Source organism: Gemmobacter serpentinus (genome assembly GCF_008973825.1).
GTDB lineage: Bacteria > Pseudomonadota > Alphaproteobacteria > Rhodobacterales > Rhodobacteraceae > Gemmobacter > Gemmobacter serpentinus.
In genome coordinates, this window is record NZ_WCHR01000034.1 from 1 (window position 1) to 106839 (window position 106839).

Sequence of the window (106839 nt, forward strand, 5' to 3'; positions counted from 1 at the left end):
GACGCTGAGACGCTGAGACGCTGAGACGCTGAGACGCTGAGACGCTGAGACGCTGAGACGCTGAGACGCTGAGACGCTGAGACGCTGAGACGCTGAAGCTCCAGATCACCCCAACCCGCAACAGGAAAAGGGGCCTTGCGGCCCCTTCCCCGGATCATCGCTTACAGGCCGCGTTCATTCCTGAACGGTGACCTTGACCATGCGGTCGGGCACGGTGACCTCACCATTGCCGCCAGACCCTTTCTTGATCGCATCGACCACATCCATGCCTTTGATGACATGGCCCACGACGGTGTATTGGCCATCCAGATGCGGCGCGGGGGCGAACATGATGAAGAACTGGCTATTGGCCGAGTTCGGATCCTGCGACCGGGCCATGCCGACGACACCTCGATCAAAGGTCAGGTTCGAGAACTCCGCCGGCAGATCGGGCTTGGACGAGCCCCCCATGCCAGCCTGGGCGCTGCCGCCCTTCTTGCCGAATTCGACATCGCCGGTCTGCGCCATGAAGCCGTCGATCACGCGGTGAAACACCACGTCATCATAGGCACCTTCCTTGGCCAGCGCCACGATCTGCGCCACATGCTTGGGCGCGACCTGATCGTTCAGATCGATGACGATCTCGCCCTTGGTCTCGCCGCCGACCTCGATCACGAGATTGGGGCCGGGACCATCGGTTTCCGCCATGGCCATGAAGGGCGTGGCGATCAGCGCAAGGGCTGCCAGCGAAAGCTTATTGAACATCGGCTGCCACCCGCACCGAGATCATGCGATCGGGGTTCACCGGCGGCTCGCCGCGCATGATCTTGTCAACCGCATCCATGCCCGAGATCACGCGGCCATAGACCGTGTATTGCTGGTTCAGGAAGTGGTTGTCCTTGAAGTTGATGAAGAACTGGCTGTTGGCCGAGTTCGGGTTCTGCGAACGGGCCGCGCCAAGCGTGCCACGGTCATGCGGCAGTTTGGAGAATTCGGCCGGAAGGTCGGGCAGATCCGAACCGCCGGTGCCGGAACGCCGCGCGTTATAGGCGGGGCTTTCCATATTGCCATGTTCCACATCGCCGGTCTGGGCCATGAAGCCCTCGATCACGCGGTGGAAGGCCACGTTGTCATATTTGCCGGCGCGGGCCAGCTCTTTCATGCGGGCGGTGTGCTTGGGGGCCACATCGGCCAGCAGTTCGATCACCACTTCGCCGTCTTTCAGGGTCAGGATGATGGTGTTTTCGGGGTCTTTGATCTCGGCCATAAGGTCGGTCTCCTCTTTTCTGGGGCGCAAGGTAATGGCGCGGCACGCCAAGGGAAAGGGCAAACCCGCGTGAACGGTTGACGCCGGGCCTCGATCGGCGGAAAGAAGATCAACCGCATTTCGAGGAGGCCGCCATGGCTTGGAAGACGCTCGACGATATCGATCTGGCCGGCAAGACCGTGCTGATGCGGGTCGACATCAATGTTCCGATGGAAAATGGCGTGGTGACCGACGCCACCCGCATCGAAAAGATCGTGCCCACGGTGAAGGATATTCAGGCCAAGGGTGGCAAGGTCGTGCTGCTGGCGCATTTCGACCGCCCCAAGGGCAAGGTCGTGCCGGAAATGAGCCTGGCGCATGTGCAGGGCGCGCTGGAAGCGGCGCTTGGCAGCAAGGTGGTCTTTGCGGCCGATTGCATCGGTGCCCCCGCCCGCGAGGCCATCGCGCGCGCCTCGGGCGACGCGGTCGTGCTGCTGGAAAACACCCGCTTCCACGCCGGTGAGGAAAAGAATGACGAAGGTCTGGCCCGCGAGATGGCCGCGCTTGGCGATGTCTTTGTGAATGACGCCTTTTCCGCCGCGCATCGGGCACATGCCTCGACCGCCGGCATCGCGCATCTTATGCCCGCCGCCGCAGGCCGGCTGATGGAGGCCGAACTGCGCGCCCTCGACGCGGCCCTCGGTGCCCCCAAGCGCCCGGTCGTAGCCGTGGTGGGCGGTGCCAAGGTGTCCACCAAGCTGGATCTTCTGGGCAATCTGGTGGCCAAGGTCGACCATCTGGTGATCGGCGGAGGCATGGCCAATACTTTCCTTGTGGCCCAAGGGGTTGAGGTCGGAAAGTCACTGGCCGAACGCGACATGGCGCAAACCGCGCGCGAGATCCTTGCCAAAGCCGATGACGCGGGCTGTGCGATCCACCTGCCGATCGACGTGGTTGTGGCGCGCGAATTCAAGGCGGGGGCCGCCAATGAGACCGTGCCGGTCCATGCCTGCCCGGCGGATGCCATGATCCTGGACGCAGGCCCGGCCACGGTCGCCGCCCTGCGCGATGTCTTTGCGACCGCGCAGACCTTGATCTGGAACGGCCCGCTCGGGGCTTTCGAGATCGAGCCGTTTGACGCGGCCACCAATGCGGCGGCGCGCGCGGTCGCCGATCTGACGCAGGCTGGCAAGCTGGTCTCGGTCGCGGGGGGCGGCGATACGGTTGCCGCGCTGAACAAGGCGGGGGCCGCCAATAGTTTCAGCTTCATCTCCACCGCGGGCGGTGCCTTCCTGGAATGGATGGAGGGCAAGGAACTGCCCGGCGTTGCGGCATTGGGCTGATTTACCGATCATGCGGGAGGCAATTGACGCCTCCCGCAGCACATTGCTAACGTGCCAAAGCCGCCCGGATCTGGCGGTTTATTTCATTACAGCCCTGGGGGGCACGATATGGCACTTATTAGTAAGGTAACCATTCCCAGTTTTCCCGGCATTCCTGGTTCTGGTTCGGGCTTGGTCTGGACGGGCACGGCCAAGAGTGAGAAAAAAGTCGGCACCAGCAAGGCTGACATGCTCTTCGGGATGCAGGGCAATGACACGCTTGACGGCAAGGCAGGCAATGACACGCTGGACGGCAGCGCCGGCAATGACAAGCTGCTGGGTGGCGGTGGCAAGGACGCCCTGACCATGATGGGGGCCGATACGCTGACCGGCGGCGCGGATGGCGATTTCTTTATCCTGCTCGGCATCAAATACAACATGCGCCTCGGCTCGGCCAATACCTCGGTCATCACCGATTTCAAGGCCAAGGGCGCCGATCATGACGTGCTGGAGCTTGGCGGCATGTTCAAGTTCAAATGGGCCGATCGCGACAAGGACACCAATGACGGCTTTGCCATGACTCAAAAGGGCAAGGACGTGCATGTCTATACCAAGGACCCGGGCGGCAATATCCAGAAGATCATTCTCAAGAATGTGAAGCTGGCCGACCTCACACCGGAAAACGTCAAGATCATCAAACCACCGCCGGGCGTGAAGGCAGCCGATCCCATTGGCGATGATGCGGGTGGCGCGGGCAATGACCGGCTGCGCGGCGATGCCGATGACAACCGCATTCTTGGCCATGGCGGGGATGACACGCTGCGCGGTGCGGGCGGCGATGACACGCTGGATGGCGGTGCGGGCTCCGACCTTTTGCTGGGCGGGCGTGGCGACGACCGGCTGCTGGTCTCGGGCGGCGATACCGCCCTTGGCGGACATGGGGCCGATACGTTCGTGCTGGTGGACCAGGATGCGGGTGTGGCGCGGATCCGCGACTTCGAGACCGGCACCGACCGGATCGACCTTTCGGGTTTCGATCTTGACTGGTCGGGCCGCGACAAGGGTCTGGAAGACGGGTTCGAGCTGCGCCAGGTTGCGGGCGGCACCGAAATCCGCGTGGTCGATGGCGATGGTGATCTGGTGACCCTCATGCTGCAGGGGGTGAAGCCGGGCCAGCTTTCGGCAGACGACTTCCTGTTCTGAGACGGATATTCGACAAAGGAAGAAGCCCCGCACCGGATGATGCGGGGCTTCTTCATGACGCGGCCCATAGATATCGCCAATCTCTGGCCAGCGTCGGAATCTTGCGGTTACTCGCCGAAGACCTGGTCGATGGTGCGCAGGCGGTCGGCAAAATCTTCGAGATTGGTCATGCCGTGCACGAAAACCGCATTGTCGCCCATCTCAAGCAGAATGCCATCGCCCTTGCGGGTGGCGAATTGCTCGACAATATCAGCGGCGTCGCGGCCATCCGCCCAGAAGCGGTCATCCAGCGCGATACGATCATCGCGGGAAAAATCGCCGATCACATCCTTGCCGAAATCCCCGCGGAAGACGAAGGCGTCGTTTCCTGCCCCGCCACGCAGCCGATCGTTTCCGGCCCCCCCCTCCAGCGTGTCGTCACCGCCGCCGCCCAGAAGGTAATCCGCACCGGCATTGCCGCGCAGCAGATCGTCGCCGAATTTGCCTTCCAGCTTGTCGGCCCCGTTGCCGCCTTGCAGCAGGTCGCGCCCGGTGCCGCCCTGCAAGCGATCATTGCCATTGCCGCCGTTCAGCGTGTCATTGCCCGCCCCGCCGAGGATCGTGTCATTGCCGTCACCACCATCGATGCGGTCGCGCCATTTCGACCCGTTCAGCCGATCATTGCCCGATAGCAGCGCATCCAGCAGATCATTGCCGTTTCCGGTTTCGATCATGCCAAGCAATTCGGCACCGTCAAAGCCCAGATCGGTGAAATGCATCGTCGTGATGCGCCCGCTCTGGTTCAGGGATTGCACGCCGATGGTCACGATCTCGCCGCTGAGACGACCGTTCTCATAGGAATAATCGCCATCAAGCAGCAGACGCTTGCCGCCCAGCGTCACCCGCAGCTGATCGGTATCTGTGGTGATGAGCCGGCCGAATTCGGCATCCTCCATGAAGCGCAGATCCAATCCGCGCATCAGGCTCGACGTGGTCGTCAGTTTGGTCATTCTATCCTCGCACCTACGGATCGCCGCAGCATCCGAAATCGATAATTCAAGGCAAACTTGATCCTGCGCAGTCCGCCGGTCAATGCAGATCACAAAAAACCCGGTCATCATCAGGGCTTGGGGAACAAACCCCCAAGGATGCAACCACCATGCCAAGACCGGAAACAATACCGTTTTACTTGTAGTTGCATTCGGGAAACAGCGCGAATCACAGCGCCAAAATCGGGACTGTTGCGCTTTACGATGCCGCTAGCGCTAACACGATTGCGCGGGGTATCGGCAGCGATTAACTGCAACCTGCACGCCCCAAGGCCCTATGGGCCGTCCGAACCAGATAGGAGCATCCGACATGCGCGCCACCAAGCAGGTGCAGAAGATCCTGAGCAATTATGAAGGCGAGAATGCCGGGGTGAAGGGCAATCTCTGCCGCATCCTGATGGAAGGCAAGCTCGGCGGCACCGGCAAGATGATTATCCTGCCCGTCGATCAGGGGTTCGAGCATGGCCCGGCGCGCAGCTTTGCGCCCAATCCGGCAGGCTATGACCCGCATTACCATTACCAACTGGCGATTGACGCGGGCCTTTCGGCCTATGCCGCACCGCTGGGGCCGCTGGAAGCCGGTGCCGATACCTTTGCCGGCCAGATTCCGACGATTTTGAAAGTGAACTCTGCCAACAGCCTGATGTCGGAGACCGCCGGCAAGAACCAGGCGATCACAGCATCTGTCGATGACGCGCTGCGCCTTGGCTGCTCGGCCATCGGCTTCACCATCTATCCGGGATCGGACATGGCGCTCGACATGTTCGAAGAGATCGTCGAGATGCGGAAGGAAGCCGCGGCCAAGGGCGTGGCGACCGTGATCTGGTCCTATCCGCGCGGCGAGGCGATCACCAAGGATGGCGAGACCGCGATCGATGTCGCAGCCTATGCAGCCCATATCGCGGCGCTGCTTGGGGCCCATATCATCAAGATCAAGCTGTCGACCGACCACCTGATGCTGCCCGAGGCGAAGAAGGTCTATGAGAAAGAGCAGATCGACGTGTCCGACATGGCCGCGCGCGTGAAGCATTGCGTGCAATCGAGCTTCAATGGCCGCCGCATCATCGTCTTCTCGGGCGGTGCGTCCAAAGGTGCCGATGCGGTCTATGATGACGCCCGCGCAATCCGCGATGGCGGCGGCAACGGCTCCATCATCGGGCGCAACAGCTTCCAACGCTCGCGCGAGGATGCATTGGCGATGCTGGCCAAGCTGGTCGACATCTACAAGGGCAAGGCCTGATCCCGCCCGCCCCCGCGGGTGGATCAGATCCTGCCTGCATCCTTGGGTGCAACAAAAACGAAAGGGCGGCCTGTGGCCGCCCTGCCCCATTCTGTCACATTCCTGCAAATAGCTGACTCTGCCGCATTTTCCCGATTCACAAGCTGATTCGGCTATGGCATAACTCTGTCATGCCCCCAGCGAACGAGGGGCAAGGCAAGAGACGCGTATGACCCAGACCCGCCTTTCCATCGGCAGCATGTTGATCTTTGCCCTGGCAATCGGCCTGGGCGGTTACTTCACCTTTGCAGCCGTTCAAGGCGATTACGGGCTGTTCCGCCGCGCCCAGATCCATGCCGAGGAAACAGCCTTGGTGGCCGAGCGTGACCGCCTGAAAGCCGAGCTTTCGGCGCTGCAAAACCGCACCCACCGCCTGTCGGATGCCTTCCTTGACCTTGATCTGCTGGACGAACAGGTCCGCGACGTGCTGGGCTATATCCGCGCAGACGAGATCGTCATCCGCTGAGATTTCGCCCGTAGCCCCGACCCTCGGGGCCAGGCTGCGTCTCATCGGCATGGCCCCGCCCATACCCCGCAATACTGCGCCCCATCGCTGCGTCGCGGCGAGAGATTTGCTTGCGCAACGCCTTATTTCCCCGATAATGGGTAGATAGTTCAATATTGAACATTCTCATTGTTGGGAGGGGCGCCGCATGGCCACCAAGAAGGCACCGGAGAGACCGAATGTCTCGAAAGAGGAACTTCTGAAATACTACCGTGAAATGCTGTTGATCCGCCGTTTCGAGGAAAAGGCAGGCCAGCTTTACGGGATGGGCCTGATCGGCGGCTTCTGCCACCTTTACATCGGACAGGAAGCAGTGGTCGTGGGGCTTGAGGCCGCCACGAAGGAAGGCGACAAGCGCCTGACCTCCTACCGCGACCATGGCCATATGCTGGCCTGCGGCATGGACCCCAAGGGGGTGATGGCGGAACTGACCGGGCGCGAGGGGGGCTACTCCAAGGGCAAGGGCGGCTCCATGCACATGTTCAGCCGCGAAAAGCATTTCTACGGCGGCCATGGCATCGTCGGCGCGCAGGTGCCGCTTGGGGCGGGCCTTGCCTTCTCCGACTGGTATAAGGGCAATGACAATGTGACCTTCACCTATTTCGGGGATGGCGCGGCGAACCAGGGCCAGGTCTATGAAACCTATAACATGGCCGAGCTGTGGAACCTTCCGGTGATCTTCGTCATCGAGAACAACCAATACGCCATGGGCACCAGCGTCAAACGCTCCACCAAATCGACCACGCTGTTCGGCCGTGGCACCGCCTACGGCATTCCGGGCGAACAGGTCGACGGCATGGATGTGCTGGCGGTGAAGGAAGCGGGCGAAAAGGCCATTGCGCATTGCCGCGCGGGCAAGGGCCCCTACATCCTTGAAATGATGACCTATCGCTATCGCGGGCATTCGATGTCCGATCCGGCGAAATACCGGACTCGCGAAGAGGTCGAGAAGATCAAGACCGAGAAGGACTGCATCGAGCATGTCCGCGACCTGCTGACCCAAGGCGGTCTGGCCTCGGACGAGGATCTGAAAGCCATCGACAAGGAGATCAAGGCCATCGTGAATGAGGCGGCCGAATTCTCCAAGGAAAGCCCGGAACCCGCCTTGTCCGAGCTTTACACCGACATTTACGCCTGAGGGAGAGAAAGACATGGCAATTCAAGTTCTTATGCCCGCGCTTTCTCCCACCATGGAGGAAGGCACGCTGGCCAAATGGCTGGTGAAAGAGGGCGATGTGGTCAAATCCGGCCAGATCATCGCCGAGATCGAGACCGACAAGGCCACGATGGAATTCGAGGCTGTGGATGAGGGCATCATCGGCAAACTGCTGGTGGCCGAAGGCAGCGCGGGCGTGAAGGTGAACACCCCGATCGCCGTGCTGGTCGAAGAAGGCGAAAGCGCCGATGCGGCCCCCGCCGCGGCTGAGGCCCCCGTTGCTGCGGCCCCTGTTGCGGCTGCCCCCGTCGCAGCGGCCCCCATTGCTGCAGCTCCTGTCGCGGTCGTCTCCAAGGCCTCGCCCGACTGGGCGGAAGGCACACCGATGAAAACCATGACCGTGCGGGAAGCCCTGCGCGAAGCCATGGCCGAGGAAATGCGCGGCAATGACGCGGTCTTCCTGATGGGCGAGGAAGTCGGTGAATATCAGGGGGCCTACAAGATCAGCCAAGGCCTGCTGGACGAGTTCGGCCCCAAGCGCGTGATCGACACCCCGATCACCGAGCATGGCTTTGCCGGCATCGCGGTCGGCGCGGCATGGGGTGGGTTGAACCCGATTGTGGAGTTCATGACCTTCAACTTTGCCATGCAGGCCATCGACCATATCGTGAACTCTGCCGCCAAGACGAATTACATGTCGGGCGGGCAGCTGGGTTGCCCGATTGTGTTCCGCGGTCCGAACGGTGCCGCCGCCCGTGTGGGCGCGCAGCACAGCCAGGATTACGCGGCATGGTATGCGGCGCTGCCCGGCCTCAAGGTGGTGATGCCCTATTCGGCATCTGACGCCAAAGGCCTGCTGAAACAGGCGATCCGCGATCCGAACCCGGTGATCTTCCTTGAAAACGAGATCATGTATGGCAAGTCCTTCGAAGTGCCGGACCTGCCCGATTTCACCATTCCCTTCGGCAAGGCCCGGGTCTGGCGTGAAGGCACCGATGTCACCATTGTCTCCTTCGGCATCGGCATGACCTATGCACTTGAGGCCGCGGACAAGCTGGCTGAAGAGGGCATCTCGGCCGAGGTGATCGACCTGCGCACCCTGCGCCCGATCGATTACGACACGGTGCTGGCCTCGGTCATGAAGACCAACCGCTGCGTCACCGTCGAGGAAGGCTTCCCCGTTGGCTCCATCGGCAACCACCTGTCGGCGGTGATCATGGAACGCGCCTTCGATTATCTGGATGCGCCTGTGCGCAACCTGTGTGGCAAGGACGTGCCGATGCCCTATGCGGCCAACCTTGAGAAACTCGCGCTGGTGACGACTGCCGAAGTGGTCGAAGCCGTGAAATCCGTCTGCTATCGCTGAGGTGTGACATGGCAATTGAAGTTCTGATGCCTGCGCTGTCTCCGACGATGGAGGAAGGCACGCTGGCCAAATGGCTGGTGAAAGAGGGCGATACGGTGAAATCCGGTCAGGTGCTGGCCGAGATTGAAACCGACAAGGCCACGATGGAATTCGAGGCCGTGGATGAGGGCGTGATCGGCAAGCTGCTGGTGGCCGAAGGCAGCGCGGGCGTGAAGGTGAACACCCCGATCGCCGTGCTGCTGGAAGAAGGCGAGGATGCCTCTGCCGCAGTCGCGGCACCGGCAGCACCCGCCCCAGCGGCGGCGCCCGCCCCGGTTGCCGCAGCCCCGGCTGCCGCAGCCGCTGCTCCGGTCGCGGCCCCTGCCGCCCCGGTTGCCGCATCTGGCGCGCGGGTCTTCGCCTCGCCTCTGGCGCGGCGGATCGCGGCCGACAAAGGTCTGGATCTGACGCAGGTCAAGGGCTCCGGTCCGCATGGCCGCATCGTGAAAGCCGATGTGGAGGGGGCCGTTGCTGCACCCAAGGCGGCCGCCCCCGCAGCCGTTGCCGCCCCCACAGCGGCGGCAGCCCCTGCCCCGGCGGTAGCCAGCGCCCCGGCAGCCCCCTCGGCGGATGCGGTCAAGAAGCTTTACGCAGACCGCGCCTATGAAGAGGTCGCGCTGGATGGGATGCGCCGCACCATCGCGGCCCGTCTGACCGAAGCCAAGCAGACCATCCCGCATTTCTATCTGCGCCGCGAAGTGCAGCTGGATGCCCTGGTGGCCTTCCGCGCACAGTTGAACCATGCGCTGACGGGTCAGGGCGTGAAGCTGTCGGTCAATGACTTCATCATCAAGGCCTGCGCGCAGGCCCTGCAGAAAGTGCCGGATTGCAATGCTGTCTGGGCGGGTGACCGCATCCTGAAGCTGAAGCCTTCGGATGTCGCCGTGGCCGTGGCCATCGAGGGCGGGTTGTTCACCCCGGTCCTGCGCGATGCCGACAAGAAGTCGGTCTCAGCGCTGTCGGCCGAGATGAAGGATCTCGCGGCGCGCGCCAAGACCAAGAAACTTGCGCCGCATGAATACCAGGGCGGCAGCTTCGCGATCTCCAACCTTGGCATGATGGGGGTCGAGAATTTCGACGCCGTCATCAATCCTCCGCATGGTTCGATCCTTGCGGTTGGTGCCGGGATCAAGAAGCCCATCGTGGATGCGGCGGGCGAGATCAAGGTGGCAACGATGATGTCGATGACGCTGTCGGTCGATCACCGTGTGATCGATGGCGCGCTTGGCGCGGAGTTCCTGAAAGCCGTGGTCGAGGCGCTGGAAAACCCGCTGACCATGCTGGCCTGAGCCATCGCCACATGAAATGAAAAGCCCCCCGGCAGGATCGCTGCCGGGGGGCTTTTCTTTGTAATTCAGGGGTCTTAGCCTGCCTGAAGGCCCGCAAGCAGGCGCCATGTCCGGCGCGCGATGGTGGCCACCAGGCCGATCACGATCACCCAAAGGGTCAGGTTCAGGATCGCCGCCGCGGTCATGGTGACCGGCAGCAGGGCCGCCGCCAGCGCGCCGATGGTCAGCGCGGCCATCCGGTGCGGCTTGGCCATCGGGCCGCTGAAATCGGGGGCCAGCCCCTCGGCCCGGCCCAGCTCGCGCAGATAGGCAGTGCCCACGGCCAAAGCCGCCGCACCAAGGCCAAGCGCCGGGTGGCCCGCGGCAAGTCCCGCGCCCCAAAGCAGCAGGATATCGGCGATGCGGTCCGGTGCCTCGTTCCAGAACGGCCCGGTATCAGAGGATTTGCCGCCCTCGACCGCCACCATCCCATCCAGCAGATTGCAGATCAGCCGGGCCTGAATGGCGGCAGCCGCCACCACCAGCAGCATGGATTGCAACACGCCAATGGTAGCCGATGCCCCCCAGAAGACCAGCAGGCCAAGGGCTGCAAAACCGATGGAAGCCTGCGAGATCTGGTTGGGCGTGATATCGCTTTCCGCCAGGCGGCTGGCCGCAGACCGGGCAAAGCGGCTGTTGCGGGCGCTGATTGGGCGGCGATTGGCAGGGTCAGGGCCGTCATCCTCCATTGCCGGTTCTGCCTCTTGCGGGGCAGTAGCGGCCCGGGTTGGACGCGGCGCGGCCCTCAGCGGCGGGTCATCGGGAAGGCGCGCGCGGGCCTCGGCCTCGGCGGCTTCAAGTTTAGTGAAAATATCGCGCAGATCGTCGCTCATGTCTCGTCGTTCATGTCAGGGACCAGCCAAATCGAACCAGATGGAAGAAGATGGGGGCGGCGAAGACCACGCTGTCGAGCCGGTCGAGGAAACCACCATGACCGGCTATCAAATGGCCCCAATCCTTCACACCCTTGTCACGCTTGATCGCCGACATGACAAGCCCGCCAAAGCTGCCCATCAGCGTGACGATCAGCGCGATCCCCGCCGCCTGCGGCAGCGAGAACGGCGTCATCCACCACAGTGCAGATCCCGCGGCTGAGGCTGTCAGCACGCCGCCAGTCAACCCCTCCCATGTCTTGGACGGCGACAGTTCCGGCGCAAGTTTGCGCCGCCCGATCAGCTTGCCCCAGACATATTGCATCACATCCGACAGCTGCACGGTGAAGATCAGCCAGGCGATCAGGATGACATTGCGCCCCTCATAGCCGGGGATCTGCAAGGATAGCAGCGCGGGCACATGGCTCACGCAATAGACACAGATCATCAGGGCCCATTGGGTTTCGGCGACCCGGCTCAGATAGCCCTTGGGATTGCCGCGCAGCGCCGAGACAACCGGCATCAGCAAGAAGGCATAGACCGGCACCAGCACCGAATAGAGGCCATACCAATCGATCCCGATCAGCCAATATTGCAGCGGCAGCACGATGAAGAATGCCCCCAGCAGCGCCCAATGATCGGCGCGGGCCTTGGAGGTCAGCGTCAGGAATTCCCGCAGCGCCGAGAAGGACAGGATCGCGAACAGAACCACGACCCCGATGCGCCCGGCGAGAAAGGCCAGCGCCAGCAGCAGCACCATGCCCCACCATGCGGCGATGCGGGCATTCAGGTTCTCGATGACCGGGTTGGAGCCATCGGGCGCTATGCGCAGACGCAGGGCCTCGCCGATCAGCGTTGCGATAATCAGGATCAGCGCCACCCCGGCCAGCAGCCAGATCAGATGCGGCGCGGTGCCCGCGATGGTGCCGTTCAGGGTTTCAGTCATGCCTGCCCCTCCGACCGGAGCGCGAGCAGCGCAGTTGACGCCCGATCCAGAAAGGCCTGTTTCTCTTCGCCCGGCTGCAGATGCAACGGTGCGCCGAAGGTCAGCGTGCAGACCAGCGGCAGCGGCACGATCTCGCCCTTGGGCATGATCTGGTTCAGGTTGGAAATCCAGACCGGGACCAGATCGACCTCAGGGCGCTGTGTCGCCAGATGGAACAGGCCGGATTTGAACGGCATCAAGGGGGCATCGGTCATGTTGCGCAAGCCCTCGGGGAACAGGATCAGCGACGATCCCTCATCCAGCGCCTGCGCCATCAAGGTGACCGGATCTTCGACCCGCTGATCCGGGCGGCGATCAATCAGCACCGCATTGAAGACATCCCGCCCGATAAAGGCCCGCAGGGGCTTGGCCAGCCAGTAATCCAGCGCCGCAACCGGGCGGGTGCGCCTGCGCAACATCGCAGGCAACACCGTCCAGATCAGCACGAAATCGCCGTTGGAAGTGTGATTGGCGTAATAGACACGCTGCATGGGGACCGGCTCGATCCCGGCCCAGATCGCGCGCGGGGCGGTCACGATCCGGGCAAACAGGGTGATGGCCTTGCCGGTAAGCCCGGCCGCGATACGGGTAAGAACAGGCGCAACCATCCGGGACTATTGCGATGTGATCAGCTGATCCATGGTGAGCGAGGGCTGCGCACAGCCCGCCTCACCCACCACCCGCGCAGGCACGCCTGCAACGGTCTTGCAGGGCGGTATGTCCTGCAAGACGACAGAGCCCGCCGCGATGCGCGAGCAATGGCCGATATGGATATTGCCCAGAACCTTGGCCCCGGCCCCGATCAACACGCCATTGCCGATCTTCGGATGACGGTCGCCATCCTCCTTGCCGGTCCCGCCCAGCGTCACAGAATGCAGCATGGAGACATTGTCGCCGACCTGCGCCGTCTCGCCGATGACGATGGAATGGGCGTGATCAATCATGATGCCGCGCCCGATGCGGGCTGCGGGATGGATATCGACCCCGAACACTTCCGACACGCGCATCTGCACGAAATAGGCCAGATCCTGGCGTCCCTGCGTCCAGAGCCAGAGACCGATCCGGTAAGCCTGCACCGCCTGATAGCCTTTGAAATAAAGGATCGGCTGCAGGTAACGATGGCAGGCGGGATCACGTTCATAGACCGCAACAAGATCCACTCGCGCGGCCTGCCCGATCTCGGGGTCAAGGGTATAGGCCTCGTCGGCGATCTCGCGCAGGATCTGTTCGCTCATCTCGCCCGAGGCCAGCTTCAGCGAAAAGCGGTAGGATAGCGCGCGTTCGAGCGTCGCATGATGCAGCAGGCTGGAATGGATCAGCCCGCCCAGCAGGGGCTCATTGGCGACGGCTGCGCGGCCTTCCTCACAGACGCGCGACCAGACGGGATCAAGAGTTTGAACCTTCTGACTGATCTTTGGCATACGCGTGCTCCGTTCGTATTCATCCCCCCAATATAGCCGAATTGCTGCAAACGACCAGAGGCTCGCAGCGGCTTGAATGCAAAGCCCCCGGCGCGAAGTCCGGGGGCTTTGATCGGTCAAAGGTCAAGGACCAGCCGCCGCATCGGGCCCGGCCCATACCGATCCGAAATCTGCGCGACAGAAAACGTCACTTCGCCAAAGCCGCCATCGCCGGATTGCTGCGCTGCAGTCCAGGTCCAGGCCGGTGCGCTGATCTCTGCCTCGCGCAACAAGGTGGCGTCCTTGTGGATCTGCACATGGTATTCCTCGCGCTCCTCGCCCAATGGCACCTCGCGTGATTGCCAGCTGTCGCCATCAATCCGGCTGCGGCGGATCCAGGTGAAGCGCAGATCGCCATCAGGCTGACGGCTGGCTTTCAGATGCACCGGCGCGTAGGGACGCAGCCCCACGCCGTCAAAGCTGCGCTCGGAATGCAGCACCGCCGCATCATCATAGCCCTTGGACGCCAACCCGACCCGGTAATGCCGCGACAGGCCGCGGGCTGAAGCCGCCAGATCAACCTGCGTCAGACTGCGATCCAGAAGCACGATCTGGCTGCCTTCCGGCCAAAGTGCGGGCATGATCGCATCGGTGCCAGCCTGCCCGCGCAGCCGATGCGACACCTCCCACAGCTGCGGTGCGACCAGATTGGCGGTGCAGAACTGGAAGACCTCCCAGTGGCCGGTTTCCGGGTTACCGATCGCCATGGCATTGGCACCATTCAGCACCGCCCGCGGTGAGGCGGATGACAGCGTGCCGGAACTCAGCCGGATCCGCAGCGGCTCTCCCCGGTCCCAAAGCCCGGGATCGGCCGACCGCAGCACCGTCTGGCTGCGGCCAACCGTCGACCCCACCACGATGTTGCGGTTCAGCTTGTAATCCTCATCCGAATCCGAGGACCAAAGCCCGACCTGCCCGCGCCATGGCCTGGCCGCGATTGCAATATGGGGCGCATGTGGCACCTCGTCCCCGGTCATCAGCGGCAGATCCAGAAAGACCGGATAGACCGGCAGCTCCGGCACATAGCCGCGTGGCGGCACCGGCACCTCGACGAAATCCGACGGCCGATAGACCCCGGGTTCGGTGCGGGTGGCCTCGGCCAGCATCACGTCGCCCAGATCAACCCGGTCCAGCCGATATCGATCCTGCCCGATCCGAACCACATCCCCGGCCCCAAGATGCGACAGGCTGCGCGGCAGGGCAAAGCGGGCCGTATCCCGCGACACCCGCGCCTCGGTCAGCCAGCGTTCGGCGATGCTGACGCCTTCGGCGGCGGTCAGCAACAAGGGCAGATCGGTCTGCGACACCGATGGCGCGGTGTCCTCAGGCATCCGGGTTTCCGACACGCGAATCTCGAAATCGGCCTCGGCCAGATAATGCCCGATCAACACCCGCCCAGACAGATCGCCATCGGGGCTGCGCAGCATCTCGATCCGCCCCGGTAACTCATCACTGATTGCCAGTTGGTCTAGGCTGAGGTCAGCATCGGCCTGCCCGTCCCGCATCAGGAAGATCAGCTTGCCCTCACGCTCCACCGCTTCGAACCCATATGCCAGCATCAAGACCTGCAGCGCAGATCGTGCCGATCCCAGCTGATCCAGCATGAATCCCCGCACCACGCCGCGCAGGTCGCTGACATCGATGCGGGTCATCCCTGCCGCCTCGCAGATCTCGGCCACCACCGCCGCAAGCGACTGATGACTGGCCCGGCCTGTCAGCCAATGCCCGCGCTGGTAGTTGTCACCATCCGACCAGATGCCGCCCTCATTGGGAAAGGCCGGAAACGGCCGCGCGTCCCACGCCCAGACATGCGCGCGCGACCAGTCGATCATCGGACCGCCATAGATCGGTGATACCGGATTGTTCTCCGGTAAAGTCCAATGGTCGTGCATCGCGATCAGATATTGGAACTGCATCAGATCGTCACGCCGGCCGCTGGAATATTTCGGCAGCAAAGATTCCGATGATTTCGGATCGAGGAACTTGTTTGGCTGGTTCGCACCTTTATCAAGGGCTGCACAACCATATTCGGTGAACCAGACCGGCTTTGACTGCGGGACCCACGCTGTGGGGAATGCCGCACGCGCGCCGCCCGGGCGGTCGAAATGGCGGTGTGACCACCAGGCGCGAATATCCTTGTAGCGAAACACCCATGGCTCATCATAGGCCCCATCGGTGATCGACTTGCGACGCTGTGACGCCTCGCCCTCGGGGCTATCATAATACCAGGCATAGCCTTCGCCGCCTTCGACATTGGCCTTGAGGTAGTCAAGGTTGTGGATCGAGCCCCAGCCAGCATCAGCATGGTCATCCCCATCACGCCAATCCGACAGCGGCATGTAATTGTCGATGCCGATGAAATCGACATTCTCATCTGCCCAGAACGGGTCGAGATGGAAATAGACATGCGGGCCGGTGTGATATCCGAAATATTCGGTCCAATCCGCCGCGTAAGATATCTTGGTTGCGGGCCCCAGAATCGCGCGCACCTCTGCGGCCAGTTGCCGCAAGGCCGTGACTGCCGGAAAGCTGTCGCCCGCGCCACGGATCGTGGTCAACCCGACCATTTCGGACCCCACACAAAAGGCATCCACACCGCCCGCCGCAGCGCAAAGATGTGCGTAATGCAGCACGAAGCGACGGAACTTCCATTCGTCAGGGCCGCTGTAGCTGACCGTTTCGCCACTCAGGCCGAAATCGGCAGGCGCCGCGGTGCCAAAGAACGCAGCCACCTCCGCCGTCGCAGCCGCCGTCCGGTCAGTCGTGCCTGTTTGCCCGGGTGCCTTCTCCAGCGTGATGCGCCCGCGCCAGGGCAGCGCAGGTTGGCTGGCAGCGCCCGTCCACGGGTTCGCAAGGCCATTCCCCGCCAGCTGATCCATCAGGATGAACGGATAGAACATGACGGCCCGCCCCTGCGCGCGCAGACTGCGGATCGCCTCAATGACCGATGCATCCGACGGGGTGCCGCCATACACGGAATGGCCACTGACGCGTGGCACCTCCTGCGCCTCGGCCCGGCCGATCCCGCCCGCGCGCCAGATCTGTGGCGCAGCCTCATCATCTTTCTGTTCGACTTTGGGCCGCACCTCACACTGACCGCAACGCAGATCCGTGCCAAACCATGACACCACCAGCGAAACCGAGCCGCAATCAGGCAGTTCGACCCCCAGCTGATGCATCGACACCGCCATATCCGTGCGCTCCTGGGGGGTGTGCACATTGGCCGAACGCAGCACCTCATCGCCTTGGGCGTAATGCACCTTGGTGCTGGACAGCGAAAACTCACCCGTGCCCGGGATCAACGCGACCGCGCGCACCGCGTCGCGCAAATCTGTCATACCATTTGCAAGATGGCCCTGCGCTGGACGGATCACCTCAAAGGAAAACTGCGGCACGCGGTTGCCGAACCGCCCAAGATCCAGCCCCTCGATCACCACATAGGCAATACCGCGATAGGCCGGGGCCTGGTCCACGCCCTGCACCGCCGCGATCTTCGGGTCGGGCAATTGCGTCTCGCTGCCGGTATAGATCCGCAGGTTCAGCGTGTTCGGCGCGATCTCGGTCCCATCGGCCCAGATCCGCTCAATGCCCGAGATGCGCCCCTCGCACAATGCAACGGCAAGGGACACGCTATAGGAATAGGTCGTCGTTGCGGGGCCTTTTGGCGCGCCTTTGCCACCACCGCTGGTGCTCACCGTTTCCTCGAAGCGGCTGGCCCAGATCACCTGACCCGCCACCCGCATCCGCCCCCAGACCCGACCGACCGCCGCGCCCTCGGATGCCCCCATAAGTCGGAACCGCTCCACCCGGCCGATCTCTACCGCGTCAGAGCCGCCCCCCAGCACACGCTGGTCAATCGCCCGACCAATGGTCGCGCCGACCGCACGCCCGATCACGGCGCCCGATAGGCCCAGAACCGTGCCGCCAAAGCCCGCGCCGATCGCCGAACCGGCTGCCGAAAGAAGGATCGTCGCCATTCAAAAAGCTCCTGCGGGAAACGCAAAACGTGCCACGATCCGACGCCGCCAAGGCGCAGAAAGCGGACTTTCTATGACACCATGCCCGGTATAGGCATGAATGAACGTGGCCACGGCTCCAATGCCGCCCTGCAATCCAAGATGCTTGGCAATGGCCCCGTCGCGCATTCTGAACAGCAGCACATCCCCAGCAGCTTCGTCCTGCACGGCTTTTTCTGTCAGATGGCGCAGCGCAGCGGCCAGCAGCACCTCCGCGCCCGATGGCTCTGCCCAGTCCTGCGTGTAGGGCGGGACCACCTCGGGTTCCGCCCCGATCACCGCGCGCCAAACCCCGCGCAGCAGGCCAAGGCAGTCGGTGCCTGCACCCTTCACCGAACACTGGTGCAGATAGGGCGTGCCAATCCAGCCGCGCGCTTCGGCCACGATCCGCGCCCCCGGCATCAGCGCAACCTCCCGCCATCATTGACCGTGGTCGAGGTCGGATAGGACGAGATCCAATCCTCGCCCGGAATGTGAGGAAATCCGCGAAAATTTATGAAATTATTGAATTTTCCTAGACATGTCTCCGCGCGTTTGTCACAGCCTGCAATCAGCCGGATCCGGTCGCCCGGCGCGATATCGATGGCAAAGGCTTGCCACATCTCGACGCTGCGGCTGCCATCTGCCGCAAGACGATCCGCCTTCACAACGCCCTCCAACCCGGCACCGTCGCCGTCCAGAACGATCAACCGCCCGCGCTCAAACCAGCGATCTTCAAAGCCGGTGAAAGCGGCGAAGCAGAAGATCTGTCGGTCTTCGGCATTTTGCACCGCACGCTCGGTCGTAAAGCCTGGCTGATCGGTCACAAACCTGCACGCCCTGTCCCCAAGGGCTGCGCCGCACAGCCGGTGATACACCCGGCCCTGCACCTGATTGACCTGTTCGGCCAATCCGCGAAGTTCGGCGCTGAAGCTGCCACCAACCCGTGTCAGTTCGCCAAGGCTGCCTCGAAACTGCATCATCCGTTGCGAGGTGTCTGCCCAGTTCACCGCCCAGGCACGCAGCTCGGCGCGGTCATAGCGTCCGGCCAGAACATCCGCCTCTGTGATCGCCGCATCACTCAACGCACCGATTGCCTCGCTGTTGTCGACGGCAAGGCCGGTGCTCTGCTGCAAGGCGCGCGCCGTCATCCCGGAACTGGCCTTGAAGGTGATGCCTTCAAAGCTCAGATCCCGGTCATGATCCGTGAAGCCCAGAACCACGCCGTCGCGCCGGGTCACCGCCCAGGCTTGACAAGCGGTCGTGGTGCCGCTGGCCATATGGCTCAGATACGCGTTCTTGCCCGTCATATCCGCACCTCGACCACGGGCACCGACGGCACGTCACCTGCCTGAAACGATGCCATCGAACATTGGATGCGATCGGTGTCGAAACGCACCGGCACATCGAATTCGAACCCCGCATAGACCTCTGCCCCTTTCGGTGGCGCGGTTTCAAAGGTGATCTCGCCCGTCGTCAGGTCCACCGTAAACTCCTGCCCCTCGACCTTGATGTCGCGATCCACCGCGACCAGAAGACTGCCTGCAACCGGCTTGCTGATCGGACGCACATAGGTTTGCGCGCCAGAGCGGTAGGTTTTGCGCAAGCCAAACTGCGTCTGGCCGCCGGTCCCGGTGCCAAGGTTCTGGTCAAAGGCCGTGACGGCGCGCGCGGCAGGGCCAGAGCGGTAGTCCGACCAATCCTTCCAGCGAAAGCCATGAAGCTGTCCGCGTCGCGCCTCGAAGAACGCGATCAGTGCCTCGACATCCTCCAAGGACCGCAATCCGACGCCTGCATCGTAGCGGCGGCGCGAATGCGCCCATGGCGTGTTCCGCTCTTCAAAGCCATTGGCCAAGGTCACGATCTCGGTCCGCCGCTCTGGCCCACCGATGGAGCCGAAGCTGAGATTGGCCGGAAAGCGGATCTCGTGGAATCCCATGATATTCCCCTTTCAGCGATTGCGCTGACCGCGCGCCAAGGCGCGGCTTGCCTGCGCCGCGATCTGGCTCTGGCTGCGTTGAAAGCCCTGCACATCGGGCGTTGCGATGTTCATCACCACGGTCACCGGCCGGCCGCCGGCGGCCTGCACGCCAAGCCTGCCATCCGCACCGCGGGCCAGAGGCATGATCGCCTCCGGCCCAGCCTCGCCCATCAACCCGGTGCCACCCCGCATCGGAAAGCTGACGGGTGAGGCGACAACCCCGCCTTTGGCAAAGGGCATCACCCGCCCTTGGGTGAAGGCACCGCCCTTGGCGAAGGGCATTATGCCGCCGATCAGCCCGTTCAAGCCTTCGGCGACAAAGCCGCCGACCGCCGATTGCACTGGTTTCATCGCCAGATTGTAGACCGTGTCGACCATGCTCTGCGCGACGGATTTCAGCGCGTCTGACAGTTTCATCCCGTCAAAGACGAGCCCGTCAAACGCGCCGCGCAGACCCCGCCCGATGCCGGTCGCCAGGTGGTCAACCTCACGCCCGGTGAAAACCAGACTGTCGCGCAGCCGTGCCAGGTCACCATCAAACCCGGATACCACCGCGCCCGTCCCGGCCAGCGTTGCCTCCAGCGCGGCGATCTGGTCTTCCAATGTCTCCGTCTGCGCCATCGCGGGCGTCCTCCGTCTTGTCAGGCTTCACATCGGGAAAGGCCGCGCGCAGTTCATCCAGCCGTGCGCGCGTCAGCGCCGGGGCGGCAACCTCCGCCCCCAGCATGATCCGCAATTCCTGCGGTGTCAGGCTCCAGAACACGGCGGGGTGCAGATGCAAGCCCCGCAGCCCTGCCCGCAATAACGCGGGCCAGTCAAAGCCCCGCCTCATTTTGCTGGCGGCCCAGGTTCGGCAAAGGCGCGGGCCAGAAGATCCGCCGCGATGCGCGCAGCCGCCAGCAAGCCACCGCCGATCTCGACCTTCGCCAGATCGGCAGCGTTGCCCTGCCATCCACCGCCCCGAAGCCCTGGCACGATCAGCGCCAGCACGTCCCGCGCCGTGAATCCGCCCGCCTCGAACCGCTCTACCAGGTCGATCAGCCCGCCGCTTTCCATTGTGGCCTCCAGCTCCGCCAGTGCCCCCAGCGTCAGCTTCGCGACATGGGGTTGCCCATCGATGACAATCGCCACCTCGCCCGCCCAAGGGTTCACCATCACAGTGCCGTAAAGGTCAGCGCCCCGGCAGAGGCCAGCGTCAGCTCATAGGTTGCCTCGCCATTATGGCTGCCCGCATATTCGATGGCCGAGATCTGAAACGGCCCCTGCACCACGCCGAAATCCGGGATCACCACCTGAAACTGCGGCACTTCGCCCGCGAAAAAGATCTGCCTTGCGCGCTCATCGGTATCGGCATCCCGAAACACGCCGGATCCCGAGATCGAGGCCGAGCGCACCCCAGCCCCCGCCAGCAGCTCGCGCCATCCCCCCGCACTATCAAGGCTGGTGACATCCACCGTTTCGGCATTGAAACTGATCCGTGAGGCCCGCAGGCCCGCAATCGTCTCGAATTGAAGACTGCCATTGATATCGATTTTCACCAGCAGATCCTTGCCGCTTTGCACAGCCATGGCTTTCTCCGATTTTGCGCTGTAATTGCCAATTTATCCGCAGAAGGGTCGGCAATATTGTTCGATTTGTATAAATCAGGCTTCAACACGCGCGACAAAGCGCAGGTCAATCCGTCTTGCGGATCCCGCCTCCAGCCGCCGGGCCTGCGCCCTAAGGAAGCGCAGATAGACCAGCCGCCCCCGGCTCAGCGTCAGACCGGCATTCACCAATGCATCCGAGACCTGCACGGCAATCGCCTTTGCCTGAAGAAATCCCTCGGCATCCGAGATCACGCTGATGACCAGCCGATGCTCTGCGCCGCCCCCAGACCCGTCACTGGCATCCAGCGCCTCTTCTGGCCCCAGCAGCACGAAACTGCCAGTGCCGCCACCCGCCGGCAGCGCATCATGGATCGCGACCCCTGGCAATTGCGCGACCAGGCGCTGATAGATCGCCCCCTGCAGGGCTGCCGCCACGCCATAGCTCATATCGGGCCCTCCTCGCGGGCAAAACAGGTCAGATAGCGCCCTGCCGGATCGGCCTCGGTCACCGCCAGAATGTCAAAGGCCCGCACGCCGTCACGAAAGCGTTGCCCCGGTTTGGGGCGCGATGCGGCCCCCTGTGGCGCCCCGCGCACCGTGATCTTGCTGGTGACCGCGGCCAGAACCACCTCCTCGCCCGTTGCGTCGCGACCGCTCGCCGCCCGCAGATCAGCCCAAAGGGTGCCGCGCGTGACCCAGCTTGCCACAAAGCCCCCGGCACCGTCCGCGATGCGCTCCATCTCCTCCAGAACCAGGCGGCGTGTCAGATGCGGCGCGTTCATGCCTCCCTCCCGCCCAGAACCCGAATATTGCGCCAGGTCTCGATCAGCGCCTGAACCGTCATCGGCAAAGCCCGCGCGCCACCCACCTCGTGACGTGTCTCGTAGAACTGCGCGGCCAGCATCAACACTGCCTGCGCCAGATCGCCAGGCAGGCTTGCCCAGGACGCGCCAAACCCTGCGGTAAAGACGATCTCGACCTGGCCATCACCCGGCACCGTCGGCAACAGCAGCCCGACCCCCTCCAGCCTTGGCCGGTGACGATCCAAACGCAGCCGGTAGCGCGCCGGGGCCACCACCTGTGTGGCCCCCCCGGCCTCCACCAGCGTCACACTGGCGATCGAACTGACCGGGGCCAGCGGCAAGGCCTGGGCCGCCGGGTCGCGCCAAGCTGTCAGCACCAGCCGAAAGCTGCGGCTCAACAGCGCCTTGCCGATCCGCCCCTCGATCGCGGCGATTGCCGCCCGCAGCGAGCTTTCGATCAGCCCATCCTGCATCCCGTCATCGGAAAACCCGGTGCCCAGCCGCAGGTGATCCCGCAAGCCCTGCATCGGCAGCGCCGCAAGCGGCACCGTGCTCAGTTCGGTCAACATCATGGTTCAGCTCCGATGATCCCCGCTCCCCCAGCCAATGCCCGATGACTCGGGCCGGACGCGCGCATCCCGCACCACTCGGACGGAGGGGGGAGCAGCTAGAAGGCGCAGAGGTGGCGCGCGTCCGTCGGTTCAGGCCGGATGCGGCCGGAACCATCTCACCCGTCAGGAGACGGCGATCTTCAGCAGCTTGATCGCAGCGAAATCAGTCACCTCGCCGCCAACCCGCTTGCTGGCATAAAACAGCACATGCGGCTTGGCCGAGAACGGGTCGCGCAGCATCCGCAGATCCGGGCGTTCCGCGATGGTATAGCCGGATTTGAAGTCGCCAAAGGCCACAGGATAGGCATTGGCCCCGATGTCAGGCATATCCTCGCAGATCAGCACCGGATAGCCCATCAGCCGCGCAGGCTCGCCTGCGGCCAGCCCGTCCGACCACATGAACCGCCCATCGGCATCCTTCATCTTGCGCACAGCGCCCGCGGTTTTGGAGTTCATCACGAAGCTCGCATTGGCGCGGTAATCTGCGCCAAGCGCATAGACCAGCGAAATGATGCAATCCGCCGCATTGGTCGTGGCAAAATCCGCTGCAGCCCCGCTTGGAATGTAACCAAGGCTCCCCCAGGTCCAGCTGGCATTCGCAACCTTCCCGGGCAGCAGAATACCCTTGGGCTTGTCCACCCCGTCCCCCGAAACGAAAGCCGCCGATTCCGCCCGGATGAAGCGCGTGGCGATCTTGCCGGCAAGCCAGCCCTCCACGTCAAAGGCGCTGTCATCCAGCAGCCGCTGGCTGGCCTTCGGCATGGCCGACAACTCGTGCAGCTTGATGGAGATGCGCTCGATGGTGGGGGTGGATGTCTCGGTCTGCGCCGCAACCTCGGTCGCCCAGCCCGACCCGACCTCACTCCGGTCGATCAGCACGTCAAAGGACGCCCCCTCCACCTGCACCACATTGGCAATCGCCCGCAGGCTCGAGGTCGAGACCAGCATGGACCGGATCGTATCGGCCGTGCGCGGATCCACCAGATAGCCGCCATCGGCCGCCACTGCACTGGACATGGCCTTGCCTTCCAGCACCAGGCCGCGCAGCGCATCATCATCGCCGGTGCGGATATAGGCGTCAAAGGCCTTCACATGCGGCACCTCCACCTCGGCCGAGGCCGACAGGGCCGGGCGGCCATAGGCCATCGTCTTCGCGTTCAGCATGGTCAGTCGCTCTTCCTGTTGTTGCAACGCAGATTTCACTTCACCCTGAAAGCCATTGAACTCTTTCAGAAATCCGGCCATCGCGATGGCCATGTCGGTGGGCGTGGCCTCGGTCATGGCTCCGCCTCCCCGCAACTCCTTGCCGGTCATCATCACACTCTCTCCAGTCATGGATCACTTGGCGCGCCGCCTGGCCCGGGCGCGTCGGGTCTCACCTTGCGGCCAGCCGCTCCCGCGCAGCCTCAAACAGCGCCGCCAATGCCTGCCAGTTTTCACCCGCAGGCACCGCCTTGGCCGCAACCCGCGCCTCGGGCTGCATGGGAAAGGTCACCAGCGACACTTCCCAAAGATCCAGTTCGGTCAGCTGTCGCCCCTTGGCCTCGCGCAGCGCCTTCACCGTGCGATAGCCGATCGACAGCCCGTCAATCGCGCCCGCCGCCAGCAGCGCCGCCGCCTCGCGGCCCTTCGCCACCTCGGGCAAAAGCCGCCCCTTGACCCAAAGCCCGGTCGCATCTTCGCGCATCTCGTCCCAGACGCCGATGGGCTGGGCCGGGTCGTGCTGCCACAGCATCTTCACCCGTCGCCCCGCCGCCGCAAGCGCCGCCAGCGATGCCGCATAGGCCCCGGCCTGCACCACATCGCCACCATGATCGCGCTTGCCAAACAGGCTTGCGTAACCCGCAATCACATGGCCCTCGCTGACCGTCAGCCCCGGCCCCGCCTCGGGGGCCAGCGCCACGAACTTGCGCTCGGGCGCGCCATTTCCGTTGAAATCCTGCATCATCCCCTCATCGCCGCCCTCAGAACCGCCTCCGCCCCCTGCGCCAGCAGAAAGGCCGCGACCCCGTAAACCCCCAGCCAGATCCGCTTCTCCAACCGCTCCAGCGTCGTCTCGATCTGGCCCAGCCGGTATTCCAGCGCGGCCCAGCGTTGTTCCGCCACCCGCTCATTGGCCTCGATCCGGGCATGGGCTGCGTCGAAACTGTCGTAAAGGAAGCGCGACCCGCCCCCGCCCGGCCCGGCACCTGACGCGGCTCCAGCTCTGGTCATGGCACCTCCGCCAGCGGCGGCAGCCCCAGCAGCGCGCGCTTCTCGGCCTGGGTCAGAAAATCGGCCGCCCCCACCCGCGCCCATTGCTGGTCCCGCTCCACAGCAAGGGCGGGCACCTGATCCAGATCGGGGCGCAACTCCGCCATCTCGCCGCTGAAGCCTTCCAGCCATTGCGACACCGCCGCCGTCACCTTCGCCACCAGCGGCAGCACCGTCAGCCGATAGAAGGCGCGATTGGCCTCCTGATAATTGGCATAGGTCGCATCGCCCGGAATGCCGATCAGCATCGGCGGCACGCCAAAGGCGATGCAGATCTCGCGCGCGGCCGACAGCTTGGTCTCGTGAAACTCCATATCCGAGGGGCTGAAGCCCATCGGCTTCCAATCCAGCCCGCCTTCCAGCAGCATCGGCCGCCCCGCATTGCGCGCGCCCTGATGATTGGCCTCCAGCTCACCGACCAACCGCTCATATTGATCTGCCGACAGCGTGCCTGCCCCTTCAGGCCCCTTGTAGACAATCGCCCCCGAAGGCCGCGCCGCATTGTCCAGCAGCGCCTTCGACCAGGACGAGGCACTGGAATGCACATCCACCGCAACTGCCGCCGCCTGCATCGGCGACAAGCCGTAATGATCGTCCTGCGGGTGGAAGCTGCGAATATGACAGATCGCCCCCATCCCGCCCGTCATCTCAAAGCGGTGTTTCCGCCCGCCTACGGTGTAATCATAGGCGACCGGCCAGCCATCCGCCCCTGGCACAAGGCTCATCCGGTCGGATCGCAGGACATGCAGCTCCGCCGGCACGCCACGCGCCCCCGGCACCGCCTCCAGATAGCCATTGCCGCTCAGCAGCAGCTGCGCATAAAGCGCCTCGAACAGATCGGCCCGCCCCTGTGCCGGATTGGGCCTGCGCAGCAGATCCAGCACCGGATGGCTGTCATAGCGCTGCGCCGCATCCTGCAACACCAGCGGCAAAGCCGCCGCCGCCTCTGAGATCAGCTTCACCACGCGAAAACCGATGGGATTGCCCTGAAAGCCGTTCTTCATCAGGCTGACCCCGTCGCGCGGGCTCCAGACCACCCGGCCCGAGGTTCCGAACGCCACCACCCGCCCCGTGGCCGAGGCCTTCTGCTCCGGCACCGCCTTTTCGGCGCGCCGCAGAAAATCGAACACCATCCCGCTCTCCCAGATTTCTGACCTGCTCCATGGCCCGGCACCGCCGACCAAACCCCGGTCCCGGGCCCGTGCCCCAAACCCGCTGACCCGCTGACCCGCTGACCCGCGACCACCCCAGATCCCCGGCCCCGCGCAACCACCCACATGCCCCATTTGCTGCTTGCCCAAATACTCCCGCCGGAGGCGTCCGCCGCTACAGCAGCCGCACCGCCGGCCGCAGCGCCGCCGCCGCCGGATCCACCATCAGCGCCGTCAAGGCCCAGACCAGGGCATCGACCCGGTCGGGCGATCCCTTGCCCTCATAGCCCCGCGACGTCATCCGGCACATCTGATCCTCCAGCCGTGCCAGATGGCGCAGATGGCTGACCCGGCCCTGCTCATAAAGGGCGGCCACCGGCTCGGCGCGCGCGACCTTGCCGCGTGAGGCCCGCACCGCCTTGTAGCTGACCAGCGGGTCAACCTGACGGATCACCGATTGCACCAGATCACCGCCCTGATTGACCTCTGCCACCAGCCGCTCGGCCCCATGGCGCTGCATCGCATCCACCGCCGCCCGCGCCCATTGATCGGGCGACGCGCCCTGCACCGAGGCATCCTCCAGCACATAGGCCCGCCAGTCCTGCACCGGCCCTTCTGTCACCGCGCCCACCACAACGATGCCGCATTCATCCGACCCGCCATGGCCCGTCACCGGCGGATCGACCGCCACCACCACCCGGCTCAGCCGCGGCACGATTGCAACCCGTGCGGCCTCGATCATCCCCGTCGTCCAAAGCGCCCCTTCCGCATCCTCCAGCAGCGCCCCTTCCAGCTCTTGGCGGCCAAGCCGCGTGCCGCCATAGCGCGCCTGCACTTCCGTGAGGAACGAGGCCGCCAAATGGGCCCGGTTCGCATCCGTCGGCGCATGGGTCACCACGCTGGACGGATTGTTCAAAATCGCCTTCAGCACCGCGACATTCTTTGGCGTCGTGGTCACCACCTGCTGCGGATTACCCCCCAGGCGCAGCGCGAATTGCAGCTGGTCCCAGGTTTCCTCGGCCTTCTTCCACTTCGCCAGTTCATCGACCCAGGCCGCATCGAATTGCGGTCCGCGCAAGCTCTCCGGCTCATGCGCCGAAAACACCTGCGCCGTGGCTCCATTGGGCCAGACCAGCCGCCTGCGGCCCGCCTCCCAGAGCGGGCGACGATCCGGCGGCGAACAGGCGATGATGCCGCTTTCGCCGAACACCATTACTTCGCGCACCTGATCGATGGTCTCGCCCACCAAGGCCAGCCGGCGCGCCCGCCCCGGATCGCCGGGCCGTGCGCCTTCCACCATCGTCCGCACCCATTCCGCCCCGGCGCGGGTCTTGCCCGCACCACGTCCCCCCATGACGACCCATGTCTTCCAGCCCCCTTCGGGTGGCAGTTGATGCGGCAGCGCCCAGAACTCGAACAGCCAGGGCAGCGCCAGCAGCGCCTCGTTGCTCAGGCCTGCCAGAAACTCATCCACCTGCTCCGGCGTCACGGAGGCGAGCCAGCCTGCGCCCGATCTCAGCCCGGGCTGCGGCGAAATCCAGTTCCCCGGCACCTCCGGCGACCCCGGCAATCTGCTTGCGGAGTTTGTCAACACGCGTCCTTTCATCCATCACCATCTGGAAGGCGAGCCGCAGGTCCTTCACCGCCTGCACGGCGGATTTGACCTCGGAGAAATCGCCCTCACGGACCTTCTGTGTCGCGGTCACCAGCTCCTGCGCCAGTTCCCGGTAATAGTTCTCGGTTGCCTGAAGAAGTGCTTCAGGCCCCGTCTCTCCCCCGGAGATACCCATGTCCATTCTGTCGTCGCCCGCCTCTCATGCCTCCGCACGAGTGAGCCGCCAGGGCCTTTCCCGGATACGTTCCGGGGCACAGGGCCTGCGTCTCTTCTAGCAAGGCCAGTAATAGCCAAAAGCACTAGAAATGTCAAATAATATTGTATTTTCAATATCTTAACAGAAGGTTCGCCCTTCTGTTGATCCACGCAACACCCGTCCTCCATGCATGGCCAAGGACATGAAAAAGGGGGCCAGCGGCCCCCTTTCCATCCCGGATCCTGTCACGGTTTTATTGTTGCGGGTCAGGGGCTTGCTGTCCCTGCTGCGCCTCGATCTGGCGCCAGACCGCGACATTGGCGTTATGCTCTTCCAGGGTGCGGGCAAAGGCATGACCGCCGGTGCCATCCGCCACGAAGAACAGGAAATCCGAGATTTCCGGGTTCATCGCCGCCGCGATGCTCTCGCGACCGGGGTTGGCAATCGGTGTCGGCGGCAGCCCTTGAATGACATAGGTATTATAGGGCGTCGCGCGCCGCAGCTCGCTCTGGCGCAGGCCACGGCCCAGCACGCCCTCGCCCTTGGTGATGCCATAGATCACCGTCGGGTCGGTCTGCAGCCGCATCCCGGCGCGCAGCCGGTTGACAAAGACGCTGGCGACCAGCGGGCGCTCGGCGGCAACCCCGGTCTCCTTCTCGACAATGGAGGCCATGATCAGCGCCGCTTCCGGCGTGTCATAGGGCAGATTATCGGCGCGTCCGGCCCAAAGATCGGCCAGAATGCGGGTCTGCTTTTGCTGCATCTGCGCCAGAAGCGCCTCGCGCGAACCACCCTTTTCCACGTCATAGCCATCGGGGGCAAGGCTACCCTCGGGCGGCACGGCGGAGACATCGCCTTCCATGAAATCGGCGCGTTTCAGGCTTTCGACCACCTGCCAGCTTGTCACGCCCTCGGCCAGCGTCACCTGCCAGCGCAGATCACCGGCAAGGGCCGCATCGACATAGGCTTGTGGCGCGGGTTCCGCCGCCGGGTCGAACTTCACCACCTCGACATAGCGTTGCGTCGCCGGGTCCAGCTCGCGCAGCAGGATTTCCGCCTTGGCCACGCCGATGCGGAAATTCACCTCGCGCCCGCAGGTCGAGGCCCCACCCGCCGTCAGCAGATCGATGATCGCCGTCATCGACGCCTGTTCCGGCACAAGGTAAGAGCCGAACTTCAGCCCTGCCGCCTTACCGGAATAATCCGCGCCGATACGGAAGATCCGCGCATCCGAAATCGCACCCTGCGCTTCCAGATCGCGGCTCACTTCGCCCAGGGACGCGCCACGCTCAACCTTCACACAGACAGCTTGGGTCAAGGGCCCCGGGCCGACATATTGCTGGCGGCCCCAGGCCAACAGGCCCGCAACCCCCACCAGCAGCACAATGAACAGCGTCAGCGCGTTCGAGGCGATGGAACGCCACATCAGTCGCGCACCTTGCCCAGAACCAGGCTGGCATTGGTGCCGCCAAACCCGAAGGAATTGGACAGCGCCACGTCGATCTTGCGCTTGACGGCCGTGTTCGGTGCCAGATCCAGCTTCGGTGCCACAGCAGGATTATCAAGGTTGATCGTCGGCGGCGCGATCTGGTCCCGGATCGCCAGCACACAGAAGATCGCCTCAACCGCGCCCGCAGCGCCCAGCAGGTGGCCAATGCTCGATTTCGTCGACGACATCGTGGCCTTGGCCGCCGCATCGCCCATCAGCCGCTCCACCGCGCCAAGCTCGATGGTGTCGGCCATGGTCGAGGTGCCATGGGCATTGATGTAATCCACCTGATCGGGGGTCAGACCGGCACGCTTCAGCGCGGCCTGCATGGACCGATAGCCACCATCACCATCTTCCGACGGTGCGGTGATGTGATAGGCATCGCCCGACAGGCCATAGCCCAGCACTTCGGCATAAATCCTGGCACCGCGCGCCTTCGCGTGCTCGTATTCTTCCAGCACCACGATGCCCGCGCCCTCGCCCATGACGAATCCGTCACGATCAGCATCATAGGGGCGGCTGGCCTTTTCAGGCTCGTCGCCGCGCTTCGTCGACAGCGCCTTGCAGGCATTGAACCCGGCAATTCCGATCTCGCTGATCGGGGCCTCGGCACCGCCCGCCACCATCACATCGGCATCGCCCAGCATGATCAGCCGCGCCGCATCGCCGATGGCATGTGCGCCGGTCGAACAGGCGGTGACCACCGCGTGGTTCGGCCCCTTGAAGCCGAAGCGGATCGACACCTGCCCCGAGACAAGGTTGATCAGCGAGCCGGGAATGAAGAAGGGCGACACCCGCTTGGGGCCCTTTTCCTTGATCAGCACCGCCGTCTCGGCAATCGTTGACAAGCCGCCAATGCCAGATCCGATCATGACGCCGGTGCGCAGGCGGTCTTCCTCGTCTTGCGGCTCCCAGCCGGAATCCTTCACCGCCTGAACCGCGGCAGCCATGCCATACAGAATGAAGTCATCGACCTTGCGGCGTTCTTTCGGCTCCATCCAGTCATCAGGGTTGAATGTGCCATCGCTGCCGTCCCCCATCGGGATCTCGCAGGCATATTTCGTCACCACATTCGTGGTGTCAAAGCGGGTGATCGGGCCCGCGCCGGATTGCCCTGCCACCAGCCGCTTCCAGGTCTCCTCTACCCCGCAAGCCAGCGGCGTGACCATTCCAAGACCCGTGACAACAACGCGACGCATCCGATCTTCCCTTTTTCAATCGCCCCTCAAGGGGCCAGAAATCCCCGCGTTGATACACGCGGGGCGCGGCTTAGGCAAGAAACCGCACCGGCCCCGGCGGGCCAGCGCAGCCCGATCACCCGGGGGACGGGCCGATCCCCGCCGATCCCCGCGCCAGCGATGGTCCTATTTGCGCCGCGCCGTCAGATCGACCGTGACGACAACCGGAAAGCCCACGCTCGATTCATCGCCGTAACTTGCCCCCATGCCGAAGGCGCGACGGTCCAGCGTGACCGCACCCTGCATCCGGGCGGTGTCGCCCTCGATGGTCAGGGCAAACGGCAGGCTCACCGGCTGGGTTTCCCCGCGCAGGGTCAGCGTGCCATTCGCCTGATAGCCCGAGGCGGCAGGCAGGATATCGGCCTCGAAGACCGCAGTCTTGTGGCCCGCCACATCAAAGAACTCCGCGCCCTTGGCCTGATCGGTGACTGATCCAAGCGTCAGCGTCGTCGTATCGATCTGCACGCGCACATGGCCATGCTTGCCATTGGTCGCGGCCTCGTCAAAGGCGATCTCGGCCGTCCAGTCCGGCAGATTGCCCTGCACATCGGCGCCCATCTGCTTGACGGTGAAGTTCAGCGCACCGCTTTCCACCTGCCAATTGCCCGCATCAGTGGCCGCAGCGTTGGCCGGGGTTTCGGCAGAGGGGGCCTCCGCCGCCTGCGGTACCTCGCGCCCGGACAGCATCAAGACGCCCCCCACAACCAGCGCAAAGACCGCCAGCACCGCAAAGGCCGGGGATTTCGGATGTGCCGCAGGCCGGCCCGCCTCGCGCCCCGTCAGCATCCGCGACAGCGTGCCGTCACGATCCCAGACCGCGTGTTTCAGCGCCCCCACCACATGCAGCAGCACCGCCGCAATCAGCAGCTTGGAGAAAACGACATGCAAGATACCTGAGATCTTGGCGATCAGTTCCGATTTCGGCACAAACGGCAGATCCTGTCCGAAAGGCCACAGGATCGGCGCGAACCCCTCCACCGCCGCGTGATGGATCCAGCCGCTCAGCGGCATCAGCAACATGGAACCATAAAGCATCCAGTGCACGCCCTCTGCCGCCAGCGTCTCCAGCTTGCGGTCAGGATGGACCGGCGCCGGGCGTGGCTGGCTCAATGCCCAAAGAATGCGGATCAGCGCGATGAAAAACGCCGCAATCCCGATGGTCTTGTGCCACGAGAAGACCTGCGCCTTCGCAGCCAGTGCCTCGGATGTGTCATAGGGAAGATCTTGGGCATAGAGTCCAAGGCCGATGGCGGAAAGGATCAAGATCGCGGTGGCCCAATGCAGGCTGCGGGCGACCGAGCCGTATCGGCGCGCGGTATTGGTGGCTGGCATGAATGTCATCTCCTGGTCAGTGCCCCCCGATACCACGGGCGCGCCCGAAGGCGAGAGACCAGTTCGCGCACATCACCTGTGCGGCTGCGGCGAAGCGATCCGCCGCAGCGCAGAAATCATCAGACCAACCAGAGGTTCCAGCCGTCCATTCCGCCATCGAAGCTGATGAAAGCCACGGCCTTGCCGCTGCCCGATCCATCAGCATCGAAGTAAAGCGTATGGTTGGCGCTGCGATAGACCCAGTGATCGCTTGCATCCTTGGCGGTGTCTTGGGCCAGATCGGCGATTGATACACGCCCGCTCTGCCCGGCATAGCCAAAGGCCGCTGCCGCAACCTCTATCCGGTCCTCGGATGCAGAAAAATCGGTGATCCGGTCACCTTTTTCCGACAGGGCGGTGAAGACAAAGCGATCCGCCCCCGCGCCCCCTGTCAGGGTATCCGCACCGCCCCCCCCTGCCAGCGTGTCATTGCCCGCGCCACCGTTCAGCAGATCGTTGCCGCCCTCACCGCGCAGCAGATCGTCGCCGGTGCCAGCCATCACCGTGTCATTGCCACCGCCCGCCAGAATTGTGTCATTGCCAGACGCTGGATCCAGCTCTTGCACAAAATCGTTACCCTCACCCGCGCGCAGATGATCGGCACCGGCCCCGCCATCGATCCGGTCATTTCCGGCATCGGTAAAGATCGTATCCTCGCCGCTGCCGCCATAGACGGTATCATTGCCCCGTCCGGTGGTGACCAGATCGTTCCCCTCTCCGCCATCGGCAAGCATGGTGCCGCTCAGCGTGGCAGTCAGGCTGTCATCGATTGTGTCATTGCCTGCACCGCCATACAGCGTGTCATTCCCCAGATAGGCCAGCAACAGGTCATTGCCGTCGCCCCCGAACAGCAGGTCATTGCCATTGCCGCCATCCAGATGGTCGTGATCGGCCCCGCCGCGCAGCGTGTCGTTGCCATAGCCCCCAAGCAGGGTGTCATTGCCGTCGCCCCCAAGAACGGAATCGTCATTGGTGCCCGCGACCGCGCGGTCATAATAGTAATCATTGCCGATCCCCAGATCGACAATGCCCCGAAGCACACCGCGCGTCTCAACCCGGTCGTCACCTTCCCGCAGGTTGAAGTCACCCGTGATCGTGCCGTAATTCATGATGTTATCGACACCCGAGATGCCATAGACAGCAATCGCCCCCGAAATGCTGCCGCGGTTCTCCAGCTTCATCTCGCCCAGACCAAAGGGCCCATAGATGCCGTAATTCTCGCCCTTCATGGTGCCGGTATTGGTGATCTGCGTGGTGCCGCCGTCCCGCACATAAGCCCAGACCGCCGCATTGGCCCCTTGGACATAACCCGCATTGTAAAGCGTGGTGTTCTGACCATCAATCACCACCCCATTGGAATGGGTATAGAGACCAAGACCGCCTGCCGTCACGACAGCACTGGCACCAAGAAAGATCTTGCCTGGCTCGGCCATGCCCAGAAGCTTGATGCCATCATCCTCACCATGGATCTGGCCATACACAGTGATGCTATGGGCACCCTCCCAGGAATTGATCCCCGTCGCAGCAGAGGAAGAAATGCTGACGCCAGCATCCACACGAATGCTGTCACTTCCAAACAGGAGATAGCCATCTCCCTCACTGTTCACACTTGTCGCGATAATCAGGGGCATGATCCGGGGTTTCCAGCCATATTGTTGAAGACATATAAACAATTGAAAAATAACGCATTTATGAAAATTTGTCACGTTCTTTTCCAAACCATGGCAAAACTGTGACCGCGCAAAGGGACAGGGAACTGTCCCGCCCCCGGCAGGCCAGGAAGGAACGCCCCGCCCCCCAGAGCGATTGCGCGCAGGGGCGCTTGGCTGTATCCGGTTTGAAACAATTGACGGAGGACGCATGAGCCGCGCATTCGTATTCCCCGGCCAGGGGGCACAGACCATTGGCATGGGCCGCGCATTGGCCGAAAGCTATCCCGCCGCGAAAGCGGTGTTCGACGAGGTGGATGATGCCCTGGGCGAGAAGCTCTCGACCCTGATCTGGGAAGGCGAGATCGCGGATCTGACGCTGACGCAAAACGCCCAGCCTGCACTGATGGCGACCTCCATCGCCGCCCTGCGCGCGCTGGAAAGCGAAGGCATCACCCTCGACAACGCGGCGTTTGTCGCGGGTCACAGCCTTGGCGAATATTCGGCGCTTTGTGCGGCGGGCTCGATCACGCTGTCGGATACCGCGCGGCTGCTGCGCATCCGTGGCCAGGCCATGCAAGAGGCGGTGCCGGTCGGCGTGGGTGCGATGGCGGCCCTTCTGGGCCTTGATTTCGAGACCGCGACCGAAGTCGCGCAGGAGGCAGCCCAGGGCGAGGTCTGTCAGGCCGCCAATGACAATGACCCGGCGCAGGTCGTGGTCTCCGGTCACAAGGCCGCCGTTGAGCGCGCGGTGGAGATCGCCAAGGCCAAGGGTGCCAAGCGCGCGCTGCTGCTGCCGGTCTCTGCCCCCTTCCATTGCGCGCTGATGCAGCCCGCAGCCCATGTCATGGCCGAGGCCCTGGCTGCGGTGAATATCGAGAACCCTGCCGTGCCGGTCGTGGTCAATGTCCGCGCCGAGGCGGTGATGGAGGCGGATCGCATTCGCGATCTGCTGGTCGCGCAGGTAACCGGATCGGTGCGCTGGCGCGAAAGCGTGCTCTGGATGGAGCAGGCAGGCGTCACCGATTTCTGGGAAATCGGCGCAGGCAAGGCGCTGTCGGGCATGATCAAGCGCATCGCGAAAGGCGTGGAAACCCGCGCCATCGGCACGCCCGAAGACGTGCAGGCCGCCAAGGCCTGACCCGCGACCCCGATTTTTCGTCGAAAAATCGGGGCCAATAACCCGGGGCGCAAAAGGGATTTGGGGGGCTGTCTGCCCCTCCGGGGCCTGCGGCCTTCCACCCCCAAGGATATCTGAGACAAGAAGAAGGGCCCGAAGCGGCACCTTTCTGAAAGGGACAAACGATGTTTGATCTGAATGGCAAGAACGCTTTGATCACCGGCGCCTCCGGCGGCATCGGCGGCGAGATCGCGCGGGCGCTGCACAAGGCCGGGGCCACCGTCACCCTGTCGGGCACGCGTCTGGCCCCGCTGGAGGCCTTGGCGGCCGAACTGGGTGACCGTGCCCATGTCGCGACCTGCGATCTGTCGGATGCGGCGTCTGTCGAGGCGCTGCCCAAGGCTGCGATCGAGAAGATGGGATCCATCGATGTGCTGGTGAACAATGCCGGCATCACCCGCGACAACCTGTTCATGAGGATGTCGGACGAGGAATGGCAGTCGGTGATCGACGTGAACCTGACCTCCACCTTCCGGCTGTGCCGGGGCGTCTTGCGCGGCATGATGAAGGCCCGCTGGGGCCGTATCGTCAATATCAGCTCGGTCGTGGGGGCCACCGGCAACCCGGGCCAGGGCAACTATGCCGCCTCAAAGGCGGGGATGGTCGGCATGTCCAAATCCCTCGCCGCCGAAGTGGCCAGCCGGGGAATCACCGTCAATTGCGTGGCACCCGGCTTCATCACCACCGCGATGACCGACAAGCTGAATGACGAACAGAAATCGCGCATTCTGACGCAGGTTCCGGCCGGGCGCATGGGCGAAGTGACCGAAATTGCGGCAGCCGTGCTCTATCTGGCCAGCCCGGAGGCAGGTTATGTCACCGGGACCACGCTGCATGTGAATGGCGGCATGGCGATGATCTGATCTGTCGCGGCTGGCCTGCGGGAAAGGGTTTGCCAAGGCCCTGCCCGCTTGCTATAGCCGCGAACGGAACCACCCGGCCCCGAAAGGGTTTGGGCCCTGCTTCATGCAGGGACTAATCGCCAAGGGGCAAAGCCCCGCGGCAGGGACACCAGACCGGGGAGATCCCCGTAACGATGAGGAAGTGACAATGAGCGACATCGCAGATCGCGTGAAAAAGATCGTCGTCGAGCATCTCGGCGTCGAAGAAGACAAGGTGACCGAGACCGCCTCGTTCATCGACGATCTGGGCGCTGACAGCCTCGACACCGTCGAGCTGGTCATGGCTTTCGAAGAAGAATTCGGCATCGAGATCCCGGATGACGCTGCCGAAACCATCCAGACCTTCGGCGATGCCGTCAAATTCATCTCGGGCGCTGTGTGATCCCACACGGGCAGAGTTCCGTGTGATCTGACACGGACAGAATAAGCAAAAGGGCCCCGCGATGCGGGGCCCTTTTGCCATGGTCGGTTCGGGTATCGGCGGCCCTGCGATCTGAACGCCCGCTTTCGGCGAAAGGGGCAGCCGTCGCGAGGGCAGCCGTCACGGGGCCAGCCGTCACGGGGGAACCCGGCATCGCGGAGCCGTCACCGCGGCGGGGATCGCCGCCCCAGATCGGTGACAAATCGCAACAGATAGCCATCAGGATCGGCGATGATGAACTGGCGGTTGCCGGTTTGCTGATCCCCCACCCCATACCAGCGATCCTCAAGCGGCAGATGCAGCGCATGGCCCGCAGCCAGCAAGGTTGCGGCCAAGGCCGCAGCATCCTCCACCTTGATCGACAGGTTCACGCCACGCCCGAAAGGATGGGCAAAGCCCTGATCGAAATCGCGCCCGAGGCCCAGCTGGTCGATCATCAGTTCCGCCCCATTCAGATCGAGATAGGAGAACCCCTCCTCGGGCCGATCATAGCGGGCGGCGAATCCCAGAAGATCGACATAGAAGGCGCGCGAGCGCGCCCAATCCGTCACCGCAAGTTCCGGCACCAGAGCCGCCATGTGATCCCCCCTAAATGCAAATGCCGGGGACCCTTGGCCCCCGGCATCACTCTTTCCGATTCCCGGCCCCGGGCATACCCCCCGGATCTGCTCCCGGAACTGCCGGTCGGAGCTTCTCCGATCACTCGGCCTTTACGGCCTCGATCGAGATCTGGATCGTCACGTCATCGCCGACATAGGGGGCGAACATGCCCAGATTGTAGTCGCTGCGCTTGATGACGGTTTCGCCATTGAAGCCGAGCCACGGCTTCTTCTCCATCGGGTGCTCCATCGCCTGATTGAGCGTCGCATCAATCACGACCGACTTGGTCACACCGTTCAGGGTCAGATCGCCTGTGATCTTGCCGGTCTTCTCGCCGGTCACTTCGATGCCGGTCGACTTGAAGGTGACGGTCTTGTCCTCTGACGCCCCCAGGAAATCGGGGCTCATGAAGTGGTCAAAGCGCGCCTGCCAGCCGGTCAGCATGGTGCTCACCGGGAAGGCAACCTCGACCGAGGATTCCGCCGGGGCTTCGGCATCAAAATTGATCGTGCCGTCAAAGCCCGAGAACATGCCATAGGTGGTCGAGAAGCCCAGATGGCTGTAGTGGAACAGGATCTGGCTATGGCTCGGATCCAGCTTGTAGGCTTCCGGGGCGGCAAATGCGGGGGCGGCGATCAGGGCCGCGACAAGCGAAAGGGGGGCAAGACGGATCAAGGGAAACTCCTGAAGGGTCAAAGGTTTGGCAAGCGTGCTTGCTGCAGGTGCAAAATGCCCTGCCCCCTTTCACGGCTCAATCCGACATGTTCCCACAAGTTCTGTGCGCCCCCGCACATCACGTTGCTGCCAGCCCCCTTCCGCCTGGCACATCTGGCTCTAGCCCGAGGAATTTTCCATGTCTGCCATGGACTTGCGGATGAAGCGATTGCTGCCCCGCGTCAGCACCCAGCGGCCAATACGCTGCGCAAGTGCCGGTCGCCCGCGCGCCAATGCACGTTTGAACAATTCCTTCTGATAGCGCGAAAAGGTCTTTCGCGCCCGCAGCAGGCGGTAGAACTCTGCCTCGGTCAGCGTGCCGTTCAGCGCATCCACCGTGATGGTGGACAAGATACCCATCTGTTGCAGGCTGGAGCCCAGCCGATGCCCCATCAGCGGCGCGCGCAGCTTCAGCACATTGTCATTCTGGCAGCGCGCGACATGGCCCGCATCCAGCGGCTCATAGGGATCATAGAGCAGGATCACCTTGCCCGCCGCCTTCGATACCTCGGCCGCATCGCCATAGGGGCCGCTGAAATCGCTGTCCCAGGCGGTCTGATAGCGGGTTTCCCAAGGCACAAGGGTCTTGTCCAGCGTGGTTTGCGGGCTGATCGCCACCACATCCGCGCCGGGACAGGCGGGCGAAAACGCCATCGCCGCATACCCGCCCATCGAGGCGCCGTAGAACACCACGCGCTTGTAGCGGTCGAAGAAATCCGAAGTCGCCAGATCATCGAACTGGTCCCAGACCCATGGGTCACGATACCAGGTCCAGCCATTGGCCATCACCCCCAGCATGTCCCAGCCCTGTTTCTCGATGAAGCCATAGCCCCAAGGGCGCCGCTCTTCGCGCTTGGTCATCGCGATATCGAGATTGTCGAAGGTCACGACCAGCGTGTCCGAGCCGCGCGGCACATAGAGGAAGGAATGCATCGGATTGTCGCGCACCCAGCCATCTGGCCCCGCCAGCATCACCGCAAGTTCCGACCAGTCGATCGGCTCGGCGGCCTCGGTTGCGCGTTCCATCGCGGCGGAGGCGGCCTCAGCCGTTGGCCGGAACAGCGCACGGGTGATCGGCACGCCGTCCAATGTGCGCGACGACAATGTCTCGCAGGCCCCATATTTGTTCAGGAAGGGATAGGCCCCCGATCCTTTGCGGATATCCAGGAACATCCGCGTGCCTTCGCGCAGACAGCGCTCCAGGACCGGCGTGAGATGCGCAATCTTGCTGACATCACCAAAGCCCGACAGGTTCGCGATCACGTCACAGCCGGTCAGCTGTCCGGGGCTGGCAATGTGATGGATGCGGTCTTCCTCGACCCCGTTTTCCATCAGGAAGGCGCGGTAAGGCTCCACCCAACGCGAGGGTTTGCTCGCCCAGTTGCCGCGCCCGTCCATGTCGATCAGCTGCACCTCGCAGCCGGTTTGCAGCGCGACAGTCAAGACCAGCCCCTGCGCATTGCCCCCCAGATCGGCCAGAACCTTCACCGGCGCGTCGCCAATATGATCCAGCAACATCGCCTCGAACTGGTTGCGCCCGCGCCCGCGGATCGGGGTCGCCCCGGCCAGGATGCCATGTTCGCGGCAGGCCCGGTCGAACCAGCTGCCCGGCGGCGGCAGACCGTTGTGACGAATGCCGATCTCGCGCTTGTTCGAGGCCCAGACATGCAAGGCGGTGGTGTCTTTCGTGACCGCCATATCCACCACACCCGCCTTGCGCAGAAACTGCATCCGGTTCGGGAAGGTCACCGGGTAAAAGGCCGCCAGCGGCTGCACCTTGTCCATCAACCCGAACTGGCGGACGAAATGGGTGATCAGCAAGGGCCCCCAGACACCCCAGGGCTGCTGACTGACATGAATGGGCGTGCCCGCATCGCGCGCGGCCTCCAGCTCTTCCACCTGTTCGGGCTTGAGGAAGGGCGGGATCACGAAAGGATCGGAGGTGAAATCGATCAGCGCCGCCAGAACCTCGCTCTCGGCGGGCAGACCCAGCACGGCATTATTGACCCTGCCCCGGCCCGGCAGTTCGAACCCCATCACATAATCGCTGTCATAATCCATCACCCGCTGGCAATAGACATCGGTATCGACCCAGATCATGCCGGGACAGGCCCGGATCATATGCAGGCGGAACAGATCAGCAAACAGCGCATAGCTGTCTTTCTGTTCGTATTTCAGGAAGTTGTCGGTATCGATGATCTCGCGCCCGTTGCGCAGGATCACGCCTTCGGGCACGTTTGGCACATCGTCATAATGGAAGAGCGTGATCTTCTGTCCCTTGTCGACAAAGGATTTCAGACAAAGCTGTTCCATCCAGCTCAGCGCGCCGCCGATCCAAAGGGTGCCCACCTCGCGCTGTCGTGCCATTTTCTCGCCCATCACTGCCAACGGGCTGCCGCACCCGCCTTGTTACCGTCCGATTGCTTCGGATTTCGAAACATTCTGGCGAAGAAAGCCTGACTTGCCAATGTGAATGCAGCGAAAACCCGATCCAATTGCCTGGAATGGGGTGAAATGATGCGACAAATACACAGAAACTCGATTGCATTCAGACCTTTGCCGCATTGTTGCCATTGTGATAACGATACCCCTAGGCCAAGAGACCAGTGTGTCGGGTATCAGTTCACGTCAGCCAGAGGCGGCCATGCCGGAAGATCGAAAATCTGCGAAGCAGCGCCAAAATGGCGCGGCACCCGCCGTCGCGACGGAGGCGCGCGTCTTGCTGCGTGTCCTTGGCGGGTGCCAGCTTGATCTGCCGGGCCTGCCACGGTTGCTGGATGCCGTGCGCCATGGGGACCGGCTTTATGCCTGTTTCGGCAATGGCAGCGATGCGGCTGCCTTGGCTCCCGATGGCGGGCCGGGATGCGCGGTGCCACAGGAATTGCGCGCGGTCTCGGGCTCTTTGCTGGCGATCGCCCGCCTGACGGATGCAGCCGCCCCGGCCCGGCTGGCCCTGACGGGTGGCACGGTGTTGGATCTTGAGGCACCGCAGGCCGAGACCGACCTGTTTCGCGGCCTGAACACCATTCTTGCCTTCCGTCATGCCGAGACACCCGCGCAGCTTGCCGAAGGTCTGCGCTATCACTGGCGCCATCATGGACTTCAGGCGGCGCTGATCGTCAGCCGCGCGGATGAAGATCTGACGGAATTTGCCGCAGCCCTCTCGCATCGGCTGACCGGCACCGGGCTGACTGTCGTGCTGCTGCGCAGCCCTTTGCCGCTTGGCCAGGCCGATGCAGGCCCATTGACCCATCCCTTCCTTGCCCCCGATGCGCCGGGCAAGGACCGAATGGAACAGCCCGCGCCCGATCCCTGGCTCAGCCCGCTGGCCGAAGGCCTGATCCACGAGGCGCTGAAATGGCGCTTTCTGTCCGAGGCGCGTGCGGTGCTGACGCTCGATGCCTGCGATATCCTCGCACCAAGGGCCGAGGGCGCGCCGTCAGCCTTTGATCTTTGCGTGCAGGCCGAACAGGGCACGATCCTGCTGGTCGGGCATCGCATCTATCCCTGGCGCGTCCGCCCCGACCACGAGGCCCTGTTCGGCGATCACATCTGCCGCCAGTTCGACCATCGGCGCGGCATCGCCCGCTGGGGCGTAGCCCCCGGCAAGGCCGGGCTGGAAAACACCTGGCGATTGGTGCGCATATCCTATGCACGGCCCGATACCACCGGCACCGCGCATTTCTACCGCGCCATGGCGCTGCTTGTGCCCGGTCGCAATGCGGGCGATCTTGCCCCCAAATCGGCACTGATCGAAGACCCTTCGCTGATCGCGCTGTCGCAGGATGTCTTCAACCACCGCCCCGTGCGCGCCCCCGTCTCGCGCAAGCGGCAGGCCCCGACACCCGCAATCGACGCCGGGCGCACGGCCATCGTGACGACGATGAAGAATGAGGGCCCCTTCATTCTGGAATGGCTGGCCTATCACCGCGCCATCGGAGTCGATGATTTCCTCGTCTATACAAACGATTGCACCGATGGCACCGACACGATGCTGGAACTGTTGACCCGCAAGGGCATCGTTCAGCACCGGATCAACCCCTATGTGCCGGGCGGCGCGTTGAAGCCGCAACATGCCGCGCTTCAGGCCGCTGAATCCGAGCCCGTCATGCAGAATTGCGGCTGGGGCATCTGCATGGATGTCGATGAATTCATCGATATCAAGATCGGCGACGGCACCCTGAAGGCCCTCTATGAGCGGATGGGCGAGGCAAATATGATCTCGCTGACCTGGCGGCTGTTCGGCAATGCAGAGGTGCATGGCTATGAAGACCGCTTCATCATCGACCAGTTCACCCGCTGCGCGCCGGAGCTGATCCGCAAGCCGCATCAGGCCTGGGGCTTCAAGACCCTGTTCCGCAACATCGACATCTACAAGAAGCTGGGGGTCCACCGCCCCAAGGGCTTGCGTCCCGACCTGTGGGATCAGGTGCGCTGGTTGAACGGATCGGGTCGCCCGATGCCGAAAGAGGCCTATCGCAATGCCTGGCGTTCCACCGCCGACACCTATGGCTATGACTGGGTGCAGCTGAACCACTATGCGGTGCGCAGCGCCGAAAGTTTCCTGGTAAAGCGCGACCGTGGCCGGGTGAACCATGTCGATCGCGATCAGGGGCTGAACTACTGGTTCCGCATGAACCACAATATCGAAGCCGATGCCTCGATCCGCCGGATGATTCCCGCAGCCAGGGCCGAATTCGACCGGATGATGGCCGACCCCGAGATCCGTGCCGCCCACGAATATTCCGTGGCCTGTCACCGCGAAAAGATCACCGCTTTGATGCAAACCGAAAACTATCAGGCGTTTTTTGCCGAACTGACCGGCAATCGGATGGAAAAACTCTGCCGGATGCAGCACCATTTCGGCTCTGCCGTGTTTCTGGCGGGGCCGGGGGTTATCCCGACCGATCTGCATGAGCGTGACTTGCCCGAGAATTTCTTTTTCACCGTCGACCATGTCGGCGAAGCCGAGCACTGAAACAGTCCATGTCCCAGACCTATACGATCCTGACGACGATGAAGAACGAGGGCGCCTTCCTGCTGGAATGGTTCGCCCATCACAAGGCGCTTGGCTTTGATGAATTTGTCATCTGCACCAATGATTGCGAGGATACGACCGCCGAAATCGTGAAACGGTTGCAGAAGATGGGCCTCGCCCGGCTGCATCTGACCAATTACCGTCCCGGTCAGTCGATCCAGCGCCGGGCGCTGCGGCAGGGGATGCGCTATGACGAGGTGCAGAAGGCCGACTGGATCTTTGTCTGTGACGCGGATGAATTTCTGGCCTCGCATATCGGTGATGGATCGGTGCGGGCGCTGACCGCCGCCGCCTCGCCCGGAACCGAGGCGATCTGCGTGCCTTGGCGCCGCTTTGGCACCAATGGCCAAAAGGATTACCGCGAAGGCCCGATCACAAGGCAGTTTGTCATGGCCAATGCGACGCGGGGCGCAAAGGCACGGCCATTTGTGTTCCCCAAGACGCTGTTTCGCGGCGATATCCTGCCGCATGTCGAACGTCTGGGCGTGCATGTGCCGCTGCCGCGCCCCGATCTGGGGCACGAATTGCGGATCGAGGTGCCCGGTGGCAAGCCGGTCTTGCCGCCGCCGCAGCGTCTGCTGGTGCAGGCCGATTACAGCGCGGCGCAGGTGAACCATTACCAGTTGCGCTCGATGGACAGCTTTCTGGTGAAATCGGCGCGCGGCAAGGTGAACCATGTCAATGACAAGATGGATTACCGCTATTGGTCCTATAATGACGCCAATGAGGAACGCTGCGACCTGATCCGGCGCTATGACCCGGAGGTGGAACGCTGGATGACAGAGCTGCTCTCGGACCGGCGGCTGAACACCCTGCACGAGCGCGCGGTGCGCTGGCACAAGGCCAAGGTGGCCGAGCTTCATGCCGCCCCCGCATTCACCGAGATGATCGCCTTGATCGAGGCGCATCGTGCCCGCATGGCCAGCGATCCGGTCGAAGAGATCGGCTATGGCGGCGATCTGGATGTGCCGGAAACCGCTGAGCCCGAACTGGATGTGAAGATCACCGCCGCCTGAGGTGGCACCGGCCCGTGCGGCCACGCCTTGCCCCTTCGCGCCAGTCACAAGCCACAGGGCATCAAGCGTGTGTCGCGGGCCGCTTCTCGGCGCTGTCAGCCCGTTTCCGACAGGGCCATTCCTGGCCCCCATGCATGAGCCACCATGCAGAGGCCGCCGAATGGGCCGACGAATGGGCTGCCCCCCCCTCAGATCCGGCGTAGCCTGACACCTGTCACTTGACGCGGGAATCGGCGTGGCGCGGCAGGTTGACTTGCGAAACAATCACGCCCGATTGTTTCAGCCCTGCCCCGTCGCTGCCCCCTTGTCTGCCCGCTTTCGACACGCGAGATTGGCACTTCTTTTCATATGTTCGTTTGCCTGCCGGGAATCACGATGTCGGAGACCGTCCAGACCGCTGCGCCGCCCTCGCGTTACGACGCGTCGATGGCGGCTGACCACGCAAGCTGGCTTGCGCGGCTGGACGAGATCTGCGCCGATGAAGGCTATTTCGAGCCACTCGGCGCACGCCACCATGCCTTCTTCGCCGATGAAGGCCCGACGCTGATCGTGTCCTTCGAGACCGTCGAACAGGTGCGCGCCCGCAAGGACCAGATGCCCTTCGCGCTGTCGGTCGCCGCCCCGCGTGGCTGGTCGCAGCTCTGCATCCTGTCCGAGGGCGAAACCTGGTATCGCGACCCGGCGGTCTATCGCTATTTCGACCGGCTGGTCGATGATGCGTTTTTCGAGGATTTCGACCGCGTGCTGTTCTATGGCGCGGGGATGGGGGGCTATGCCGCCTGCGCCTTCTCGGTCTGTGCGCCGGGGGCCACGGTGCTGGCCGCGGCACCGCGCGCGACGCAAGACCCTGCCGTCGCCGGCTGGGATCGCCGCACGCTGGATGCCCGCCGCCTGAACTTCACCGATCGTTTCGGCTTTGCCCCCGATATGGTCGAGGGCACGGGCGAGGTCTTCATCCTGCACGACCCGCGCGACGTGATGGATGCGATGCACGCCGCCCTTTTCACCCGGCCCTTCGTGACCCAGTTGCGCACGCCGTTCCTGGGTGCGCGCCCAGATCAGGCGCTGGACGCGATGGGTTTGCTGCCGGGCCTGCTGGCCGATGCGGCCGAAGGCCGTCTGAGCGCCACGCGCTTTGCCCGGCTGTGGCGCAGCCGCCGCAGCTTTGGTCCCTGGCTGCGCGCCATGCTGACCCATGTCGAGGCCCAGGGCAGCCTGCGCCGCGCGCTCGGCATCTGTCGCTCGGTCAATGCCCGGCTTCAGGCACCGCGCTTCCGCCGCCGCCAGACCGAAATTGAAGCGCAGCTTGGCGGCAAGGGCTGAGGCCGCCCGCGCCACATATCTGGGCGCGGCCAGACCAGCCTTCAGCCTGCGCGGTCTCTCACCCGGCCAGAACCCAAAGATCCTTTGCCCTTTGCCGCGTCAGGGTTGCGCGGCAGCCATAGATCACCATCGGCTCGGCCGATCCGCCATGCATCTGATAGCCCTCCGCCGCGCAAGCCTCATCGCGGAAGGTGACCCAGGCCCGTTGTGCGGCCCGCAGATGCGCCTCAGCCCCGCGCTGATCTTGCGGCAACGCCGCATCGATCGCCTTCATTGCCGCCATCGCGGATTTATAGGCATCATTCAGATCGGCATCGGCGCGCATCCAATCCTGTTCGGCGCAATAGGTCATCTCCATCTGCGCCATCGCATTGGCGCAATCCACATCCTGCGCCATCGCCGCTGATGCAGCCATCAGGCCAAGTGCCGCCAGCACAAGCGCCCGCATCACAATGCCCGCCCGTCATGGGCAAAGGCATGGGCTGCAATCTCGCGCGGCTCCACCCCGTCCAGACAATTCACATTGATCGCCACCATCTCCGCCCCGTCCGGCGTCTGCCCAAGTGCATAGCTTTCGATCCCGCAGGTCTTGCAGAACAGGTGATGGATCACATGCTTGTTGAACTGATAATCCGTCAGGTTCTCGGCCCCCTGTTCCAGCACGAAGGCCGATCTCGGCGCAAAGACCAGCACCGATCCCAGCCGCTGACAGCGCGAACAATTGCAGGTGACCGGCTGATCCAGCGCAGCCTCCACCCGGTAGCGCACCGCGCCGCATTGGCATCCACCCTGATACTGCATCGCGAGATCCCTCCATTCATGGCCCATTGCCAAGGCCACGCTATGCCGGTCACAGGCACAAGGCCAGCCCCGGCAAAAGCATCCCCGAATCCTCTGGAAAATCGTGGCGAGTTGCGATAGCCGCAAGCCATGACCCAAAGCCTCACGCTCCGCCGCCCCGATGACTGGCACCTGCATCTGCGCGATGGCGCAATGCTGCAAGGTGTGCTGCCGGAAACCGCCCGCCATTTCGCGCGCGCGATCATCATGCCCAATCTGGTGCCGCCGGTGGTGACCGGGGCGCAGGCAGCAGCTTACCGCGACCGCATCCTTGCGGCCCTGCCCGAAGGCGCGCGATTCGAGCCGCTGATGGTGCTATACCTCACCGAAGACAGCGATCCGGCCGATATCCGCGCAGCCCATGCAAGCGGCCTCGTGAAATCGGTGAAGCTCTATCCGGCGGGGGCCACCACCAACAGCCAGTCCGGCGTGCGCAATTTCGACAAGGTGCGCCCGGTGCTGGAGGCGATGGCCGAAATCGGCCTGCCGCTTTGCGTGCATGGCGAGGTCACCGCCTCCGAGGTCGATATCTTTGACCGCGAGGCGGTGTTCATCGACACCGTGCTGGACCCGCTGCGCCGGGCGACACCCGGCCTGCGCGTGGTGATGGAACATATCACCACATCACAAGGCGTGGATTATGCCCGCGCGGGCGGGCCCGATCTGGGCGCCACCATCACCACCCATCACCTGATCATCAACCGCAACCACATCCTCGCCGGGGGCATCAAGCCGCATTACTACTGCCTGCCGGTCGCCAAGCGCGAGACCCACCGTCAGGCCCTGCGCGCGGCGGCGACGAGCGGCGATGCCTGCTTCTTCCTTGGCACCGACAGCGCGCCGCATGTCGATGCGCTGAAGGAACATGCCTGCGGTTGCGCCGGTTGCTTCACCGCGACCAATACCATGTCCTGCCTTGCCCATGTCTTTGAAGAAATGGGCGCGCTGGACCGGCTGGAAGCCTTCACCTCCTTGAACGGCCCCGCCTTCTACCGCCTGCCGGTGAACGAGGCGACGATCCGGCTGGTCAAGCACGACGCCCCCCATGCCTACCCGGACAAGATCTATACCGAGGCAGGCCCGGTCACCGTCTTCAATCCCGGCTTCCCGCTGCATTGGACGGTCGAGGCCTGACGCCCGGATTTTCGTCGAAAATCCGTAACTTCCCGCGTTTTCGTCGAAAACGCGTTCCGCACGCAAAGGACGCGCCATGATCCCGACCTCGTTCCCGCCCAAGGAAGACATCGCCCGCCTCACCGCCCGCGCCTTTCTGGAGATCGGCGCCGTCCATTTCAACGCGCGCGACCCATTCACGCTGGCCTCCGGCCTGCCCTCGCCGACCTATATCGACTGCCGCAAGCTGATCTCCTATCCGCGCATCCGCTCCACGCTGATGGATTTCATGGCGGTGACCATCATGCGCGAGGCAGGGTTCGAAGCCTTTGACAATATCGCGGGGGGGGAAACCGCAGGCATCCCCTTTGCGGCGCTGGTGGCCGAACGTCTGGCCCTGCCAATGAGCTATGTTCGCAAAAAGCCGAAAGGCTATGGCCGCAATGCCCGCATCGAGGGCGCGATGTCCGAGGGCCAGCGCGTGCTGCTGGTCGAGGATCTGACCACCGATGGCGGATCGAAGCTGTCTTTCGTCGATGCGATCCGCGACACGGGTGCCACCTGCGGCTGGACGGCGGTGATCTTCTATTACGGCATCTTCAAAGAGACCGAGGCGCGCCTTGCCGATCATGGCGTCAAGCTGATCCATCTCTGCACCTGGTGGGACATGCTGGCCGAAGCCCGCGCGCAAGGCAGCTTCGACGAAGAGACATTGGCGGGGGTTGAGGCCTTCCTGAACGACCCGCGCGGCTGGCAGGCCGCCCGCAGCAAGGCCTGAGCGCCGCTTGACCCAAGGGCAACAGGCAAATCCCCGCCCATTACCCAGCTTCGGCTTGTGGGCAATTTGGGGATATTGTTGCACCGAATCGGGAACGCGTCCCATGGGAGCGGCCCGCGCTGCATTCCACCGCAATATGTGGTAGGCTGGGTTCGCACCTCCGCGAGACCGGCCAGATATCCACAGGAATATCCCAGATTTGCCGAAAGCCCGCGGAAGGGCTATCGCCAATTGGGGCCAGATGAAGAGACCGGGTTATGAACGAGATCACGGCGATGAAACCTGTCGGTTTGCCCGCCACAGCCGAAACCGAGGCGCTGCCGCATAACATCGAGGCCGAGCAGCAGCTTCTCGGCGCGATCCTGACCAATAACGACATTTACGACCGTATCGCCTCGCTGGTGCGGTCCGAGCATTTCTTCGATCCCGTCCACCAGCGCATTTTCGAGATCGCGGCAGCGCGGATCCAGAAGAACGCGCTGGCCTCGCCCGTCACGCTGAAGGCGTTTCTCGAAGACGACGCAGGTCTGCGTGAACTGGGCGGCCCGGCCTATCTGGTGCGTCTGGCGGGGGCCGCGATCAGCGCCTTTGCCGCCCGCGATTTCGCGCAGATGATCTATGATCTGGCGGTGCGGCGCGAGCTGATCCAGCTGGGCCGCGATATCTCGGCCAAGGCGGGCAAGGTCGAGGTGACATCCGAGCCGCGCGAGCAGATCACCGAGGCCGAACAGCGGCTTTACAAGCTGGGCGAACAGGGCGTGGCGGAGCGCGGCTTTCAATCCTTCCTGAAGGCTGTGACCGATGCGGTGAACAGCGCCAACGCTGCCTATCAGCGCGGCGGCGGGCTTGCCGGCACCTCAACCGGGTTGATCGATCTCGACAAGAAGATGGGCGGCTTGCACCCGTCCGACCTTATCATTCTGGCAGGGCGTCCCTCGATGGGGAAGACCTCGCTTGCCACCAACATCGCCTTCAACATCGCCAAGGCCTATAAGCGCGGCATGACCCATGAGGGGCATGAGGGCGCGATCGAAGGCGGCGCTGTCGGCTTCTTCAGCCTCGAGATGAGCGCAGAACAACTTGCCGCGCGGATTCTGTCGGAGGCGGCCGAGGTGCCATCCGAACAGATTCGCCGCGGTGACATGACCGAGACCGAGTTCCGCCGCTTTGTGGAGGCCGCGAAATCGCTGGAAAGCTGCCCGCTTTACATCGATGACACGCCCGCCTTGCCGATCAGCCAGGTCGCGGCCCGGGCGCGGCGGCTGAAGCGCACCCATGGCCTTGATGTGCTGATGGTGGACTATCTTCAGCTTCTGAAAGGCACCGGGCGCGGTGAAAGCAACCGGGTGCAAGAGGTGTCGGAAATCACCCAAGGCCTGAAGGCCATCGCGAAAGAGCTGAACATCCCCGTCATCGCGCTGTCCCAGCTGAGCCGGACGGTGGAAAGCCGCGAAGACAAGCGCCCGCAACTGTCGGATCTTCGCGAATCCGGCTCGATCGAGCAGGACGCCGATGTGGTGATGTTCGTCTACCGCGATGAATATTACCACGAACGCCTGAAACCGCCGGAGGATGATCCGCGCTTTGCAGAGTGGCTCGACAAGGCCGAGCGCGTGCATGGCAAGGCCGAGGTGATCCTTGGCAAACAACGCCACGGCCCGATTGGCACGGTGGAGCTTTCGTTCGAGGGGCGCTTTACCCGCTTTGGCAATCTTGTGCAGCCTTGGCAGTCGGAACCGCGCGACGAGTATTGATCGCCGTTGCCACTGGCCCCGCGTTACCGCTAAACCCGTGGGATGAACCTGCAAGACCGCCAGTTCGACCTCGTGATCTTCGATTGCGACGGGGTGCTGATCGACAGCGAGATCATCTCGCTGTCGATGCTGATCCATGAGTTGCAATTGCGCGGCGTCATGGTCGATCTGGACTATGTCTCGCGCAACTTTCTTGGCCGCAGCTATCCGACCGTGATGCAGAAGATCCGCAACGAATTCGGGCTGGATCTGCCACCCGCATTCGAGATGCATTACCGTGCGCGCCTGCTGGCGGCGTTCGAGACCGATCTGAAGGTCATGCCCGGCGTGCGGGCGGCCCTGGACGGGCTGGCCCTGCCCCGCTGTGTCGCAACCTCGTCCAGCCCCGGGCGGGCTGAAGCCTCGCTGCGGCTGACTGGCCTCGATGACTTGATCGGGCCGCGTCTCTTCACCGCCTCCATGGTGCCGAACGGCAAGCCTGCGCCGGATCTGTTCCTGCACGCGGCACAGGTCTGCGGCGCCGATCCCGCGCGCTGTCTGGTGATCGAGGACAGCCTGACCGGCATCCGCGCCGGGCTGGCGGCTGGCATGACCGTCTGGCGTTTCACCGGCGGCAGCCATATGGCCGGGCGCAGCCTGACCCAGCCCGAAGATGCGACACCGCATCTTGTCTTTGACGATTTTGCCGGTTTTCTGGACCTTCACCCCGATTTTCGAGGCCCCGCATGAGCCGCGCCCCCAGTGCCAAAGCCGATCAGGAACCCACCGTTCAGGACGAGGCCGCACGGGCGGGCTGGCTTTATTATGTCGCGGGCATGACGCAGGATCATATCGCGACCGAAATGGGCGTCAGCCGTCAGCGGGCGCAACGGCTGGTCAGTCGGGCGATGGCGGATGGGCTGATTCAGGTGCGCCTGAACCACCGGATCGGGGCCTGCATGGATCTGGAACGCGCGCTGCGCGACCGCTTTGGCCTGAATCGTGCCCGTGTCGTGCCGGGGCTTGGTGCCGGGGCCGACCCGGTTCTGGGGCTGGCCCCGGCAGCCGCAGCCGAGCTGGAGCGCGTCTTGCGCATGGCCGATCCGCAGGTGATCGGCCTTGGCACCGGGCGGGCCCTGCGCGCGCTTGTCGACGCGATGGAGCCGTTGGAGGCCCCGCAGCATCGCCTTGTCTCGCTGATCGGCAATATCGCCCCCGATGGCTCTGCCTCGTTCTTCGATGTGGTCATGCGGATCTCCGACAAGGTGCGCGCGCCGCATTACCCGATGCTGGTGCCGGTGGTCTCCCCCACCGAGGCCGAGCGCGCGGCCTTCCACAAACTGGCCCCGGTGCAGCGCGTGCTGGAACTGGCGCGGACGGCGGATGTGATCTTTGTCGGCGTGGGCCAGATGTCCGATGACGCCCCCTTGCACAAGGACGGGTTCGTCTCGACCGAGGAACTGCGCCAGATGCAGGCGGCGGGTGCCGTGGGCGAGGTCGCGGGCTGGGTCTTCGATTCGCGCGGGCAATACCTAGATTTCGGCATCAATACCCGCACTGGCGGTGTGCGGGTCGAGCCGGGGCTTGATCGCCCCGCCATGGGCATTGCTGCGGGCCAGACCAAGGTTCCCGCGATCAGGGCCGCGCTGAAATCCGGCATTCTCAATGGTTTGGTAACCGACGCCCCCACCGCCGAAGCCATCCTTTCCGACCGCTGACCTTCGCATCTGCAGCGTATCAGGGGGATTGACGTCTTCGTGATGATGTGAGCATTTAACCGCAATGCGATGATTTGCTCACGCATCCAGGGAGGATTACCGATGAACATGACCTGCCGTGCCCTGTTGGGCGCGACCGTCTCGCTCACCCTTGCGGGTGCCGCGATGGCCGAAACCACCATCACCGTGGCGACCGTGAACAACGGCGACATGATCCGTATGCAATCGCTGATGGACGGCTTTTACGCCAAGCATCCCGACATCAAGGTCGACTGGGTGACGCTGGAAGAAAACGTGCTGCGCCAGAAGGTCACGACCGACATCGCCACCAAGGGCGGCCAGTTCGACGTGATGACCATCGGCACCTATGAAGCCCCGATCTGGGGCAAGCAGGGCTGGCTGGTCAACCTGAACGACCTGCCCGCCGAATATGATGTGGACGATCTGCTGCCCGCCATCCGTGGCGGCCTGACCGTGGACGGCAACCTGATCGCCGCGCCGTTCTATGGCGAAAGCTCGATGGTGATGTATCGCACCGACCTGATGGAAAAAGCGGGCCTGACCATGCCCGAAGCGCCCAGCTGGGCCTTCATCAAGGAAGCCGCCGAGAAGATGACCGACAAGTCGGCCGAGGTCTATGGCATCTGCCTGCGCGGCAAGGCCGGCTGGGGCGAGAACATGGCCTTCCTGACCGCCATGTCCAACAGCTTTGGTGCCAAGTGGTTCGACATGGACTGGAAGCCGCAGTTCGACCAGCAGCCCTGGAAAGACACGCTGAACTTCTATCTCGATCTGATGACCAATTACGGCCCGCCCGGCGCGTCGAACAACGGCTTCAACGAGAACCTCGCGCTGTTCCAGCAAGGCAAATGCGGCATGTGGATCGATGCGACCGTCGCCGCATCCTTCGTGACCAATGCCAAGGAATCGACCGTGGCAGACAAGGTGGGCTTTGCGCTCGCCCCCGACAATGGTCTGGGCAAGCGCGGCAACTGGCTCTGGGCCTGGAACCTCGCCATTCCGGCAGGCACCCAGAAGGAAGACGCAGCCAAGGCCTTTGTCGCCTGGGCAACCTCCAAGGAGTATCTGGCAGAGGTCGCCGCGAAAGAGGGCTGGGCCAACGTTCCCCCGGGCACCCGCTCGTCGCTCTATGCGAACCCGGAATACCAGAAAGTGCCGTTCGCCAAGATGACGCTGGAAAGCATCAACGCGGCTGACCCGACCCACCCGACCGTGGACGAAGTGCCCTATGTCGGCGTGCAATTCGTGGCGATCCCGGAATTCCAGGGCCTCGGCACCATGGTGGGCCAGCTGTTCTCGGCAGCCCTTGCAGGCTCGTCCACGGCGGATGCCGCGCTGGCACAGGCACAGGCGATCACCACGCAGGAAATGACCCGCGCGGGCTACATCAAGTAACGTAAACCGCGCTTTCGGTTTCGTTCCTCCCCGGCGGGGTCGGGCCTCTCTCCCGGCCCCGCCATCTTCATCTTTCTCCGACATTCAGGACACGCCATGGCAACCGAACAGTCCCGCACGGCTGCGCGCCTCATGGTCTCTCCCGCCGTCATCCTGCTGTTTCTGTGGATGATCGTGCCGCTTGGAATGACCATTTACTTCAGCTTCCTGCGCTACAACCTGCTTATGCCGGGGATGGAAAGCTGGGCCGGCTTCGACAATTACTATTACTTCCTTGCCCAACCCGCCTTCACCTCGGCGCTGATCAACACGCTACTGCTGGTGGGGGGCGTGCTGCTGATCACCGTGGTCGGCGGCATCGCGCTGGCGCTTCTGCTGGACCAGCCCTTCAAGGGGCAGGGTGTGGTGCGCGTCATGGTGATCGCACCCTTCTTCGTGATGCCCACCGTTTCGGCGCTGGTCTGGAAGAACATGTTCATGAACCCGGTCAACGGCATCTTTGCGCATATCGCCAAGGCCATCGGCGTTCAGCCCTTTGATTTTCTCAGCCATGCGCCGCTTGCCTCGATCATCCTGATCGTCGCCTGGAGCTGGCTGCCCTTCGCCACGCTGATCCTGCTGACCGCGCTGCAAAGCCTTGACCGCGAGCAGATGGAGGCCGCCGAGATGGATGGCGCCAACTGGATCAACCGTTTCGTCTATCTGGTGCTGCCGCACCTGACCCGGTCGATCACCGTGGTCGTGCTGATCCAGACAATCTTCCTGCTGTCGGTCTTTGCCGAGATCCTGGTGACCACCAATGGCGGTCCGGGCACGGCCTCTACCAACCTGCCCTATCTGGTCTATGCGCAATCGCTGTTGAACTTCGACGTGGGCGGTGGCTCGGCCGGCGGGATCATCGCCGTCATCCTCGCCAATATCGTGGCCTTCTTCCTGATGCGCATGATCGGCAAGAATCTGGAGACCTGAGACATGGCCCGCAAAACAACCCCCGCGAAAACCGCCGTGGTCACAATTGCTGCCTGGACCATCGGCTTTCTGATCTTCTTCCCGATCCTGTGGATCATCATCCTGTCCTTCAAGACCGAGGGCGACGCGATCAAATCGCCGCTTCAGGTGCTGACTTCGGGCTGGACGCTGCATTCCTATGCCGAGGTGCAGACGCGCTCCAACTATGCGCTGCATTTCTGGAACTCGGTCATCCTGTCGCTTGGATCCACGGTGCTGGCGCTGGTGATCGCGATCCCGGCCGCCTGGGCCATGGCCTTCGTGCCGGGCAAGCGCACCAAGGATCTGCTGATGTGGATGCTGTCGACCAAGATGATGCCTGCCGTGGGCGTTCTGGTGCCGATGTATCTGCTGTTCCGCGATTTCGGTCTGCTGGACAGCCGCATCGGTCTGGTTGTGGTGCTGACGCTGATCAACCTGCCGATCGTGATCTGGATGCTTTACACCTATTTCAAGGAAATCCCCGGCGAGATCCTTGAAGCCGCCCGCATGGACGGTGCCGGTCTGAAATCCGAGATCCTCTATGTGCTGACGCCGATGGCGGTGCCGGGCATCGCCTCGACCCTGCTCCTGAACATCATCCTCGCCTGGAATGAGGCGTTCTGGACCCTGCAACTGACCACCAAGAATGCAGCGCCCCTGACGCAGTTCATCGCCAGCTATTCCAGCCCCGAAGGGCTGTTCTACGCGAAACTCTCGGCGGCCTCGACCATGGCCATTGCGCCGATCCTGATCCTCGGCTGGTTCAGCCAGAAGCAACTCGTCCGCGGCCTGACATTCGGCGCGGTGAAGTGAGGTAACCCATGGGACAGATTTCCCTTTCTTCCGTCACCAAGACCTTCGGCGATGTCACCGTCATCCCGCCCTTGGATCTTCAGATCAATGATGGCGAATTCGTCGTCTTCGTCGGCCCCTCGGGCTGCGGCAAATCCACCCTGCTGCGGCTGATCGCCGGGCTTGAGGATATCTCCTCGGGTCAGATCATGATCGATGGCAAGGACGCGACCGATGCGGCCCCGGCCGAGCGCCGCCTTGCCATGGTGTTCCAGTCCTATGCGCTTTACCCGCATATGTCGGTGCGCAAGAATATCGCCTTCCCGCTGAAAATGGCCAAGATCCCGCAGGCCGAGCAGGACAAGAAGGTCGAGAATGCCGCGCGCATCCTGAACCTGACCAACTATCTGGATCGCCGCCCGGGCCAGCTTTCGGGCGGGCAGCGCCAGCGTGTCGCCATCGGCCGCGCCATCGTTCGCGAGCCTGCGGCCTTCCTGTTCGACGAGCCGCTGTCGAACCTTGATGCCTCGCTGCGCGTCACCATGCGCCAGGAAATCAGCGAGCTGCATCAAAGCCTCAAGACCACCATGATCTATGTGACCCATGATCAGGTCGAGGCCATGACCATGGCCGACAAGATCGTGGTGCTGAATGCCGGCAATATCGAGCAGGTCGGCAGCCCGCTGGAGCTGTATCACCACCCGCGCAACCTGTTTGTTGCAGGCTTCATCGGCAGCCCGAAAATGAACTTCGTGACCGGGGCCGAGGCCGCAAGGCATGGCTGCGCCACGCTGGGGGTGCGGCCCGAACATCTGGAAGTGACCGCCGATGGCCCCTGGCAGGGGGTTATCGGTCTGGCCGAACATCTGGGGTCCGACACCTTCCTGAAGGTGCAGGTCGAAGGTGTGGGCGATCTGACCGTGCGGGTTGCGGGCGAGCAAGGCCTGCATCACGGGCAGACCATCCGCCTGACGCCCCCCGCAGACAAGCTCTATCGCTTTGACAAAGGCGGTCTGGCCATCGGGGGGGCGGCGTGATGCGGCTTTTGGGCAAGACTGCGCTGATCACGGGGGCCGCGCGCGGCATCGGGCTGGAATTTGCCCGTGCCTATATCGCCGAGGGCGCGCAGGTCGCCCTTGCAGATATCAATGCGGCGGCGGTGGCGGAAGCCGCCGCCAGCCTTGGTCCCAAGGCGCACGCCGTGCAGATGGATGTGACCGATCAGGCCAGTATCGATGCGGGCTTTGCCCGTGCCGTGGGGGCGATGGGCAAGCTGGACATCCTTGTAAACAATGCGGCCCTTTTCACCGCATCGCCGGTGACCGAGATCGCCCGCGCCGATTATGACCGCCTGTTCGCGGTCAATGTTGCGGGCACGCTGTTTTGTATGCAGGCGGCGGCGAAACAGATGATCGCGCAAGGCCATGGTGGCAAGATCATCAATATGGCAAGCCAGGCCGGGCGGCGTGGTGAAAGCCTTGTTGCGGTCTATTGCGCGACCAAGGCTGCCGTCATCAGCCTGACCCAAAGCGCGGGCCTGAATCTGATCGCCCATGGCATCAATGTGAACGCCATCGCCCCCGGCGTGGTCGATGGCGATCATTGGGACGGGGTCGATGCCTATTTCGCCAAATACGAGCGCAAGGCACCCGGCCAGAAAAAGCGCGAGGTGGGCGCCGCCGTTCCCTTCGGGCGCATGGGCACCGCCGCAGATCTGACCGGCATGGCGATCTTCCTCGCCACGCCAGAAGCCGATTACATCGTCGCCCAATGCTTCGGCGTGGACGGCGGCAACTGGATGGCATGACCATGACCGACACTGCCCTTTCCGTGCAGACACCCCGCTATGACCGCAAGGGCCTGACGCCCGGCATCGTCCATATCGGGCTTGGCAATTTCCACCGCGCCCATATGGCGGTCTATCTGGATGACCTGTTCGCCCAAGGGGTCGACCATGACTGGGCGATCATCGGTGCGGGCGTGCGCGCGCCCGATGCCGCGATGCGGGATGCGCTGAAGGGGCAGGATTGCCTCTCCACCGTGATCGAGCTGGATCCGGCGGGCAAGACCTGTCGCCGCGTGGGGTCGATGATCGACTTTCTGCCGGTCGAGGCCGACAATGCCAGCCTGATCGCCGCGATGGCCCGCCCCGAGATCCGCATTGTCAGCCTGACGGTGACGGAGGGCGGCTATTTCATCAATGCCGCCACAGGCCAGTTCGACCCGACCGCGCCCGATATCGTCCATGATGCCGCCAACCCGGAAAAGCCCCGCACCGCTTTCGGCGCGATCATCGCGGCGCTGAAGGCGCGGCGGGCGGCGGGCACCGCGCCCTTCACCGTCATGTGCTGCGACAACCTGCCGGGCAATGGCGATGTGACCCGGGCCGCCGTTCTGGGCCTTGCCCGCCTGTCGGACCCCGCACTTGCCGATTGGATCGACGCCAATATCGCCTTCCCCAATGGTATGGTGGATCGCATCACCCCCGCCACCGGCCCGCGCGAGCGCGCGCTGGCCGCAAGTTTCGGCCTTGGCGATGACCCGGTGCCCGTCACCTGCGAGCCGTTCCGGCAATGGGTGGTGGAGGATCACTTCCCCTCCGGCCGACCGGCACTGGAAAAGGTCGGCGTCACCTTCTCGGATCAGGTTCATGCCTATGAGATGATGAAGATCCGCATCCTGAACGGGGGGCACGCGATCATCGCCTATCCCGGCGGGCTGATGGATATCGAACTGGTGCATGAGGCGATGGCCAACCCGCTGATCTCGGGGCTTCTGGACAAGGTGGAGACCGAAGAGGTCATCCCTTGCGTGCCCCCGGTCCCCAATACCGAGATCCCGGCCTATTACGATCTTATCCGCGCGCGGTTCTCCAACCCGGAAGTCGCGGATACCGAGCGCAGGCTTTGCCTTGACGGCTCCAACCGCCAGCCGAAATTCATCATCCCCTCGGTGCGCGACCGCCGTGCCGCTGGCAAATCGGCGCGCGGGCTTGCCCTGATATCGGCCCTGTGGTGCCGTTACTGCGCAGGCGTGACCGATAGCGGCGCGGAGATCGCGCCCAATGATCCGAACTGGGACACGCTGCAGGCCCTGTCGCGTCAGGCCAAGACCGAGCCCCGGCTCTGGCTGGAACAGCGCATGATCTATGGTGATCTGGCCGATGACGCGGAATTTGCCGCCGATTTCACCCATTGGCTGAACAGCCTCTGGGCCAATGGCACGGCGGCGACACTGAAAGCCTATCTGGGCTGATCCACCCTTATCCCCCGGGCCTTTGGTCCGGGGGTCAGCCGCGCAAAGATTGAGTATTTGGGCAAGCAGCAATGAGCATATCGCAGCACCGGCATTCCGCGCCGCCCTTAGGCTTTGCTGCTTGTCCAAATACTCAAATGCCAGCGCCAGCCGAGCCACGCGCTGCCCTCCAGATGGCCCCCTCACCGAATAGTCAGCCCACATCCGCCACCGCGCTGCGGCGGGACGGGATTTCCCCTTGACCTTCGCGCCCGCCCTGTCAAAACCGCCTCATGGCTACAGCGACCCTCACAATTGACCTAGACGCCATTGCCGCCAATTGGCGCGCGATGGACCGGATGAGCGACCAGACCACGCAGACCGCTGCGGTGGTGAAGGCCGATGCCTATGGCCTGGGCGCGCGCCGTGTGGCGCGGGTGCTGGCCGAGGCGGGTGCCCGGCGCTTCTTTGTGGCCGCCGCCGAAGAAGGCGCGGCCGTCCGCCAGGCGCTTGGGCCGGGCCCGCAGATCAATGTGCTGGGCGGCCATATGGCGGGCGATACCGAAATGGTCCATGATCTGGACCTGACGCCCATGCTGAATTCGGTCGACCAGATCACCCGGCATCTGGAAAGCCTGCCGGGCCATCCGTTCGGCATCCAGCTGGACACGGGCATGAACCGTCTGGGGCTTGAGGCCGCGGAATGGGAGGCGGTGGCCCCGCTGGTTCTGGAACAAGGCCCCGAGTTGGTAATGAGCCATCTGGCCTGCGCCGATGAGCCCGACCATCCGATGAACCTTGCGCAACTGACCGAATTTCATGCCCTGACCGACGGGATCGGCGTGCCACGCAGTCTGGCGGCGACCGGCGGCATCCTGCTTGGCCCCGACTATCACTTTGAACTGACCCGCCCGGGCATCGGCCTTTACGGCGGGCGCCCCTTTGGCGATGCCCGCCCGGTGGTCGGCCTCAGCCTGCCGGTCATTCAGGTGCGCGAGGTCGCCCCGGGCGAGATCGTGGGCTATTCCTGTGGCTATATCGCCGATCAGCCGCGCCTGATTGCCACGCTGGCCGCAGGCTATGCCGATGGCTTGACCCGGCGCTATTCGGGGGCGGCAACGCTCTGGGATGGCGATACCGCCGTGCCGCTGGTGGGGCGCGTCTCGATGGATCTGATCACCGCCGATGTCACCCATCTGCGCGACATTCCCCGCGCGCTTGACATGCTCGGGCCGATGCAGGGGATCGACGATCTGGCCGATATCGCGGGCACCATCGGCTATGAGGTTCTGACCTCGCTCGGCCATCGCTATACCCGCCGCTATGTCTCGGCCATGACCCGGGGGCAGGTGTGAGCATCCTTTCCCCCGTAGCAAGCCTCGGGCGTGCCACGCTCGGGCTTCTGGCAAGCCTTGGCCGCGTGGTGATCTTTGCCGCGCAGATCATCAGCCATATCTTCCGCCCGCCCTTCTATCCGCGGGAATTCGGGCAAGCCCTGCTGCAGATCGGCTGGTTCTCGCTGCCGGTGGTCGGCATGACTGCCCTGTTCACGGGCGGCGCGCTGGCGCTTCAGATCTATGCCGGCGGCGCGCGCTTCAGCGCCGAGGCCGTGGTGCCCGCCATCGTCGCCATCGGCATGGCGCGCGAGCTGGGGCCGGTGCTGGGGGGCCTGATGGTGGCCGCGCGCGTGGCGTCTTCCATCGCCGCCGAAATCGGCACGATGAAGGTGACCGAACAGATCGACGCGCTGACCACCCTGTCGACCAACCCGTTGAAATATCTGGCTGTGCCGCGCGTGGTTGCGGCCACACTCGCCGTGCCGGTTCTGGTTGCCGTGGGCGACAGCATCGGCATCATGGGCGGCTGGCTGGTCGGCGTGCAGCGCCTTGATTTCAACTCTGCCGCCTATATCAAGAACACGGTCGATTTCCTCGAGATGTGGGACGTCACCTCGGGCCTGCTGAAAGGCGCGGCCTTCGGCTTTCTCGTGGCGCTGATGGGCTGCTATCACGGCATGAACTCGGGTCGAGGCGCGCAGGGCGTGGGGCGGGCCACCAAATCCGCCGTTGTCTCGGCCTCGGTGCTGATCTTCGCTGCGAACTACCTGCTGACGGAGCTGTTCTTTTCATGATCGAACTCTCTGACGTGCATAAATCCTTTGGCAGCAATGCGGTGCTGCGTGGCGTGGATCTGACCATCGCCAAGGGCACCTCGATGGTGATTATCGGTGGCTCGGGCACCGGCAAATCGGTGCTGCTGAAAGGCATTCTGGGGCTGGTGAAGCCCGATCGCGGCACCATCACGCTGGATGGTCAGGATGTGACGCGCGGCGACCGCGACGCCTTTCTGGCGCGGTTCGGGATGCTGTTTCAAGGGGCCGCGCTGTTCGACAGCCTGCGCATCTGGGAAAATGTCGCCTTCCGCCTGCTGCGCGGATCGCTGGCCCGCCCCAAGGCCGAGGCGCGCGAGATCGCGATTGAAAAGCTGCGCCGTGTGGGCCTCGGGCCCCAGGTCGCCGACCTCTTTCCGGCGGAACTGTCGGGCGGGATGCAAAAACGCGTAGGTCTGGCCCGCGCCATTGCCGCCAACCCGGAAGTGATCTTTTTCGACGAGCCGACGACAGGTCTTGACCCGATCATGTCTGGCGTCATCAATGATCTGATCCGCGAGATCGTGACCGAGATGGGCGCGACCGCAATGACCATCACCCATGACATGACCAGTGTCCGCGCCATCGCCGACAATGTGGCGATGCTGCATGGAGGCAAGGTGCGCTGGACCGGGCCGGTTTCGGAATTGGATGAAACGCCAGACCCTTATGTGCAGCAGTTCATCCACGGCCGGGCCGAAGGGCCCATCGAATCGCTGCGCTGAACACCGCGCATGACCGTTGCCGCCCCGGCGACAGTCACGAGGCCCCACCCCCACTGTTTCCACATGCTGCAATTGCGGCAAGAATGTGTTGCACTCGGCGGGCTTCCGGGAAAGGTTAACCGCAAGGATTACCGGGGTGCATCATGTTTGACGATCACGCGCATCTGTGGCGGCTGGCAAGCAGCGTGGCGCAGAACGTGGCCTTTGGGGCGATTGTCGCCATCACCGCCTTCCTGGGCCTCTGCACCCTGCTTGCCGCCATCGGCCAGATGCCCTGGCCAACCATGCAACTGGCCTGGGGCGATGTGGCGCTGCCCGCGGCAGGCATGTGGGTGCAGATCGCACTGACCGCGATCATGCTCTGTATCTGCTTCTTCATTCCGGCCAATGCCCGCATGGCGCGGCTGGAGAAAACCCACCGTTCCTTCCAGATCGGGATGGAGGATGTGAAGCGCGCCTATTCGCTGGCGCACGCCGCCGACCGCACCGGCGTCTTCAGCCTGTCCTCGGAATTCGAGGAGATGCGGCAGCGGATGGAACTGCTGCGCAAACATCCGGACCTGCAGCATCTGGAGCCGGAGCTGCTGGAACTTGCCGCGCAGATGAGCTTCCAATCCCGCGATCTGGCCCGGGCCTATTCGGATGACAAGGTCGGGCGGGCACGCGAATTTCTGAAAGCCCGGCAATCGGACAGCGATGCCATGGCCGAAAAGATCCGCCTTGCCCGCATGACGGTCGACGAACTGAAACGCTGGATCACCGATGTCGAGGCGGAAGAACGCCGCAACCACGCCCAGATCCGCCGCCTTGAGGCCGATCTGCACGAGGTGCTGCCCGCGCTTGGCTATGCCTTTGACGAGCCGCGCGAGGTGGCGCGCGATCTGAACGTGGTGCCGCTGCATGGCAGCAAGGGCGAGATGCTACCGCAGTAAGCCGGGCGGGCCGTGCTGTCATAAGGATCGCGCGACCATCGGATCGCCCTCTCATGCGGATCGCCCGGCCATGCGGGCCGCTCGTCCATGCGGGGGATCTACCATGCAGGGGGATCTGCCCTGCGGATCACACATCACGCGGACCAACTGCACCGCGAAAAGGTGAGGCCGCGCCCACCTTGCGCCTGCCCCGCTTTCCAAGCATGGTCTGGCCCATGCCATACCCCGTCTCGCGCCTGCTGAACCTCTGCCTGCTGATCGCCTTTCCGGTATCGTGGTTCGCGCCGCTGTTGCGGGCAGGCCTGCTGCCGGTCTTCGGCCTGTCGGAACTCTCGGTCCTGTCGGGTCTGCAATCGCTGTGGCAAAGCGATGTGGGCCTTGCGCTGCTGGTGACCTTCTGCGCGGTCTTCGCCCCGATGATGAAGGTCACGGGCCGTGCGTTGCGCGATTTCGGCCTGCTGGACCCGCGTGTTGAGCCTGCGCTGGTGGTGCTTGGCAAACTGGCCATGGCCGATATCTTTCTGATCGCGCTCTATGTGGTGATCGTCAAAGGCGTGGGGATGGCCACGGTGGAAACCGCCTGGGGGCTGTATCTCTTTTCCGCCTGCGTCCTGACCTCGCTGTTCCTGAGGAGCCCGAAATGACCCGTCCGCCGCTTTCCCTGCTGGATCTGACCCGCGTGCGCGAGGATCAGGGGCCGGCACAGGCGCTGCGCAATGCAGCCGCCATTGCCGCCCATGTGGAGACCTTGGGCTTTCGCCGCTACTGGGTGGCCGAGCATCACAATATGGAGGGCGTGGCCTCGGCCGCGACGCCGGTGGTGATCGGACATGTCGCGGGGGCGACCAAGACGATCCGCGTGGGGGCTGGTGGCGTCATGCTGCCCAATCACGCGCCCTATGTGATTGCCGAACAATTCGGCACGCTGGCGCAGCTTTATCCGGGCCGCATCGATCTGGGCCTTGGCCGGGCACCGGGCACCGATGGCGCGACCCTGATCCGGGCGCTGCGCCGCGATCCGCAAGGTGCCGACCGCTTTCCGCAAGACGTGGTGGAGCTGATGGGGTGGTTCGCGCCCGAGAACGGCCATGGCATCACCGCCGTGCCTGCCGCGGGCACCGATGTGGAGATGGTGATCCTTGGGTCATCCCATTTCGGCGCGATGCTGGCAGCACAGCTTGGCCTGCCCTATGCCTTTGCCTCGCATTTCGCGCCTGCCGCACTGGACGAGGCGCTGCATCTCTATCGCAGCAACTTCCGTCCCTCGGATCGCCTGCGCGATCCGCATGTCATGGTCGCGGTCAATGTGCTGACCGCCGAAACCGAGGCCGAGGCGCGCCATCTGTTCACCACCACGCAGCAGGGATTTCTGGGGCTGATCCGCAACAACCGCCGCTTCCAGCATCCGCCGGGGCCGCTGGACTGGACCCCGCGCGAAGAGGCGCATGTGATGGGGATGCTGTCCTGCCATGCCTGCGGCACGCCCGATCAGGTCCGCGCGGGGCTTGAAGGCATCGTGTCGATGACCCGTGCCGATGAGCTGATCCTTGTCACCGATTGCTTTGATTTCGAGGCGCGCAAACGCTCATTGTCGCTGACGGCAGAGGTCTGGACGTAATGGCCAAGCTGAAGGGTTTCACCTGTTCGGTCTGCGGTGCCACCTATCCCCGCTGGGCTGGCAAATGCGATGCCTGCGGGTCCTGGAACAGCATTTTGGAAGAAGCCCCGCTTTCCGCCGGGCCGAAACCCACCGCCAAGGGCCGCACTATCCCGATCACCGATCTGGCCACCGAAGAGGCCCCGCCGCCACGCGCCGGCAGCGGCATTGGCGAGCTGGACCGGGTGCTGGGTGGTGGCCTTGTGCCCGCCTCGGCCATTCTGGTCGGCGGCGATCCCGGCATCGGCAAATCGACGCTGCTGTTGCAAGCCGCTGCAAGTTTCGCCCGTAACGGGTTGAAATGCCTTTATATCTCGGGCGAGGAGGCCGCCGCACAGGTGCGGATGCGGGCGCAGCGTCTTGGGCTGCAATCGGCACCCGTGGGCCTTGGGGCCGAAACCAATCTGCGCGATATCCTGACCACGCTGGATGCGGAACGCCCGGCGCTAGCGATCATCGATTCGATCCAGACCATGTGGCTGGACAATGTCGAAAGCGCCCCCGGCTCGGTCTCTCAGGTGCGCGCCGCCGCGCATGAGCTGGTGACCTTTGCCAAACGGCGCGGCGTGGCCGTGGTCATCGTGGGCCATGTCACCAAGGAAGGTGCCATCGCAGGCCCCCGCGTGCTGGAACATATGGTCGATACCGTCCTTTATTTCGAGGGCGAACGCGGCCATCAGTTCCGCATCCTGCGCGCGGTGAAGAACCGCTTTGGCCCGGCGGATGAGATCGGCGTGTTCGAGATGACCGGGGACGGGCTGTCCGAGGTTCTGAACCCCTCGGCCCTGTTCCTGTCGGACCGCGAAGCCGCCACCCCGGGATCTGCGGTCTTTGCCGGGATCGAGGGCACAAGGCCGGTTCTGACCGAGGTGCAGGCCCTCGTCGCGCCATCAAACCTCGGAACGCCGCGCCGCACCGTGGTCGGCATCGATTCGGGACGGCTTGGCACGATTCTGGCCGTGCTGGAGGCGCGCTGCGGTATCCCCTTCACCGGATTGGATGTTTTCCTCAATGTCGCGGGCGGGATGCGCATCAGCGAACCCGCCGCCGATCTGGCCATTGCCGCCGCCCTTCTCAGCGCGCGCGAGGATGTGGCAATTCCGCCAGACATGGTGCTTTTCGGGGAAATCTCGCTTTCCGGGGCGCTGCGCCCAGTGGGCCAGACCGAAAACAGGTTGAAAGAAGCGGCGAAACTTGGTTTTTCACAGGCAACATTGCCCTCTCGCTCCAAGGCGGGTCAGGCAGAAGGCATGAACTTGCGCGAAATGGCCGATCTGACGGCCTTCGTCGGCGAGATGTTCGGGGCGGGCTGACCCCGGGGGAGTATTGGAATGGAAGGTTTCACCATCATTGACGGCGTGGTGGCTGCGGTCATCGTGCTGTCGGCGATCCTCGCCTATTCGCGCGGGCTTATCCGCGAGTCGATGGCGATTGCCGGTTGGGTCTGCGCGGCGATCCTGGCCTATGTCTTTGCCGCACAGGCACAGCCGCTGGTGAAAGAGATCCCCGGCCTGAACAAGCTGATCGGTGACAGCTGCGAATTGTCGATCATCGTGGCCTTTGCTGCGGTCTTCGCGCTTGGCCTTGTGCTGGCCGCACTTTTCACGCCGCTGCTGTCCTCCTGGGTCAACCAGTCGGTGCTGGGTGGTCTGGATCAGGCGCTTGGCTTCCTGTTTGGCGTGGCGCGCGGCGTGCTGCTGGTGGCGGTGGCCTTCATCGTCTATGACCGCGCACTTCCGGGCCAGACCGTGCCGATGGTGGATAATTCCCGTTCGGCCAAGGTGTTCTCGACCTTCCAGGGCAATCTTGACAATCAGATCCCGTCGGACGCGCCGGGTTGGATCCTTGAAAAATACATGGGCCTGGTTTCGGTCTGCGCCGCGCCCACCGATGGCAGCGCCCCGCTGGAAACCGCACCGCAAGGCACCGCACCGGCCCAGAACGGCTGATCCGCGACGCGACGCATCCACGGGTCATGCCCTTGTGACCGCAGATGACGTGACACTCGGGTGACAAGGCAGTAAAGGGGGGCGCAGGACGCCCCCCTTCGGATTCGGAGAAGCCACCTATGCCCGTGATCGCCGGCACCCCGTTTGACCCCATCGAGGATGGCGACAAGCTGAAAGAGGAATGCGGCGTCTTTGGCGTCATCGGCGTATCGGATGCGGCGAATTTCGTGGCCCTTGGCCTGCACGCGCTGCAGCATCGCGGGCAAGAGGCGGGCGGGATCGTCACCTATGACCCGCAACATGGTTTCAACTCGGCCCGGCGCTTTGGCTATGTCCGCGACAACTTCACCCGCGCCGATGTGATGGCCACCCTGCCGGGTGAGCTTGGCATCGGCCATGTGCGCTATTCCACCGCTGGATCGAAGGGCGCGACCGCCATCCGCGACGTGCAGCCGTTCTTTGGTGAATTTTCGATGGGCGGCGCGGCGATTGCCCATAATGGCAATCTGACCAATGCCGCAGCCTTGCGGAAGGAACTGATCGAGCGCGGCTCGATCTTCCAGTCGTCATCCGACAGTGAATGCATCATCCATCTGATGGCGCGCTCCATACAGGCCAATATCGCCGAACGCATCAAGGATGCGCTGCGCCGGGTCGAGGGCGCGTTTTCCGTCATTGCCATGACCCGGACCAAACTGATCGGCGTGCGTGACCCGCATGGGGTGCGGCCGCTGGTCCTTGGGCGCGTGGGCGATAGCGGTTGGGCGCTGTCCTCGGAAACCTGCGCGCTGGATATCATCGGCGCCGAATTCGTGCGCGAGATCGAACCCGGCGAGATGGTGGTGATCGAGGGCAACAAGGTGCAATCGACCCGCCCCTTTGCCCCCGCCGCCTCACGGTTCTGCATCTTTGAACAGGTCTATTTCTCGCGCCCGGATTCGATCCTGATGGGGCGCTCGGTCTATGAGACCCGCCGCCAAATCGGGGTGGAACTGGCGCGCGAGGCGCCGGTGGATGCCGATCTGGTCTGCCCGGTGCCCGATAGCGGCACCCCTGCCGCCATCGGCTATAGCCAGGAAAGCGGCATCCCCTATGCGATGGGGATCATCCGCAACCAATATATGGGCCGGACCTTCATCGAACCCACCGAACAGATCCGCAATATGGGTGTGCGACTGAAGCTGAACGTGAACCGCGCGCTGATCAAGGGCAAGCGGGTGATCCTGGTGGACGACTCGGTGGTGCGCGGCACGACCTCGCGCAAGATCAAGGATATGATCCTGGATGCCGGCGCGGCCGAGGTGCATTTCCGCATCGCAAGTCCCCCCACCGCCTGGCCCTGCTTCTACGGCGTCGACACGCCGGAGCGGTCGAAGCTGCTGGCCGCGACGATGTCCGAGGACGAGATGCGCGAGTGGATCGGGGTAGACAGCCTGAAATTCATCTCGCTTGACGGGCTTTACCGTGCGGCGGGTGAAGCACAGGGGCGTGACCCGAAAGCGCCGAAGTTCTGCGATGCCTGTTTCTCCGGCGAATATCCGATCGCGCCCAGCGACAAGCTGGCGGAAGGCTTCGAGATGAAGGCGGCGGAGTGACCTGAGGCCAGAGACAAGAGGCAGGGTCCAGCCCCTGCACCCCCGGGATATTCAGGGGCAGAAAAGTGACAATCCCTGGCACACCCCTGACATGGTTTTCGCAACCCGCCTGCCATCTTCTGCCTGTCAGATACCCCACTTGGGTCCGGGGGCGTGAAGCCCCCGGGCGTCAGCCAGATCGAACAGGCCTGCCCCGCGACATAGCCCGCCCTTGCCCTTTCATCTGTTCCCAAATATCCCACTCGGGTCCGGGGGCGTGAAGCCCCTGCCTGTTTCGCCACACGCCCAGCAACCCCGCCCGAACGGAGGCCGCCCCCATGACCCAACGCATCGCCCTTGTCACCGGTGCCTCGCGCGGGCTTGGCTTTGCGATGGCCGAGGATCTGGCCGCGCGGGGCTGGCATGTGGTGGCGGTGGCGCGCACGGTCGGCGGGCTGGAAGAGCTGGACGACCGGGTGAAGGCCAAGAAGCAGCCCGGCGCGGGCGAGCTGACCCTGGCCCCGATGGATATCACCAATGACGATGCCATGGCCTGGCTCTGCCGCTCGATCCATGATCGCTGGGGCAAGCTGGATCTCTGGCTGCATCCGGCGATTCATGCCGCGCCGCTGACGCCTGCTGCCTTCCTCGACAAGAAGGATTGGGACAAGTCGATCGCGACCAATATCCGCGCGACCGGCATCCTGATCCCGATGGTGGAGCCGCTGCTTCAGGCTGCGGGCCCCACCGCGCAGGCCGTGTTCTTTGACGATGCCTGTGGCGGCGAGATGTATTTCAGCGCCTATGGTGCCAGCAAATCCGCGCAGATCGCCTTGGCGCGCAGCTGGCAGAAAGAGGCGGCCAAGGTCGGCCCCCGCGTCCGGATCGAGACGCCGATGCCGATGGCCACCGCCACCCGCGCCCGGTTCTACCCCGGCGAGGATCGCAGCCAGTTGGCCGATATCACGGCGGAGGGTGCCCGGCTGGTCGGCCTGTTGTAAGTGGCCGGCCCGTTGCAGGGCGCGGCCCCTCAGACCCATATCTTAGGGGCCGCATCATTGAGGCTTGAGCCAAAGATCACGCAGAACCATAGCCGATCAAGGCCTTGATTTCACAGAAATCATGGATCGCCCAACCGGCATATTCGCGCCCGTTGCCGGATTGCTTGTAACCGCCAAAGGGCGCGAATGTGTCCCATTCGGGATAGTTCAGGTTGATCTGTCCCGCCCGTAACCGCCGTCCGACCGCGCGGGCCTCGGATTCCTCGCCCTGCACATAGGCGGCAAGGCCATAGACCGTGTCATTGGCCATCGCCACCGCCTCATCCAAGGTGTCATAGGGCAGGATCGACAGGACCGGGCCGAAGATTTCCTCGCGCGCGATGGTCATGTCATTGGTCACATCACCAAAGACCGTGGGGCGCACGAACCAGCCACGGTTCAGCCCCTCGGGGCGCCCCAGACCGCCGCAAACCAGCCTGGCCCCTTCCGCGATGCCCTTTTCGATCAGACCCTGCACCTTGTCGAACTGCGCCTTGGAGACCAGCGGCCCCATCGTGGTCGCGCTGTCCGTGGTATCCCCCACCACCACCTCACCCGCGACCTGCGCCGCAACTTCCAGCGCGCGCGCCTGAGATGCGCGCGGCACGAACATGCGGGTCGGCGCGTCGCAGCTTTGCCCGGTATTGGCAAAGATGCCTTCCACTCCGCCGCGCACCGCAGCCTCCAGATCGGCGGAGGCGAGGATGATATTGGCCGATTTCCCGCCCAGTTCCTGCGCCACACGCTTCACCGTCGGGGCGGCCGCCGCAGCCACCGCCGTGCCCGCCCGGGTCGATCCGGTAAAGCTGACCATATCGACCTGCGGGTGCGTGGCCAGCCGCTGCCCCACCACCGGCCCCATGCCGTTCACCAGATTGAAGACGCCCGCAGGCACCCCGGCCTCGTGGCAGACCTCGGCAAACAAAAGGCCGGAAAGCGGCGCGATTTCGGATGGTTTCAACACCATTGTGCAGCCCGCGATCAGTGCGGGCGCCACCTTGCAGGCGATCTGGTTCATCGGCCAGTTCCATGGGGTAATCAACCCACAAACCCCGATCCCCTCATGCACGATCCGCGTGGTGCCGCGCGAATATTCCCAGACCATTTCCTCGGCCGAGGTCAGCGTGCTTTCAATATGGATCTGGCCAGCATAGGCCTGCGCCCCGCGTGCCCATTCGATGGGGGCGCCCATTTCCAGCCGCATGGCTTGGGCAAACTCTTCGTAGCGGCGGTTGTAGATCTCGAGGATGCGCCGCACCAGCGCGATGCGATCCGCGCGCGGGGTGGCAATAAATCCGTCAAAGGCCGCGCGGGCGGCCATGATCGCGCGATCGGCGTCAGACTCGGTGCCAAGCGCGATCTCGGCCACGATCTCTTCGGTGGCCGGGTTTTCCACGCCGATCCGGGTCGCGCCAGGCAGCGGGTCCACCCATGCCCCATTGATATAGAACTTGGTCGCATTGCCGGAAATTGTCATCATCCCCCCCCTTTTACTGCATCGGCCCTTGCCGCATCTGCCCCGGTCAGGGCCGCGCGATCTCGTCCAGATACCAGTTGATGTAGCGTAGCTCGTTCTGCTCCATCGGCGCAATCGGACCGGGCACAAAGTATTTCGACCGCACCCCGCGCGCGGTATGTTCGATGATCTTCTTGTCTTCCTCGGTCGTCACCGTCCACAACCAGGTGAGGCGGGCATGATCGTAGTCGCGGCCAGCCTCGGCCTTCGCATCAACCAGCCAGATCAGCTCCATCTCGGAGCTATCCGGCCCGGTCGGGATGAAGCGGTAGATCATGCCATGATCGGGATAGCAGACCAGAAATGTCGTGCCGCCCAGATGGATCGAGGTCACCCCGCCATCGAATGTCTCGAACCGCCCCATCGGCGGTGCCAGCGGCGTGCCATCCTCGGACCCGGTGCAGACGCCATCATAGAGCGCATAGCGGAAGGCATGGATCGCCTCGCCGCCCGCGCGGCTGGTCTGCCACAGATCGCCCTGCCCGATCTCGATGCCAAGCGCGCAGGTCCGCGCCTCCATCGCGGCATTCATGTCGGCGATGCGCTCCAGCGGCTGTTCCAGCGCATGGGTCTGCGAATATTCCGGGTGCGCCGGGCCGCAATGATAGCATTCGACGTAATTCTCGACGGCAAGTTTCCAGTTCGCCTCGATCACATAGGCTTCGCGATGCGCCACGCGCGCCTGGCCCCAGCCATATTGACCGATGGTCGCGCGCAACAGCCGCTCCACTTCGGTGAAATCCAGCGGATCGTCGGCGAAAGAGATGAAGACCAGACCTTCCACCACCCGGACATGCAGCTTGCGGAGGCCGTGATCCTCGCGCTTGAACTCCTTGGGCATCAGCCGCGCGGCTTTCAGCCGCCCGTCATTGCCATAGGTCCAGGCGTGATAGGGGCAGATAAAGGCCTTGGCATTGCCCTTCTGGGCGGTGCAGACTTCGGCCCCGCGATGGCGGCAGATATTGAGCAGCGCATGGATCTCGCCGCTGCTGTCGCGCGTCAGGATCACCTGTTCGGTGGCCAAGCGGAACAGCTCGAAATCATTGGGATTGGGGATCACGCTTTCATGCGCGATGCAATGCCAATGGCGGCGGAACACGCGATCCAGATCACGCTCGTAAATCTCGGGATGGGCGTAGAAATCGCGCGCAAGTCCCATGCCGGGGCGATGCGCGGCAACCAGCCGGTCGATCCAGTCGCCGCCCGGTATCTGTCCGCCCGAGATGCTTTCCAATGCAGGCATCGTGCCATCCTCCCGCTTGCGCCGGGTCTGGCCCGGCAGGCTTGCCAAGAGGGGGCCGGATGCCCGGCCCCCCCGATCAGATCACATGCGCACCCGCGCCGAACTTGGGTCATACATCGCCTGCAAGCTGGCCTCTGCCGGGTGCCGCCTGCCCGCGACCTCGATCTCATAGGTCGAGCCAAGGATCTCGGCCTCGCTTTCCCCCGCGCAAGGCACCCAGCCCATGCCGATGGCACCGCCCAGGAAATGGCCGTAATTGGCACTGGTGACCGGCCCCACGATGCGGCCATCGCGCACCACCGCCTCATTGTGGAACAGTTGCGGCCCGCCATCCTTCAGCTTGAACTGGACCAGCCGCCGCTCCATCCCGGCCTCCTGCTTGCGCAAGACCGCATCGCGCCCGATGAATCCCGGCTTGGCCGGGCGCACCGCAAAGCCAAGTCCCGCCTCCAGCACATGATCTTCATCGGTGATGTCATGGCCCCAATGGCGGTAGCCCTTTTCGATCCGGCAACTGTCCAGCGCATGGAGCCCGCAGAGTTTCAGGTCCGGTGCGGCATCCATGATCGCCTCGAACACATGGGCGGCCTGATCGGCGCTGACATACAGCTCCCATCCCAGCTCACCGACATAGGTCACCCGATGCGCGCGGGCGAGGCCCATACCGATCTCGATTTCCTTTGCGTGTGCAAAGGGATGGCCGTCGTTGCTGAAGTCATTGGGGCTGACCTTTTGCAAGATCCCGCGCGCCTTTGGCCCCATCAGGCACAGCACGGCCTCGGCTGCCGTCACATCGGTGATGACCGCGAAATCTTCGCCGAGATGGGCGCGCAGCCATGCCAGATCGCGCTGCAAGGTGGCGCCCGGCACCACCAGCAAAAACGCGGTTTCCGACAGGCGCGTGACCGTCAGATCGCTTTCAATGCCGCCCCGATCATTCAGCATCTGGCAATAGACGATGCGCCCCGCTGCCACATCGACCTGCCCCGCGCAGACCCGGTTCAAAAACCGGCAGGCATCGCGCCCTTCGACCCGGATCTTCCCGAAAGAGGACATGTCGAACAGCCCGGCATTCTCGCGCACCGCAAGATGCTCGGCCCGCTGGTTCTCGAACCAGTTCTGCCGGTCCCAGTTATAGCGGTATTCGCGCGGCTGATCTGGGCCCGCAAACCAGTTCGCGCGCTCCCATCCCGCCACCTCGCCAAAGACCGCACCGCGTGCCTTCAATGCCTCGTGCAGCGGCGTGCGGCGTATCCCGCGCGCGGTTTCAACCTGACGATAGGGGTAGTGATCGGCGTAAAGCAGGCCAAGCGTCTCGGTCACCCGTTCCTTCAGATAGGCGCGGTTCTTCTGGAAGGGCTGCGCCCGGCGCAGATCGACATCCCACAGATCAAAGGGCGGATGGCCTTCGGTGATCCAATGCGCAAGGGCCATGCCCGCGCCACCCGAGGAGATAATGCCGATGGAATTGTAGCCTGCCGCTACCCAGTAGCCGTTCAGCTCGGGTGCGGGGCCAAGATAATAGCGGTCATCGGGGGTGAAACTTTCCGGCCCGTTGAAGAAGGTGTGGATCCCCGCGGTTTCAAACATCGGCATCCGGTGGGTCGCCATTTCGAGGATCGGCGCGAAATGATCCCAGTCTTCGGGCAGGGTATCAAATTCGAAATCCTCGCGGATGCCGCCCATCCCCCAGGGCTTGGCCTTGGGCTCGAACGCGCCCAGCATCATCTTGCCCGCATCCGATTTGTAATAGGCACATTCATCCGGCACCCGCAGCACCGGCAGATCGCCGATCCCCTTGATCGGCTCTGTCACCAGATAGAAATGTTCGGCCGCATGTAGCGGCACGGTGACACCGCTTTGCGCCGCCAGATCGCGCCCCCACATGCCGCCACAATTGATGACCACATCGGTCGCGATATGGCCCGGACCATCGGGGCCGATGTAATCGACGCCGGTCACCCGGCGGCGCGGCCCTTCGACCGCCTCGGCCACGCGGGTGACCTTGGCGCTTTCGAAGATCTTTGCGCCATGCATCCGCGCGCCCTTGGCCAATGCCATGGTTATATTGGCCGGATCACACTGCCCGTCACCCGGCAGATGCACGCCGCCCACCACGCCAGAGGTGTTCAGGTGCGGATAAAGCGCCATCACCTGATCGGGGGTGATCCGATGCACCTCGACGCCAAAGATATCGGCGATGGTGGCCTGGCGCAAAATCTCCTGCAGGCGGTCTTCGGTCAGGGCGACCGTCATCGAGCCCACGGTTTTCATCCCCGTGGCCACGCCGGTCTCGGCCTCGAGACTGCGGTAAAGATCGGCGGAATATTTCGCAAGCCGCGTCATGTTCTGATTGGCGCGCAGCTGGCCGATCAGCCCCGCCGCGTGCCATGTCGTGCCCGAGGTCAGGCGCTTGCGCTCCAGCAGCACGATGTCGCGCCACCCGGCCTTGGCCAGATGATAGGCCACCGAACAGCCCGAAATGCCGCCGCCAATGATGACCGCCTGTGCCTTTTGCGGGATCGCCGCCATGTTCTGCTCCTTTACCTGTGCCCGTGGCCCGGTTTTGGGCGGGCGACAGGTTTTCGTCGAAAACCTGTATCTGCTGCGCGCCACGCGGCGCGCTTATGCTTTCAGCCGCGCATTGGCGGGATCATAGGCCGGGCCATCGGGCAGCACCTCGGCCGCGATACGTTGGCCGAAAATCTCGACCTCCAGCCTGGTTCCCGGCTGTGCCAGATCGGCGCGCAGCATCGCCAATGCAACACCATGGCCCAGGCGGTGCCCGAAAGCTGCACTGGTGACCTCGCCCACGATGGTATCGCCCTGCCAGAGATTGGACATATAGGGCGCGTCATGATCGCAAGCAGCCAGTTTCAGGCTGACGAAGCGCTTGGCGCTGCCATGCGCGCGCTCGGCCGCCAACACCGCCTTGCCGGGGAAGTCCTTGTTCCAGTCGATGAAACGGCCAAGACCCGCCTCCAGCAGCGTGTAATCGGTGGACAGGTCGCCCTTCCAGGCGCGGTAACCCTTCTCAATCCGCAGTGCATTCAGCGCCTTCATGCCAAAGGGCGTGGCACCCGCATCAAGGATCGCTGCATAGACCCTGGGCGCATCGGCGCGGTCGCAATGCACCTCCCATCCCAGTTCCCCCGCGAAGGATACGCGCAGCAGCGCCACGTCACAGCCTGCCAGCGTCACGTCGTAAAGCGCGGAAAGCCAAGGCTTTTCCAGATCGGCATCGCTGATCGATGCGAACAGATCGCGCGCCTTCGGGCCGGTCACGATGAAGCAATGCACGGCGTCGGTATGGTCTTCCAGCACAACACCTTCAGGCAGATCGCGGCGCAGCCAGTCGGCATCGTGGCTTTGCGCCACGGCGGCAGTGATCAGACCCACCTCATCCTCCCCATGGACCAGACAGGTCATTTCCGTCACCACCCGGCCGCGCGCATCGGGGAAATACAGCAAGCCCACCCTGCCGACCGCAGGCAGGCGCGTGGCGGTCAGGCGATCCAGATGCGCCCGCGCACCGGGGCCTTTCAGCCGCAGCCGGGTAAAGCCCGGCAGATCCAGCACGCCCACACCGCGGCTGACTGCAGCGCATTCCTCGGCCACTCTAGCGGCCCATGGCCCATCGCGCCGCCAGGTCTGGGTCGCCTCCCATGACGTATCGTCACCGGGTTGCGCGAACCATTCCGCCCGCTCCCAGCCGTTATAGGGGGCCATCTGCGCGCCCTTGGATTTCAAGCGATCATGCAGCGGCGACAGCCGCCGGTCAGGGGCTGCAGGCCAGCGGGCATGGGGGAAGTGAATGCCATATTCATGTCCGTAAACCTCCATCCCCTTCTGGACGAGGTAGTCGTGATCCTCCCATCCGGTGAAGCGGCGCGGATCACAGGACCACATATCCCATTCGGTGCCGCCCTCGGTCACCCATTCCGCCAGCACCTTGCCCGCGCCCCCCGCCTGACAGATGCCAAAGGTGAAGACGCAGGCCTCAAAGGCATTCGGCACCCCCGGCATCGGCCCGATCAGCGGATTGCCATCGGGCGTATAGGGGATGGGCCCGTTGATGACCTTTTGCAGATTGGCCTGCCCCAGCAGGGGCACCCGCGCCATCGCGTCATTGATATGCCATTCCAGCCGGTCGAGATCATCAGGATACAGCTGAAAGCTGAAATCCTCGGGCATCGGGTCGTCGGGCGTGGCCCAATGCGCTCGGCAATTGCCCTCATAGGGGCCAAGATTGAAGCCATATTTCTCTTGCCGCAGATAATAGCTGCTGTCGACATCGCGCAGAAGTGGCAGTTTGTGACCGACCTCGCGCGACCAGCTTTCCAGCTCAGGGATGGTGTCGAACAGCATATATTGATGGCTCATCACCATCATTGGCACCCGGCGGCCGAACATGCGCCCGACCTCGGCCGCATAGTAACCGGCAGCATTCACAACATATTCGCAACGGATCTCGCCCTTGGGCGTGGTCAGAACCCAGTCGCCGCCCTCGCGCCGCACATCGGTGACCGGGCAGAAACGCTCGATCCGCGCACACATCTGGCGCGCGCCCTTGGCCAGGGCCTGTGTCAGTTGCGCCGGGTCAATATCGCCATCATTGGGATCATAAAGCGCGCCGCTCAGATCATGGGTCTCAACAAAAGGATAGCGTGCCTTCACCTCATCCGGGCTCAGCACCTCCAGATCCATCCCCTGATAACGCCCCATGCCCGCGACGCGCCGGAACTCTTGCAACCGTTCCGGCGTATGGCCCAGCCGGATCGATCCGGTGACGTGATAGTTCATCGGGTAATCGACCTCGGCCCCCAGGCCGCGATAAAGCTGCGCCGAATAGCGCTGCATGTTCATGATCGACCAGCTGGACGAAAAGGTCGGCACATTGCCCGCCGCGTGCCAGGTCGAACCTGCCGTCAGCTCGTTCTTTTCCAGCAACAGGCAATCGGTCCAGCCGGCCTTGGCCAGATGATAGAGGCAAGAGGCCCCGACCGCCCCGCCCCCGATGATCACCACCCGCGCCGAAGTTGGAAAATCCGCCATCCGCCTCGCCCCTCTGTTCCGCCTCAGAGTATCAGCCGCGCGGGCCATTTCAATTCGGCTAGGCAGCGGCTATTGATCGCGAAACCCGATCAGGACAGGCCATGCAGATCGAACTTCTGGATACATTCCTCGACCTATGCGAGACGCGCAGTTTCAACCGCAGCGCCGAACGGCTGGGCGTCACGCAAAGCACCGTCTCGGCCCGGATCGCGGCGCTGGAAAATGCCCTTTCCGTGCGGCTGTTCGAGCGGTCGCGTGCGGGCACCGACCTGACCATCGAGGGCAGCCGCTTCGAGGCCCATGCCCGCAACCTGCGCCATGAATGGAACGAGGCGCGCCGCCGCATCCAGGTGCCTGATCGTGGTGCGCAACTGATCCGGCTGGGCATCCAGAACGATCTGGCAGCCCTCCATATCGGGCAATGGATGGCCGATTTCCGCCGCGCCTTGCCCGAAACCGCATTCTATGTGGAGCCCGACTACTCCAACCAGATGTGCGCCGATTTGCTGACCGGGGTGCAGGATTTCGGGGTGATGTTCTCGCCCAAACCGCACCCGGATCTGCATTTTGAAACCGTGGGCGAGGTGCCCTACCGGATGATCTCATCGGACACCGATGCGCTGGCCAGGGTCCGCCCCGAAAGTTTCATCTTCGCGCATTTCTCGCCTACCTTTGAGGCCATGCACCGCGCCACCACGCCACATCTGACAGGTGCTGCAATCTCGGTCGGGCAAAGCGGCACGGTGGCCGCGCTGCTGACCGCGATGGGGGGCGCCGGATATGTGCTTGAGACCACCGCCGAATCCATGATCGCATCGGGTGGCTTCCGGTCGGTCACGGATGCGCCGGTGCTGCGCCAGCCGGTCTATGCCGCGATGCATATCCGGCACCGTATCTCGAATGTGCATCGGCGGCTGACCCGCATCGTGCGGCGACGCCTCGCCGGGCGCGAAGGGTAGAAGGGGGCGCTCGCGCCCCCTCGCCGCCTTGCGGCTCACCCCCGAGGATATTTAGGAACAGATGAAGCGTGTGGCTGCGTTCTCACCTGTTCCTAAATATCCTCGGGGGGAGGCCGAAGGCCGTGGGGGGCAGACAGCCCCCCGGACGCGATCTCAGCCCGCGACCGGGATCAGGCCTGCACGGAACCGCGCCGCATTGGCCCGGTAATGCGCAGCCGATTTCAGCAGCTTCTCCTGCGCCGCCTCATCGAGCTGCCGCACCACCTTACCCGGCGCGCCCATGACAAGGCTGAAATCGGGAATCTCCTTACCTTCCGTAATCAGCGCGCCCGCGCCGATCAGGCAACCTTTGCCGATCTTCGCGCCGTTCAGCACCGTGGCCCCCATGCCGATCAGGCTGCCCGCGCCGATGATGCAGCCATGCAGCATCGCCTTATGGCCAATGGTGCAATCGGCACCAATTTGCAGCGGAAAGCCGGGATCGGTGTGCAGCACGCAGTTTTCCTGCACGTTGGAGCCCGCGCCGATGCGGATCTCCTCATTGTCGCCGCGGATCGTGGTGCCGAACCAGACGCTTGCGCCCGCCTCCATCACGATATGGCCGATCAGGTTGGCACCGGGTGCCACCCAGGCCGTGGCATCGATCTGCGGCGTGACGCCGTCCAATGCATAGATCATCGGGTCTCGAACTCCCTGTTCAGGCTGCGCACAAAGCCTGCGAGCTCTGGCTGGCGGTCCCGGCGCATCCGTTCAGCCTGCAGGATCGTCAGCAATTCCGCGAAGGCCTGGTCGATGTCGTGGTTGACGATGACGTAATCATATTCCGCCCAATGGCTGATCTCGTCGCGGCTTTTGGCCATGCGCCCCGCGATCACCTCTTCGCTGTCCTGCGCACGGGCGCGCAGACGGCGGTCCAGTTCAGCGATTGAGGGTGGCAGCACGAAGATCGACACCACGTCGCGCCCAAGGCTGGAGGAGCGGATCTGCTGGCCGCCCTGCCAGTCGATATCAAAAATCGTGTCGCGCCCCTCGGCCATTGCGGCCTCGACCGGACCTTTGGGCGAGCCGTAGAAATTGCCGAACACCTCGGCATGTTCCAGCATCTCGCCGGCGCTCACCATCGCCTCAAACGCGGCGCGTTCCTTGAAGTAATACTCGCGCCCCTCCACCTCGCCCGGGCGCGGTGCCCGCGTGGTCGCGGAAACCGAGAAGCGCAGACTGGGATCCCAATCCATCAGCCGGCGCGCCAATGTCGATTTCCCCGCCCCCGAAGGCGAGGACAGAATGAGCAGCAAGCCTTTGCGTTTCATCATCATTCCACGTTCTGAACCTGTTCGCGCATCTGGTCGATCACGGTCTTGAGGTCAAGCCCGATCCGGGTCAGCGCGATGTCCTGCGCCTTGGAACACAGCGTATTCGCCTCGCGCATGAATTCCTGCATCAGAAAATCGAACTTGCGCCCGACCGGCCCCGTTTCCGCCAAAAGCGCCCGGGCCGCCGCGATATGGGCTTGCAGGCGGTCCAGTTCCTCGGTGATGTCGGTCTTCACCGCCAGCAGCGCCAGTTCCTGCGCCACGCGCTGCGGATCGGCACCGTCGCTATTGTCAAGGATACGCGCCAGTTGCGCGTGCAGGATTGCAGATTGCTGGCCCTTGCGGGCCTCCAGCGCCTGCTGCGCCTCCTCCTGCAAGGCGGCGATACGGTCGATCTGGCCCGCGATCACCTGATGCAGCGCAGCCCCTTCCGCCGCGCGCATCGCATTGAAGGCGGCAATCAGCGCGGGCAGATCGGCCAGGATCGCCATGCGCAGGGCCGCTGTATCCTCATCGGCCTGGCCCGCCTCGATCACGCCGCGAAAGCCCAGCACATCGGCGTGAGAGGGCTGCGCCAGCGTCATGCCGGTGCGCATTGCCTCATCCTCGATCTGCGACAGCGCCTGCAACACCGCCCGCAGGGTGCCTTGGTTCAGGCGCAGCGCCTCGGTCTCCACCTGGTCGCGGCTGACACGCAGCGTCAGGCTGACATTGCCCCGGCTGAGCGCCCGCGTGAGTTCGCCCCGCAGCGCCAGTTCCAGCCCGTCGATCCAGTCCGGCACCCGCAGCCGCAGGTCCAGCCCCTTGCCATTGACCGCGCGCAGATCCCAGCTCCAGCCGGCCCCCGCGCCCTGCCCCTTGGCGGCCGCAAAGCCGGTCATCGAGATCGTCATGCCATCCTCCGCCCTGCCGGATCACCGGCAGGCATTTACCATTTGTTCAGTTTAAGCGCGAATTTGCGTCGAATACCGGCTAATATTGACCCATCGGCAAGCAATCCGGCGCCGCCATCCCTGCCGCCGCAAGGCATCGGGGCATTGGCAATCTGTCGCGCCATCAGACGGGGAGTCAAGCCCATGACACTGAGCTTCTTTGGCAGAGCGGCGGGCAAGACCAGCCGTGCGGCGCAGGATGCGCAGTTGCGCGCCATGACCGAAGAGGTCCGCGCCTATTGGGAGGGGCTGCGCCGAGGCGGTGATTTGCCGGAACGCAGCCAGATCGATCCACGCGGCATGGAAGGCGCGCTGCGCGGCACCTTTCTGGCCGAACGCATCGCGCCGGGCGTGGCGCGTCTGCGCATCGCCGGGATGAATTTCACCGATCTTCTGGGGATGGATGCCCGTGGGATGCCGCTTTCGGCGTTGTTCGATCCGATGTCGCGGGCGCGACTTTCGGTGCTGCTCGACAGCTGTTTCCTGCGGCCTGCGGTGCTGGATCTGGCGCTTGGCTGCGAAATGGGGATTGGCCGTCCCGACCTGCGGGCGCGGATGATCCTTTTGCCACTGGCGGGCGATGGCAGCCGGGGCGAGATGGCGCTTGGCTGTCTGGCGCTGGCAGACCAGATCGGGCGCCAGCCCCGGCGTCTGGTGATCGAAAGCGCCACCACCACCCCGGTGCGCCTGCCCCAGCTGCAACCTGCGGTGCCGCTGCAAGTGTTGACAGAGATTGCGAAACGGGCGGGAAATGCGGCAAGCACAGCCACGCCCCAGCCGGGCCACTTGCGGCTGGTCACGCAAGACGGCGAAAAGATCGGCTGATCAGCGCCAGATCGGGTTCGACCAGGCCCGGCGCCCGGCAGCGTCAATCACCGTCACCCGCAGCCAGGGCGAGGCGGCAAAACGCTCAAGCTCCATATGGCTCCGCGTCATGGAAGCGCCATGCACCGCCCGCGCCGCCGTGCCCTGCCCCTGCACGATCATGCTGACCACGGCCGAGCTTTCCACCCGGATCTCATCGCCCACGATCTCCACATTGCGCAGTTCCGGCCCCTGACTGCTGTAAAACTCCCCTGCCTTCAGCGCCGCAAGCAGCGCCTCGGGCGTGTTCTCGGTGGCCTTGACCATGACCCAGCCGCCGAAATGGTCCGGCTCGGTGAAATGCGCGTCATCGGTCGCGATCACGCTCAGCCGCCGCCCCTCGGTCAGCAGCAGATCGGCAATGGCAAAGCCATCGGGCCGGTCGCAGCCAATGGCGCAGCCGTGATTATAGATCTCCACCGCATGGGCGGCGGTAATGGTGCGGGCGTCCGACAGCGTCAGACCTGACCATTGCGGATGGGCGATGGCCACAAAGGCCCCGGCAGCCACCGCGCGGGCCGCGATCTCGGGCCCGGTTTCCATACCGGGATGCACCGCGAAATCGGGGGCATGGCCGGGGGCGAAATCGGGCGGCAGACCCACGGCCAGGATATGCCACAGCTCGCCATTCAGCATCGGGCCGGAATGCAGCTCGGCCCCTAGAAGGGTGGTGAACCCATCAGACCGGAACGGCACCGTGTCGATGATCGGATAGCCGTAGCGCCCGACGAAATGATCGGTCAAGGCCATGAAATCATAGCCTTCCGCGCGGTAGCGCCGGCACACCTCTTCCGGGGGCAGCGCGCCGTCTGAACGGTCGGAATGGGTGTGCAGATTGCCGCGCCAGAAGCGGCCGGGGGCAGTAAAGGCGGCAAGGCGCATCGATGGCACTCCGTCAATCAATCTTGGCAGATCAGTCCCCGATCTTGCCGCAAGCCGTCTTGCCCATGCTGCCCTGATCGCGACGCGAAAGTCCGACGCGCGACATCCGTGGCGGCCTTACAGCCATTTTCGCCATTTGAAATAGGCCCAAGTCCCGATCGCCGAGGCCAGCATCACCCCGATCGCCGCCGGATAGCCCCAGCTTTGCTCGAGTTCGGGCATATTCTTGAAATTCATTCCATAGATCGAGGCGATCAGCGTCGGCGGCAGAAACAGCGCCGACACCACCGAAATGATCCGGACTGTCGCATTCTGTGCCAGATCGATCATCCCCAGCGTGGCATCCGAGGCTTGGGACAGGCGCTGCGCCAGAAAATCGGTATGCACCTCCAGCGATTGCAGATCGCGCAGCAGGCTGGTCGCCAATTTGCCATGGCCCCGCATCATCGGCAGAGGCTGCGCATAGCCGATGGCGCGACCAAGCGTCAGCAGCGCCAGCCGCAACTTGGACAGAAACTCGCCCTCGCGGCCAAGCTTCTGCAAACCCAGTTGCAGCATGTCAGGGCTGCGCCCGGCGTCCTCGGGGCCATAAATCGCGCCGGTGACCGCATCCAGACCGCGCCCGACCTCCTCCAGATGGTCGGCCAGCCGGGCGATGATTTCCTCTGTCAGCCCAAGAAACACTGTCGCGGCAGAGTCACAGCCCGCCGTGGTGTGATCGGCCTTGGCGGCAAAGGTTTCAAACGGGCGCGGGCTGTGAAAGCGCACCGTCACCAGCCGCGCGGGCGTCAGCATGAAGCTGAGCGGTGCCGAAACTCTGCGCCCATCGGCGCTCTGGCCCGGCACCATGATCGTCATCACATGCACATCACCATCATGATAGAGCCGGTTCGACAGCTCGATCTCGTCCATATCGGCCTGACTGGGCAGGTCGAAACCCAGGCTGGCAAGCTGCGCGACCTCGTCGGGCGTGGGCGCCAGCAGGTCAATCCACAGCGCCTGTTCCAGCATCTCGGTCGCGACCAGCTTGCCCTGCCGGTTCTGATAGGCCTTCAGCATCGGATCTGCCTTTTGCATGGATGCCCGCTCGCCTCGGGACATGGGGTTCTGACTATCCGCCTTGAGGCTGCGACAAAAGCCCCAAGCGCTTGCCCATCGCCGCTGCATGACGCAGAAGGGGAAAAGCCGCAGACCTGACGCATGATGAAGGGGCCGAGCATGACCGAACCCGTGAAGATCCCCGATGCCGCACATGCGCGCGCCTTTCGCGATGCGCTTGGGTCCTTTACCACCGGGGTCACGCTGGTGACGACGACGACGCCCGAGGGCCCGCTTGGCTTTGTCGCCAACAGCTTTGCCTCGGTCTCGCTGGAGCCACCGCTGGTCCTGTGGTCACCCGCCCGCGCCTCGGCGCGCTTTGCGCCTTTCCGTGATGCGGCCCATTACGCCATCCACATCCTTGCGCTGGAACAGTTCGACCTGATCGACCGCTTCCGGCGTGGCGGCGCAGGCTTCGCGGGCCTGGAACATGCGGTCAACCCCGAAGGCGTGCCGGTGCTGGATACGGCCCTCGCGCGGTTTGAATGCCGTCAGAGCGCGGCCCATGACGGCGGGGATCATCTGATCATCGTGGGGGCGGTGCTGCGCTTTTGCGAACGCGACGGCGCGCCCCTGGTGTTCAACCGGGGGGCCTATGGCGGCTTCGCCCATGCCGGGTAAACCCTCGGGCAAGCTGAGGGCGCGGCACGACTGAGCGCGCCCCGCGATTCAGCCCGGATGCCCGATCAGACAGCAGCGGCTGGGGCCATCTTCAAGACGCTGGCGCGGGACGGACGGCTGAGGATCCTCCGCCCTCTGTATTCGGAAAAGAAATCGGTCGGCGCGCTGACGGCACCGCAGTCCGCGCGGCGGGTGACGGTCAGCCGGCAATGGGCCGGACTTGGCCGCGCAGGGCTGGCCGGCTGCTGCCGCGATGGCAAGGCGATCTGCTATACGGTTCAGGGCCAAAGGTCGCCCAGGCGATTGCCCCGATCTGCGATCTGTTCTGCGAAAACACATTCCGCCAAAGCACCTGAAGGCGGGGCCTGCAAGGGGGACGACGCATCGCCCCCCCTTGCCGCCCGAGGCCCGCCCCCGTGGGCCTTGGATGCCTAGTGGATGGGATCCCCCCAGCCAAAGGCCACGCGCAGCCCTTCGGCCGACCAGCCGTTGAAGGTGATCGAGCCTGCGCCATCGACCAGATCGACCCGCGCCTGCCCCTCGACACCGCTGAAATCCAGCCCGTTCTGCTGCATATATTGCGCAAGGCCGGTCACGGTATTGCCGATGGTGATGGTCACCGCCTCGCCTGCCTCGAAATCGGCGATCACCGCATGGGCGCCCTTGCCCGCGCGCGGAGTCCAGAAATCAAAGGCATCAATGCCGCTGCCGCCGGTCAGCGTGCTGTCGCCGCCATCCAGCATCCGAGTTTGCAATCCGTCATTGCCCTCACCGCCGTAAAGCAGCGCGGTCTGCGCGCCACCGTAAAGCATGTCATTGCCCTGATCGCCAAAGATCGTGTCGAAATGGGCGTGACCATAGATCGTGTCATTGCCCTCGCCCCCGATCAGCAGGTCGGCGCCATCATTGCCGCCGATGCTGTCATGGCCACGCCCGCCAAGGATGGTGTCATTGCCGGTGCCGCCCGACAGCAGGTCATTGCCATCCGCACCATCCAGCAGGTCATGGCCCGCGCCGGACAGGAAGCGGTCATTGCCCTGATCGCCGACCAGCGTGTCATTGCCGCCCAGACCGTAATGGACATAGATCTGCTCGGCCGTCAGCCCCTCAAAGCCCACCACATCGCCACTGGCCAGCGTCAGGAACAGCCGCCCCGCCAACGTGGAGATATAGGCCCCCGCGCCGATCACCGCCCGCCCATCCATACCATCGACGGTAAAGCTGTCGCGGGTGATGTCGAAATCGCCGATCACGGTTTCCGACAGCGGCACATTGCCCACCAGTTGCAGGTTGAACTGGTCACTGCCCTCGCCGCCGAACAGCAGCTTGTTGCCGCCATCGCTGAGCCGGGCATTGAGAATGTCATTGCCCGCACCGCCCATCAGCGTGCTGTCGCCGCTGCCGCTTTGCAGCAGATCATGGCCAAGGCCGCCGAACAGCATGTCGCGCCCGTCGCCGCCATAAAGACGGTCATCGCCCGCGCCGCCGATCAGCGTATCATTGCCGCCGCTGCCAAAGATCTGGTCATGGCCATCACCGCCATCGATATAGTCGGAGCCGCCAAGCGCATTGATGATGTCATTGCCGGCACCGCCATAAATCAGATCGGCAAGGGTGCTGCCATTGAGGGTATCGGCGAGGTCAGAGCCGATCAGCGTCACATTGAAGGGCCCGACCGGGACGGGCTGAATGGGGGGGATAATGGGCATTGGTTACTCCAGATAACGTCAAAACATGCAAAGCCAGACTGCCCATGCCTTGCCTGGGGCTCTGCGGCCCCTGAACACCAAGGCAACCTATCGATGCCTCGCGCGATTCGCCACGAAATCGCAGCAAATGTGGCGAAACAAGGGCATCGAGAAGTGGAAACAATGTCCATTTCGCCGCAGGGGTCCAACCCCCAGGGGCGCCGCGCGGCAAGGCATGAACATGCGGGTTTAAACCAAAGTTTGTGGGCGGGATCTTGCCCATAAACCTTTCGCCCCTTTCACCCGGTCACGGGTTTTGCCAAAGACTTGCACCGAACCTACGCATTTTCCGTGCGTTTCAACCCTGAGACGAACTGTGCAGTATTAGGAGACCGACATGCCCGACGTTCCTGGCAATCTGAGCACAACCTACACGATCGCGACCACCGGGTTGGTGAACATCCTAAACGACCCGACGAAACCGCCGGTCGATTACGCATCGCTGGAGGTCAATGGCGACGTCGATTACTATCGGATCACGCTGCGCGCGGGCTATTCCTATGATTTTCTGGTGAATGGTCTGGAAGGTTCAGCCGCCGATATCCAGATGCAGCTGCTGACCTCAACCAATTCCTCGATCAGCGGACTTGGTTGGGTCAATCATGGCTCGCGCTTCTCGTTCGTATCGGCAACAAGCACCACCTTCTACCTCGCGGTGCAGGATGACTATACAGGCGACAGTGGCAATCCGCAGGCCGGGGCAGAGGGCGCCTATGCGATCACCATCCGCGGTGGCGATGATGTGATGAACACAACCGCAACCACCGCAGTTATCGCGGGCAGCGGAAACACGATCCACACGCTTGGCCAGTCCAACGACGTCGACTACTTCAAGGTCAATCTTAAAGCGGGCCTGACCTATGACTTCACGCTGATAGCGGCTGAAGCAGATGCCGATATGCAAATTGCCATCATGAATGCGCAGAATGCACGGCTGACCTATGCGAGCGAGGGCGGAACGGTCTCGATCACGCCCGCCACCAGCGGTCAATATTACATCCGCATCAGCGATGACTATACCTATGACCGCGCAGCCGAAGGCCAATACACCATCACCGCGCGCATGGGCGACACGATTCAGGGCAATGCCTCGACCACCGCGGTTATCAATGGCACCGGGGTGATCGCCTCGGATCTGGCGCAATCCAACGATTCCGACTGGTTCAAGGTCAATCTGGTGGCCGGGCGCAGCTATGGCTTTGGCCTTGGTGGCGACGGGTCGTTGAATTCGCTGGATGATGGCCGGATCGAGATCCGCACCAAGGCCGGGGCACTGGTCAGCTATGCCGAGGAAAACGGCGTGGCAACGATCAATCCGACTGCCAGCGACCAGTATTTCATCATCGTGAAGGATGATTACAGCTACGACAACAGCGGTGAGGGCAATTACCGCATCACCGCGATGATGAACGACACCATCGTCAACAACACCGCGACCACGGCCACGCTTGGGCACAATGCCTCGGTGGTGTCGAATATCGATGCGCCCAAGGACACCGACTGGTTCAAGACTGCGCTGAGCGCGGGCCTGACCTATGGCTTCAAGATCGCGGGCAATGGCGGCAATGGCGTCTCTGACCCGGATGTCTATTTGCGCGACACCAATGGCAGCACGATCCTTGTCTATGGCGACAACTACTCCGACAGCACCTCGACCATCAGCTATACCGCAACGCGGGGCGGCACCTATTTCGTGCAGGCCGGCAATATCAATGAAAGCGATGTGGGCAGCTATCGCCTGACCTCGATCGCGACCGATACCGTGCGCAATGATGTGGCGACCGGCGCAAATATCGTCGATGGCGAGAAACGTCTGGGCAAGATCGATGTCGCGGGCGATGCCGACTGGTACAAGGTCAAGCTGGTCGAAGGCCGCGAGTATACCATCAAACTCAGCGGCAACACCGCCAATCCCAAGCTCGCCGCGTCAATGCTGGGGCTCTATGATGATGATGGCGCGCGGATCACCTATGCCTATGGGTCGGGGTCCAGCGCGGCCGTCATCACCTTCACGGCAACCGCGACCGGCACCTATTTCCTTGGCGCTGCGGGCTATGGTTCGGCCAGCGGCAATTTCGCGCTGACGCTTGGGTCGAACGCCACCAAATTTGTCGGCAACAATGCCGCCAATGATCTGACCGGCAATTCCCGCGCCAATCTGCTGCAAGGCAATGGCGGCAATGACAAGCTCTATGGTCAGGGCGGCAATGACACGTTGCAGGGCGGCAAGGGCAATGACTGGCTCCATGGCGGCGCGGGCAAGGACAAACTTCTGGGTGGCGATGGCAAGGATGTGCTGAACGGCAATGCCGGGAATGACATCCTGACCGGCGGCAAGGGCAACGATCACTTCATCTTCAACCGCAATGGCGACCGCGATGTGATCACCGACTTCCAGGACAATGTCGACACGATCCATCTGGTCGGTCTGGGCGTGAAGACGGTGAGCCAGGCCTTGGCCAAGGCGAAACAGGTCGGCAGCGATGTGGTCTTCGACTTCGGCAAGGGCGACACCCTGCGCATCGAGGATGTGACGAAGAACCAACTGAAGAACGATCTCGCCTTCGACATGGTCATCGGCTGACGGAACAGAGGGGGCGGTGGCAACGCTGCCGCCCCCCAAATAAGCGACGGGGCCCGTATCCAGATCGGAACGGGCCCCGTTTTCATGTCGAAAGCTATGCCGCTTGCGGCCTTACTCCATGCCAAGCGCCTGCTTATACAGCTCCAGGATCGCCTCTTCCTCGGCAATGTCATCGGCCTTGCGCTTGCGCAGTGCGATGATCTTTTTCATCACCTTGGTGTCATAGCCCCGGCCCTTTGCCTCGGCCATCACCTCTTTCTGCTGTTCGGTGATATCCTTTTTCTCGGCTTCCAGTTGCTCATACCGCTCGATGAACTGGCGCAGCTCGTCGGCGGTGACGTTATAGGGATCGTCGCTCATTCTTGCCTCATTTCCTTGTTGCGCATTTCTACCGTCCGCACCGGGCCGCGGCAAGCCGGGAGGAGACAGGCCAGGATGGCGTCAGAGGATCTGCGCCATCTCCTGGGCTGCCAGCCGACCGGCGCGCGGGCGCACCTTTTCCGGGTCGCCATAGCCAAGGTTCACCAGCATCAGCGCCTCGCGCATCCCATCGGGTGCAAAGACCCGCGCCGCGCCGGCCTTGTCAAATCCGCCCATCGGCCCGCAATCCAGGCCAAGCGCCCGCGCCGCCAGAATGAAATAGCCCGCCTGCAAGGTCGCATTCATCCGCGCCCAGGCGCGCGCACCGTCCAGATTGTCGGCAAAGCCGCCGGTCGGATCTTTCATATGCGGGGCAAGGCGCGGATAATGCTGCCAAAATTGCGCATCAGCCCAAAGGATGGCCGTCGCGGGTGCGGCCAGCGTCTTGTCGCGATTGCCCGCCGCCAGCAGCGGCCCAAGCTGCGCCTTGGCCTCGGCCGAGCGGATGAAGCTCACGCGCAGGGGCTGCGAATTATTGGCGGTCGGTGCCATCTTCGCCAGATCAAGGATCTGCATCAGCAGTGCGTCAGACACCGGGCGGTCCAGAAAGCCGTTATGGGTATGGGCCGCGCGGAACATGAGGTCCAGCCCTGCATCCGGCATGACCGCCATGGCCGCCTTTGCCGCCGCAATTTCCGTCATCACTGCTTCATCCGCCATCGGCGCATCCCCTTCCCGTCTCGGTGGCCCGCCATTGCGGCTTGCCAGCACCCGCATCGTCAGTTAGGCCGTTCAGGCCGGGCGAAAGCCTGCACGAAAATCCGCCGAAGACAAGCGCGCGCAGAAGCGCAGGGCAAGCCCGAACCGCGCGGATTTAGATCAAGGGACAGGATCTTTCCAAAAAGGGGAATGCGCATGGACTGGCTGGTGGTGATCGGTGCCATTGTGTCGCTGGCAGGGATTGCCGGGCTGATCTGGTGCGTGCTGATGGCGCTGAATGCCCGCAAAAGCGCCCATGACGAAGACGAGATGCGGGTGCGCCTGCAACGCGTCGTGCTGTTGAACATGTCGGCGCTTGGCGTCTCGGCGCTTGGGTTGATGATCGTGGTCACCGGCATCGTGCTGAAGTGATCCGGCCCCGATCGCGATGATCGGGCACCGGCCATAGGCCCTTGCCGCAGGTCTTCTGGCGCGCCCCTGCCAGTTCACCCCAGCGACGCAAAGCGATCACCGCGCCCGGCCAGTTCTGCCAGCAGCGGCGCGATGCCCCAGATCTCGGGGGCCTCCGGCCCCCAGGCTTCCAGATCGCGGCGCAGGATCATCAATCCGCGCCGGTCGGCCCAGAACAGCGGCCCGCCCTGCCAGCGCGGAAAACCCTGCCCTGCAACCAGCGCGAAATCAATCTCGGCTGCTTCGGCAACCAGACCCTGCCCCAGCAGCCGCGCCGCCTCATTGGCCATCGCGCCCAACACGCGTGTCTCGATCCGGCGCGCGGTGGCAGGCCCCGGGCGCGCGGCGGGCTGTTTCGATGGCTCCGCAAGCTGTGGCACCAGGCCGGGCAGACCGAAATCGGCCAAGGTCAGCGCAAGATCCGCCGCGGCCTCGCCTTGCGCCAGCATATGCGCAACCGCCGCGCGCCCAGCAGCCATCACCCGGCCCGGCACGCCGCCGGGCATGGCAGAGCGCAACACGGCCAGGCCCAGAAGCCGCGCCAGGGCCTGCCCCTGCAAGACCTGCGCCGCCGCTGTGACCGGGGTCACCACCAGCTCCACCAGCCGGGCCCCCGCCGGACGGAAGCCCAGAATATCCGCGCCACGTCCCTGCGGCTGCACCCCGCCCCGCCCGATCATCGCAAGAAGCGTGCCCGGCAGCGTCGCCTCCATCGCCTCGGGCATCAGATCCACATCGGCGATCAGCACCGCCTGACATTCCGCAAGGCCCGCCGCCGACAGAGCCGTGCCAAGGCGCGCCCAATCCAGATCGCGCTGCGCTGCGGTCATCCGGCCTTCGGCAATCGCACGCTCCTGCATGGCGGCGACCTTTTCCAAGGCCTGCACCAGCTGCGGGCGTCGGGGATCGACCAAGGCCACCTCGCAGCCCGCCTGCAGCAAAGGCAGCGCAAGATCGGCGGCGGCGGCCCCCAGAATGCCCACCCGCCGCAAGTCGACAAGCTCCGGGCGCGGGCGCAGACGGGTTTCGGCAAAGCGTGTGGCGCGGCGCTCGGCGTGAAGCGCGTGCCGCAATCCCGCCGCCTCGGCCGAGGCCGCCATATCCTCGCAGGCCGCAGCCTCATAGCTCAGCCCCGCCGCGAAGGGCAGCAGATGCGCCGCCTCGATGCAATCGACGATGCGGGCCGGGGCGGGCAGGCGCGCGCCGCCGCGCCCCGTTTGCGTCTTCAGGCGGCTGCGGGCGCTGTTGACGGCCTTCTGAAAGGTCGCAGGGTCGCGCATCCCGTCGCGGCGTTCCGAGGTTGCAAGCCCGGGCACCTCGACCAACTGGCGCGCAAGGTCAATGGCCGCGACGTCAAGCCCATCTTCCACCACCCGGTCCAGAAGACCAAGCGCCAAGGCCTCGGCCGCAGCGACAGGCTGTCCGGTCAGTGCAAGCCGAAGGCTCTGTTCCGCCCCGATCAGGCGCGGCAGGCGCTGCGTCACCCCGGCTGCGGGCACCAGGCCAAGCGTCACTTCGGGCAGGCCAAACGTCGCCTCGGCCTGCGCCACGCGCCCCCGCGCCGCAAGCGCCAAGGCGATCCCCCCCGATGTCACGGCCCCATGCAGCGCCACCACCACAGGCTTTGGCGCAGCCTCGACCAGATCGCAAAGCACCGACAGATCGGCCGCATCAGCCATGTCAAAGGCGGCTAGATCGCTGCCGGGGAACCCTGCCCCATGCGCGGCAAGCACGATCCCGGCCACGCCCGCATCCGCAACGGCCTCGGTGATGGCTTGGGTCAGGGACTGACGCAGCGGGCGGTCCAGGGCATTGACCGGCGGCGCATCGACCCGGAGCACGGCAATCGCGCCGGCGTCATGGCGCATGACCAGCCCTGCGCCGGTCTGTGATGCGCTGGTCTGTGATGCGCCGGCAAGCCTTGCCTCGGTCAGTTCGGCCGCGGTCAGTCCTGCCTCGGTCAGTTCTGGCCCGTTCAGTTCTGGCCCGGTGTCGACACCCATTCTGCCACCCTCACTGTTTTCCACAATAAGAGCGTATTTGCAGCCGTTTGCAATCCCGCCAGGGTCTTGTGGCCCGGCATGGGCGGGAATTCGACCGGATCGGCCCGACGCCCGCGATGGACATCAAAGCTGGTCTCAGACTGGCATATTGTCGAAGCCCGCCTCGACCGCAGCCTCGACCTCGCGGCGGATGTGGTGACCGGGGCGGCGCGCGGGCGGTTTGGCCGCGTGCATCAAGGCAGCCGGCATCGCCTTGGCGGGCAGGATGCCCATCAAGGCCTGCATCTCGGCCAGAAGGGCGATCAGGGCGCGGTCGGTGGTCAAGGCGGGGGTTGGCATCTCTGTCTCCTGTCTTGGCGTTCGGCCAGTTCTGCAACAGATCGCGGTCGGTCACCTTGACGCAGGTCAAGAACGGCCCAAGCGGCTTTCGAAGCCTTGCGATCTGGCGGCACGACCCTGTATCGTGCAGACGAACACCGCGGGCGCCTTGCCCGACCGCAGCTCTGGCCAACCGGAGATCCCGATGCCCCTTTCGCCTGTCATCCAGCCATTTTTCGATCAGGCCACCAATACCCTGACCTATGTGGTGCGCGATCCCACCAGCCCGGCCTGCGCCGTGATCGACAGCGTGCTGGATTTCGACTATGCCTCCGGGCGGACAGATACGCGCTCGGCCGATGCGGTGATTGAATTCATCCAGACCGAAGGCCTTGATCTGCAATGGATTCTGGAAACCCATGTCCATGCCGATCACCTGTCCGCCGCGCCCTGGATCCAGGAAAGGCTGGGCGGACGGATCGGCATTGGCGACCGCATCACCCAGGTGCAGGAAACCTTCGGCAAGATCTTCAACGAGGGCACGCGCTTTCAGCGCGACGGCTCGCAATTCGATCAATTGTTCCGCGAAGGCGACAGCTTTCGCATCGGCGCGCTGGAGGGGCGGGTGCTGCACACGCCCGGCCACACCCCCGCCTGTCTGACCTATGTCATCGGCGATGCGGGCTTTGTCGGCGATACGCTGTTCATGCCCGATTTCGGCACGGCGCGCTGTGATTTCCCCGGCGGATCGGCGGCGGTGATGTATGACTCGGTGCAGAAAATCCTGAGTTTGCCGGACGAGACCCGGATCTTTGTCGGCCATGATTACAAGGCACCGGGGCGCGATGCCTATGCCTGGGAAACCACGGTAGGTGCCCAGAAGGCGTTGAACATCCATGTCGGATCCGGCCGCAGCCGTGCGGAGTTCATCGCGATGCGCGAGGCGCGCGATGCCACCCTTGCCATGCCGCGCCTCATCATTCCGTCGCTGCAGGTGAATATGCGGGCGGGCCAGATGCCAGAGCCCGATGACAATGGCGTGACCTATCTGAAAGTGCCGGTAAACGGCTTGTAAGGCGCGCCAAGGCGGCAAAGACGGTGGCGGATCGGGGGCTTTGGCCTTCCTTCCGGCGGTGCGGCTGGCTATGCTGGCCCCGATGTCCCCCGCCGCCGGCCTGCCCGGCGGCCCGCCTGAAGGTAGAATTGCATGGAAATCCGTGCCCTGACCCCGACCTATGCCGTTTCGCCGCAGATCGCCCTGGACGATCTGGCTGCCATCAAGGCGGCGGGCTATGTGACCTTGATCGACAACCGCCCCGATGCTGAGATCCCGCCGCATCTGCACACCGATCCGATGCGGGCCGCAGCAGAGGCCGCTGGCCTGCGCTTTATTGCCAATCCGGTGATCGGCGGCGCGATCACCGAGGCCAATGTCGCAGCACAGCGCGATGCCATTGCCGGCAGCGACGGCCCGGTCTTTGCCTATTGCGCCAGCGGCAATCGGTCTTCGGTGGTCTGGGCATTGGCCCATGCCGGCACCGCCCCGGCGGATGAGCTGATCGCGATCCCTGCCCGTTTCGGCTATGATCTGGAATGGCTGCGCCCGGCCTTGACGGCCTGAGCCCTTGAGCATCGCGCCATCGGGCGCGCCATCGGGAGAAAAGATCATCCGGTGGCCGCCAGATGCAGAACCGGCTTGCCCTCGGCCTGGACTGGCATGGGGGCGGCTGCGGGGGCTGCGCTCGCCTCCGCGCCAGGCGATGCTTCGGTGCCGATCTGGCTAAGGCGCACAGCGCGCATCCCGCGTGCCTGCCCCAGACGGCCCGTGGCACAGATCTGCCCATCCTGCCCCGCAAGGTCGATCCGGTCCAGCGCGGCCTGCGGCAGCGGCAGCAAATCCCCGGGCTTCATGTGCAAAATGGCCGCCAGTGGCAGGCTGACCCGCGTCAATACTGCCTGCACCACCGCCTCGGTCTCCAGCACCCTGGCCCGCAGCGCATCCGAAAAGCACGGCCCCTGCGCCGCCGGGATGCCGCCAGAATGCGAGGGCCTTTCCGGCCGCTGCGGCCGCCGGCCGCGCCCGGTGGCGGGCAGCGCCAGCATCAGCTGGCCTGGTTTCACGCCGTTGAAATCGATCTGCAGCAACAGCACGCGAAACACTGTATCCTCCAGCAAAAGGCCAAGCGCGCGCGCCTCGTCCAGATGGCTGGCATAGCGGAAACCATCGGTCCAGATCAGGTCATCATCGGACAGCAGTTCCGCTTCCAGCCCCGATAACAGGCCATCGATCCAATCGGCGACCATGGCCGCATCGGTGCGGGTGGGGCGGCGCAACAACAGCGGCTGCGCGCTGACGCGGCCCAGGGTCTGCGCCTCGATCAATCCGGCAAGCAGATCGGGCGACAGGACCATGACGCCGCCCGCCTCTGCCGGGCCATCCAGCACCGCGATCAGCGCGCGTTCAGGCACCTGGTCCAACACCTCGCCCAGTGAATAGCGCAGGCTGCGCAACGAAAGGCAGCGGATCGCCTGCCCGAACAGATCCTGCGTCAGCCGCGCCAGAACCAGCGGCAAGGCCCGCTCCGCCCCGCTTTGGGACGCCGCCGCCTGCATCTGCGCCGCAGCCGTCAATCTTTGCCTGATGAGCCCCTGTTTCAATCCGCTCTCCACCAGCCGAGGGACGCCCGGGCTTCTGCCCGGCCTGGCATCCAGATTGGTGGCGAAGGGTTTACAAAGGGTTACGCCCCATCCGCGAAGGGATGTTTTTCCAGCCGCAAGGGCAGCGTCACACGAAACGCCGCGCCACCTTGCGCGGGCAGATAGGCGATGGCACCACCGAGATTGGCCATGATCTCGCGGCAGATCGCCAGGCCAAGCCCCGCCCCGCCCGCGCGGTTCTGATCGGTCAGGCGGGTAAACTTCTCAAAGACAATATGTTGTTTTTCCTTGGCAATTCCCGATCCATTGTCGATGAAATCGACAATCACCCGCGCGCCGCGCTGCTTGACATTGATGCGCAGTTCCGGCCGCAGGGCATCGCAATATTTGCGGCTGTTGGAGATCAGGTTGATGAAGACCTGCGCCAGCCGGTCGGGATCGGTGCGCAAAAACAGCGCCTCGGAGGGCAGGTCGCGCCAGACCACGAAGATGCGGTCGGGCCGGATCTGGCCTGCGGCGCGCAACCCCTTGTCGATCAGCTCGTTCAGGCTGGCAAGGCGCAGGTCCAGCTGAACGGTGCCGTTTTCCAGCACGCTCAGATCCAGCAGATCATCCAGCAACCGGGTCAGCCGGATCGCCTCATCATGGATGATGCGGGCCTGCGCCGCCGCCATCTCAGGCGGCACATCGCCCTCCATCAATATCTCAGAGAATGCCCGGATCGAGGTCATGGGCGTGCGCAGCTCATGGCTGATCTGGCTGAGGAAGGCATCTTTCTGGATCGATAATTGCATCAGCTTTTCATTGGCTTCGCGCAATTGCCGCGCCGTGCGCTCCATCTCGGCACGCTGGCTTTCAAGCGTGCTGGAATATTCCATGATCTGCGCGGTCTCATCGGCCACGCGGATCAGGTCGGCCACGGTGACCCGGCTGCGCCCGGCCAATTCGGCGATCATCGCGTGCGCCGCAGCGGCCCCGACCGAGCCCGCCAGCTTGCGCTCCAGCTCCTCCAGAAAATCGGGGGTGGGGTCGGGCAGATAGCCTGCCTTGCCCTGCCCCTGCGCCGAGGTTTCAAAGAAACCAAGTGCCGCCTCGTCGCCCAGGATGCGTTGCGCGAGGATCAGCAGTTCCTCGGTTTCCACCTGTTCCAGATCGCGGCTTTCCCAGGCGCGGGGGCCGGCGCGTTCGGTGTCGAAGACATTGACAAAGGCCAGGCCTTGCGCGCGTTCCACCGGCGCGGGAAAAGTGAACAGCGAAACCAGCGTGAAGGCGGCGGTGTTGAGCGTCAAGCTCCAGAAGATCGAATGGATCAGCGGATCAAAGCGGCTGACGCCAAACAGCGCCTGTGGCCGCAGCCATGACAGGCCAAAGGGCCCATGGCTGAACAGATCGGCCGGCAGCACACCGCCTGAGGCGAAGCTGGGCAGGAACAATGTATAGGCCCAGACGGCGGTGCCAAGGCACAGCCCTGCCGCAGCCCCCAGCCGGGTTGCACCGCGCCAGAAGATCGCGCCCAGCATCGGCGGCAGCATCTGCGCCACGCCGACAAAGGAAATCAGGCCGATAGCCGCAAGGGCCTCTGACCCGCCTGACAGCGTGAAGTAAAGATAGCCAAGGCCCAGAACCCCCGCGATGGAAAAGCGCCGCGCGTTCAGCACAAGGCGGCGCACATCCCCCGTCACCTCACGCGTGGGCCTGAGGCTGAGCCAGAGCGGCATCACCACATGGTTAGAAACCATGGTGGCCAGCGCGATGGAAGCCACGATGACCATCGATGTGGCCGAGGAGAACCCGCCAAGAAAGGCCAGCATGGCAAGCCCGCCCTGGCCCTGGCTCAATGGCACGGTCAGGACGTAAAGATCCGGGTTCGCGCTTTCGGGCAGGATCTGCATCCCGATCACCGCAATCGGCACCACAAAGACGCTCATCGCCGCCAGATAAAGCGGGAAGGCCCAGCTGGCGGTGGCCAGATTGCGCTCGTCGCCGCATTCCACCACGATGACCTGAAACATGCGCGGCAAGGTGATGACCGCGGCCGCCGACAGCGCGATCACCCCGGCCCAGCGGGACGGCACCAGATCCCATTCCGCGATGCGCGAGGCATTGATGCGCGCGGCCACATCGCCGGGGCCGTCCGCCACGAACCAGATCACGAAGACGCCGACCGCAATCAGCGCCACCAGCTTCACCACCGCCTCGACTGCGATGGCGATGACGACGCCGGTATGCTGTTCATTGGCATCCAGATTGCGGGTGCCGAACAGGATGGTGAAAAGCGCAAGCCCCCCCGCCACCCAAAGCGCCGTCGCATTGGTATCGGGCAGCGTCCAGCCAAAGCTGCCCGCCTCGGCAAAGACCGCGAAACTGAGCGTCACCGATTGCAGTTGCAGCGCAATATAGGGGGTGGCAGCCGCCACGCTGATCAGCGTGACGATGACGCCCAGAAGGCTCGATTTGCCATAACGGCTTGAAATCATGTCGGCGATGGAGGTCACGCGCTGCTGGCGCCCGATCCGCACCAGCTTGCGCAGGATCCACCACCAGCCGACAAAGACCAGCGTCGGACCAAGATAGATGGTCAGAAATTCCAGCCCCGACCGTGCGGCGTAACCGACCGCGCCGTAAAACGTCCAGGCGGTGCAATAGATCGACAGCGACAGGGTATAGACCAGCGGCGATCCAAGCCAGCGCCGCCCGCCGCGCCGCGCCCGGCGGTCGGCCAGAAAGGCCACCAGAAACAGGAAGGCCACATAGGTCAGGCAGACCGGGACCAGCAGGTTGATCGGCATCAGGCGGCCCCCCGCATGTCAGGGCTGCTCCGGCGGGGGGGCATCCTCGCGCCCGGCGGGGGCCTCGGCCTCTTCGCCGGTGCCAAGACCGCGCGACAGGATGGCGGCAAGACCGATCAGCGCGATCCAGATCGCAAAGAGATAGATCCAGTCGCGGGCGGTATCGTTCGGCATCCCCTCGGTCGGGGTCCAGAAGATCGGCAGCAGGAACAGGAAGGCCCCCGCCAGCGGCAGCAGCCTTGCGCCATCGCGCAACCGCCGCAGCCGGTAAGAACGCCGCGCCAGAAAGACCGGCGCCTGGCGTTTCACGCCTCCCCCGCAAGGGCGCGGGCGGCGGCCACGAATTCGGCGTTGGAGAAGGGTTTTGCCATGAAGAAATCGGCACCCGCACGCTCGGCCGCCTCGCGATCCCGTCCCTGCCCGCGCGCGGTCAGCATCATCACCGGCAGATCGGCGGTGGCGGGGTCAGCGCGCAGCGAGACAAGGATCTCCAGGCCCGACCTGCCGGGCAGCATGGTGTCCAGGATCAAAAGATCGGGGCGCGCATCGCGCAACGCCGCCTCGGCCGTCAAGCCGTCCGCAAGCGCCGTCACCTGCCAGCCATCACGGGTCAGCAGAAAGCGGATCGCTTCGGTGATATTGGGCTCATCCTCGATCAACATGGCATGGCGTGCCAAGGGCGCTCCTCCGATCGCTTTGCGGCCCTTGCCCGCCCGGTGGCATGGCAAAAGCTGCGGCCTTGTCCGGGGACTATCGGCGGTTTGCCGCCGCATGTCAAAAGCCGATGCGCAGAAAATGGGCAGCGCCTGTCGCAGCCATGGCGCAGGTCGCGCTCGCGTTGCCCTGTCGGGAACGCATGTTACCGGCCTCGCCCACCTGCGCGGCAGATCGCCCGTCATCCGGCAGAGGGGCGCGGCGCATCTGGCCAAGCCCTGCGGCCTCTGGCACTCTGCCGAACGGCAGGTCCGTGGTGTCGCCCGGTTCTGCATCCGATTGATTTGCATGAAGTGATCCCCGATGCGTTCCAGCCTGTTCTTCGCCGCAGCCCTGCTTTGCCTTGGCGCGAGTGCCACCGTCGCCCAAAGCGGCCCGCCGCTCAGCGCCGATGAATTTGACGCCTATGCCACCGGCAAGACGCTGACCTATGCCGAAAGCGGCCAGATCTTCGGCACAGAGCAATACCTGACCAATCGTCGTGTCCGCTGGGCCTTTACCGATGATGTCTGCAAGATCGGCCACTGGTATCCGCAGGATGACCTGATCTGCTTCGTCTATGAGGATGAGCGCAATCCGCAATGCTGGGAATTCTGGCGCGAAGGCAATGGCTTGCGGGCGCGTTTCAATGGCGATCCGGCGGGCACGGAACTCAGCGAGGTGCAGCAGACCTCGGCACCAATGCCCTGCTACGGCCCGGATGTGGGGGCATGACGATGCGCGCGCTCACGGTTCTTGCAGCCCTGATCTTGCCCGCGATCCTCGCCACGGGCGTGCAGGCCGATGAGGCCGCGCCGCTGTCGGGCGACGCATTTGATGCGCTGACCCGCGGCACGGTGATGGATCACTATTACGAACATGGCGGGCTCTATGGGGCCGAGGAATATCTGCCGGGCCGTCGGGTGATCTGGCGCGACGGCGAGGGCTGTATGCGCGGCCACTGGACCGAGACCAGCCCCGGCCTGCTGTGTTTCCGCTATGATGGCACCAGCGCGACCTGGTGCTGGAATTATGTGCCGCGCGCCGATGGCGGCCTTGATGCGCTGCTAGACGGTGAAGTCGGCGAGAATCCGATCACACTGCGCCGCGGGCATGGTCCGCTCAGCTGTGACGACGCCCCGAACGCTTAGGAGATTTGGCCGGGCGGGCGGTGCAGGATCGAAAGATTGGCGGTGACGACCAGATCTTCACAATGGACGCCCTGGGCAAACGAAGCTCCGGCAACATGAAACACCGGGAGACGAAGCGCCGGACAATGCCTCAGAACAGCGAGCCCTGCCCGCCGCCCTCACCGCCTTCTTCGCGGCGGGCCGGACGGCGCGCGGTGGACTTGGCAGGGGCCTGCGCCGCGATGGTTGCCGCGCCCACCTCGCCATCAGGACGCACCGACAGGCGACCGTCGCGGAACTGGATCTCCAGCAGCGGGGCAGCTGCAGCCATCGCGGCCTCGGTCACCACCTGACCGCCGGCGCGGACCACCGCATAACCGCGCGCGATGGTCTGCTCATAGCCAAGGGTCTGATGCATCCGCGCCTGTGCCTCCAGCCGCTCGCCCAGACGGGCGATCATCCGGGCCTGCGCGGCCTCAAGCCGGGTTGCGACCTGCGCAAGCGCGGCGCGATTGCGCGCCAGATCGGCATCGGCCCCCGAAAGCAGCCGCGTCAGCGCCGGATTCAGCCGCGCGGCCAGGCCCGCCAGCTGATCGCGCCGCCGCTCCGCCCGCCGGGCCGCAGCCGCCTCCAGCCGCCCCGCCAGCCCCTCAACCCGCAAACCCGCCCGTCCGGTCAGCGCCAGAAGCGCGCCCGGCTGCAACCGCCCCGCCCGCGCCTCAAATGCGCTGCGCTTGCGCGCCACCGCCAGACCAAGCGCGCCGCCCAGCCGTTGCAATGCAGTGTCAAACCGCTGCTGCGGCACCGCAATCAGCGCCTCCGGGCGCGGCAGGGCGCGGCCCAGATCGCGCAGCCGTTGGCCGCGCCGCTCGCCCGCCTGGGCCATGGCACGATTCAGCCGGGCGCTGTGGCTGTCCAGCGTGGCCAACAGCTCGCCCCGCACCGGCACCGCCATCTCGGCGGCGGCGGTCGGTGTCGGCGCGCGGCGGTCGGCAGCAAAATCGATCAGGGTTGTGTCAGTCTCGTGCCCCACCGCCGAAATCAGCGGGATCTGACTGGCCGCCGCCGCCCGCACCACGATTTCCTCATTGAAGCCCCACAGGTCTTCCAGACTGCCGCCGCCACGCGCCACGATCAGCAGATCCGGGCGCGGGATTGCCCCGCCCGGCGCGATCGCATTGAAGCCCCGGATTGCTGCCGAGACCTGGGCCGCACAGTCCTGCCCCTGCACCGCCACCGGCCAGATCAGCACATGGCGCGGAAAGCGGTCGCGCAGCCGATGCAGGATGTCGCGGATCACCGCGCCCGAGGGCGAGGTGACAACGCCGATCACGCCCGGCAGATAGGGGATCGGCTGCTTCCTCGCCGGATCGAACAACCCCTCGGCCTGCAGCGCCGCGCGGCGCTTTTCCAGCATCGCCATCAGCGCGCCCGCCCCCGCAGGTGCCACGTCATCGACGATCAGCTGATATTTCGACTGGCCCGGAAAGGTGGTCAGGCGGCCGGTTGCGATGACCTCCATCCCTTCCTCGGGGCGCACCTGCATTCGCGCCACCTGTCCCTTCCAGGAGACGGCAGCGATGACGCTGCGGTCATCCTTCAGATCGAAATAGAGATGCCCCGAGGATGGGCGGCTGACCCGCCCCACTTCGCCGCGCACCCGCACCAGGCCAAACTCGCCCTCGATCACGCGTTTGACCGCGCCGGACAGTTCCGACACGGTGAATTCTGGCTGATTGCCCTGCGGGCCTGGGTCTTCGAACAAATCCATGCCTCTACATGCCAAAGCGCCCGGCGCAGCGCAACCAGGTCAGGCGGCCCGTTCCTATGGCAAGCGTTGCCCGGGGGGCTGTCTGCCCCCCACGGAGCCTATCGGCTCCTCCCCCCGAGGATATTTCAGAACAGATGAATGCGGAAAGAACGTCGCTCATTCATCTGTTCTCAAATATCCTCAGGGGGTGAGGCCCGTCAGGGCCGAGGGGGCGCGAGCGCCCCCCGATCCCGCCGACCACAGGCGCAAACGCCTTGCGCTGCTGGCCCCATCCCCCTAAGAGGCGGGCATCACCGGCAGAGGGAGCAGCGCGCGCATGAATATCCTCATCCTTGGCAGCGGCGGGCGCGAACATGCCCTGGCCTGGGCGGTCAAGCAGAACCCGAAATGCGACCGTCTGATCGTGGCCCCCGGCAATGCCGGGATCGCGGCAATCGCGGAATGCGCCAGCCTCGACATCCTGAACCCCGCCCTTGTGGTGCGGTTCTGCGAGGAAAACACGATTGATTTCGTGATCGTCGGCCCCGAGGCACCGCTGGCCGCCGGGGTCGCGGATGCGACCCGCGCCGCGGGGATCCTGACCTTCGGGCCAAGTGCGGCGGCCGCACAGCTCGAGGCGTCCAAAGGTTTCACCAAGGCAATCTGTGATGCCTGCAATGCGCCGACGGCGGGCTATGCACGGTTTTCCGAGGCCGAGGCCGCGAAGGATTATATCCGCGCCACCGGCGCGCCGCTGGTGGTGAAGGCGGATGGGCTGGCCGCGGGCAAGGGCGTCATCATGGGCATGACGGAAGCCGAGGCACTGGCCGGCATTGACGAGATCTTTGGCGGTGCCTTTGGTTCCGCCGGGGCCGAGGTGGTGATCGAGGAATTCATGGAGGGCGAAGAGGCCAGCTTCTTCATCCTGTCGGATGGGGAAACCGCCCTGCCCATCGGCACCGCGCAGGACCACAAGCGCGTGGGTGATGGCGATACCGGCCCCAATACCGGCGGCATGGGGGCCTATTCCCCCGCCCCGGTCTTGACCGATGCCATCGCGCAGGCGGCGCTGGACGAGATCGTGCTGCCGACCATCCGCGAGATGGCCCGGCGCGGCACGCCCTATGAGGGTGTGCTTTATGCGGGGCTGATGATCAAGGATGGCCGCGCGCGCCTCGTTGAATATAACTGCCGCTTTGGCGACCCGGAATGTCAGGTTCTGATGATGCGGCTGGGCGCGCAGGCACTGGATCTGTTGCAGGCCTGCGCCGAGAAACGTCTGGGCGAGGTCAAGGCCGCCTGGGCCGAGGATCACGCGGTGACCGTGGTGATGGCGGCGCAGGGCTATCCCGGTGCCTATGCCAAGGGCAGCGTGATCCGGGGCCTGGACGGTCTGCCCGAAGACAGCCGCAACATGGTGTTCCATGCCGGCACCGCCGCCCAAGATGGCGCGATCATCGCGACCGGCGGGCGGGTGCTGAACGTCACCGCCCGCGGCGACACGCTGGCCGAGGCCCAGGCCCGTGCCTATGCCATGGTCGATCAGATCGACTGGCCCGAGGGCTTTTGCCGCCGCGATATCGGCTGGCGCGCGCTGTAAGGAACATGGTGCCGAGCTAAGGCAAAAAAAGGGGCCGCGAGGCCCCTTTTTCATCTCCGGTCCGGTTTCGTTTACGGCCCGTTTTCAGGTTGGGCCTGCAACCCGGCCCGCACCGTCATTCTGCCTGCGTGGCCAGCCATCCCATCAGCATCGGGCGCACGCTTTCCACACCCTGGGCCATGGCTTCGAACACCACCTCGCGCGCCTCGTTCAGATCGACCTGTCGCAGCAGCGCCTTCACCGGCCCGATGGAGGCAGGCCGCATCGATAGCGCGCCGATGCCAAGGGTGGCAAAGGTCAGCGCCTCGACCGGGCGACCGGCATCCTCGCCGCAGAAGGACAGCGCCGTGCCACTGTCGCGGCAGCGATCCGCGATCAGCCGCAAAAAGCGCAGGAACGAGGTGTTCAGCGTGTCATAGCGCCGCCGCACGCGCTCATTCTCGCGATCCGCTGCAAAGAAGAACTGCTTCAGATCATTGCCGCCGATCGACACGAAATCGGCCATATCGAAGAACAGCTTGGGCGCATAGGCCAGGCTTGGCGTTTCCAGCATGGCCCCGATCTTCAGATCCTGCGGCACCGGACGGCCAAGCGCCGCCTCACGGTCGCGCTGACGCAGCACCATGTCGCGGGCCGCGACAAACTCGCCCAATTCGGTGATGAAGGGGAACATCACCTGCAAGTCCCGGCCATTGGCCGCCCGCATCAGCGCCTGCGCCTGCATCTGCAACACACCCGGCTTGTCGAGACCCACCCGGATCGCGCGCCAGCCCATGGCGGGGTTCGGCTCGTCCTGCGGCTTCATATAGGGCAGCACCTTGTCGGAACCGATATCAAGGGTGCGGAAGGCAACCGGACGCCCCTTGGCCGCATCCATCACCCTTGCGTAGAGCTTGGCCAGCTCATCGCGTTTGGGCATCTGGTTGCGGATCAGGAATTGCAGCTCGGTGCGGAACAGCCCGACCCCTTCGGCACCCGAGCTTTCGATGGAAGGCAAATCGGCCATCAGGCCTGCATTCATGTTCAGCCGCGTGACCGTGCCGCATTTCGATTGCGCCGGCAGGTTGCGCAAGGACGCATAGCGTTCCTGCGCCTTGGCCTGCATCGCCATCTTGTCGCGGAAGGACCGCACCACCATCTCGTCCGGCCGCAGATGCGCCACGCCCTGATCCCCATCGACCAGCAGGTAATCGCCGTTCAGCGCCTCGGAGATGATGCCCTCGGCATGAATGACCAGCGGGATTGCCAGCGCCCGCGCCACAATCGCCGCATGTGACCCGACCGAACCTTCCTGCAGCACCACGCCGCGCAGCCGCTTGCCATATTCCAGCAGTTCCGCCGGGCCGATATTGCGGGCGACAAGGATCGGATCATCGGGCATCTGTGCCCCGGTATCCTGCCCCTGCCCGGTCAGGATGCGCAACAGGCGGTTCGACAGGTCATCCAGATCATGCAGACGCTCGCGCAGATAGGCGTCTTCAACCTGGCTGAGACGTGCGCGGGCGGCGGATTGTTCTTTCTCCACCGCCGCCTCGGCCGACAGGCCGCGTGCGATGTCTTCCTCCATCCGCTTCAGCCAGCCCCGGCTGTTGGCGAACATCCGATAGGCTTCCAGCACCTGCCGCTGATCTTTGTCGAGCGATTCCGCCACCAGCAGATCATCGATGGAGACGCGCAATTGCCCGACTGCATCGCGAATGCGCTCGATCTCGGTCAGAGGATCATCGGCGACCGGGTTGGTTACCACCACGCGCGGCTCGTGCAGCCAGACATGGCCCTCGGCAGTGCCTTCCTGCGCCACACCGCCCCGGAACATGCGCGGCTGCTTGTGCAGGGCACCCGGGCTTTCGCCCTCGCCCAAGAATGCGCCCAATTCGGTCATCTCGGCCAGAACCATGGCCACGACTTCCAAGGCATAGACATCGTCTTCAAGGAAAAGCCGCTTGGTCTTGGATTGCACGACCAGCACGCCCAGCCGTTCACCAACCCGCTGGATCGGCACGCCAAGAAACGAGGAATAAATCTCCTCGCCCGTTTCCGGCATGTAGCGAAAGCCCTTTTCGGAGGGCGCATCGGCCGTGTTGATCGGCGCGGCAGAGCGCGCCACGCGCCCCACCAGCCCCTCGCCCACCTTCATGCGGGTCTGGTGCACGGCCTCTTTCTTCAGGCCTTCGGTGGCGCAAAGTTCCAGCGTATCGGGATCGCGGAACAGATAGATCGAACAGACCTCTGTATGCATCGAATCGGCGATGAGATGGGTGATACGGTCCAATCGGTCCTGTCCCTTGCCGGGAAGGGCCAGACTGTCGCGCAAACGACGAAGCAGTTTGCGGCTGTCACTCTCGCTGCGTTCGGCCATGATCCTCGATCGCGTTCCTTTCTATGGGCTTATCCGCCTTAAATCACATGCTTGCAGAAAACGGAACGGGCTGCACTGGGAAAGATGCGGCGGCGCGCAGAGCCTTGCCAAAGCCCCCGACGGGCACAGCGTTTGCCTGCTGTTTCAGCATTTCGCAGGGGTTGTGCCTCAGCCCGGCAGGGTCACGATCAGCGGGCCACGCTCGGTCGCGACCACGGTATGCTCATATTGCACCACCGCCGCAGGCGGCGCGCTGTAAAGCGTCCAGCCGTCATCGCCTTCGGTCGCCCATTGGCCACCCGTGGACAGAAACGGCTCCACCGTCAGCACCAACCCCTTGTGGATGCGACGACGCTCGCCGCGCGCGGGCCAGGTCGGGATTTCCTCGGGATATTCGTGCAGGGCGCGGCCCACCCCATGGCTCGCCAGATTGCGGATCAGCGTATAGCCATGTTCCTTGGCAAATTGCCCGATGGCCTTGCCGATATCGGCCAGCGGCGCGCTATCGCGGACCTGATCGATGCCGATCTGCATCGCGCGCCGCCCGTCCCGGCACAGCCGGTCTTGCGACGGGCGCGTGGGTGCCACCCGCCATGTGGCGCCGGTATCGGCGAAATAGCCGTCCTTAGAGGCCGAGACATCAATATTCACCAGATCCCCCGGCGCGATCACCCGATCGCCGGGGATGCCATGGGCGATTTCCTCGTTCACGCTGATGCAGGTCGCGCCGGGAAAGTCATAGGTCGCCTCGGGGGCGGAGACCGCGCCCTCCTGCTCCAGCAAGCGGCGGCCGATCTCGTCCAGTTCGCGCGTGGTCATGCCCGGCTCCAGCGCGCGGGCCATGCCATGCATCGTATTGGCCACAATGCGCCCGATGGCCTGAAGCCCCGCCAGTTCCTCTTCCTGCGTGATGGTCATGGCGGGCCCCTGCCGTGGTTGATCCCCGCCTATATCGGGCAACCCCCGCCACAGGACAAGGCTTTGGGGCAAGGCTCAGGGACACGGCTTTCGCCCGCGCATGAAAAAGCCCCGATGCCGCAGCACCGGGGCCAATTCCAACCGTCTGGTCTTTGCTCTGCCCCGATCTCAGGCCCAAATCGCAGCCCGTATTCGGGCCGGAATCAGCCCGAGCCTCGGACCCGTATTCAGGCCTTGTCGAGATCGAAGGCGTCGTGCAGCGCCTGGACGGCAAGTTCCATATATTTGCGGTCGATCAGCACCGAGATCTTGATCTCGGAGGTCGAGATCACCTTGATGTTCACGCCCTCATTGGCCAGCGCCTTGAACATGGTGGCGGCGACGCCCGCATGGCTGCGCATACCGATGCCCACAACCGAGACCTTGGCCACATCGGTATCGATGATCAGCTCGTCATACTTGATCTCGCCCTTGGCCATGGCATCTTCCATGGCTTTCTTGGCGCGCTCCACCTGATTGATCGGGCAAGAGAAGGTCATGTCGGTGACGGCACCCGGATGGGCCTCGTCATAGTCCTTCTCGCTGATGTTCTGGACGATCATGTCCACGTTCACGCCCGCTTCGGCCAGCGGCCCGAAGATGGCCTGCGCCACGCCGGGGCGATCCTCGATGGTGAAGAGGGTGATCTTCGCTTCATCGCGCGAGAAGGCGACGCCCGAGACGACTTTCGATTCCATGATTTCCTCCTCGTCGCAGACCAGGGTTCCAGAGTTCTCGTCGGTGTCTTCAAAGGAAGACAGCACCCGCAGCCGCACCTTGTAGCGCATGGCGAGTTCGACGGAACGGGTTTGCAGCACTTTTGCGCCCAGGGATGCCAGTTCCAGCATTTCCTCGAAGGCGATCTTGTCCAGCTTGCGCGCCTTGTCCGACACGCGCGGATCGGTGGTATAGACCCCGTCCACATCGGTATAGATGTCGCAGCGTTCGGCCCCAAAGGCCGCCGCAAAGGCCACGGCGGTGGTGTCAGACCCACCCCGACCCAGGGTGGTGATCCGGCCCTCGGGGCTGACGCCCTGGAAGCCTGCGACCACCGCAACCTTGAAGCCTTCCTTGAACTTCGCCTCGATATTGTCTGGCGGGATCGACACGAAGCGCGCGGCCGAATGGGCGGCGGTCGTGTTGATCGGCACTTGCCAGCCCTGCCAGCTGCGGGCGGGCACGCCCATCTCTTGCAGGCGCAGCGCCATGAGACCGGCGGTCACATTCTCGCCGCTGGCCACCACAGCGTCATATTCGCGCGCGTCGTAAAGTTTCGAAGTGCCTTCGACCCAGCCGACCAGCTCATTGGTCTTGCCGGACATGGCGCTGACGATGACGATCACGTCATAGCCGCGCTCGACCTCTTTTTGCACCTTCTTGGCGGCGTTTTCGATCCGCTCAAGATTGGCGACGGAGGTGCCGCCGAATTTCATCACCAGAAGTGGCATTGGCGCCCCCCAGTCAGCCAGTCAAACCGCGTGCTTCCTAGCGAGAGCCGGGGGGGGATGCAAGCGCGCTTTCATATGGATTTCACAACCAACCCGCCGCCCATTCAGAAGCGGAAAGCCTGGCTGCAAAAGGCGTGCCGAAAATTACGGGGCAGCATATGTGACCCTGCGGCAGCCATGGGGATACACGCGAGGGTCGCGGGTCAGCCGGACCCCAGCAGCGGCTTCACGCTGGCGGCTTCGGAAAAGCGGGCGACGACGCGTTCGGCACCGTGCTCCTGCCCCAGCCGCAACAGGCGAAAGCGGATGCGCGCCAGCTCGCGGTAGTGACGCAGGAAGGCTGCGTTCAGCGCAGCCCCCGACAGCGCGCCAAGCACCGGCACCGCCTGCGCCGCCAGTTTCTGCCCCATGGTGGCCGCGATCTTGGGGGCAAGCGTCGCCACCAGCTTGTTCAGCGCGGTCCCCGTCACCGTGATACGCGCCCCGATAAAGGCCGTGTTCACCCCATCATCGCCGCCCAAGGGCGTGCCAGAGGCAAAACAGCGCAGGATTTCGGCCTTGATGGCCGGATCATCGGGATCAAAGCCCTCGGCCTCGGCGACAGCGCGGATGGTGCCAAGGATCAGCGTGATCGTCACCGGCAGTTCGGCAACCGAGGTCAGCAAGCCCCCCGCCCCGCCGGCCGCCCCCGAAATTGCGGCGGCAATCGGCGCGGCAGCCGGCCCCATATCGGGCGCGTGTCGCCCCAGGGCCGCGACCCCAAGCGCGCGTTCCAGCGTGGCAAGCGTCAGCCCGTCCACCTGTTTGCGGATGCCATCGGGCAGAAGGCCCATCTGCGCCTCGACCGTGCCGCCCAGCTTTTGCAGGATCGACATCAGCGGACCATTGGCCTTGCGGGCGCGCTTGGCCAATTGCGCAATCTCGTATTCGGGGAAGGGTCCGCCCGCCACAGCAGGCAACGGCGCACCGGGATCGGTCGCCGTATCGGTCAGATCGGAGGCAGAGGGATCATCGCTCATAGCTGAAAAGGTAGGGGGGCGAAGGCTGCCTTGCAACGGGCACCGCGGTCACAGCGACGGAATATTATCGCGCGCTCGAACGGCCCGGATCCGGTCTCGGTCTCGGTCTCGGTCTCGGTCTCGGTCTCGGTCTCGGGCTCGGGCTCGGGCTCGGGCTCGGGCTCGGGCTCGGGCTCGGGCTCGGGCTCGGGCTCGGGCTCGGGCTCGGGCTCGGGCTCGGGCTCGGG

Annotated in this window: 100 protein-coding genes and 1 pseudogene; 45 read left to right on the top strand and 56 right to left on the bottom strand. The window is 64.1% G+C overall.

Going from position 1 to position 106839, the window contains the following annotated elements; translation table 11 throughout:
• Positions 1-174: 174 nt before the first annotated feature.
• On the bottom strand, positions 175-744 hold the full coding sequence (locus GBJ34_RS16880) for a peptidylprolyl isomerase (protein ID WP_151720369.1): 570 nt from the start codon (positions 742-744) through the stop codon (positions 175-177).
• Positions 734-1246, bottom strand: coding sequence for a peptidylprolyl isomerase (locus GBJ34_RS16885; protein ID WP_151720370.1), 513 nt, complete (start codon positions 1244-1246; stop codon positions 734-736). The genes GBJ34_RS16880 and GBJ34_RS16885 overlap by 11 nt, the downstream gene beginning before the upstream one ends.
• Positions 1247-1380: 134 nt before the next feature.
• Here GBJ34_RS16885 and GBJ34_RS16890 point away from each other — a divergent pair, with 134 nt between their 5' ends.
• Positions 1381-2568: a phosphoglycerate kinase gene (locus tag GBJ34_RS16890; RefSeq protein ID WP_151720371.1), complete on the top strand. Its 1188-nt coding sequence runs from the start codon at positions 1381-1383 to the stop codon at positions 2566-2568.
• Positions 2569-2676: 108 nt separating this feature from the next.
• Positions 2677-3750 carry a M10 family metallopeptidase C-terminal domain-containing protein gene (locus tag GBJ34_RS16895; RefSeq protein ID WP_151720372.1) on the top strand — a complete coding sequence of 358 codons (1074 nt, stop codon included), beginning with the start codon at positions 2677-2679 and terminating at the stop codon, positions 3748-3750.
• Between the two features lie 107 nt (positions 3751-3857).
• On the opposite strand, the gene GBJ34_RS16900 is transcribed toward GBJ34_RS16895, so the two are convergent.
• Positions 3858-4739, bottom strand: coding sequence for a calcium-binding protein (locus tag GBJ34_RS16900; protein ID WP_192931268.1), 882 nt, complete (start codon positions 4737-4739; stop codon positions 3858-3860).
• Between the two features lie 349 nt (positions 4740-5088).
• On the opposite strand from GBJ34_RS16900, the gene GBJ34_RS16905 reads away from it, so the two are divergent.
• From GBJ34_RS16905 to GBJ34_RS16925, 5 genes are all read left to right on the top strand, one after another.
• Positions 5089-6018, top strand: coding sequence for a class I fructose-bisphosphate aldolase (locus tag GBJ34_RS16905; RefSeq protein WP_151720374.1), 930 nt, complete (start codon positions 5089-5091; stop codon positions 6016-6018).
• 208 nt (positions 6019-6226) lie between these two features.
• Entirely contained in the window at positions 6227-6523 is a 297-nt protein-coding gene (locus tag GBJ34_RS16910) for an FtsB family cell division protein (RefSeq protein WP_151720375.1), read from the top strand.
• A gap of 187 nt (positions 6524-6710) precedes the next feature.
• Complete coding sequence (gene pdhA / locus GBJ34_RS16915) at positions 6711-7700, top strand: pyruvate dehydrogenase (acetyl-transferring) E1 component subunit alpha (RefSeq protein ID WP_151720376.1); 990 nt, start codon at positions 6711-6713, stop codon at positions 7698-7700.
• Positions 7701-7713: 13 nt separating this feature from the next.
• Complete coding sequence (locus GBJ34_RS16920) at positions 7714-9084, top strand: pyruvate dehydrogenase complex E1 component subunit beta (protein ID WP_151720377.1); 1371 nt, start codon at positions 7714-7716, stop codon at positions 9082-9084.
• Between the two features lie 8 nt (positions 9085-9092).
• Positions 9093-10412, top strand: coding sequence for a pyruvate dehydrogenase complex dihydrolipoamide acetyltransferase (locus tag GBJ34_RS16925; protein WP_151720378.1), 1320 nt, complete (start codon positions 9093-9095; stop codon positions 10410-10412).
• A gap of 74 nt (positions 10413-10486) precedes the next feature.
• On the opposite strand, the gene GBJ34_RS16930 is transcribed toward GBJ34_RS16925, so the two are convergent.
• The 25 genes and pseudogenes from GBJ34_RS16930 to GBJ34_RS17050 all read right to left on the bottom strand — a co-directional run bounded on the left by GBJ34_RS16930 (position 10487) and on the right by GBJ34_RS17050 (position 33691).
• Positions 10487-11284 (bottom strand): CDP-alcohol phosphatidyltransferase family protein, encoded by a 798-nt coding sequence (locus GBJ34_RS16930; RefSeq protein ID WP_226341249.1) that lies wholly within the window; start codon positions 11282-11284, stop codon positions 10487-10489.
• Between the two features lie 10 nt (positions 11285-11294).
• On the bottom strand, positions 11295-12269 hold the full coding sequence (locus GBJ34_RS16935; protein ID WP_151720379.1) for a phosphatidate cytidylyltransferase: 975 nt from the start codon (positions 12267-12269) through the stop codon (positions 11295-11297).
• Positions 12266-12916: a lysophospholipid acyltransferase family protein gene (locus tag GBJ34_RS16940; RefSeq protein ID WP_151720380.1), complete on the bottom strand. Its 651-nt coding sequence runs from the start codon at positions 12914-12916 to the stop codon at positions 12266-12268. The genes GBJ34_RS16935 and GBJ34_RS16940 overlap by 4 nt, the downstream gene beginning before the upstream one ends.
• A 6-nt stretch (positions 12917-12922) precedes the next feature.
• A complete protein-coding gene (cysE, locus tag GBJ34_RS16945; protein ID WP_151720381.1) occupies positions 12923-13729 on the bottom strand; it encodes a serine O-acetyltransferase in 807 nt (268 codons plus the stop codon).
• Between the two features lie 116 nt (positions 13730-13845).
• Complete coding sequence (locus tag GBJ34_RS16950) at positions 13846-17745, bottom strand: baseplate multidomain protein megatron (RefSeq protein WP_151720382.1); 3900 nt, start codon at positions 17743-17745, stop codon at positions 13846-13848.
• Positions 17746-18186, bottom strand: coding sequence for an NlpC/P60 family protein (locus GBJ34_RS16955; RefSeq protein ID WP_151720383.1), 441 nt, complete (start codon positions 18184-18186; stop codon positions 17746-17748).
• Positions 18186-19073 (bottom strand): DUF2163 domain-containing protein, encoded by an 888-nt coding sequence (locus tag GBJ34_RS16960; RefSeq protein WP_151720384.1) that lies wholly within the window; start codon positions 19071-19073, stop codon positions 18186-18188. The genes GBJ34_RS16955 and GBJ34_RS16960 overlap by 1 nt, the downstream gene beginning before the upstream one ends.
• The gene (locus GBJ34_RS16965; RefSeq protein WP_151720385.1) at positions 19070-19702 is read right to left on the bottom strand and encodes a DUF2460 domain-containing protein; all 633 of its coding nucleotides are present in this window, start codon (positions 19700-19702) and stop codon (positions 19070-19072) included. Before GBJ34_RS16965 ends, GBJ34_RS16960 begins: the two co-directional genes overlap by 4 nt.
• A gap of 12 nt (positions 19703-19714) precedes the next feature.
• Positions 19715-20365 carry a phage tail tape measure protein gene (locus GBJ34_RS16970; protein WP_151720386.1) on the bottom strand — a complete coding sequence of 217 codons (651 nt, stop codon included), beginning with the start codon at positions 20363-20365 and terminating at the stop codon, positions 19715-19717.
• Positions 20366-20381: 16 nt separating this feature from the next.
• Positions 20382-20576, bottom strand: a pseudogene (locus GBJ34_RS16975) (rcc01693 family protein); the annotation flags it as partial.
• Positions 20573-20899 carry a gene transfer agent family protein gene (locus GBJ34_RS16980; protein ID WP_151720388.1) on the bottom strand — a complete coding sequence of 109 codons (327 nt, stop codon included), beginning with the start codon at positions 20897-20899 and terminating at the stop codon, positions 20573-20575. The pseudogene GBJ34_RS16975 and the gene GBJ34_RS16980, both read right to left, overlap by 4 nt.
• Positions 20899-21312, bottom strand: coding sequence for a phage major tail protein, TP901-1 family (locus GBJ34_RS16985; RefSeq protein WP_151720389.1), 414 nt, complete (start codon positions 21310-21312; stop codon positions 20899-20901). The genes GBJ34_RS16980 and GBJ34_RS16985 overlap by 1 nt, the downstream gene beginning before the upstream one ends.
• Before the next feature lie 75 nt (positions 21313-21387).
• Complete coding sequence (locus GBJ34_RS16990; RefSeq protein WP_151720390.1) at positions 21388-21780, bottom strand: DUF3168 domain-containing protein; 393 nt, start codon at positions 21778-21780, stop codon at positions 21388-21390.
• Positions 21777-22115: a head-tail adaptor protein gene (locus GBJ34_RS16995; protein ID WP_151720391.1), complete on the bottom strand. Its 339-nt coding sequence runs from the start codon at positions 22113-22115 to the stop codon at positions 21777-21779. The genes GBJ34_RS16990 and GBJ34_RS16995 overlap by 4 nt, the downstream gene beginning before the upstream one ends.
• A complete protein-coding gene (locus tag GBJ34_RS17000; protein ID WP_151720392.1) occupies positions 22112-22708 on the bottom strand; it encodes a head-tail connector protein in 597 nt (198 codons plus the stop codon). The genes GBJ34_RS16995 and GBJ34_RS17000 overlap by 4 nt, the downstream gene beginning before the upstream one ends.
• A 162-nt stretch (positions 22709-22870) precedes the next feature.
• A complete protein-coding gene (locus GBJ34_RS17005) occupies positions 22871-24028 on the bottom strand; it encodes a phage major capsid protein (RefSeq protein ID WP_226341253.1) in 1158 nt (385 codons plus the stop codon).
• 94 nt (positions 24029-24122) lie between these two features.
• Positions 24123-24692, bottom strand: a complete 570-nt coding sequence (locus tag GBJ34_RS17010) for an HK97 family phage prohead protease (protein ID WP_151720393.1) — start codon at positions 24690-24692, stop codon at positions 24123-24125.
• The gene (locus tag GBJ34_RS17015; protein ID WP_151720394.1) at positions 24692-24961 is read right to left on the bottom strand and encodes a GTA head formation protein, RCAP_rcc01685 family; all 270 of its coding nucleotides are present in this window, start codon (positions 24959-24961) and stop codon (positions 24692-24694) included. The genes GBJ34_RS17010 and GBJ34_RS17015 overlap by 1 nt, the downstream gene beginning before the upstream one ends.
• Positions 24958-26133 (bottom strand): phage portal protein, encoded by a 1176-nt coding sequence (locus GBJ34_RS17020; RefSeq protein WP_151720395.1) that lies wholly within the window; start codon positions 26131-26133, stop codon positions 24958-24960. Before GBJ34_RS17020 ends, GBJ34_RS17015 begins: the two co-directional genes overlap by 4 nt.
• A 193-nt stretch (positions 26134-26326) precedes the next feature.
• Positions 26327-27670 carry a DNA-packaging protein gene (locus tag GBJ34_RS17025; protein WP_449727762.1) on the bottom strand — a complete coding sequence of 448 codons (1344 nt, stop codon included), beginning with the start codon at positions 27668-27670 and terminating at the stop codon, positions 26327-26329.
• Positions 27618-27947, bottom strand: coding sequence for a hypothetical protein (locus GBJ34_RS20890; RefSeq protein ID WP_151720396.1), 330 nt, complete (start codon positions 27945-27947; stop codon positions 27618-27620). The genes GBJ34_RS17025 and GBJ34_RS20890 overlap by 53 nt, the downstream gene beginning before the upstream one ends.
• 268 nt (positions 27948-28215) lie before the next feature.
• Positions 28216-29388: an endolytic transglycosylase MltG gene (gene mltG, locus GBJ34_RS17035; protein ID WP_151720397.1), complete on the bottom strand. Its 1173-nt coding sequence runs from the start codon at positions 29386-29388 to the stop codon at positions 28216-28218.
• Positions 29388-30650 carry a beta-ketoacyl-ACP synthase II gene (fabF, locus tag GBJ34_RS17040; RefSeq protein ID WP_151720398.1) on the bottom strand — a complete coding sequence of 421 codons (1263 nt, stop codon included), beginning with the start codon at positions 30648-30650 and terminating at the stop codon, positions 29388-29390. The genes mltG and fabF overlap by 1 nt, the downstream gene beginning before the upstream one ends.
• Positions 30651-30815: 165 nt before the next feature.
• A complete protein-coding gene (locus GBJ34_RS17045) occupies positions 30816-32021 on the bottom strand; it encodes a cytochrome b/b6 domain-containing protein (protein WP_151720399.1) in 1206 nt (401 codons plus the stop codon).
• Positions 32022-32140: 119 nt separating this feature from the next.
• The gene (locus GBJ34_RS17050; protein ID WP_192931270.1) at positions 32141-33691 is read right to left on the bottom strand and encodes a calcium-binding protein; all 1551 of its coding nucleotides are present in this window, start codon (positions 33689-33691) and stop codon (positions 32141-32143) included.
• 229 nt (positions 33692-33920) lie between these two features.
• Here GBJ34_RS17050 and fabD point away from each other — a divergent pair, with 229 nt between their 5' ends.
• The 3 genes from fabD (at position 33921) to GBJ34_RS17065 (ending at position 36173) form a co-directional block, all read left to right on the top strand.
• Positions 33921-34850, top strand: coding sequence for an ACP S-malonyltransferase (gene fabD, locus GBJ34_RS17055; RefSeq protein ID WP_151720401.1), 930 nt, complete (start codon positions 33921-33923; stop codon positions 34848-34850).
• 164 nt (positions 34851-35014) lie between these two features.
• Positions 35015-35752, top strand: a complete 738-nt coding sequence (gene fabG / locus GBJ34_RS17060) for a 3-oxoacyl-ACP reductase FabG (protein WP_151720402.1) — start codon at positions 35015-35017, stop codon at positions 35750-35752.
• Positions 35753-35939: 187 nt separating this feature from the next.
• A complete protein-coding gene (locus GBJ34_RS17065) occupies positions 35940-36173 on the top strand; it encodes an acyl carrier protein (protein ID WP_149142977.1) in 234 nt (77 codons plus the stop codon).
• A 203-nt stretch (positions 36174-36376) separates the two neighbouring features.
• Here the strand turns inward: GBJ34_RS17065 and GBJ34_RS17070 are convergent, their stop codons facing one another.
• From GBJ34_RS17070 to GBJ34_RS17080, 3 genes are all read right to left on the bottom strand, one after another.
• Positions 36377-36790 carry a bleomycin resistance protein gene (locus GBJ34_RS17070; protein WP_151720403.1) on the bottom strand — a complete coding sequence of 138 codons (414 nt, stop codon included), beginning with the start codon at positions 36788-36790 and terminating at the stop codon, positions 36377-36379.
• Positions 36791-36911: 121 nt separating this feature from the next.
• Positions 36912-37484 (bottom strand): YceI family protein, encoded by a 573-nt coding sequence (locus GBJ34_RS17075; RefSeq protein ID WP_151720463.1) that lies wholly within the window; start codon positions 37482-37484, stop codon positions 36912-36914.
• Between the two features lie 162 nt (positions 37485-37646).
• Positions 37647-39893 (bottom strand): glycosyltransferase family 32 protein, encoded by a 2247-nt coding sequence (locus GBJ34_RS17080; protein WP_151720404.1) that lies wholly within the window; start codon positions 39891-39893, stop codon positions 37647-37649.
• A gap of 277 nt (positions 39894-40170) precedes the next feature.
• Between GBJ34_RS17080 and GBJ34_RS17085 the strand changes: the two genes are divergently transcribed.
• The 3 genes from GBJ34_RS17085 (at position 40171) to GBJ34_RS17095 (ending at position 44903) form a co-directional block, all read left to right on the top strand.
• Positions 40171-42504, top strand: a complete 2334-nt coding sequence (locus tag GBJ34_RS17085) for a glycosyltransferase family 2 protein (RefSeq protein ID WP_151720405.1) — start codon at positions 40171-40173, stop codon at positions 42502-42504.
• A gap of 8 nt (positions 42505-42512) precedes the next feature.
• On the top strand, positions 42513-43580 hold the full coding sequence (locus GBJ34_RS17090; RefSeq protein ID WP_151720406.1) for a glycosyltransferase family 2 protein: 1068 nt from the start codon (positions 42513-42515) through the stop codon (positions 43578-43580).
• 375 nt (positions 43581-43955) lie between these two features.
• Positions 43956-44903 carry a phosphoadenosine phosphosulfate reductase gene (locus GBJ34_RS17095; protein WP_151720407.1) on the top strand — a complete coding sequence of 316 codons (948 nt, stop codon included), beginning with the start codon at positions 43956-43958 and terminating at the stop codon, positions 44901-44903.
• A 58-nt stretch (positions 44904-44961) separates the two neighbouring features.
• Here the strand turns inward: GBJ34_RS17095 and GBJ34_RS17100 are convergent, their stop codons facing one another.
• Positions 44962-45351: a lysozyme inhibitor LprI family protein gene (locus GBJ34_RS17100; RefSeq protein ID WP_151720408.1), complete on the bottom strand. Its 390-nt coding sequence runs from the start codon at positions 45349-45351 to the stop codon at positions 44962-44964.
• Positions 45351-45704, bottom strand: a complete 354-nt coding sequence (locus GBJ34_RS17105; RefSeq protein ID WP_151720409.1) for a GFA family protein — start codon at positions 45702-45704, stop codon at positions 45351-45353. Before GBJ34_RS17105 ends, GBJ34_RS17100 begins: the two co-directional genes overlap by 1 nt.
• A gap of 129 nt (positions 45705-45833) precedes the next feature.
• On the opposite strand from GBJ34_RS17105, the gene pyrC reads away from it, so the two are divergent.
• From pyrC to GBJ34_RS17210, 21 genes are all read left to right on the top strand, one after another.
• Positions 45834-46877 (top strand): dihydroorotase, encoded by a 1044-nt coding sequence (gene pyrC / locus GBJ34_RS17110; protein WP_151720410.1) that lies wholly within the window; start codon positions 45834-45836, stop codon positions 46875-46877.
• A 76-nt stretch (positions 46878-46953) separates the two neighbouring features.
• Positions 46954-47634, top strand: a complete 681-nt coding sequence (locus tag GBJ34_RS17115) for an orotate phosphoribosyltransferase (RefSeq protein WP_151720411.1) — start codon at positions 46954-46956, stop codon at positions 47632-47634.
• A gap of 275 nt (positions 47635-47909) precedes the next feature.
• Positions 47910-49388, top strand: a complete 1479-nt coding sequence (locus tag GBJ34_RS17120) for a replicative DNA helicase (protein WP_404811446.1) — start codon at positions 47910-47912, stop codon at positions 49386-49388.
• Positions 49389-49430: 42 nt separating this feature from the next.
• Positions 49431-50117: an HAD family hydrolase gene (locus GBJ34_RS17125; protein ID WP_151720413.1), complete on the top strand. Its 687-nt coding sequence runs from the start codon at positions 49431-49433 to the stop codon at positions 50115-50117.
• A complete protein-coding gene (locus GBJ34_RS17130; protein ID WP_151720414.1) occupies positions 50114-51085 on the top strand; it encodes a sugar-binding transcriptional regulator in 972 nt (323 codons plus the stop codon). Before GBJ34_RS17125 ends, GBJ34_RS17130 begins: the two co-directional genes overlap by 4 nt.
• Before the next feature lie 102 nt (positions 51086-51187).
• On the top strand, positions 51188-52501 hold the full coding sequence (locus GBJ34_RS17135) for an ABC transporter substrate-binding protein (protein ID WP_151720415.1): 1314 nt from the start codon (positions 51188-51190) through the stop codon (positions 52499-52501).
• A gap of 96 nt (positions 52502-52597) precedes the next feature.
• Complete coding sequence (locus GBJ34_RS17140) at positions 52598-53470, top strand: carbohydrate ABC transporter permease (RefSeq protein ID WP_151720416.1); 873 nt, start codon at positions 52598-52600, stop codon at positions 53468-53470.
• Between the two features lie 3 nt (positions 53471-53473).
• Positions 53474-54304 (top strand): carbohydrate ABC transporter permease, encoded by an 831-nt coding sequence (locus tag GBJ34_RS17145; protein WP_151720417.1) that lies wholly within the window; start codon positions 53474-53476, stop codon positions 54302-54304.
• A gap of 8 nt (positions 54305-54312) precedes the next feature.
• Positions 54313-55320: an ABC transporter ATP-binding protein gene (locus GBJ34_RS17150; RefSeq protein ID WP_151720418.1), complete on the top strand. Its 1008-nt coding sequence runs from the start codon at positions 54313-54315 to the stop codon at positions 55318-55320.
• Positions 55317-56090, top strand: a complete 774-nt coding sequence (locus GBJ34_RS17155) for an L-iditol 2-dehydrogenase (RefSeq protein WP_318843232.1) — start codon at positions 55317-55319, stop codon at positions 56088-56090. Before GBJ34_RS17150 ends, GBJ34_RS17155 begins: the two co-directional genes overlap by 4 nt.
• On the top strand, positions 56087-57538 hold the full coding sequence (locus GBJ34_RS17160) for a mannitol dehydrogenase family protein (protein ID WP_404811444.1): 1452 nt from the start codon (positions 56087-56089) through the stop codon (positions 57536-57538). Before GBJ34_RS17155 ends, GBJ34_RS17160 begins: the two co-directional genes overlap by 4 nt.
• Positions 57539-57810: 272 nt before the next feature.
• Positions 57811-58872, top strand: coding sequence for an alanine racemase (alr, locus tag GBJ34_RS17165; protein WP_151720420.1), 1062 nt, complete (start codon positions 57811-57813; stop codon positions 58870-58872).
• A gap of 2 nt (positions 58873-58874) precedes the next feature.
• A complete protein-coding gene (locus tag GBJ34_RS17170; protein WP_404811447.1) occupies positions 58875-59648 on the top strand; it encodes an MlaE family ABC transporter permease in 774 nt (257 codons plus the stop codon).
• The gene (locus tag GBJ34_RS17175; RefSeq protein ID WP_151720422.1) at positions 59645-60391 is read left to right on the top strand and encodes an ABC transporter ATP-binding protein; all 747 of its coding nucleotides are present in this window, start codon (positions 59645-59647) and stop codon (positions 60389-60391) included. Before GBJ34_RS17170 ends, GBJ34_RS17175 begins: the two co-directional genes overlap by 4 nt.
• Positions 60392-60534: 143 nt before the next feature.
• Positions 60535-61323 (top strand): DNA repair protein, encoded by a 789-nt coding sequence (locus tag GBJ34_RS17180; RefSeq protein ID WP_151720423.1) that lies wholly within the window; start codon positions 60535-60537, stop codon positions 61321-61323.
• A gap of 215 nt (positions 61324-61538) precedes the next feature.
• Positions 61539-61967: a paraquat-inducible protein A gene (locus GBJ34_RS17185; protein WP_151720424.1), complete on the top strand. Its 429-nt coding sequence runs from the start codon at positions 61539-61541 to the stop codon at positions 61965-61967.
• Positions 61964-62941, top strand: a complete 978-nt coding sequence (locus GBJ34_RS17190) for an LLM class flavin-dependent oxidoreductase (RefSeq protein WP_151720425.1) — start codon at positions 61964-61966, stop codon at positions 62939-62941. Before GBJ34_RS17185 ends, GBJ34_RS17190 begins: the two co-directional genes overlap by 4 nt.
• Positions 62941-64293 carry a DNA repair protein RadA gene (radA, locus tag GBJ34_RS17195; RefSeq protein WP_151720426.1) on the top strand — a complete coding sequence of 451 codons (1353 nt, stop codon included), beginning with the start codon at positions 62941-62943 and terminating at the stop codon, positions 64291-64293. Before GBJ34_RS17190 ends, radA begins: the two co-directional genes overlap by 1 nt.
• Before the next feature lie 18 nt (positions 64294-64311).
• Positions 64312-64929 (top strand): CvpA family protein, encoded by a 618-nt coding sequence (locus tag GBJ34_RS17200; protein WP_151720427.1) that lies wholly within the window; start codon positions 64312-64314, stop codon positions 64927-64929.
• A gap of 119 nt (positions 64930-65048) precedes the next feature.
• Positions 65049-66524, top strand: a complete 1476-nt coding sequence (gene purF / locus GBJ34_RS17205; protein WP_151720428.1) for an amidophosphoribosyltransferase — start codon at positions 65049-65051, stop codon at positions 66522-66524.
• A gap of 317 nt (positions 66525-66841) precedes the next feature.
• Positions 66842-67504: an SDR family oxidoreductase gene (locus tag GBJ34_RS17210; protein ID WP_151720429.1), complete on the top strand. Its 663-nt coding sequence runs from the start codon at positions 66842-66844 to the stop codon at positions 67502-67504.
• 76 nt (positions 67505-67580) lie between these two features.
• Here GBJ34_RS17210 and GBJ34_RS17215 read toward each other — a convergent pair whose 3' ends face one another.
• The 4 genes from GBJ34_RS17215 to GBJ34_RS17230 form a co-directional block, all read right to left on the bottom strand.
• A complete protein-coding gene (locus GBJ34_RS17215; RefSeq protein ID WP_226341250.1) occupies positions 67581-69023 on the bottom strand; it encodes an aldehyde dehydrogenase family protein in 1443 nt (480 codons plus the stop codon).
• A 43-nt stretch (positions 69024-69066) separates the two neighbouring features.
• The gene (locus GBJ34_RS17220; RefSeq protein ID WP_151720430.1) at positions 69067-70302 is read right to left on the bottom strand and encodes an aromatic ring-hydroxylating oxygenase subunit alpha; all 1236 of its coding nucleotides are present in this window, start codon (positions 70300-70302) and stop codon (positions 69067-69069) included.
• Between the two features lie 81 nt (positions 70303-70383).
• On the bottom strand, positions 70384-72834 hold the full coding sequence (locus GBJ34_RS17225) for a GcvT family protein (RefSeq protein WP_151720431.1): 2451 nt from the start codon (positions 72832-72834) through the stop codon (positions 70384-70386).
• A 93-nt stretch (positions 72835-72927) separates the two neighbouring features.
• Positions 72928-75357, bottom strand: coding sequence for a GcvT family protein (locus GBJ34_RS17230; protein ID WP_151720432.1), 2430 nt, complete (start codon positions 75355-75357; stop codon positions 72928-72930).
• 101 nt (positions 75358-75458) lie between these two features.
• On the opposite strand from GBJ34_RS17230, the gene GBJ34_RS17235 reads away from it, so the two are divergent.
• Complete coding sequence (locus GBJ34_RS17235; RefSeq protein ID WP_151720433.1) at positions 75459-76316, top strand: LysR family transcriptional regulator; 858 nt, start codon at positions 75459-75461, stop codon at positions 76314-76316.
• 153 nt (positions 76317-76469) lie between these two features.
• Here the strand turns inward: GBJ34_RS17235 and GBJ34_RS17240 are convergent, their stop codons facing one another.
• Genes GBJ34_RS17240 through GBJ34_RS17250 form a run of 3 tightly spaced genes read right to left on the bottom strand, consistent with a single transcriptional unit; the run spans position 76470 to position 78522 of the window.
• Positions 76470-76994, bottom strand: coding sequence for a gamma carbonic anhydrase family protein (locus GBJ34_RS17240; RefSeq protein ID WP_151720434.1), 525 nt, complete (start codon positions 76992-76994; stop codon positions 76470-76472).
• On the bottom strand, positions 76991-77626 hold the full coding sequence (gene gmk / locus GBJ34_RS17245; RefSeq protein WP_151720466.1) for a guanylate kinase: 636 nt from the start codon (positions 77624-77626) through the stop codon (positions 76991-76993). The genes GBJ34_RS17240 and gmk overlap by 4 nt, the downstream gene beginning before the upstream one ends.
• Positions 77627-77628: 2 nt before the next feature.
• The gene (locus GBJ34_RS17250) at positions 77629-78522 is read right to left on the bottom strand and encodes a YicC/YloC family endoribonuclease (protein ID WP_151720435.1); all 894 of its coding nucleotides are present in this window, start codon (positions 78520-78522) and stop codon (positions 77629-77631) included.
• Positions 78523-78705: 183 nt separating this feature from the next.
• Between GBJ34_RS17250 and GBJ34_RS17255 the strand changes: the two genes are divergently transcribed.
• The gene (locus GBJ34_RS17255) at positions 78706-79386 is read left to right on the top strand and encodes a PAS domain-containing protein (RefSeq protein ID WP_151720436.1); all 681 of its coding nucleotides are present in this window, start codon (positions 78706-78708) and stop codon (positions 79384-79386) included.
• On the opposite strand, the gene GBJ34_RS17260 is transcribed toward GBJ34_RS17255, so the two are convergent.
• A complete protein-coding gene (locus GBJ34_RS17260) occupies positions 79387-80307 on the bottom strand; it encodes a CehA/McbA family metallohydrolase (RefSeq protein WP_151720437.1) in 921 nt (306 codons plus the stop codon). It abuts the gene before it with no gap.
• 117 nt (positions 80308-80424) lie between these two features.
• On the bottom strand, positions 80425-81384 hold the full coding sequence (locus GBJ34_RS17265; RefSeq protein WP_226341251.1) for a magnesium transporter CorA family protein: 960 nt from the start codon (positions 81382-81384) through the stop codon (positions 80425-80427).
• A gap of 141 nt (positions 81385-81525) precedes the next feature.
• On the opposite strand from GBJ34_RS17265, the gene GBJ34_RS17270 reads away from it, so the two are divergent.
• The gene (locus GBJ34_RS17270) at positions 81526-82026 is read left to right on the top strand and encodes a flavin reductase family protein (protein ID WP_151720438.1); all 501 of its coding nucleotides are present in this window, start codon (positions 81526-81528) and stop codon (positions 82024-82026) included.
• A 431-nt stretch (positions 82027-82457) separates the two neighbouring features.
• Here GBJ34_RS17270 and GBJ34_RS17275 read toward each other — a convergent pair whose 3' ends face one another.
• Entirely contained in the window at positions 82458-83735 is a 1278-nt protein-coding gene (locus GBJ34_RS17275; protein ID WP_151720439.1) for a calcium-binding protein, read from the bottom strand.
• 376 nt (positions 83736-84111) lie between these two features.
• Here GBJ34_RS17275 and GBJ34_RS21110 point away from each other — a divergent pair, with 376 nt between their 5' ends.
• Complete coding sequence (locus GBJ34_RS21110) at positions 84112-86358, top strand: calcium-binding protein (RefSeq protein WP_151720440.1); 2247 nt, start codon at positions 84112-84114, stop codon at positions 86356-86358.
• A 111-nt stretch (positions 86359-86469) separates the two neighbouring features.
• Here GBJ34_RS21110 and GBJ34_RS17285 read toward each other — a convergent pair whose 3' ends face one another.
• Together GBJ34_RS17285 and GBJ34_RS17290 are read right to left on the bottom strand one after the other, a co-directional pair.
• A complete protein-coding gene (locus GBJ34_RS17285) occupies positions 86470-86718 on the bottom strand; it encodes a DUF2312 domain-containing protein (RefSeq protein ID WP_151720441.1) in 249 nt (82 codons plus the stop codon).
• An 81-nt stretch (positions 86719-86799) separates the two neighbouring features.
• Positions 86800-87438 (bottom strand): malonic semialdehyde reductase, encoded by a 639-nt coding sequence (locus GBJ34_RS17290; RefSeq protein WP_151720442.1) that lies wholly within the window; start codon positions 87436-87438, stop codon positions 86800-86802.
• Positions 87439-87633: 195 nt separating this feature from the next.
• Here GBJ34_RS17290 and GBJ34_RS17295 point away from each other — a divergent pair, with 195 nt between their 5' ends.
• Positions 87634-87849: a hypothetical protein gene (locus GBJ34_RS17295; RefSeq protein ID WP_151720443.1), complete on the top strand. Its 216-nt coding sequence runs from the start codon at positions 87634-87636 to the stop codon at positions 87847-87849.
• Between the two features lie 74 nt (positions 87850-87923).
• Here the strand turns inward: GBJ34_RS17295 and GBJ34_RS17300 are convergent, their stop codons facing one another.
• Both GBJ34_RS17300 and GBJ34_RS17305 read right to left on the bottom strand, forming a co-directional pair.
• The gene (locus GBJ34_RS17300; RefSeq protein WP_151720444.1) at positions 87924-89891 is read right to left on the bottom strand and encodes an enoyl-CoA hydratase-related protein; all 1968 of its coding nucleotides are present in this window, start codon (positions 89889-89891) and stop codon (positions 87924-87926) included.
• Between the two features lie 135 nt (positions 89892-90026).
• Entirely contained in the window at positions 90027-90230 is a 204-nt protein-coding gene (locus GBJ34_RS17305) for a hypothetical protein (protein ID WP_151720445.1), read from the bottom strand.
• 184 nt (positions 90231-90414) lie between these two features.
• Here GBJ34_RS17305 and GBJ34_RS17310 point away from each other — a divergent pair, with 184 nt between their 5' ends.
• Together GBJ34_RS17310 and GBJ34_RS17315 are read left to right on the top strand one after the other, a co-directional pair.
• Positions 90415-91284, top strand: coding sequence for an MBL fold metallo-hydrolase (locus GBJ34_RS17310; protein WP_151720446.1), 870 nt, complete (start codon positions 90415-90417; stop codon positions 91282-91284).
• A gap of 132 nt (positions 91285-91416) precedes the next feature.
• The gene (locus GBJ34_RS17315; protein ID WP_151720447.1) at positions 91417-91830 is read left to right on the top strand and encodes a TIGR01244 family sulfur transferase; all 414 of its coding nucleotides are present in this window, start codon (positions 91417-91419) and stop codon (positions 91828-91830) included.
• A gap of 44 nt (positions 91831-91874) precedes the next feature.
• Here the strand turns inward: GBJ34_RS17315 and GBJ34_RS17320 are convergent, their stop codons facing one another.
• From GBJ34_RS17320 to GBJ34_RS17335, 4 genes are all read right to left on the bottom strand, one after another.
• The gene (locus GBJ34_RS17320) at positions 91875-92867 is read right to left on the bottom strand and encodes a FliM/FliN family flagellar motor switch protein (protein WP_151720448.1); all 993 of its coding nucleotides are present in this window, start codon (positions 92865-92867) and stop codon (positions 91875-91877) included.
• Positions 92868-92947: 80 nt separating this feature from the next.
• Entirely contained in the window at positions 92948-95656 is a 2709-nt protein-coding gene (locus tag GBJ34_RS17325; protein ID WP_151720449.1) for an ATP-binding protein, read from the bottom strand.
• Positions 95657-95674: 18 nt separating this feature from the next.
• Complete coding sequence (locus GBJ34_RS17330) at positions 95675-95965, bottom strand: hypothetical protein (protein WP_151720450.1); 291 nt, start codon at positions 95963-95965, stop codon at positions 95675-95677.
• Entirely contained in the window at positions 95962-96333 is a 372-nt protein-coding gene (locus GBJ34_RS17335) for a response regulator (protein ID WP_151720451.1), read from the bottom strand. The genes GBJ34_RS17330 and GBJ34_RS17335 overlap by 4 nt, the downstream gene beginning before the upstream one ends.
• A 340-nt stretch (positions 96334-96673) precedes the next feature.
• Between GBJ34_RS17335 and GBJ34_RS17340 the strand changes: the two genes are divergently transcribed.
• Both GBJ34_RS17340 and GBJ34_RS17345 read left to right on the top strand, forming a co-directional pair.
• The gene (locus GBJ34_RS17340) at positions 96674-97084 is read left to right on the top strand and encodes a hypothetical protein (protein WP_151720452.1); all 411 of its coding nucleotides are present in this window, start codon (positions 96674-96676) and stop codon (positions 97082-97084) included.
• Positions 97081-97500 (top strand): hypothetical protein, encoded by a 420-nt coding sequence (locus GBJ34_RS17345; protein WP_151720453.1) that lies wholly within the window; start codon positions 97081-97083, stop codon positions 97498-97500. The genes GBJ34_RS17340 and GBJ34_RS17345 overlap by 4 nt, the downstream gene beginning before the upstream one ends.
• Before the next feature lie 130 nt (positions 97501-97630).
• On the opposite strand, the gene xseA is transcribed toward GBJ34_RS17345, so the two are convergent.
• On the bottom strand, positions 97631-99250 hold the full coding sequence (xseA, locus tag GBJ34_RS17350) for an exodeoxyribonuclease VII large subunit (RefSeq protein ID WP_151720454.1): 1620 nt from the start codon (positions 99248-99250) through the stop codon (positions 97631-97633).
• 316 nt (positions 99251-99566) lie between these two features.
• On the opposite strand from xseA, the gene purD reads away from it, so the two are divergent.
• Positions 99567-100829 (top strand): phosphoribosylamine--glycine ligase, encoded by a 1263-nt coding sequence (gene purD / locus GBJ34_RS17355; RefSeq protein ID WP_151720455.1) that lies wholly within the window; start codon positions 99567-99569, stop codon positions 100827-100829.
• A 115-nt stretch (positions 100830-100944) separates the two neighbouring features.
• On the opposite strand, the gene ptsP is transcribed toward purD, so the two are convergent.
• From ptsP to GBJ34_RS17375, 4 genes are all read right to left on the bottom strand, one after another.
• A complete protein-coding gene (gene ptsP / locus GBJ34_RS17360; protein ID WP_151720456.1) occupies positions 100945-103188 on the bottom strand; it encodes a phosphoenolpyruvate--protein phosphotransferase in 2244 nt (747 codons plus the stop codon).
• 168 nt (positions 103189-103356) lie between these two features.
• Complete coding sequence (gene map, locus GBJ34_RS17365) at positions 103357-104106, bottom strand: type I methionyl aminopeptidase (protein WP_151720457.1); 750 nt, start codon at positions 104104-104106, stop codon at positions 103357-103359.
• Positions 104107-104333: 227 nt separating this feature from the next.
• Positions 104334-105593 (bottom strand): aspartate kinase, encoded by a 1260-nt coding sequence (locus GBJ34_RS17370; RefSeq protein ID WP_151720458.1) that lies wholly within the window; start codon positions 105591-105593, stop codon positions 104334-104336.
• 203 nt (positions 105594-105796) lie between these two features.
• Positions 105797-106612: an EcsC family protein gene (locus GBJ34_RS17375; RefSeq protein ID WP_151720459.1), complete on the bottom strand. Its 816-nt coding sequence runs from the start codon at positions 106610-106612 to the stop codon at positions 105797-105799.
• 30 nt (positions 106613-106642) lie between these two features.
• On the opposite strand from GBJ34_RS17375, the gene GBJ34_RS17380 reads away from it, so the two are divergent.
• Positions 106643-106839 (top strand): hypothetical protein (locus GBJ34_RS17380; RefSeq protein WP_192931271.1); only part of this gene is annotated, 197 nt, incomplete at its 3' end.

Coding starts and splice junctions, on each gene's coding strand:
- GBJ34_RS16880 (WP_151720369.1), bottom strand. CDS start 744: ATGTTCAATAAGCTTTCGCTGGCAGCCCTTGCGCTGATCGCCACGCCC.
- GBJ34_RS16885 (WP_151720370.1), bottom strand. CDS start 1,246: ATGGCCGAGATCAAAGACCCCGAAAACACCATCATCCTGACCCTGAAA.
- GBJ34_RS16890 (WP_151720371.1), top strand. CDS start 1,381: ATGGCTTGGAAGACGCTCGACGATATCGATCTGGCCGGCAAGACCGTG.
- GBJ34_RS16895 (WP_151720372.1), top strand. CDS start 2,677: ATGGCACTTATTAGTAAGGTAACCATTCCCAGTTTTCCCGGCATTCCT.
- GBJ34_RS16900 (WP_192931268.1), bottom strand. CDS start 4,739: ATGACCAAACTGACGACCACGTCGAGCCTGATGCGCGGATTGGATCTG.
- GBJ34_RS16905 (WP_151720374.1), top strand. CDS start 5,089: ATGCGCGCCACCAAGCAGGTGCAGAAGATCCTGAGCAATTATGAAGGC.
- GBJ34_RS16910 (WP_151720375.1), top strand. CDS start 6,227: ATGACCCAGACCCGCCTTTCCATCGGCAGCATGTTGATCTTTGCCCTG.
- pdhA (WP_151720376.1), top strand. CDS start 6,711: ATGGCCACCAAGAAGGCACCGGAGAGACCGAATGTCTCGAAAGAGGAA.
- GBJ34_RS16920 (WP_151720377.1), top strand. CDS start 7,714: ATGGCAATTCAAGTTCTTATGCCCGCGCTTTCTCCCACCATGGAGGAA.
- GBJ34_RS16925 (WP_151720378.1), top strand. CDS start 9,093: ATGGCAATTGAAGTTCTGATGCCTGCGCTGTCTCCGACGATGGAGGAA.
- GBJ34_RS16930 (WP_226341249.1), bottom strand. CDS start 11,284: ATGAGCGACGATCTGCGCGATATTTTCACTAAACTTGAAGCCGCCGAG.
- GBJ34_RS16935 (WP_151720379.1), bottom strand. CDS start 12,269: ATGACTGAAACCCTGAACGGCACCATCGCGGGCACCGCGCCGCATCTG.
- GBJ34_RS16940 (WP_151720380.1), bottom strand. CDS start 12,916: ATGGTTGCGCCTGTTCTTACCCGTATCGCGGCCGGGCTTACCGGCAAG.
- cysE (WP_151720381.1), bottom strand. CDS start 13,729: ATGCCAAAGATCAGTCAGAAGGTTCAAACTCTTGATCCCGTCTGGTCG.
- GBJ34_RS16950 (WP_151720382.1), bottom strand. CDS start 17,745: ATGGCGACGATCCTTCTTTCGGCAGCCGGTTCGGCGATCGGCGCGGGC.
- GBJ34_RS16955 (WP_151720383.1), bottom strand. CDS start 18,186: ATGCCGGGGGCGCGGATCGTGGCCGAAGCGCGCGGCTGGATTGGCACG.
- GBJ34_RS16960 (WP_151720384.1), bottom strand. CDS start 19,073: ATGACGGGCAAGAACGCGTATCTGAGCCATATGGCCAGCGGCACCACG.
- GBJ34_RS16965 (WP_151720385.1), bottom strand. CDS start 19,702: ATGGGATTCCACGAGATCCGCTTTCCGGCCAATCTCAGCTTCGGCTCC.
- GBJ34_RS16970 (WP_151720386.1), bottom strand. CDS start 20,365: ATGGCGCAGACGGAGACATTGGAAGACCAGATCGCCGCGCTGGAGGCA.
- GBJ34_RS16980 (WP_151720388.1), bottom strand. CDS start 20,899: ATGGTGAACCCTTGGGCGGGCGAGGTGGCGATTGTCATCGATGGGCAA.
- GBJ34_RS16985 (WP_151720389.1), bottom strand. CDS start 21,312: ATGGCTGTGCAAAGCGGCAAGGATCTGCTGGTGAAAATCGATATCAAT.
- GBJ34_RS16990 (WP_151720390.1), bottom strand. CDS start 21,780: ATGAGCTATGGCGTGGCGGCAGCCCTGCAGGGGGCGATCTATCAGCGC.
- GBJ34_RS16995 (WP_151720391.1), bottom strand. CDS start 22,115: ATGAACGCGCCGCATCTGACACGCCGCCTGGTTCTGGAGGAGATGGAG.
- GBJ34_RS17000 (WP_151720392.1), bottom strand. CDS start 22,708: ATGATGTTGACCGAACTGAGCACGGTGCCGCTTGCGGCGCTGCCGATG.
- GBJ34_RS17005 (WP_226341253.1), bottom strand. CDS start 24,028: ATGACCGAGGCCACGCCCACCGACATGGCCATCGCGATGGCCGGATTT.
- GBJ34_RS17010 (WP_151720393.1), bottom strand. CDS start 24,692: ATGCAGGATTTCAACGGAAATGGCGCGCCCGAGCGCAAGTTCGTGGCG.
- GBJ34_RS17015 (WP_151720394.1), bottom strand. CDS start 24,961: ATGACCAGAGCTGGAGCCGCGTCAGGTGCCGGGCCGGGCGGGGGCGGG.
- GBJ34_RS17020 (WP_151720395.1), bottom strand. CDS start 26,133: ATGGTGTTCGATTTTCTGCGGCGCGCCGAAAAGGCGGTGCCGGAGCAG.
- GBJ34_RS20890 (WP_151720396.1), bottom strand. CDS start 27,947: ATGGACATGGGTATCTCCGGGGGAGAGACGGGGCCTGAAGCACTTCTT.
- mltG (WP_151720397.1), bottom strand. CDS start 29,388: ATGTGGCGTTCCATCGCCTCGAACGCGCTGACGCTGTTCATTGTGCTG.
- fabF (WP_151720398.1), bottom strand. CDS start 30,650: ATGCGTCGCGTTGTTGTCACGGGTCTTGGAATGGTCACGCCGCTGGCT.
- GBJ34_RS17045 (WP_151720399.1), bottom strand. CDS start 32,021: ATGCCAGCCACCAATACCGCGCGCCGATACGGCTCGGTCGCCCGCAGC.
- GBJ34_RS17050 (WP_192931270.1), bottom strand. CDS start 33,691: ATGCCCCTGATTATCGCGACAAGTGTGAACAGTGAGGGAGATGGCTAT.
- fabD (WP_151720401.1), top strand. CDS start 33,921: ATGAGCCGCGCATTCGTATTCCCCGGCCAGGGGGCACAGACCATTGGC.
- fabG (WP_151720402.1), top strand. CDS start 35,015: ATGTTTGATCTGAATGGCAAGAACGCTTTGATCACCGGCGCCTCCGGC.
- GBJ34_RS17065 (WP_149142977.1), top strand. CDS start 35,940: ATGAGCGACATCGCAGATCGCGTGAAAAAGATCGTCGTCGAGCATCTC.
- GBJ34_RS17070 (WP_151720403.1), bottom strand. CDS start 36,790: ATGGCGGCTCTGGTGCCGGAACTTGCGGTGACGGATTGGGCGCGCTCG.
- GBJ34_RS17080 (WP_151720404.1), bottom strand. CDS start 39,893: ATGGCACGACAGCGCGAGGTGGGCACCCTTTGGATCGGCGGCGCGCTG.
- GBJ34_RS17085 (WP_151720405.1), top strand. CDS start 40,171: ATGCCGGAAGATCGAAAATCTGCGAAGCAGCGCCAAAATGGCGCGGCA.
- GBJ34_RS17090 (WP_151720406.1), top strand. CDS start 42,513: ATGTCCCAGACCTATACGATCCTGACGACGATGAAGAACGAGGGCGCC.
- GBJ34_RS17095 (WP_151720407.1), top strand. CDS start 43,956: ATGTCGGAGACCGTCCAGACCGCTGCGCCGCCCTCGCGTTACGACGCG.
- GBJ34_RS17100 (WP_151720408.1), bottom strand. CDS start 45,351: ATGCGGGCGCTTGTGCTGGCGGCACTTGGCCTGATGGCTGCATCAGCG.
- GBJ34_RS17105 (WP_151720409.1), bottom strand. CDS start 45,704: ATGCAGTATCAGGGTGGATGCCAATGCGGCGCGGTGCGCTACCGGGTG.
- pyrC (WP_151720410.1), top strand. CDS start 45,834: ATGACCCAAAGCCTCACGCTCCGCCGCCCCGATGACTGGCACCTGCAT.
- GBJ34_RS17115 (WP_151720411.1), top strand. CDS start 46,954: ATGATCCCGACCTCGTTCCCGCCCAAGGAAGACATCGCCCGCCTCACC.
- GBJ34_RS17120 (WP_404811446.1), top strand. CDS start 47,910: ATGAAACCTGTCGGTTTGCCCGCCACAGCCGAAACCGAGGCGCTGCCG.
- GBJ34_RS17125 (WP_151720413.1), top strand. CDS start 49,431: ATGAACCTGCAAGACCGCCAGTTCGACCTCGTGATCTTCGATTGCGAC.
- GBJ34_RS17130 (WP_151720414.1), top strand. CDS start 50,114: ATGAGCCGCGCCCCCAGTGCCAAAGCCGATCAGGAACCCACCGTTCAG.
- GBJ34_RS17135 (WP_151720415.1), top strand. CDS start 51,188: ATGAACATGACCTGCCGTGCCCTGTTGGGCGCGACCGTCTCGCTCACC.
- GBJ34_RS17140 (WP_151720416.1), top strand. CDS start 52,598: ATGGCAACCGAACAGTCCCGCACGGCTGCGCGCCTCATGGTCTCTCCC.
- GBJ34_RS17145 (WP_151720417.1), top strand. CDS start 53,474: ATGGCCCGCAAAACAACCCCCGCGAAAACCGCCGTGGTCACAATTGCT.
- GBJ34_RS17150 (WP_151720418.1), top strand. CDS start 54,313: ATGGGACAGATTTCCCTTTCTTCCGTCACCAAGACCTTCGGCGATGTC.
- GBJ34_RS17160 (WP_404811444.1), top strand. CDS start 56,087: ATGACCATGACCGACACTGCCCTTTCCGTGCAGACACCCCGCTATGAC.
- alr (WP_151720420.1), top strand. CDS start 57,811: ATGGCTACAGCGACCCTCACAATTGACCTAGACGCCATTGCCGCCAAT.
- GBJ34_RS17175 (WP_151720422.1), top strand. CDS start 59,645: ATGATCGAACTCTCTGACGTGCATAAATCCTTTGGCAGCAATGCGGTG.
- GBJ34_RS17180 (WP_151720423.1), top strand. CDS start 60,535: ATGTTTGACGATCACGCGCATCTGTGGCGGCTGGCAAGCAGCGTGGCG.
- GBJ34_RS17185 (WP_151720424.1), top strand. CDS start 61,539: ATGCCATACCCCGTCTCGCGCCTGCTGAACCTCTGCCTGCTGATCGCC.
- GBJ34_RS17190 (WP_151720425.1), top strand. CDS start 61,964: ATGACCCGTCCGCCGCTTTCCCTGCTGGATCTGACCCGCGTGCGCGAG.
- radA (WP_151720426.1), top strand. CDS start 62,941: ATGGCCAAGCTGAAGGGTTTCACCTGTTCGGTCTGCGGTGCCACCTAT.
- GBJ34_RS17200 (WP_151720427.1), top strand. CDS start 64,312: ATGGAAGGTTTCACCATCATTGACGGCGTGGTGGCTGCGGTCATCGTG.
- purF (WP_151720428.1), top strand. CDS start 65,049: ATGCCCGTGATCGCCGGCACCCCGTTTGACCCCATCGAGGATGGCGAC.
- GBJ34_RS17210 (WP_151720429.1), top strand. CDS start 66,842: ATGACCCAACGCATCGCCCTTGTCACCGGTGCCTCGCGCGGGCTTGGC.
- GBJ34_RS17215 (WP_226341250.1), bottom strand. CDS start 69,023: ATGATGACAATTTCCGGCAATGCGACCAAGTTCTATATCAATGGGGCA.
- GBJ34_RS17220 (WP_151720430.1), bottom strand. CDS start 70,302: ATGCCTGCATTGGAAAGCATCTCGGGCGGACAGATACCGGGCGGCGAC.
- GBJ34_RS17225 (WP_151720431.1), bottom strand. CDS start 72,834: ATGGCGGCGATCCCGCAAAAGGCACAGGCGGTCATCATTGGCGGCGGC.
- GBJ34_RS17230 (WP_151720432.1), bottom strand. CDS start 75,357: ATGGCGGATTTTCCAACTTCGGCGCGGGTGGTGATCATCGGGGGCGGG.
- GBJ34_RS17235 (WP_151720433.1), top strand. CDS start 75,459: ATGCAGATCGAACTTCTGGATACATTCCTCGACCTATGCGAGACGCGC.
- GBJ34_RS17240 (WP_151720434.1), bottom strand. CDS start 76,994: ATGATCTATGCATTGGACGGCGTCACGCCGCAGATCGATGCCACGGCC.
- gmk (WP_151720466.1), bottom strand. CDS start 77,626: ATGAAACGCAAAGGCTTGCTGCTCATTCTGTCCTCGCCTTCGGGGGCG.
- GBJ34_RS17250 (WP_151720435.1), bottom strand. CDS start 78,522: ATGACGATCTCGATGACCGGCTTTGCGGCCGCCAAGGGGCAGGGCGCG.
- GBJ34_RS17255 (WP_151720436.1), top strand. CDS start 78,706: ATGACACTGAGCTTCTTTGGCAGAGCGGCGGGCAAGACCAGCCGTGCG.
- GBJ34_RS17260 (WP_151720437.1), bottom strand. CDS start 80,307: ATGCGCCTTGCCGCCTTTACTGCCCCCGGCCGCTTCTGGCGCGGCAAT.
- GBJ34_RS17265 (WP_226341251.1), bottom strand. CDS start 81,384: ATGCAAAAGGCAGATCCGATGCTGAAGGCCTATCAGAACCGGCAGGGC.
- GBJ34_RS17270 (WP_151720438.1), top strand. CDS start 81,526: ATGACCGAACCCGTGAAGATCCCCGATGCCGCACATGCGCGCGCCTTT.
- GBJ34_RS17275 (WP_151720439.1), bottom strand. CDS start 83,735: ATGCCCATTATCCCCCCCATTCAGCCCGTCCCGGTCGGGCCCTTCAAT.
- GBJ34_RS21110 (WP_151720440.1), top strand. CDS start 84,112: ATGCCCGACGTTCCTGGCAATCTGAGCACAACCTACACGATCGCGACC.
- GBJ34_RS17285 (WP_151720441.1), bottom strand. CDS start 86,718: ATGAGCGACGATCCCTATAACGTCACCGCCGACGAGCTGCGCCAGTTC.
- GBJ34_RS17290 (WP_151720442.1), bottom strand. CDS start 87,438: ATGGCGGATGAAGCAGTGATGACGGAAATTGCGGCGGCAAAGGCGGCC.
- GBJ34_RS17295 (WP_151720443.1), top strand. CDS start 87,634: ATGGACTGGCTGGTGGTGATCGGTGCCATTGTGTCGCTGGCAGGGATT.
- GBJ34_RS17300 (WP_151720444.1), bottom strand. CDS start 89,891: ATGGGTGTCGACACCGGGCCAGAACTGAACGGGCCAGAACTGACCGAG.
- GBJ34_RS17305 (WP_151720445.1), bottom strand. CDS start 90,230: ATGCCAACCCCCGCCTTGACCACCGACCGCGCCCTGATCGCCCTTCTG.
- GBJ34_RS17310 (WP_151720446.1), top strand. CDS start 90,415: ATGCCCCTTTCGCCTGTCATCCAGCCATTTTTCGATCAGGCCACCAAT.
- GBJ34_RS17315 (WP_151720447.1), top strand. CDS start 91,417: ATGGAAATCCGTGCCCTGACCCCGACCTATGCCGTTTCGCCGCAGATC.
- GBJ34_RS17325 (WP_151720449.1), bottom strand. CDS start 95,656: ATGCCGATCAACCTGCTGGTCCCGGTCTGCCTGACCTATGTGGCCTTC.
- GBJ34_RS17340 (WP_151720452.1), top strand. CDS start 96,674: ATGCGTTCCAGCCTGTTCTTCGCCGCAGCCCTGCTTTGCCTTGGCGCG.
- GBJ34_RS17345 (WP_151720453.1), top strand. CDS start 97,081: ATGACGATGCGCGCGCTCACGGTTCTTGCAGCCCTGATCTTGCCCGCG.
- xseA (WP_151720454.1), bottom strand. CDS start 99,250: ATGGATTTGTTCGAAGACCCAGGCCCGCAGGGCAATCAGCCAGAATTC.
- purD (WP_151720455.1), top strand. CDS start 99,567: ATGAATATCCTCATCCTTGGCAGCGGCGGGCGCGAACATGCCCTGGCC.
- ptsP (WP_151720456.1), bottom strand. CDS start 103,188: ATGGCCGAACGCAGCGAGAGTGACAGCCGCAAACTGCTTCGTCGTTTG.
- map (WP_151720457.1), bottom strand. CDS start 104,106: ATGACCATCACGCAGGAAGAGGAACTGGCGGGGCTTCAGGCCATCGGG.
- GBJ34_RS17370 (WP_151720458.1), bottom strand. CDS start 105,593: ATGCCACTTCTGGTGATGAAATTCGGCGGCACCTCCGTCGCCAATCTT.
- GBJ34_RS17375 (WP_151720459.1), bottom strand. CDS start 106,612: ATGAGCGATGATCCCTCTGCCTCCGATCTGACCGATACGGCGACCGAT.